This is a genomic window from Campylobacter sp. CNRCH_2016_0050h (genome assembly GCF_025772605.1).
GTDB classification, from domain to species: Bacteria; Campylobacterota; Campylobacteria; order Campylobacterales; family Campylobacteraceae; genus Campylobacter_D; species Campylobacter_D lari_D.
The window spans coordinates 1-90,314 of sequence record NZ_JAKMSK010000008.1; the positions used below are offsets into that span (position 1 = coordinate 1).

The window sequence follows — 90,314 nt, forward strand, 5'->3', positions numbered from 1 at the left end:
ATAATTCCAGGTGGTGCTGAAGATATAAATAATTATATTTATATCGATGTTTATTTAGCTAGAAATTATAATGTAGCGGTTTTAAGTGTAAACTATCACTGCATAGGCAATCGTCCACATCTAAATTCTGATTTTTATCTTGATGATTTAGATAAAGTTATTTTAGATACTAGTTTAAAAATGATAAAAATAAATCATATCAATGCTTTTGAGATAAATTCATATGATGAGTTAAATGAAACATTTATAAATATAGATCAAGAAATTGAAAAATTAAAAATAGATCAAAAAATAGAAAAAAACTACAAATTAAAAACCCATGTAAGCTTTTTACCATCTAAAAATGAATATCAAAATTTTGGTATTATGCAAACAACGGATATACTAAATGCCCTTTTATATATTAGAAAAAACTCTCCTTTTAAAATCAGAAGAGGGGTTAAAATAATTGCATTTGGTAATTCTTATGGAGGATATTTAGCAAATTTATGTGCAAAAATATCACCTTGGAATATTCACTTTATAATGGACAATTCTTCTTTTGTTGATTTTTTTGGAGATATTTTTAGACTTATAGGTTTTGGAAAAGAAATAGATTTCACTCGATATCATGGGACATATGATAATGTTTTATTTAAAAACATATTTTTATACTTAAGTGATAAAACTTATTGGACAAGCAATAAATTTTCAAATAATTATTTTTCTAATGCAAGAAAAATTATAAGAGAACCTCTAAATAAAGAACATTTGAAAATCCAAAGTTTATATCCAAATCCAAAATATATTTTATATCATAGTGTTTTTGATGAAAGATCGCCTTTTGAAAATAAGAAAAAATTTGTATATTTTTTAAAAAAATTAAATTTTAGAGTGAATTTTTTGCTATATCTCAAATAGATAATAAATTTATTAAAAATTTAAGTCATGGAATGGGATTATCCACAAAATTATTTTTCAAAAAACACTTACCACAAATTCTACAAGAGCCTTTAAAAGATAAAACTTGTAAAAAAGAAATCTCATACAAGTGCGATGATTTGATATATACCTTTAAAGAGGAAAATGATCAAATTGTTTTAAGTATATCAAATTAAATTGACATTATTTATTTTATAAAAAGTAATTTTTAAGTAAAATTACTTTTTACTTTCAAAAGATTATTATCAAAAAGAGTATTTATGGCAAGCAAACAACTTTCACTCAAACATCTTAGTATGCCTATATTGCTTGAAATGTTTTTAAGATATTTTTCTTTGATTATCAACACCGTGATGGTTTCGCAGTATTCTAACTTTTTAGTTGGAGCAATGGGTGCGGGTAATCAAGTAGCAGATTTATTTATCATTATTTTTAGTTTTTTAAGTGTGGGTTGTAGTGTAGTGATCGCTCAAGCTTTAGGGGCTAAAGATTACACTCTAGCAAGAAAGGCAATTCATCAAAGTTTATTTTTAAATGCTTTGCTTGGTTTTGTGTGCGGAAGTTTGATCTTATGGCATGGAGAGTTTTTACTCTATCTTTTACAAATTCCAAATGAGCTTTTAAAGAATAGTGAAATTTACTTACACATGCTTGGAATTTGCTTGTTTTTTGACGCTATAGGTATAGTTTTGGCTGCTATTATTAGGGTATATAATATGGCTTATTGGGTTATGTTTACTACCTTATTGATGAATGTTGTGATATTTATAGGAAATTTTTATGTATTGCATTTTACTAAACTAGAGCTTTTTGGAGTAGGGCTTAGTAATATACTTGGGCGTTTGGTAGCCTTTAGCATGCTTATAGCAATACTTAGTTTTAAGCTCAAAATTCATCTTAAAATTAAAGAGATGATAAACCTTGAAAAAGTGGTACTTAAAAAGATTTTTAATATCGGTGGTTTTGCAGCAGGAGAGCATTTGATATGGTTTATACAATACACCATAGCCTTTGCTTTTGTGGCAAGTTTAGGTAAAGAAAATCTAAGCGTTCAAACGATTTATTTTCAAATTTCTTTGCTTATTATGCTAGTAGGGCAAGCTATAAGTGTGGCAAATGAAATTATTATAGGTAAATTAGTCGGCGCAAAATACTTAAATGTGGCCTATAAACATACTTGGATAGCTTTGTATTTTAGCGTGGTTGCAAGTGCTTTTGTAGCTTTGCTTAATTATGTTTTGCAAGATTTTACCATGGGTGTGGTAAAGCTTGAAGAAAGTTTAAAAGAACTTATGATACCACTTTTTACTCTTTCAATTTTCTTAGAAATCTCAAGAACTTTTAATATAGTCATGGTGAATTCGCTAAGAGCAAGTGGTGATGCGAGATTTCCGTTTTTAAGTGGAGTGGTATTTATGCTTGGAGTTTCTTTACCGGTTGGCTATGTGCTTTGTTTTTATGCTGGACTTGGAATTTTAGGAGTTTGGATAGGTTTTTGTGCAGATGAGTTTTTGCGCGGTATAGTAAATTCATATAGATGGAAAAGTAAAAAATGGCAAGGCAAAGCACTAGTATAAAAGGAATTTTAGAATTTAAAGAATTTCGTTTTGCTTTTGAAAAGAAAAAACTTAAATATCTAAGACTTAGGATAGACAGGGATTTAAATTTCAAACTTAGCATACCGCTATATTATGAGCAAAAAGATGTTTTAAGATTTTTAGAAAAAAATGAAAGCTGGATTAGAGCCAAAGAAAAAGAACTTTCTTTAAAAAGAGTAGTTTTAGCAAGTGATGAATTGTATTTTTTAGGTAAAAAATACAAGCTAGTTTTTAACGAAAATCATAAAAAAGTTCTTATAAAAAAAGATAAAATTTTTGCAAAAAATCAAAAGTCCTTAGATCTTTTCTTAAGGCGTAGTGCTAGAGTGATTTTTGAGTATTTTATAAAAAAATGGCAATTTGTCCACAAGAGAAAAGTGCAAAGAATTTGCATCAAGGAAATGATTTCAAGATGGGGTTCTTGTAATCATCAAAAAGCATACATAAACTTAAATTTAAAACTTATGCAAAAACCTATAAAAGCTATAGAATATGTGATTTTACATGAACTTACACATTTAATCTACCCACATCATCAAAAAGAATTTTATGATTTTTTATATAAATTTATGCCTGATTATAAAGCAAGGGAAATTTTTCTAAAAAGTCTTATTTTTTAAGTATATTTTTAAGCTTTCCTTAGAATTAAAATTGTTATATTTATATTTTTAAAAATTTAATTTTAAGGTTTTAAACTTGCTTTTAGAAATTACTTTTGATTATAAATCTAAAAATGATATTTTTGAGTATTTGTTAGCTTATTATGCTAAAGATTATATGTATGATTATGAGCAAAAGGATGAAAAAATCATCATTAAGATTAAAGGCGAAAAAGATGAAATTCAAGCCTTTTGTTCTAATTTAGAAAATATCAGCCATAGTGTTTTTTTAAACAAATTTGACTTAAAAGTTATAGAAGAAGATTTTACACCTATAAAAAAAGAAAAAACCTTCACCAAAAGAAGTTTTTTAACAAGACTTAATGCAAATGCTTATACTAATGGCGAGCTTTTAGAAAATGAATGGGGTGTTTTTGTAGAAGAAGAATTTAAAATAGAAGAAGATTTTATAAAAATCACTAAAGAAAATTTCTACGATAATTTAAAAAAAGCCTTGGAAAAATTAAAAAATAAAGAAAAAATGCATTTTAAAAGTCCAAAAGGAATATATGCTTTTGAAATTTTTAATGAAGCATTGGATGATTTTTTAATACCTTGTGACCCAAAACATATCAATGCATTTTTTTCTTGTAATAACGAGCAATTTAAAATCTTAGCAGGGGTTGAAAAGCCTCTAATGAAGCTTAAATTTAATGCTATTTTTAGACAAAATCATCAATTAAATCATGAATATTTTAAAATAAAAATATATGATAATCTTTTCTTGTTTGCCTTGTGTTTTGAGCTTGAAAAAGAAGGAATTAAGTTTTTAAATTTTAAAAAACTAGAACATTTTGAAGATGATTTTGAAGTAGCTTTAATCGAAAATGAGCTAGTAGTTTGCAGGGGTTATGATTATATTTTACCTGAGTTTAAAAATTTGATTTTTCAAAAAGAAGATAAAAATTTTGCAAGAATTTCTTGTATATTGTCTGATTTTAAAGACAAAAAGCCTTTGCTTTTAGAACTTAGTAAAAAATATGATGATATTATCCTACTTGATAAAGAGCTAAATCTTTTAAAACTTTGCTTACCAAAAAGCTTTGATGAATTTTATGAAACTATAAGTCAAGATGATGTTGCTAAGAGATTATTAGCTAATTATGAAAAAGAATTTACCCTAGTGCGAAAAGAACTAAACATGGCTAATAATTTTTTTAATCTTTTTGGCATGGTAGGGATGATTTTAGAGCTTGATGAAGACGAGAAAAAAGCAGCATTAGCACTTTTGGCCTTAGCAGATGAGAGTAAAATGGCAAAAGGTGTTAGGATAGACTTTAAGCTTAATGAGCAAAAAGAATTTGATTACACTAAAACCTTAAGAAGTGTGATGAGTTTTAAGCTTGCTGGAGTAGAAAATCAAATCATAGCCTTGGGTGTTGTTGAGAGTTTGGCGTATTTTTTAAGGGATTTATTTGATGATTTAAGGACTAAAGAACAAGTTGATTGTGCCGTGCTTAGTGGGAGCTTGTTTGAGCATAAAAGCCTTAGTAAAAATGTATTTAAACACATACCATTTTTTAAGTTAAGTGATGTCCCACTTTGGATATGAAATTCATATTAAAGGACTAGTGCAAGGCGTTGGCTTTCGTCCTTTTGTTTTTAATATAGCTAAAGAGCTTAATTTAAAAGGTGAAGTTTATAATAATAGCTTAGGTGTTGTTATAATCCTTGAGTGTGGCAATGATGATTTAAAAATTTTTAAAGAAAAACTTTTTGCTAATTTACCACCTTTAGCTAGGATAGATGATTTTAGCTTTTCTTATAAAAAACTTCAAAAAACTTATAATGAATTTATCATAAGTACTTCACAAGATAGTGAAAAATTTAGCCCGATTTTAAGTGATTTTGCTCTTTGTGAGGATTGCTATAATGAATTTTACGATGAGAAAAATCCGCGATTTAAATATCCATTCATCACTTGTACAAATTGTGGACCAAGATTTTCTATTATAAAAAAACTCCCATATGATAGAGTCAATACGACTATGGATGAGTTTAAAATGTGTTCTTTTTGTCAAAGCGAGTATGAAGATCCTACTAATCGTCGCTTTCATGCCCAACCACTCTCATGTCCAAAATGTAAAATTACTATTTTTTTAAAAGATAAAAATCAAAATATTTTAGCCAAAGATGAAAAAGCTTTTATCTTGCTTGCAAAGCTTTTAGAAGAAGGTAAAATCGTAGCTTTTAAAGGTATGGGTGGGTTTCATTTAATTTGTGATAGTACAAATAAAAATGCTATAAATGAACTTAGAATACGCAAAAATCGCCCTAAAAAGCCTTTTGCTATCATGGTAAAAGATCTTAAAATGGCTCAAGAATTAGCTTTTATTAATGAAGCTGAAGCAAAACTTTTAACTTCAAATTTAAAACCCATAGTTATTTTAAATAGCAAAAATATCCATAAAAGCTTAGCACCAGATACCAATAAAATAGGTATTATGTTAGCTTATATGGGAACGCATTTAATGCTTTTTGAACATTTTAAAAAACCTATCATTGCAACAAGTGCTAATTTAAGTTCACAAAGCATTATTTATGAAGAAACAAAACTTTTAGAGCAACTTAGTGATGTGTTTGATTTTTATCTTGATTATGATAGAGCAATACACAATTCAAGCGATGATAGCATTGCTCAAGTTATTAGCGAAAAAATTATGTTTTTAAGGACTTCAAGGGGTCTTAACCCACTTTATATCAATACAGCAAGTATTTTTAATACAAAAGAAAATATTCTAGCTCTAGGAAGTGAGTTAAAAAACGAATTTGCATGTTTTTTTAAAAATCAAATTTTCATTTCTCCTTATATAGGCGATATGAAAAGTTTAGACATACAAGAGAGATTTTTTAAAATTTTAACTTTCTTTCAAAACTCTTATAAACTAAATTTTGATCAGATTTTAAGCGATAAACACCCACAATTTAACTATGTAAAAGAATTTAGAGATTATAAAAATTTTCGCGTGCAACATCACTATGCACATTTGTGTGCTTGTTTATTTGAACACAAAATTTACAAAAATGATGTTTTAGCCTTTGTTTTTGATGGAACAGGTTATGGAGATGATGGAAAAATTTGGGGTGGAGAGATTTTTAGAGCGAATTTAAAAAGCTATGAAAGGCTAAATCATTTTAAAAATTTCAAACTAATTAATGCAGATATTAAAAATATCGCAAATTTAGCTTTAGCTTTAATTTTTGATTTTAATTTAGAAAGCAAAGCTAGCAAGTTTTTAGCTAAATTTTCTCAAGTAAAATTAAATAATCTTAAAAAAATTCACACTCAAAGCTCTTTATATACGAGTTCTCTTGGTAGGATTATCGATGCTTTTGGCACTTTTGCTTTTGATATACAAAAGCTTGATTATGAAGCACAAATTGGGCTTTTGATGGAAAAATATTATGATAAAAATTTTGATTATAGTTACAAATTTGACATCAAAGAAAAAGAAATTTGCTTTAAAAATGCTTTTTTGCAGGCTTTAGAAGATAAAGATAAAGTTAAAATTAGCACAGGTTTGCTTAATGGCATTGCAAATTTAATTATAGAATATTCAAAAGATTTTAAAGAAGAAGTGCTTTTATGTGGTGGGGTATTTCAAAATAAAACCTTGCTTGAAATTTTAGATCGAAAAAATTTTGCTTATAAAACTTCTTTGCAATTTCCTTGCAATGATAGTTCTATCGCACTTGGGCAACTTGTGCATTATTTATCTTTAAAAACTTAATAAAACTCATATTTTTTTAATACTTTTTTATATACAATAAAATAAAAATATAAAGGAAAGATTATGTGTAAAGATTGCGGTTGTTCTATTAATGGACATGAACATCATCATGATCACCATCATGATCACCATCATGAAAATCCAGCATTAAAAGATGAAAAAACTATTAATGTTATTAGTAAAATTTTATCAAAAAATGATCATCAAGCAGCTCATAATAGAGAGCATTTTAATGAGTATAATACTCTTTGTATTAATTTAATGAGTTCCCCAGGAAGCGGTAAAACAACGCTTTTAGAAGAAACTATAAAAACTTTAAAAGATGATTTAAAAATAGCTGTGGTTGAAGGAGATTTAGAAACTAATAATGATGCAAATCGCATTATTAAAGCAGGAGGCTTAGCTCATCAAATTACTACAGGACAAACTTGTCATTTAGATGCTTTTATGGTGCATGAAGCTTTACATCATTTTAAACTTAGTGAACTTGATATAGTATTTGTTGAAAATGTGGGAAATTTAGTATGTCCTGCAAGTTATGATTTGGGCGAGCATTTAAATGTAGTTTTACTTTCAGTAACAGAAGGTAGTGATAAGGTAGAAAAATATCCAGTGATGTTTAGAAAGGCTGATTTATTGGTCATTACTAAAGCCGATTTGGCTCAACATTTTGACTTTGATTTCAAAGCAGCTTCTATGGCAGCTAAAAGGCTAAATCCTAAAATAGATATTATGATTTTAGATAGTAAAACAAAAACAGGATTTGATCTTTGGATAAATTATCTAAAAATGAAAAAGGAGCTTAACTAATGTGTCTTTCTATACCTTCTAAAATTTTAGAAATTGATGAGCTAAATTCAGCCATAGTAGAAACTTTAGGGGTTAAAAGAAGAGTAAGTTTGGATTTAATAAGCGAGCCTTTAAAAGTAGGCGATTATGTGCTTATACATGTGGGTTTTGCTATGGAAAAAATCGACACTCAAGCTGCACAAGAGAGTTTAAAAATTTATGCTGATATAGCAGAGAAAATGCAAAATGGACAAATCGATGAAAATGAAGGCGATATGGGGCTAAAAAATGGATTTAATTAATGATTTTAGAAATAAAGAAAGAATTTTAACCTTAAAAGAACTTATTGCTTCTAAAATTACTAAGCCTATTAATATCATGGAAATTTGCGGTGGACATACGCATAGTATTATGAAATTTGGTTTGCCTGATTTATTGCCAAAAGAAATTAATTTTGTTCATGGCCCAGGCTGTCCTGTGTGTGTTATGCCTAGAGAGCGTATTGATGTAGCTTTAAAGCTTGCAAGTATGCCAAATACTATCTTTTGTGTATTAGGTGACATGCTTAAAGTGCCAGGAAGTTATGAAAGCTTAATTGATCTTAGAGCTAAAGGGGCTGATATTAGAGCACTTTATACACCTTTGGATGTGATAGATATAGCTTTAAAAAACCCTGAAAAAAATATAATCTTTTTTACCATAGGTTTTGAGACAACTACACCTATGAGTGGGGTGATTATAGAAAAAGGTATAGCTTTAAATTTAAAAAATTTATTTTTTCATATTAATCATGTGTTGGTTCCACCCGCGGTAGAAGCTATCATGCAAGATGAAAATGTAAAAATTGACGCCTTTTTAGGGCCTTCCCATGTAAGCGTTATCACAGGATCAAACATTTATGAACCTATTGCTAAAAAATACAAAACTCCTATAGCAGTGAGTGGTTTTGAGCCAGTTGATATAATGCTTAGTGTGTTAAATATAGTAGAGCAAATGAATGCAAATACTTTTGAAGTTTATAATGAATATCACAGAGTAGTTAGCAAAGAAGGAAATTTAAAAGCTAAGGCTTTAGTGGAAAAATACTTTAAACCTTGTGATTTTGAATTTAGAGGTCTTGGAGTGATTGTAAATGGCGGGCTTTGTCTAAAAGATGAATTTGCACACTTAGATGCTAGCAAAGTGTTTGATTGTAAAGTACAAAGTAAAAACGAAAGCAAGGCTTGTATTTGTGGTCAAATTTTAAGAGGCTTAGCTAAGCCTTACGATTGTAAGGTTTTTGCAAAAGCTTGCACTCCAAAAAATCCTATAGGTAGCTGTATGGTTTCTAGTGAAGGAGCTTGTGCGGCTTATTATAAATACTATCAAGATAAGGCATAAAATGAAGCAAATTACTTTAGCCCATGGTGGCGGTGGCGAAGAAATGAATGCTTTGATAAGTGAAATTTTTTCTATTTTTGAAAATGATGTTTTAAAAGAAGCAAATGACGCTGCTATTTTAGATGATTTGGCTTTTAGCACCGATTCTTTTGTATTAAATCCTATCTTTTTAAAAGATATAAATATAGGAAAATTAGCAGTTTGTGGTAGCGTAAATGATGTATTAATGGTGGGAGCAAAACCGCTATATTTGTCGCTAGCTTTAATTTTAGAAGAGGGTTTTGAGCTAGAAAAGTTAAAAATTATACTAAAATCTATAAAAGAAGAATGCGATAAAGCGGGAGTAAAGCTAGTTTGCGGGGATACTAAAGTTGTTCCTAAAAATAAAGGCGATGAAATATACATTAATACTTCATGTATAGGTAAAAATATACAAAAAATCAATACCAAAAACTTAAAAAGTGGTTGTAGTATCTTAGTTTCAAGGGATATTGGAGCTCATGGTTGTGCGGTTTTGGTTGAAAGAAATAATTTAGAGGCAAATATCCAAAGTGATTGTAAAAGCTTAAAAGATGAAGTTTTAACACTTTTAAATGCAAATATTTCCATAAAAGCAATGCGTGATGCTACGCGTGGTGGGCTTAGTGCAGTTTTAAATGAATGGACTAAATTAAGTAATTTAGAGCTTTTAATATTTGAAGAAAAAATCCCAGTTTGTGATGAAGTTTTAGGGGTTTGTGAGCTTTTTGGGTATGAGCCTTATGAGCTTGCAAATGAAGGAACTTTTATTATTTGTGTAGATAAAAAAGATGAACAAAAAGCATTAGAAATTTTAAAACAATTTAATACTAATGCAGCTATTATAGGTGAAATCACAGCTAATAAAAAAGCAAGAGTGGTTTTAGAAAATGCTTATGGAGCAAAACGCATTTTAGAAGCTCCAAAAGGCGAGCTTTTACCAAGAATTTGCTAATGCATGAGTTAAGTATTACAGAATCATTACTAGAACTTTGTGAAGAATATGCTCAAGGAAAAGTTATTGAAGAAGTGCATGTTAAAATAGGGCGTTTAAGTGGGATTGAACCTCCACTTTTGCAAAGAAGCTTTGAAACTTTTAAAGAAAATAGTCCCTTATGTAAGAATGCTAAATTTATTATACATATTCAAGAAGTAGTAGTTGAGTGTCAAAAATGCCATTTTAGTGGAGTGCTTGAAAATAATATCTTTTGGTGCCCAAAATGCGAAGATAAAGATTTAAAAATCATAGATGGGGAAGAGCTTTATCTTATGCAACTTGTTTTAAAAGAAAATAAGGATTTGGAAAATAATGACAAATAAGGAAATTATCTTAGGTGCGGGTTGTTTTTGGTGTACTCAAGCTGTGTTTGATGAAATCAAAGGCGTAGTTTATACAGAAGTAGGTTATAGCGGTGGTAAGCCAAATCCAAGTTATGAAAGCGTGATAAATGGTGATGGGAATATAGAAGTAGCTAAGATAATTTATGATGAAAAACAAATTTCATTAGAAAAAATCTTAGAAATTTTTCTCAAAATGCACGATCCAACAAGCTTAGATAAACAAGGAGCTGATGAAGGAACGCAGTATAGATCAGTTATTTTTTATCAAACTAATGAGGAGTTAAAAATTATTAGCAATTTTTTACAAAAAGCACAAAAATATTACGCTAAAGCCATAGTTACGCAAGTTTTAAAACTAGAAAAATTTTATAAGGCTGAAAACTATCATCAAAAATATTTTAAAAATAATCCTAGCCAAGCTTATTGTAGATTTGTTATTGCTCCAAAATTAGAAAAGGTTAATTGCTAATATTGTTTTTAAGTATTTTTGCAGTTAGATTTAAAAGCCTTTTACAGGCTTTTAAAATTTAGTGGCAACCACAACCACCACATCCACAACTTTGACTAAAGAAATTTTCTAAAGCTTGCATATTAGGAAGTTCTGTTACTTCATTTACTAATTCTTTATAAGCAACTACACCATCTTTAATTACAAACACTGCTCTAGCTAAAATTCCCTCAAGCGGACCATCAGCCATTAAAACACCATATTTTTCACCAAATTCTTTAGAAACAAAATCACTCGCGACAGTTAAATTATCTATACCTTCAGTTGAGCAAAAACGACCCATAGCAAATGGTAAGTCCATACTAACTACGATTACTTCTACACCACTTGCTGCTGCTTTTTTATTAAATTCTCTAGCTTCAGTTGCACATACTGGAGTATCAAGGCTTGGTACGCTGATAATAATTTGAGTTTTACCTTTTGGAGCAATTTCAACACCTGAAAGATCTTTGGCTTTTAAAGTGATATTTGGAGCTATGTCGCCAACTTGGATGTTGTTTCCTTTTAAATTTACTTTATTTCCTTTGAATAATACACTATTCATTTTTTCTCCTTGAATGATTTTTATTAATCATAATATAAAAAGATTAATAAAGTCTTATTTTTATTCTTCTTTGCACATACCTGCTTCGATTAGAAAACACGAGGGTTGATAATTGCTTTTTTTAATCTTATCATATTTTGCATAGCTTAAGTATAAAGTATCTTTAGCTCTAGTTACAGCTACATAAAAAAGCCTTCTTTCTTCTTCTAAACTTCCGCCCATGCTCATGAGTTTTTGGTTAGGAAATCTTCCTTGTGCAAGATCAATTACAAATACAAGTTCAAACTCAAGCCCCTTACTTGCATGTATGCTTAAAAGATTAACCCCACTACCACTACTCATTTCACTAGCACCAAGAGTAAGAAAGTTATAGTATTTATAATTATCACTATAATTTTTAGCAAGTTCTTTTAATACAAACATTTTCGCGTTGATTTTTTCTAAAATTTCATTTTTTTTATTTAAATCAACATTGGAATTTTTATTAGTCGCTCTTTTAGTTGCCAAAATATCACAAATTTCTTTAAAATAATCATTTTCTAAAATCAAATCTACAAGCTGGGTTGAGATTTTACATTCACTTGCTTTTTTAATAAAAAGATAAATTTTTTCAAGATTTTTTGCACAAAACTCGTTGATTTTGGGTAAGCTTAAAATAGGGTGGGTGTTAAATTCGCTTTCTAAGTTAAATCTTGAAGGCGAGGCTAGCTCCTCAATATCATCAAAAAGTCCTAGTTGGTAACTTTGTTTTTTGTATTTTTTTAAATTCACACTACTATCAGGATTTAAAAAGCCTTTAATTAAACTAGAATGTCCTAATTTTAATAAAGCATCAAAAATATCTTTTGCCAAAACCCCACCAACTCCTTTGGTGTATTCAAGTAAATGTATAAAAGCCATGATATCTTTTGGATTAAGCACGATTGCAAGCATAGAGCAAAAGTTTTTAACTTCCAAGCTTTCAAAAAAACTTCCTCCACCTTTTCTTTTGCTTGCTATGCCAAGTTCTCTTAAGGCTACTTCTACTCCATCTGCACTAGAATTGTTTCTAAAAATCACAGCAATTTCATCAAGATTAACCCCGCTTTGTAAGATTATTTTTGCTATGGTAGAGTATTGATCAAATAATTCATTAAAAGTTAGCAAACTTGGCGCTTTAAAATCTCCTTCTCTAGTTACAATTAATTCTTTAGGATATAATCTTTCATTGTTTAAAATAACCTTATTAGCTAACGCAAGTATATTTTTACTAGAACGATAGTTTTTATTTAAAGTAAAAATATTTGCATCGACAAATCTATCTTTAAAACTTCCTATAATAGAAATATCAGCCCCATTAAAAGCATAAATACTTTGATCATAATCACCCACACAAAACAAACTTTTACTTTTAAAAGCATCAATTAACGAGCCTTGCAAGGTGTTAGTATCTTGGTATTCATCTACTAAAATCTCATCAAATTCAAAATGATGTGAAGCTAAAACATGTTTTAATTTGATCAATAAATCATTAAAATCCACATAGTTAAAACGCATTTTTTCTTCTTCGTATTCTTTTAAAATATCTTCATAAATTTCAGCATAAACAGCTTGTTCATCATAATTTTGACAAAACCAATTATAAAATTCATCTAAGTTTGCATTAGTATTTTGAAATAAAGAATACACATCATACAAATAGCTTGGCATATAAGGTTTGGTATCGCTTAAATGATGAAAAGTGCGTTTTTCAAAAATAGAACGCAAAAGAATTTTAAGCTCACTCGCAGGTTTTAAAATAATATCGTGATTTAACTCTTTAAGTAGAGAATAAGCAGTACTATGAAAAGTTCCTGCTGTGATTTTTGAAGTAATGCTTTTATCAAAATACCTACTAAGTCTTTCTATCATCTCTTTACTAGCTTTGTTTGTAAAGGTTAGAAGCATAATTTTTTCAGGCTTTATACCATTTTGAAGTAAAAAGGCTATTCTTGCAACTATAGTTGAAGTTTTACCCGTGCCTGCACTTGCTATAATTAGATTGTGTCCAAAAGGAGCACTAGCGGCTTTATATTGTTCTTCATTTAAACGCGATAAAGGCATGAATTTCCTAGTTTAAAATTATATTTTGTATATCATTAAAATAAAAATGATTAACACCATCTTTATATTCATAATAAAGCGTGAGTTTATGAGAATCTAAAATAGTCTTAACAATGTATAATCCAAGTCCAAAACTATCTTTATTTTTCTTGCCTTGCGTAAAGGCTTGAGTATAATATTTTAAGTCTTTATCTAAGGCTTTTCCTTTGTTTTTAAAGCAAAGATAATCTTTAGTTATTTCTATAGTAACGCAATTTTCATCAGAGTATTTTGTCGCGTTATCTATCATATTTTTCATTGCAGTGGTAAAAAGTTTAAAATCTACATTGACACTAAAACTTTCTTTTATACTAATTTTTACCTTTTCATCATCACTCATAGCTATATCTTTAGCTTCATCTAAAAGATCTAAGATATTGTATTTTTTTAAATTAATCAAACCAGCACCCGAAGTAATTTGCTCAATGGCTGCAAATTCATTAATCAAAATCTCTAAACGATTAAAAGCACCCACTAATCTTTCTTTATATTTGCTATCTTCAAGCATTTCTAAAGTAATTAAACCTTTAGTAATGGGGGTTTTTAGCTCATGCATAATATTTCTTAAGAAAAACTGCCTTGAAGTGTTTAGTTTTTGAATTCTTAAAATAGACTCATAAAAGGCTGTTGCTACTTGAGAAATTTCATCATTGCCTTTACTGACATTTTGAATTTCATTGAGTTTGTTTTCGCCAAATTTATCTATTTGTCTTTTTAAAGCTCTAAGTGGTTTTAATTTTCTAATGATAAAAATATATAAAATCAATAAAACCATTACCACTATACTAGCAATAAGCTTAATCACAAAATAACGATAACCTTGATATTCTAAATCTTTGTACAAATAAAGCTTACCATCAAAAATGATTTTTAAATACACATTATCTTCTAAAGTAATGATTTCAACTACACCTGTGCTAGTTTGAGCCCGTGCTATAGTTTCAGCTTTATAGATGATTTGTCTTATGTCTGATGGAGTTGTTAATTCTATCATTTTGTAATTTTTTGTTTGCTCATAAAATTCTCTTTCACTAATCACATGATTAAAATATAATAATCTTGCATTAGCTATAAAAGAATATTTTGCATTAAGCTCATTAGTGTAATTTTGTTGATCATATTTTATAAGCCATAAAAAAGCTAAAATTACACTAACGCTTGCAAGTAAAAAAACAAAGGTTATAGTATAAAAAATTGATGATTTATTCATTGAGTTAATTTATATCCTATACCTCTGATTGAATGAATGTATTTTGGAGTTTTAGGATCATCTCCGATTTTTTGTCTGATTCTACTAATGATTACATCTATACTTTTATTACTAGAATCTTCACTAATAGAGCTACAATTATACACAAGCTCTTCGCGGCTTACCACTCCACCTTCTTTTTTAATTAAATAACTCAAAATATCAAATTCAGCATTAGTAAAGCTAATTTCTTGATCTTTCATAGTGATAGTATGTTTATATTTATCATATACAAGATCTTTTTTAACTTGAGCTTGAGCAGTTTTTGTGTTTGAAATTCTTCTTAAATGACTTTTAATTCTTGCTTGAAGTTCTTGAGGATTATATGGTTTTGGTAAATAATCATCTGCACCCAAATCAAGTGCTGCAACCTTATCGCTAATATCATGCCTTGCACTTGAAATGATAATAGGTGTATCATATTTTTTACGAATTTCCTCGCATACTTCAAGTCCATCAAGTCCAGGTAAGCTTAAATCCAAAATGATTAAATCATAAGGATTTAAAGCAAGTCTTGAAAGACCTATATAAGGCTCATGAGCAATATCTACTTTCATATCAAATTGCTCTAAATATTCAGCTATAATCTCTGCTAATTCTAAATCATCTTCTATCATTAAAATATTTGTCATTTTTTTCCTTTCTTAAAAAAGTAAAGCTCTTACAAATCCGCCTCTATTAATCCAAATTTTAACATACTCTTTACCTTTATTTAATTCCAAAGCCTTAGATAATTCTTTAAAATTTGAAATTTCATACTGATCAACACCTATGATAATATCACCTTGCTCAAAACCTATTTTTTCAGCTTTTGATTTTGGAGTAACTTCGGTAATTAAAATACCGCTAATACTTTCAGGTATGCGGTATTGCTGTCTATTCTTAGAGTCAAGTTCCACTAATTTTAGACCATCAATATAACCTTTTTCATATTGTAGCGACTTTTCATCTGTTTTTAACATAAATTTAGCTGTTTTGACTTTATTATCTCTTTCATAAGTTACTTCTACTGCTTGTTTTGGATCAATACTTCCTATGTAGTTTTTTAAATCCATAGGGCTTTTAATCACAGTTTTATCTACTTTTATAATCAAATCTCCTCTTTTTAACCCTGCATTATAAGCTGCTGAATCTTTTTGTACTTCAGTGATTAAAGCACCTTCTTGATTAGTATAGGCTTTTTTAATATCTTGAGTTAAAGCTCCTATGACTACGCCTAAATATCCTCTTTCAATTTTTCCATGCTCAATAAGTTTTTGTGCAATAGATTTTGCCATATTAGAAGGGATTGCAAAACCTATGCCATTATTTCCACCACTTCTTGAAAGTATGGCTGAATTTATCCCAACTAAAGATCCTCTACTATCTACCAAAGCTCCGCCTGAATTTCCAGGATTAATAGAAGCATCAGTTTGGATGAAATTTTCATATTGATTTAGACCTATATTGTTTTTATTTAAGGCCGAAATAATCCCACTTGTAACACTACTTCCAACACCAAAAGGATTACCCAAAGCAAACACTACATCACCTTCTAGTAATTTATCTGAATCAGCAAAAACTACTGCGGGTAAGTTTTTTGCTTCTATTTTTATCACTGCTAAATCTGTTTTAGGATCAGCACCGATTAATTTAGCTTTATATTCAGTGCTAGAATCAGGTAAATTTACAGTGATTTTTTCAGCATCTTCTATAACATGATTATTTGTTATAATATAACCATCGCTTGAAATAATTACACCAGAACCTAATGAGCTTACAACTTCTTTATTTTTTTTATTTTTTGGAGCTTGTGGGAAATCAAAACCAAAAAATTGTCTAAAATAAGGGTCATTGAAAAAATCATCAATTCCAAATGAACTACTTTGAACAGTTTTAGAAGTTGAGATATTTACAACTGAATTTTTAACTTTTTGTATGGAATCATGATAAGAAAGTATAGTATTTTGATTATCAGTTGGTAAAGTTCTTTTTACATTATCATCTGCTTGTTTAAAATCAATACTAGCACTAAAAAGACTAGTTGCCAATGCCAAAGAAAGAATCATAGTTTTTTTCATGTTTTATCCTTTGTAAAATCATTTAATGCAAGTATAAAATTTTATTTTTACACAATTGTAAATAAAACCTTTAGTTTTAAAACTTATAAAAGTTGATTGACTAAGACTAAAGTTTTTGATATAATCTTATAAAAAATTAAGGAATAATAAAAATGAGTAATAGTTTATATGAAACACTAGGAGTTTCGCAAAACGCTAGTGCAGATGAGATAAAAAAAGCTTATAGAAAATTAGCAAGACAATATCATCCTGATATTAACAAAGAAAATGGTGCTGAGGAAAAATTTAAAGAAATTAACGCCGCTTATGAAATTTTAAGTGATGAGAAAAAAAGAGCTCAATATGATAGATATGGCGATTCTATGTTTGGCGGGCAAAGTTTTCATGATTTTTCAAGAAATGCAGGTGGAGCTGACATCAATGATATTTTAAAAAATATTTTTGGTGGAGGCTTTGGAGGATTTAGTGGCGGTTTTAGTTCTAGTAATAATTTTAGAAGTGGCTTTGGGGGATTTGGAGGATTTGAAGAAGATTTAGACTTGCAAGCAAGTGTTAAAATTCCTTTTGAAAAAGGAATTTTAGGTGGTGAGCATTTGGTAAATATAAATAACGAGCAAGTTAAAATCAAAATTCCACATGGCATAAAAGATGGCGAAAAGCTACGCATACGAGGTAAAGGAAAAAGCTTTCAAGGGCAAAGAGGGGATTTGATTTTAAAAGTTGAACTTGAAAAAAGCGATGAATATGAAAGAGAAGATGATGATTTGTACAAAAAGGTTGAAATTAGCTTGAAAACAGCGCTTTTTGGAGATAAAATCAGTGTGCATACCCCAAGAAAAGAAGTTAAAATTACCATACCGCCAAATTCTAAAAACAATCAAAAAATTAGACTTAAAGGCTATGGAGTGCAAAATAGAAAAACAGATCTTTATGGGGATATGTATTTAATTTTGAATGTAAAAATACCTGATATTAATAGCCTTGATCCTGAATTTGTAAAAATTTTAGAAGAAAAATTACCTTGAAAGGAGTAAGTAATGGAGCATAGTTATGATGAACCGGTGTATCTTATAAGTGTTGTTGCAAAAGTTTTAAGTATACACCCACAAACTCTAAGACAATACGAAAAAGAAGGTTTAGTTGAGCCAAGTAGAACCGATGGTAAAATGAGACTTTATTCTCAAAAAGATATAGATAGAATCAAAATGATTTTACGCTTAACAAGAGATCTTGGGGTTAATTTAGCTGGTGTTGATGTGATTTTAAAACTAAAAACAAAAATTGATGAGTTTGAAAACACTATTGAAGAGTTAAGATTAGAACTTGATAGAAGAGATAATCCTTCAAAATCAAGAGCAGTAGTTAAACATAGAAGTAATTTTGATTTAATTTTTTTAGAAAAAATAAAATAATAAAAACATTACAAAAGGTTGGTGAGTGGATGCTTTTATAACTTTATTTTTAACTGCAGTAGCAGTTGCTGTCATACTTAATGTTATACTTAAAAAATTTGGTATTCCAACTATTATAGGTTATATAGCTACAGGTTTATTTGTGCGTGAATTTTATGGTTTTAGCACTAATGAATTTATTATACATGTAGCTGAATTTGGCATAGTTTTTTTAATGTTTACCATAGGGCTTGAATTTTCATTTAAACATCTTTTAGCAATGAAAAAAGAAGTATTTTTAAATGGAAGTTTGCAAATGCTAACTTGTGGTTTGGTTTGTACTTTACTTGTAACTTATATTTTAGGTATAGCAAGCCATATCGCAATGATAGCAGGTTTTGCTCTAGCCTTATCTTCCACTGCTATAGTTTTAAAAATACTTAATGATAATGGCGATATCAACGAAGAATATGGCCGAAAAGCTTTAGGAATTTTACTTTTTCAAGATATTGCTGTGATACCACTGCTATTAATGATTGATATATTTAGTTCTCAAAATGCTGATATTTCAAAACTTTTACTTACAACTTTAGTCAGTGCTGTAATTTTACTTGTTTTGCTTTATTTTATAGGCAAATACCTTTTTACTTATGTTTTAAAATTCATCATTAAAACTAACGCAAATGAAATTTTCATCGCTACCATACTTTTTACCGTAATAGGAGCGAGTTTTTTGGCTCATTCTTTTGGCTTTTCATACTCACTTGGAGCATTCATAGCTGGAGCTTTGATAGCTGAAACTAAATATAAACATAAAATAGAAGCAGATTTGGTTCCTTTTAGAGATTTGCTTTTAGGATTTTTCTTTATCAGTGTTGGTTTGCAAATTGATTTTCATATAGTTTTTGAAAATTGGTTTTTGATTTTTGTTTTTGTAAGCTTGGTTTTATTGATAAAATTTGTAGTAATCTATGGTCTTTTAATTCTTTATACAAGAAAAAGAGTAGCATTAAAAACTGCTTTGAGTATTTCTCAAATTGGAGAATTTGCGCTAGCAGTATTTTCGCTAATGCAAGTAAATTCACTTATAGATGAAAAAACAGCACAAATTTTTATTATAGTTTCTATCGTCACTATGGTTGCAACGCCTTTTATTTTAAATAATCTTAGAAAAATAGCCAACGCAGCCGAAGGTGAGCAAAATGATATGGCTAAATTTTATTTATGTGATCAAAAAATGAAAGATCATTTTATCATTTTTGGTTATACAAGATTAGGTCAAGAAGTGGTGCAAAAGATCAAAAAAACAGGTATTCCATATTTGGTTTTAGAAAGTGATTTAAATTTAGTTGAACTTGGCCGCAGTAGAAATGAAAATATCTTTTTTGCAAATGTAGCCCAAGTAGAAACATTAAAAGTAGCAAATATAGAAGAATGCTCAGTTGCTATTATAACTATAAGTAATGAAGCTAAGCTTGATATGCTCTATCAAGTGCTTTCTAGCTTTAACAAACCCATACAAACGGTTTTAAAAACAAGTGGTACAGGTGCTAAGATCATTTTCCCACATACTGATAAACATTTACACATTGTAGATGCTGAAGCTTCAATAGCAAGAAATTTAGTACAAGAAGCATTACAATGTAGAATCAATACAAGTGCAGCAGAATGAAAAATGATGAAAAAGCTTTAAGGGTAAAATATGTAAGAGCTTTAGAAAAATTTACTAATTCTGCTGTGAGTGCTTTAAAAAGAGAAGATTTTGATTTAACTCTTTTTAGGGAAAGAATGCAAAAAAATGCTAAAATCTTTGAGAAAATTCAAGCGGTGTTTTTAGATTCTACTTATACTAAGGCTTTGGAGATTTTTGTAAATGAGTGTTTAGATGAAAGTTTAGACCAAAAAACCTTAGCTTCAAAAGCCAATGCCTTATATAAGCTAAAAAATAATCAAAGTTATAAAAAAGACAAACATAAAATTAAATTTAAGGATGAATATTGATAAATGTAATTTTTGATATGGATGGCACGCTTATAGATAGTGCTAATGCTATAGTATGTGCGGTAAATGAAATAAGAGCGGATTTAAATTTAGAACCTTTAAAAAGAGAGTTTATTTTAGATACTATCAATACTCCTGGACAAAATTATGCTAAGATTTTTTACGGGGTTGATACTTACTCACATACTAGCTTTAAAGAAGGTTATGAGAAGTATTTTATTAAGCATTATGATCAAAGCGTGGTGCTTTTTGATGGTGTGCTTGAGGTTTTGGAATTTTGTAAAAAAAATGATTGCTATTTAGCTATAGCCACAAATGCACCTCAAGAAAGCTTGGTACCTATTTTAAAAAAACAAAACATTCTTTTATATTTTGATAAAATACTAGGTGTTAGTTATGGTATAGAAGCTAAGCCTGATCCTATGATGCTAAGATTAATCGCAGATGAAGCAAAATATGAAAAAAGTATTTTCATAGGCGATAGCTTAAAAGACAGACTTTGTGCTAAAAATGCTAAGATGGATTATATACATATTTCTTGGCAAAAAGAAATTAAAGACTTAGATGAAGCTAACGATAAAACTACTTTAATAGAAAAAATTCAAACTTATATAAAAGGTTAAAAATGGATATTTTTGATGAAATGTTTGCAAAAAGCCCTAAAGAAAAATTTATTGAAACAATAAAATATGCAAATTTAGGTGCATTAGAAAATGTTTTAGAAAAATTATTAGCCGATCATATCGCTATGATAGAGCTTTTAGAAAAAAATAATTTAAATGAAAATGATGTAGCACAATTTCAAATGGAAAATTCACTCTTAATAGATGAGAGAAAAAATGATTTTTATATAGGCTTAAGTGCTGAAATTTTAGGGTATGAGGGTTGATTTTGCGTTTATTTTTATCTTTATTTTTGATGTTTAATTTTTTAAAAGCTGAAGTATTTTTTGATTATACTTATAAATTTACCTTAAGTAAAGATGAAAAAGCAAGTGTAAAAATAAAAGAAATTGATTATCCTGATGAGATTTATTATTTTGACTTTTCATGGACTTTATTTGATCAAACTAATATCATCGTTCATTCAAGGTATAAAAAATACCCTAGGCAATTTGTGATGTCTTTAAGAAGAAATTTAAATTGGGTAGATCAAACTTTAGTGCCTGATTATAAAAATCCACACATAGATAGAGCAAGATTAATACTTGAATTTAGTGATTTTAAAAAAGGTGAGGCTATTTTCACTATCTACATAGAAGATAGAGATAAAAGATTAGAAGTGGAATTTTTAGATCCTAGAAAAGTCACTCTTAATCAAAACTAAAGTAAAATTTAATAAAATATAATTATAAGAAAATTAAGGAAAGCATGGTGCAAAAGATAGATCAATATATGCATGAATTTTTATCTGAATTAAATTACAAGCCTATTTTAACAATGAGTTCAAAACTTCAAGGCGGTAAAAAATTACGCTCAAAATTACTTTTAAAAATAGCTAGTGAAAACGATATTAGTTATAAAATTTGTGCCATTATAGAATTAATCCATGCTGCAAGCTTATTGCATGATGATGTGATTGATGAAGCAAAATTAAGAAGAGGTGTAAAATCTATCAATGAACAATTTGGAGCCAAAAATGCTATCATGCTTGGAGATATTTTATACTCAAAAGCCTTCTATGAACTTTCTTTAATAGATTTAAAATTAGCAAAAATCATCTCCAATGCTGTTGTAAAGCTTTCCGTTGGCGAATTAATGGATGTAAATTTAAGCAAAACTTTCAATACCGATAAAAACGCTTATTTGCAAATGATATATAACAAAACAGCCGTTTTAATCGAAGCTAGTGCAAGATGTGGGGCTATACTTGCTAATTTAAATGAAGATGATTTTGCAGAATATGGTAAAAACTTGGGCTTGGCTTTTCAAATCGTAGATGATATTTTAGATATCAAAGGCGATGAACAAACCTTAGGCAAACCCGCCATGAATGATTTTAAAGAAGGTAAAACTACCCTTGCTTATATGTATTTATATGAAAAATTAAATCCACAAGATCAAGAAATACTTAAGTCTTATTACAAGAAAGATTTAAATATAGATGAACTTGCTTGGATTAAAAATAAAATGCAAGAGCATGAAATTTTTAATCAAATTGGTCAAGAATTAAACACCTATGCAAATAATTCCTTAAAAGCCATAGAAAAATACAATATAAAAGATTTAGAAGATATTATTAAAAGTATGATAGAAAGGGAATTTTAATGCATTATTATTGTATCAGTTTTACGCACAAAAATACAGATATTGCTACTAGAGAAAAACTTTCCTTTTCTAATGAAGATAAAAAAAGAGAATTATTAAGATTAATCCATACTAATAATAAAATTCTAGAAAGTTTAGTGCTTAGCACTTGCAATAGAGTTGAAATTTTTCTTTTTATCGGAGAAATTGAAAGTATCAATGAACATATTTTAAAAACACTTAGTTTACTTTGTGGGGTTGATAAAGAAAATTTAAGCACAAAAGCTGATTTTTATGAAGATAGTGGGGCTATCCATCATTTATTTTCTGTGGCAAGCTCACTTGATAGTTTAGTTATTGGAGAAACACAAATTGCTGGACAATTAAAAGATGCTTATAAATTTGCTCTACAAGAACAAAGATGTGGTGTGCATTTAACTAGAGCAGTCCATTATGCTTTTAAATGTGCAGCAAATATTAGAAATCAAACTGAAATTTCCAAAAATCCTATTTCAGTTGCTTCAGTAGCAGTAGCAAAAGCCAAAGAGCTTATAAATTTAGAAAATAAAACTGCAGTTGTAGTAGGTGCAGGGGAAATGAGCGAGTTAGCCTGTAAACATTTATTAAATGCTAAAGCTAAAGTGTTGATTTTAAATCGAGATATACAAAATGCCCAAAAACTTTGTGAGGATTTAGGTGAAAATGCAAATTGCGAAAATATCGCAAATTTAAAAGAAGCATTAAATAAATATGAGATATTTTTTAGCGCCACAAATGCTCCACATGCTATCATAACTAATGACATATTAGAAGAAAAAGATTATAAAAGATATTTTTTTGATATAGCAGTGCCTAGGGATATTGATATAAAAGCAAATGAAAAAAATATAGTTTATGCTGTTGATGATTTAGAGGAAGTTGTAAGAAAAAATTTAACACTAAGAGAACATCAAGCCCAGATTGCTTATTCTATAGTAGGCACTATGACAAATGAGTTTTTTCAACATCTAAGCAAACTAGCAACCTTACCTTTGGTTAAGCAATTACGCTTGCAAGCTGATGAAATCGCTAAAGAACAATTACAAAAGGCCATAGATAAAGGATATTTAAAACACTCAAATCATGAAGAAGCAAGAAAGCTTATAAGACAGGTGATGAATGCATTTTTACATCATCCTAGTGTAAATTTAAAAAAACTAAGTGGAACTATGCAAAATGACTCTGTTGTAAATGCCATGCGTTATGTGTTTGATTTAAAAAATGAAAGCATGGAAGGTTTAAACTTCTATAAATGTGAATTTAATTTGGAGAATAATCATGAAATTTAGTAAATTTTATGCCATAAGCACAAAAGAAAATCCAAAAGATGCTACCCTGCCAAGTCATATATTTTTAGTTAAGGGTGCTTTTGTAGAACAAATTGGAAGTGGTTTGTATAATTTTTTACCTTTAGGAAAAAGAGTTTTAGATAAGATTAAAAATATCATCAAAGAAGAAATGGATAAAGCGGGAGCTTTAGAAGTAAATTTAAGCTTTAATACCCCAGCTGAACTTTGGAAAGAAAGTGGGAGATTTAATGTTTTTGGTAAAGAGCTTTTACGCTTTAAAGATAGAAAAGAAAATGATTTTGTCTTAGGACCAACTCATGAAGAAGCCATAGTAGCTTTGGTTAGAAATAAAGTAAATTCTTACAAGCAACTTCCTTTGCATTTATATCAAATAGGACTTAAATTTAGAGATGAAGCTAGACCTAGATTTGGGCTTTTAAGATGTAGAGAATTTTTAATGAAAGATGGCTATAGTTTTCATAGCAATGAAGCTGATTTAGATAAAGAATTTAATCTTATGCATGAAACTTATAGTAAAATTCTTACAAGATTAGGGCTTGATTTTAGAGCTGTTGAAGCTGATAGCGGGGCTATTGGCGGAAGTGGTTCAAAAGAATTTATGGTTTTGGCTAAAAATGGCGAAGATGATATATTATTATGTGAGCATTGTGATTATGCTGCAAATATCGAAGCAGCAAAAAGAGCTAAAAAAAGTTGCGAAGATGAAAGACCAGAAGCTGACTTTGCTACACAATTTCACACTCCAAATGTAAAAACTATAGAAGAATTAGCAGAATTTTTTAAAATTAATCCTTACTATACTGTTAAAGCTATTGCTAAAAAAGCTATTTATGAAAATGAAGAAAAAATTGTAGTATTTTTTATACGCGGCGATGATGAACTGCAAGAAGTTAAAGCACTAAATGCAGCAAATGCATTAGAATTAGCCGATGTAAGTGAAGAAGAATTAGAAAAAGCAGGTTTAGTACCAGGGTTTATTGGTTTTGTAGGATTAAATGGAGTTGATTTTTATATTGATCATGAGCTTGAAAATGAAACAAACATGATTATTGGAGCAAATAAAAAAGATTATCATTTAGTCGGAATCAATGTTGTAAATTTAAATAAAGAACGCTTTAAAGATCTTACCGCAGTTAAAGAGTATGATCTTTGTCCAAAATGTCAGCACAGGCTTAAGCAAAGCAAAGGTATTGAAGTAGGACATATTTTTAAACTTGGAAATAAATACTCAAAAGCAATGAATGCAAGCTATTTAGATGAAAATGGTAAAGCTCAATTTTTCACTATGGGTTGTTATGGTATGGGGGTGAGCCGTTTAGTAGCTGTCGCCATAGAAGCAAGCCATGATGAAAAAGGTTGTATTTGGAATAAAACTCTAGCTCCTTTTGTTTTAGATATTATCGTTTCTAATATAAAAGATACAAAAGCTATGGAATTTGCTGAGCAAATTTATACTCATTTTAAAGATAAAGAAATTTTGTTTGATGATAGAAATGAGCGTTTTGGTGTAAAGATTAATGATTTTGAATTAATGGGCTTTCCTTATGCTTTAGTTATAGGTAAGGGCTTAGAAAGCGATGAAGTAGAGTTAATCCATAGAAATACCTTAGAAAAACAAGTTTTAAAAACCCAAGAAGTAATTTCACACTTAGAGAAAATTTTATGATAGCAAAAACAAATTTAAGTGCTTTTTTGATTTTAGAGTTGATTGCTAGTATTTTATTTATAGTTTTTTTTGGTTTTTTAAATTTTTTTATGATAGTTTTTGCAAGTATGTTTTTAGGAGCAATGTTTTTAGCAAAGACTTGGACAAATCTCATAACTATGCAAAATGCCAATACTAATTTATTTGGTATAATTAAATTATTTTCCTTAACTATAGTTGGAATTTTACTTTTAATACCAGGAATTTTAAGCACATTTTTGGGAATTTTACTCTTATTTTTTATGATGATATTAAAATTATTTACAAAACAAAAAAGAAAATATCATCAAACAAACAACGAAGAAGAAATCATAGATGTAGAAATCATACAGGAGCATAAAAAATGCAATTAATCATCGCAACAAGAAAAAGCCAACTTGCATTATGGCAAAGTGAATATATAAAAAATAAATTATTACAAACACATTCTGATTTAGAAATTTTTTTAGAGGGTTTTAAAACTAAAGGTGATGTTTTACTTGATTCTCCTTTAGCTAAAATAGGCGGAAAAGGACTTTTTACAAAAGAACTTGAAGAAAGTATGTTAAGAGGTGATTCACACTTAGCTGTACATAGCTTAAAAGATGTGCCAAGCTTCTTTCCTGATGGCTTAGTTTTAGCTGCTATTTCAAAAAGAGAAGTGGTAAATGATGCTTTTTTAAGTGAGTATTATGAAAGCTTAAATGCTCTTCCAAAAGGTGCAAAAGTAGGCACTACAAGTCTTAGAAGAAGAATGCAGCTTTTAGCGTTAAGACCTGATTTAAATATCATTTCTCTAAGAGGCAATATCAACTCACGCTTAGAAAAACTTAAAGCTAAGGAATTTGATGCTATTATTTTAGCTCTAGCTGGCATTAAACGCTTGGATTTAGATAAAGAAATAAAATACATTAGGGCTTTTGAACTTGATGAGATGATACCTGCAGCTTCTCAAGGAGCTTTAGGTATAGAAAGCATTGATGATAAACAAATTTTAAAATACCTTGAATGCTTAAACGATAAAAATGCCTTTGTAGAAACTTATATCGAAAGAGATTTTATAAAAACCCTAGAAGGTGGTTGTCAAGTACCTATAGGAATTAATGCAAAAATCATTGATGAAAAAATAGAAATTCGCGCCATAGTGGGCTTACCTGATGCAAGTAAAATTTTAAAAGAAAAAAGAGTAATTGATAAGCAAAATTACTCAAATGTAGGCGAGCTTTTAGCCAAAGAAATGATAGCAAAAGGTGCAAAAGAAATTTTAAAAGAAGCAGAGAGTATGATATAAATGCAAAAATTCATAGAGCTTTTAGAAAAAAATAATTTATTAAAAACCATCCATGAGCCAGTAGATGTAGAACTTGAAATGGCGCATTTAGCTTATATAGAAGTTAAAAAAGAAGACTCTAAAGCCTTGCTTTTTACTAATGCAGTAAAAAATGGTAAAAAATACGATTATCCTGTATTATTAAATACTTTTTGCAGCAAAGAAGCTTTAAATTTAGCATTTGGAAAAGATTATGAAGATGTAGCTAAAGAAATTAGCTCTTTACTTAAAATGCACATACCGCAAAGCTTTGGTGCGAAATTAAATTTTTTCAAAACCTTGCTTGATTTAAAAAATATCCCACCAAAACGTATCAAAAAAGATGGAGAATTTAACTACAAAAGCTTAAATTCTTTATATGAAATACCTATTTTAAAAACTTGGGAAAAAGACGCTGCACCTTTTATCACTATGGGGCAAGTTTATACTCAAAGCATAGATGGAAAACAAAATAATCTTGGAATGTATCGCTTGCAAGTAGTTGATGAAAAAACCTTGCTTATGCATTGGCAAATTCACAAAGACGCGAGCCACTTTTTCCATGAGTATAAAAAAGCAAATCAAAAAATGCCAGTAAGTATAGCCATAGGTGGAGATCCTTTATATATTTGGTGTGCTCAAGCGCCTTTACCAAAAGGTATTTTTGAACTTTTACTTTATGGTTTTATTAAGAAAAAACCTGCTATTTTGGCAAAATGCAAAAGCAATCACCTCTATGTGCCTTATGATAGTGATTTTGTGATTGAAGGTTTTGTAGATCCAAATGAATTTGCACCCGAGGGGCCTTTTGGAGATCATACAGGCTTTTATACTCCTGTTGAACTTTGTCCTGTCTTAAAAGTAGAAAAAATCTTTGCTAAAAAAAATGCGATTTATCAAGCTACGGTTGTAGGAAAACCGCCTTTAGAAGATAAATACATGGGGCTTGGCACAGAAAGAGTTTTTCTACCTTTACTTCAAACTAACGCACCTGATTTGATAGATTATAACATGCCCGAAAATGGAGTTTTTCATAATTTAATCTTAGCCAAAATAGAAGCAAAATATCCAGCTCATGCAAAACAAGTAATGCATACTTTTTGGGGAGTAGGGCAAATGAGTTTTGTAAAACATGCTATTTTTGTCGATGAAAATGCACCTTGCTTGCAAGATTATGACAAGCTCATACCTTATATACTTAATCGCTTTGATGAAGAAAAATTACTTATTAGTGAAGGAATTTGCGATCAACTCGATCATGCTTCAAGCACTTATTGTTACGGTGGTAAAGCAGGACTTGATGCGTGTGGTGATGAGAAAAAAGTTGAACTTGAAATTCTAAGTGATGAAGCTTTGTTTTCACTTTTTAAAGAAAAAGATCAAAATATTTTAAAATTAAAACAATTTTACACCCAAACCTTTGCTCCAATTTGTGTGATCTTAATTGATAAAAAAGAAAAAATTGCTCAAATTTTTGAAAAACTACAAATTTATAAAAAACATTTTAGAATTTTAGTTTTTTTAGATTCAGATGCTATTTTAGAAAATCCTTATATGTTAATTTGGCGTGTGGTAAATAATATCGATGCAAAAAGAGATATATTTATCAAAAAAGATTATGTTGCAATTGATGCGACAAATAAAGGATCATTAGAAGATTATCATAAAGAATGGCCTTTAATGACAAATTGTTCTAAAGAAGTTATAGATAGACTTATTGCAAAAAAATTACTTGTAAATGATGAAAAATTCTTCAAAAAGTTTGAAATTTTTTAATTTTAAACTTTTTGAGAACACTTTTTGCTTATTAAATATATATATTTTTAATTTAAATATTAAGTTTTTTAAAATTGTGTCGATAGTGTGTTTTAGAGTCTTTCAAAAAGGAGTTTAAAATGGACATTAGCAATATTCAAAGAGATACAAACATAACTCATTTTAACACAAAAAGTGTTGAAAAGCCATCTCAAGAGAATAAGCAACAAGTTGATTTAAATGATCAAGATGAGAATTTAAATGAAAAATTAAAAAACGCAACAGAAAAACTTAATAGACAAATGGAAACATTGGAAACAAATGTGCGTTTTGCGTATAATGATAAAATAAACGAAATGTATGTAAATGTCACCGAAAAAGACACAGGTAGGTTAATACGCAAAATTCCTAGTGAAGAAGTTATGAAATTAATAGAACATTTTAAAGGTGTTATCGGCACCATTTTTGATAAGGAGAGTTAATCATGGCAGTAGGTAGTTTAGGAAGTTTAGGTATAGGTTCAGGAGTTTTAACAAGCGATACACTTAATAAGCTTAAAGAAGCAGAAATGAATGCTCACTTAAAGCTTTATAACACGCAACTTGAAACTAACACTTCAAGACAAAAAGACTTAGCAGAGCTTGAAGCTAAACTACTTGCTTTTCAAACTGCTGTAAATAGTCTTGGCGATACTTCTCAATTTAACAAAAAGAAAGTTTCTCCTAGTGTAAGTGGCGATAGCGCTGCTGCTAGCTTGGTTGTAGGCTCTTTATCTAATCTTTCAAATATGAAAGTCATAGTCGATCAACTTGCTCAAAAAGATGTTTATCAAAGCAATGGCTTCCAAGATAAAACTGCCTCTGTAATGAAAAGTCTTGGTATAGAAGGAACAGATGGTAAAGCTTCTTTTACTATTACCCAAGATGGAAAAGATTATAAAATAGAAATTGATCAAAGCACAACCGTAGCTCAACTTGCTGAAAAAATTAATTCCGCCACAGGTGGTAAAATAGAAGCTAAGCTAGTAAATACCGGAGATAGAGACAATCCATACCGCTTAGTAGTACAAAGCACTGAAACAGGAACTAAAAACAATATCTCTTTTTCAGGCGATGATAAGCTTTTAAAGGCTATGGGTTGGGAGCTTGATAAAAATAGCATTAGTGCGGGTGGTTTATATGGTTTTAGACCAACAGGCACTGAAAATAAAGATAAAGATAAAATAAGTGGAAAATTTAGTGGAAATCTTGATGAAAAACTGCTTGGTGCAGGAGAAAGCACTTCTTTTACTTTTGTTATAAAAAATGGTGAAAGATATGATAGATTTACTATAAATATTGATGAAAATACTACTTATAAAAGCTTAGCAGAAGATTTAAAAAAACAAACTAATGGAAAAGTGGAATTAAGCTTTGGTGAAGATAAAACATCGTTTACTTTTAGAGCTACTAATGGCGGTGAGTTAAGTCTTTTTGATGGTGGTTATGCAACTGATGCTGATGGTAATATAGACCAAGCAAATTATTCTAGAGATGATAAAGCTACTTCACTATTAAGTAGTAAATTTGGCATTACTCTAGATACAAGCACACCACAAGGCTACAATGTGGCTTCAAACAATGAAAATCATATCCAAAAAGGTATGGATGCTATCTTTAGTGTAGATGGTGTTAAAATGACTAGACCAACTAATACCATCACAGATATAGGACCTGATATTACCCTAGAGCTTAAACAAAAGGGTGAAATTAGTTTCAATGTTACTCAAGATACTGAAGCCATAGCACAATCTTTGGAAAGTTTAGCTACTGCTTATAATGATTTGATGATCAATCTTAATGCAGCGACAAAATACGATCCTGATGCAGGGACAAAAGGAAATTTCGTAGGTGTAAGCTCGATTTATAATATAAAATCACAAATTAACAATATTTTACTTCAAACTATCACAGTAGATGGAACAATCACAGTTGGAGATAGTGATACTTCAGATGGTGTTAAAGTCTCTTCAAAAGTAAGCTTATCTTTAGCTGATTATGGTTTGACTTTAAATGATGGGGTTTTAACCTTTGACTCTGGAAAATTTAATGCTAAATTTAACGAAGATCCTGAAATGGCTGAGAAATTTTTCGTAGGACACAATGGCTTTGAAGACATTGATTTGGTAGGAGATAAAATTAGCAAATTTGATGAAGGTGAAATAAAATTTGAACAAGGTAAATTTACCATTACATACAATGATGAAACTATAGATTTAGGTAAAACTGCCAATGGAGATCCTTTTACTTTAACTGGCAACACAGATGTGGAAAAAGCCCAAAATTTAGTTGATCATATAAATAGTTTTGGCTTAGAAGGTTTAGAAGCTAGTTTTCAAATTATCAACCAAGGCAGCAATGATCAACAAATTCAATTTAAAATCAAAGGAACATCAGGAAGTAACCTAGAAATTCAAGGTGATAAAGACTTTTTGAAAAAATTTGGCTTAAGTCCAAAAACTATATATTCAGTTTATAAAGAAGAAACTGGAACCTTTGGGGTATTAAAAAACACTATGGGCGAGATGATGAGCTCTGATGGTTCTTTTGGGGGTTATAAAGACTCTTTAACTAAAGAATCAAAAAATCTAAACGAAACTATAGAAAATACTAAAAAATCCATAGAAAGCAGATATGACACAATGTGGTCAAGATGGGCTGCATATGATGGTATAATTGCAAAATTAAATAACCAAGCAAGTGTTATTACAAATATGATTAATGCAGCAAATAATCAAAATTCTTAAAAAATAGAGAGGATTTAAATGCTAAATAGTGCAGTATATAATGCGTATTCACAAAATCAAACTGGTGTAGAATCCCAAGAAAAACTTATAGAGATGTTATATAGTGGGATTTTACGCTTTGCAAGTAGGATAAAAATAGCTATTCAAAATGGAAATATAGAAGAAAGAGTGTATTATGTAAAAAGAGCTAGTGCTATTTTTATAGAATTGTTAAATTGCCTTGATTATGAAAAAGGCGGAGAAATAGCACACTACTTAAGTGGCCTATACACTAGAGAATTACAACTTCTTTCTTTAGCAAATATAGAAAATAGTGAAGCAAGAGTAGATGAAGTTATCAATGTAGTCAAAGGCTTGTTAGAGGCTTGGAGAGAAGTTCATCAAAAATGAGTGAAAAAAAATGGATAGATGAGTTTAAACTAGCTGTATATACTGAAGATGTGGAAAAAATAGTTAAACTCATAGAAAAACCTGACTTTAAAGATTGTCCCAATGAGGCTTTGGCTCTTACTAATGAGGCAATAGCTTTTATGAAAAAAAAGCAAGATGAAGTAGCAAAAAATTTACAAAAACTCAAAAAAGCATCTGCTTATATGAAATAAAACATGGCGATAAGCCGAGTTCTGTCAAGAGCGATCATTTATCTAGACTTGTTTTTGCAAACAAGTTCAAGCGAAGGGTTATAATATAAGACTAAAACCACCCCTTCTTGCTGCGGATTGGGTTTACATAGCTAGCTTTGTTACCAAAGCTACTGGTAGGCTCTTACTCTACCGTTTCACCTTTTCCATATAATATGGTAGTTTTCTTTCTGTTGCACTTTCCCTTAGGTTACCCTAGCCATCCATTAGATGGAATCCTTGTCTTATTGCAGCTCGGACTTTCCTCTTCAAAAGAAGCGATCGCTTGCCATGTTTAGATAAATTTTATCAAAAAAATCATTTTTATACTAGAGTAAAAATAAGATTTAATGTAATTTTTAATTCATTTTCATATTTTACAAGCTCTAAATTTTTGACTTTTATATAAGGATCTAGTTCTTGCAAAAATTGCATTAAGAAATAAAAATCACCATTAAAACTCAATCTTAAATCATAATAAGTAAAATACTGATCTTGACTTTCATGACTTTGGATTTGTAAAAACCTTATTTTAGTGAGATTTTTTTCTATATTTTTTAAAACACTTTGATAATCTTTGCTTTCTTCTAAGGATATTTCATTATCAAAAGATTGCAATTTTTCATCTTTAAAATCAGAAATCAATTCTTGTTTTTGCTTATATTTTGCTTGTAAAATAAATAACTCATCTTTTGATAATTTCATTTGTTTTTCGAAATACTCAAAAATACTCATATAGATTATAAAAAAACCAAATACAAAAGCCATTATCAAAGTCAATATAAATTCGCGTTTAGATAATCTCGTAAAGATATTTTCTAAATTTTCATAAAGATTTTTCAAAAACAAGAGTAATTTTTTCATCGTTAATCTCTTTACTTTTTAACACGAAATGATATTTTTTAAAATCATCATAAAAATCATAATCTTTATTAAGCTTTATGATAAAATCATTATTTTTTATATATAAAGCTTCTATATAACTTTGATGAGAATTTAAGACTTTTAAAAAATTATAAAAATCCTTATAGCAGAGCGTATTTGCATAAAATTTTTGTAACAAATCAATTTTTTGTTCATTTTTTTCTTGTAATTTTTCAACTTCTTGATTTTGTTTTTGATTTATTTTTGCTTGCTCTAAGATATCATCTTGATTTTTGATTAAATTTTCATATTTTATTTTTTCTTTTTCATAAAATGATTTTTGCGTATATAAATACAAAGGATAAACTAAGGCTAGTAAAATCCCGCATGTAAAAGCTAATAAAATTTTAAAACTAAAAGATTTTAAATGATTTATTTTTGCTTTATTGGCAAAATTAATTTTAACTCGATCACATTTTTTTAATAATTTTTGATAGAAAATATTACTATTAAATTTATCAAAACTGCTAAGATTTTGAGTATCGTCTATACTTATGGTGTTTTTATATGTATTTTTTAATTTTTCATCATATATTTTACTATAAGTATTTAATGGCATAACTTTGCAATTTTGAAATTCACATCCCAAATACTCCACTAAAACTATGTATTTTTTCTTAAATAATAATGCAAGATTTTCACTATTTGTATCATTCCTAAAATACACTTCAAAGAGCAGGGGTTCTGGGATTACATAATCAACATCTAAAATATCTTCATATTTGCACAAAAATACATGAGTAAAAGATTTATCTTGAAAATACTTTAGCTCATATGAAAAATCATCTTTAAGACCAAGTTCCTCAAAGCTCTTTTTTAAGATTTCATCTTCACTAATAGGATTTGTAAGTTTTACATATAAAAGTTTTTCATAAGTAAGAAAATCTTTTTTGATGATTTTTTTACTCATCATAAAGGATTTTTTTGAGATTTTGCTCGTTTTTATGCCAATTTTTTTCTAATTGAACGAACAATTTTAGCATTACCTTTTTTTGCGCTAATTTTTCTATCTTCATCCTAGCTTCTTTACCTATACGCTTAATTGTAGCTCCATCTTTACCTAGTATCATTCCTTTATGAGAATTACTATCTGTAATGATGATGGCGTTAATATAATAAATTTGCTCTAGCTCTTTGATTTTTTCTATTTTTACTTCAGTGCTATAAGGAATTTCATCACTTAAATTTTCATATATGGCTTCTAAAATAAAATCTCTATAGATATCCTTTTCATTTGTGGTAGTAATAAACTCAGGATCAAAATAATACGGATGTTCAGGCAAATACTTAATCATCTCATCTAAGAGAATTTTTTTATAAAATTTTTGCTTAGCAGAATAGGGGATAATGGCGCTAAAATGTGAGTTAAACTGAGAATACTCGCTTAATTTTTTAAGTAAGACTTCTTTTTTTACCAAATCAACCTTATTGATTAATACAATATGCGGCACTTTAGGATTTAAACTTAAAAAATTTTCATAATCTTTAATATCATCATAAATACTAGCCACAAATAAAATCACATCACAATCTGCAATGCTTTTAATCGCCAAATCAATCATAAGCTGATTCATAGCTTTAGAGCTTGCATGTAAGCCTGGTGTATCTATAAAAATAAGCTGATGATTCTCATGCATTATAATTGCATTAATCTTTCTTCTTGTAGCATTTTGCTTATGAGAAACCATAGCCACTTTTTCTTCTAATAAAGAATTAAGGATAGAACTTTTTCCCGCATTAGTTCTACCTACTATGCTTATAAAGCCACTTTTCACAAGATATACCTAGCTAAATCTTTATTTTCTATGATATCTCCAAGTTTAACTTGCACTTTAAAATCATCTATTTTATAAACTTTTCCAGCATATTCATCTGCTTCAAAACTAATATCTTCCAAAAGTTTTTCCACCACCGTGTGTAAGCGTCTTGCACCAATATCTTGCATTTCTTCGTTAGCCTTGCTTGCTATTTTTGCTATTTCTCTAATAGCCTCATCTTCAAAAACAAGCTCTACATTTTCAGTTTTTAAAAGCTCAATGTATTGTGTTAGTAATGAATTTTTAGGTCTTGTTAAAATAGCATATAAAGCATCCTCATCTAGCGAATCAAGCTCAACCCTTAAAGGAAAACGCCCTTGAAGTTCAGGGATTAAATCACTTGGCTTGCTTAAATGAAAAGCACCTGCTGCGATAAATAAAATATGATCAGTTTTTAAAGGTCCAAATTTAGTTTGTATAGTACTACCTTCAACTATAGGAAGCAAATCCCTTTGCACTCCTTCTTTGCTTGGATCTTGGCGGTTTGAATTTGAGCTTGAAACTGCTACTTTATCTATCTCATCAATAAAAATAATCCCTTCATTTTCAGCTCTTCTTAAAGCCTCGCCTTTAATACTTTCCATATCAAGAATTTTTTCACTTGCTTCTTGAGCTAGAGCTATTCTTGCATCTTTTACTTTCATTTCTTTTTTAACTTTTTTATTACCCACGCCAATAACTTTTACTATATCTTGCATAGCACCCATTTCAGGTGGTAAATTTGGATTAGTATCAAACACGCTTTGTGAAATTTCAACCTCTATTGTGCTATCATCTAAATCACCAGCTTTTAATTTCACGCGCATTTTTTCTAAAGAATTTTGATACTCTTCTTGTTTTTCTTCACTAACACCTTTTGGTAAAGGTGGTAAAAGTTTTTCTAAAATTTTATTTTCTATAAATTCATTAATTTTGTCTTTATTTTTTTCTTTTTCTTCGTTTTTTACTAAATTTAAAGCAGCATTAGCTAAATCTCTAACCATGCTTTCTACATCACGTCCAACAAAACCAACTTCGGTATATTTACTTGCTTCAACTTTTACAAAAGGAAGTCCCATCATCTTAGCAAGGCGTCTTGCAATCTCTGTTTTACCAACCCCAGTTGATCCTATCATTAAAATATTTTTTGGCATGATATCATCTTGAAGTTCAGGGCTAAGCTGCATTCTTCTATAACGATTTCTTAAAGCAATTGCTATGATTTTTTTGGCATTTTTTTGTCCAATTACATAATCATCTAAAAATTTTACAATCTCTTTTGGAGTTAAATTCATTTATCATCCTCAATTACATAAGTTTTAATATTTGTATTAGTATAAATGCAAATTTCACCAGCTATTTGCAAGCTTTCTTTGACTAATTCTTCTTCATCTAAATTTGAATGTTTGGCTAAAGCTCTTGCAGCAGAAAGTGCATAATTACCCCCACTACCAATAGCAGCTATAGCACCATCTTCAGGCTCAACTACATCTCCAGTTCCTGAAAGTAAAAATATATGATCTCTATCTAATACCAACATCATTGCTTCAAGTTTTCTTAGGTATTTATCCTTACGCCATTCTTTTGAAAAATCTATTGCAGCTTTTAATAAATCACCCTTAGAACTAGAAAGTAGTTTTTCAAACATATCAAAAAGATTAAAAGCATCAGCGGTGCTTCCTGCAAAACCTGCTAATACTTTTCCATTGTTTAATTTTCTAATTTTAACTGCATTGTTTTTTAAAACAGTGTTTCCAAAACTTACTTGTCCATCTCCACCAATTACAGATTTATTTTTACCTTTATAAGCTAAAATTGTAGTTGCGTGAAACATTATTCTCCTTTAACTTCTAGCTTAAATACAGCGTGAATTGCATGGCCTAATTTTGCTGAAATTTCATGCACACCAAGCTCTTTTATAGTATCACATTCTAAGCTTTTTTTATCAAGCTCTATACCTTTTTGATCTTTTAATGCATGTGCGATTTCATCTTTAGTAACCCCACCAAACAAGCTTCCATTAGCTCCTACAGGCTTAGCTATACAAATAGTGATTTTAGATAATTCCTCTTTTAATTTTTCCAAATTTGCAAGTTCAAATCTTAAATTCTCAGCCTTTTTCTTTTGCTCTGCTTCATATTGTTTTAAAACTTCATGTGTAGCAGCTTTGGCAAAACCTTTGGCAATTAAAAAATTTTGTCCATATCCATCTTTTACTTCTTTAACTTCTCCTGCTTTTCCTAAGCTTTTTACATCTTTAATTAATAATACTTTCATTGTTTTCCTTTTTAAAATTTTCTTCCATTTTTACCTGCGATGATAAATCTCAAAGCATTTAATCTTATAAAGCCTGCTGCATCTTTTTGATCATACACAGCATCTTCTTCAAAAGTACAATAAGCCTCGCTAAATAAGCTATCATTCGCACTTTCTCTGCCTATTACCATTACATTACCTTTATATAATTCAAGTTTAACTTTACCATTTACATATTTTTGTGACTCATCAATTAAAGCTTGAAGCATTAATCTTTCAGGCGAGAACCAATAGCCATTGTAAATTAAACTTGCATATTTTGGCATTAATTCATCTTTTAAATGTGCTGCTTCTCTATCAAGAGTGATACTTTCTATAGCACGGTGTGCTTTTAAAAGTATGCTTCCACCCGGAGTTTCATAACAACCTCTACTTTTCATACCCACATAGCGATTTTCAACAATATCAAGACGACCTATACCATGTTTTGCACCAAGCTCATTAAGTTTTGCCAAAAGTTGTGCGGGAGACATTTTTTCTCCATTAATAGCACATAAATCGCCTTTACTAAACTCAAGCTCTATCACTTCGCTTTCATTTGGAGTTTCTTTTAAATCTTTCACCCAACGCCACATATCCGCTTCAGGTTTAGCAGCAGGATCTTCAAGTACTAAACCCTCATAAGAAATATGCAATAAATTTGCATCCATAGAATAAGGTGACTTACCTGGCTTTTTAGCTATATCAATACCATGTTTTTGCGCATAAGCTAAAAGTTTTTCACGGCTATTTAAATCCCATTCTCTCCAAGGAGCAATAATGGCTAAATTTGGATTTAGCGCCAAAGCACCTAATTCAAAACGCACTTGATCATTTCCTTTACCTGTTGCTCCATGACTAATAGCATCTGCATTAGTTTTATTTGCTATTTCTACTAAAGCTTTTGCTATCAAAGGTCTTGCTATACTTGTACCTAGTAAATATTCTCCTTCATAAATAGCATTTGCTCTAAACATAGGAAACACATAATCTTTTACAAATTCATCTTTTAAATCTTGAATAAAAATATTTTCTTCTTTTACACCCAAAGAAAGCGCTTTTTTTCTAGCAGGTTCAAGCTCTTCGCCTTGTCCAATATCTGCTGTGAAAGTTACTACTTCACATTTATACTCATCTTGTAGCCATTTTAAAATTATACTTGTATCAAGTCCGCCAGAATATGCTAAAACTACTTTTTTAATATCTTTTTTCATTGTCTTTCCTCTTTGTAAAAAAATGATTGTAAAATTTAACGAATTTAGCTTAATATAATGTAAAATATTTAGACATTTTATAACATTTTCTTGTATTTTTTGATAAAATATTTTTATGAGAATAGATAAATTTTTAAATGTAGTTAATATTACTAAGCGTCGTGCTATTTCAGAAGATATGTGTAAAAGTGGTGTAGTAAGCATAAACAATCAAGTAGTTAAAGCTAGTAAAGAAGTAAAAATTGGCGATGAAATAAGCATTAAATTTATAGAATATACCAATACCTATAAAGTCTTAGATATACCAACAACCAAAAGCATACCAAAAGCTATGCAAGAAAAATATGTGGTAAAAATCCAATGAAAGAAATGATTTTAAGCCAAAATGAGCTTTATAAGCTTTGTGAAATTTTACCTAAAAATGGAGTTATTTTACTTCAAGGGGATTTAGCAAGCGGTAAAACTACTTTAGTGCAAAATTATGCTCAATTTCTTGGAGTAGAAAAAACGCTTAATTCTCCTACATTTTCTATCATGCAAGAGTATGATTTTCAACAAGATAAAATGTATCATTATGATATTTATCAAGAAGGTTTTGATGGACTTTTAAAAAATGGCTTGATTGAAAATTTTTTTGAAGAAGGTTTGCATTTGGTAGAGTGGGGTGATGAAAAATTAAAAAAATATTTAGATAAATATCAAATTTTTAATATAATTTTACAAATCATTCCTTATGAAAATAAAAGAAAGTATATAATACATGAGTAAGCTAGAAGCTAGAAATTTAGAAAAAATCATTAAAAAAACAAAAATCATACACGATGTTTCGCTAGAAGTGCAAAGTGGAGAAGTTGTAGGACTTTTAGGGCCTAATGGAGCAGGAAAAACTACGAGTTTTTATATGATATGTGGGCTTATTTTACCAACAAGCGGACAGGTGTTTTTAGACTCACAAGATATCACAAAAGAACCGCTTAATAAAAGAGCAAAGCTTGGCATTGGGTATTTGCCTCAAGAAAGTAGTGTTTTTAAAGACTTAAGCGTAGAAGAAAATTTACTTTTAGCCGCCCAAGTAATATATAAGGATAAAAATTTATTAGAACAAAAGATAGAACAAATGCTAGAATTACTTAGCATAGAGCCTATTAGGCACAGAAAAGGTATGAGCTTAAGCGGGGGCGAAAGAAGGCGTTGTGAAATCGCAAGATCACTTATGTGTGATCCTAAATTTTTACTTCTTGATGAACCATTTGCTGGGGTTGATCCTATCGCAGTGAGTGAAATTCAAAGTTTGATTAATGATTTAAAAGCTATGAATATAGGTGTTTTAATCACTGATCATAATGTAAGAGAAACTTTAGCAATTTGCGATAGAGCTTATGTGATTAGAAGCGGAAGGTTGCTAGCTAGTGGTAATGCTAATGAAATTGCGCATAATGAAGATGTTAAAAAATATTATCTTGGAAGTGAGTTTAGACTTGAATAATGCTTAAACAAAAAACCTCTATAACACAAAAAGCAAAACTATCACAAACCTTAAGATCTTGGCTTCCTATATTGCAAGCTAATATTGAAGATCTAAAAGAAAGTTTAGATGAATTTGCTAAAGAAAATCCTTTTATAGAGATCAAAGAAAACTCAAGCATTACAAACAATCAAAACAAGTATTATCAAGAGTATTTTAGTAAAAATACCACTACGCAAATGATTGATGCAAAAAGCTTGGAAGTAAAAAATGTATATGAACTTTTAAGCGAGCAAATCATACCACCATTTTTTCCTACTAAAAAATCCCAAACCATTGCTGAAAAAATCATAGAATGTTTAAATCATGAAGGTTATTTTGAATATGATGAAGAAATTTTAGGTGAATTTGATCCTTTAGAAGTAGAAAAAATCAGACAAAGATTTAAGTATCTTGAGCCTATTGGAGTAGGTGCAAAAGACAATCAAGAAGCTTTTATTTTTGCACTAGAACATTTTGACTTAGATGATGAGCTTTATGAGTTTTGCAAAATGTTAATTTTAAATTTAGAAAATGCAAAAGATTTTATCAAAGATCCTTTGTATAAAAAGGCTATAGCTATAATTAAAAAAATCTCCATTCCACCTTTTTTGGAGTATTTTGAAGAGAGCATGGAAATCATTCCTGATATATTTATTTATCAAGAAAATGGTGAAATTAAAATTAAAATTAATGATGATTATTATCCTGAAATTGCTTTTGAAGCAGATGGTTTAGATCATGAGTTTTTAAGTGCTTATTTAAAAGATGCAAAAAATTTAATCGATGCACTAGCTATGCGTAAAGCTACCCTTTATAAACTAGGGCTTATGATTATAGAATATCAATATGATTTTTTCATGGGTGGGGACATCAAACCTATGCAGCTTAAAGATTTAGCACAAGATCTTGAAAGAAATGCTTCTACTATTTCAAGGGCAATTGCAAACAAATACTTAAGTTGTGATAGAGGTTTAATACCTTTAAAATCTTTCTTTACCACCGCAGTTGATGATGGCGAAACTTCTAATGCTACAATCAAAGATTTTCTTAGTAATTTAATTAAAAAAGAAAATCCTAAAAAACCTTTGAGTGATTTGAAAATTCTTGAACTCACTCAAAAAGAATTCCCAAGTGTGCAACTAGGGCGTAGGACTATCACTAAATATCGTATGCAACTTGGTATAGGAAGCTCAAGTGAGCGTAAAAAATTATATGAATTGATGTAGGAAAAGATGAATTTAGAAAGTATTTTTGAAAAAACCATAAAACAAAATGTGCGTTTAGTAGCAGCTAGCAAGTATGTTCAAAATGAACAAATTCGAGAGCTTTTTAAGCAAGATGTTATAGAGTTTGGAGAAAATCAAGTCCAAGCTTTAGCTTTAAAAAAAGAAAAACTTCAAGATTTAGAAATCAAATGGCATTTTATAGGCAATCTTCAAAGTAACAAAATCAATCTTTTAATCAAACAAAACCCATTACTTTGGCAATCTTGCAATGGCTTAAAAATCGCCAAAGCCGTAGATAAAAGACTTGATTATAAATTAGATACTTTATTAGAAATCAATACTGCCAATGAAAGTTCTAAAAGTGGCATAGAGCAAAATAAGGCCATAGAAGAGTATTTACAAATACAAGAAGAGTGTAAAAATTTAAACCTTACAGGCATTATGTGTATAGGCTCTATGGATGAGGAAAAAGTTCAAGAAAGCTTTGAGCAAACTTTTAAAATCTATGAAATTTTACAAAAACACGGGGCAAAAATTTGCTCTATGGGTATGAGTGGGGATTTTGAACTAGCTATAAAATGTGGTTCAAATATGGTGCGTTTGGGGAGTATTTTATTTAAATAAACCTCATTTGTTTTGCTTTTTCTATCATAAAATCTGCGCCATTTTCACTTTTTAATCCTTGCAAGGCTATAGATTTTTCTTCTAATGAGAAATTTTCTACTAAATTTAAAAATTGATGTTTTTCTTCTTGGGTTAAAATTTCACATAAATTACGCTCTTTTAAATACAAAGCATTAAAATATTGATGATTTTTAGCCGCATATGGATAAGGAATAAAAATACAAGGAAGTAAATTTGCACTAAGCTCAAAAAGACTACTTGCACCTGATCTTGATATAGCTAAATCTGCTTTAGAAATTTTATCCATAATGTTTTTATCAAAATCAAAAAGCTCTACTTTGACATTTAAATCCTCATAAGCTTTTTTACATCTTTCATAATCATTCTTACCGCATTGATGAATGATATTTATACCTTTTTCTTTAAAGTATAAAGCATTTTCTAAAGCAAGGTCATTAATAAATTTAGCCCCTTGAGAGCCACCAAGAAAAATAATATTTTTTAATTCTTTTCTCACTCTTGCTTTTTGAGAAAAAATCTCGCTAATAGGATAAGGACAAAAGAAAGTATTTGCTTTATCAATCTGATCGTCAAAAGCAGTAAAAAAAGCTTTAGAAAAAGGCTTTAAAAGTGAATTTAAACTTCCTATTTTTGAATTTTGCTCATGGATTAAAAGTGGGATATTTGCCATTAAAGCACCAAAAGCGCCTGGAGCACTGCTATATCCACCCACGCTAAAAACTGCTTTAATATTATGTTCTTTTAAAATTTGCTTTGTTTTTCTTGCAAGTTTTAAAATATGTAAAAATGATTGAACTTTAGCTAAGCCTTTTTTATTAACAACGCCTTGAGAGCTTAGAAAATATTTTTTATAAAAACCATTTTCATTTTCAAACCAAAGTCTATCTTGGCCATTTTCACTTCCTATGTAAATACATTCTATGCCTTGTTTTCTTGCACTTTGCAATAAACATCTAGCTATAGCCAAATGCCCTCCCGTGCCTCCACCTGTAATTGCTATCATTTGTCCTCTTTATTTAGTTTTTCTTCTAAAAATTTAATTCTTTCCTCTAGTTTTTGAATTCTCTCTTTTTGGCTTATTTGAAATTCTTTAATATAAGCAGGTATACCAATAGCTGTTAAATTTGGCTCAACATCTTTTAATACAACTGCATTTGAACCTATTTTTGCATTTTTACCTATGGTAATATTACCTAAAATTTTAGCCCCAGAGCCTATGATCACACCATCTTCTATAGTAGGATGTCTTTTGGTATTTTTATCTAAACTTGTACCACCTAAGGTTACTCCTTGATAGATAATCACATCATTACCAATTATAGCTGTTTCACCTACTACCACACCTATTGCATGATCTATAAATATCCTTCTACCTAGCGTAGCTCCAGGATGCAAATCAACCCCTGTTAAAAACTGAGAAATTCCACTAATCATTCTTGCTATGCGTTTATAATTTTTGATATAAAAAAAATGCGCAAAACGATAATTTACCACAGCCCAAACACCAGGATAGTTAAAAACTAATTCAATCCAAGATCTATATGCAGGATCTTTTTGTTTTGGCATAGAAAAATCTTCTTTGATTAGTTTAAAAATACTCATTTAGAACCTATACTTTTTAAGTATCCATTATCATTTAAAAATAAATAAATTTCACCCAAAATATGTTTTTTTTGATTTTCATTTACAAGTTTTGAAGCATAAATTTTTTCATTAATATTATCCATAATTGCATGCACATCATAATCAAGATCTTCTAAGGTATCTAAAATAGATTGAGCCTCTAGCACGCTTTCTACTTCAAAACCCTTTTCATTAATACTTATACAAGCTTCGGTTGGATGTGTAAAAAGATTATGCTTCATACCAAGCACTTCTTGATAAGCTCCCACTAGGAAAAATCCTAAAAAATAATCTTCAGCTTCTACATCAATATCATGTAAAAACAAAGGATTATCTTTAGAATAAGAAATTTCTCCATCGCTATCACAAGTTATATCCCATATACTTGCACTTCTAGTTGGCTTTTTATTGAGTCTATCAAGTGGCATGATAGGGAAATTTTGCTCTAAACCCCAAAAATCAGGTAAAGACTGAAATACTGAAAAATTCACTAAATATTTTTCTTGCACTTCATTTTGCAAACTCGATAAATCAGCTTGATCACCCACCAAAGAAATAGCTTTTCTCATAATCAAATGTACTAAAATTTCACTATTTGAGCGATCTTGTAAATCTACATAACCCAAATCAAACAAGGTTAAAATACTCTCCATATGATCAATGCTATCATGTAAATACTCAAGTGCATTAGAAGCTTTAATGTTTTTATACAAATCATAAAGTTCATCAATAAGTTTTGGGTTTTTATCTTTTAATAAAAGCTTGCTTTCTGTGTATTCTTGAGAAAAAAGCTCTAAAACAGGCGCTACTAAAACAGCATGATTAGCTGCTACAAAACGCCCACTTTCTATAAAAATATCAGGCTCTAAATCTTTTTTTTGTTCTGCAATACCTTTTAAAATAAACACAACATCGTTTGCATACTCACTTAAGGTGTAATTTCTGCTTGTTTCGTTTTTAAACTGAGAGTATTCTACCGCTAAACCTCCACCAAGATTAATAGCTTTTAAATTTTTTGCCCCCATTTTTCTAAGCTCGGTATAGATATTACCCGCTTCATTTAGAGCTTTTTTCAAAGGATGAATTTCAGTAATTTGTGAGCCTAAATGAAAATGTATCATAGTAAATTGCTCTAAAAGTTTATTAGCTTTTAAAAGATTTACCGCTTCAATAAGCTCAGTGGATGTTAAACCAAATTTTGAATTTATACCACCACTTTTTGCCCAAATTCCTACTCCAGCTGAATGCAAACGCACCCTTAAGCCTATATTTGGCTTTGGCTTAAAACGATTTTTAGCAATTTCAATCATTGCTTCAAGCTCATTAAGTCCTTCCATAGTTAAAGTGATATTATGACCCATTTCACACGCTATAAAGCCCATATTTATGAGTTCTTTATCTTTAAAGCCATTAACTGTTATAGGAGCACTTTCATTATTATAAGCCATAGCTAGTAAAAGCTCGGCCTTGCTTCCTGCCTCTAAGCCATAGTTGTATTCTTTACCTAGATTAACTAAATTTTTTACAAAACCTGGATATTGATTAACTTTTAAAGGATATACAGCGTTAAAAGAACCTTTATAGTTAAATTCTTTTTTTGCTTTAGCAAATTTATTATAAATTTGCTCAATTTGCTTATGGATTAAATGAGGAAAACGAAGCAACAATGGCCCCTTATAACCATCATCGCGCAAAGTATTTACTATATCTATAATGGCAGGTTTTTTACCATGATTTACACATACTTTGCCATTTTCAATGATAAAATTATTTGCACCCCAAATATTAATACCATAATCAATCATAACTCATTCTCCAAATTTGCTAATTTTATATTTTTAGTATCTTTATTTTCCAAATTTTTATAAAAAATCTCTTCTTTTTGCATTTCATCTTCACCTATACACAAAAAGATTTTAGCATTAGCATTATCTGCTTGGTTTAAATGCTTTGCAAGTTTTTTTGCTTCATAGCTTAAATATACCTTATGTTTTTTTCTTAAAGTATTTGCTAATTTAAAAATAGTATCTATATAAGCTTCATCCATAGCACAAAGATAAATTCCTTCTCTTGGTTTTACGCTTTGTTTTTGCTCTAAAATAGCCATAATCCTTTCTATACCCATAGCAAAACCCACACCATAGCCACTTTTACCATCTAAATATTCAATCAATCTATCATATCTTCCACCACCTGCCACAGCAGCTTTTGCACCGATTTCATCGCTAACAAACTCAAATGCACTTTTAGAATAATAATCAAGCCCACGCACTAATTTTTCATCACATTCAAATTCAACATCATTTTCTTTTAAAAGTTTTTGCAATTTTTCATAATCTTTCTTACAACATGGACATAAATTTTCACTTAGCTTTGGTGCATTTTCGATTAAACTTTGACAATGATCATTTTTGCAATCAAGCACTCTAATAGGATTTAAGTCTTTTCTCCTTAAGCAATCTTCGCAAAAACCTTCTTTAGAATTTAAAAAAGCTATGAGTTTTTCTTTATATACACCCATACATTCTTTACAGCCTAAAGAATTAATTTTCAAGCTTGTATGAATTTCTAAGCGTTTAAAAATTTCATTTAGCATTAAAATAATGCTCGCATCCTCATACACACTTGCTACACCAAAGCTTTCTACTCCAAATTGATGAAATTCACGCAATCTTCCTTTTTGTGGCCTTTCATAGCGAAACATAGAGCCATGGTAAAACCATCTTTTAACACTTTGAGCCTTGTCCATTTTAGCTTCTATGTATGATCTTACCACCCCAGCTGTCCCTTCAGGCCTTAAACACACTTCATTGCCTGCTTTATCAACAAATTCATACATTTCTTTGCCAACTATATCAGAGCTTTCTCCAACACTTCTTTTAAAAAGCTTAGTAAGTTCTAAATGCGGACAATTAATAAAAGTAAAACCATAGTTTTTAGCTACTTCTTCACAAGTTTTTACCACTTTTTCATAAAGAGTAGCTTGATCATCTTGTAAATCTTTCATTCCTTTTAAAGCATTAATCATCTATAAATTCCTTAATCTTTTCATGTAAAATTTCAATACTCAAAGAAGCATCTAATTTTAAAATTTTTATATCTATCTTAATTTTTAAAAACTCTAAAGTTTCTTCTAGGGCATTTTGTATATTTAAAAAATATTCAACCCCTCTTTTTTCAATACTATCTAGATCTTTTTTAGAAAGTCTTTGTGCGATAAGCTCTTTAGAGCCATGCAAAAACACAACCTTTTGTGGAAAAAGTCCACCTGTGGCGAAAGAATTTAACTCAAATAAAATATTTTGATCAAAATCACATCTTGCATAAGCCATATTAGAAATAAAACTACGATCTGAAATGATAAGTTTGTTTTTATTTTGTGCTAAATGCATGTCGATTAAATTTGCTCTATCTGCTAAAAAAAGCAAAAGCTCAGCCTTTTTAGAAAAATGTATTTTGCTTTCTAATAAAATTTTTCTCAAATGCACTCCAAGCTCACTTCCACCTGGTTCTTTAGTAAAAAATGCATTATGAAAATATTTTTTTAAAAGTTCTATCTGTGTGCTTTTACCCACACAATCAACCCCTTCAAAAGCTATATACAATCTCTCTCCTTTAATAAAGGTATAATTTCTTTTGGCACAAGCTTGCTCACATCACCATTATGGGCACAAATTGATCTTACTATGGAGCTTGAAATAAAAGAATTTTTTAAATTTGGCATAAGATATATAGTTTCAAAATCTTCCCAAAGCATGTGATTTGCATAGCCAAGTTGTAATTCATACTCAAAATCACTTACCGCTCTTAAGCCTCTTATAATGATATTTATTTGCAAATTTTTAGCAAGATCTACTAGTAAGTTATCAAAAGTTGTAATTTTAACATTTTTTAAGTCTTTTGTAGCAATTTTTACCATTTTTTCTCTATGCTCTAGACTAAACATAGGCTTTTTGCTTTCACTTTTAGCTATAGCAACTACCACCTCTTCAAACATCTTGCTAGCTCTAATGATAACATCTAAATGTCCATTAGTGATAGGATCAAATGTTCCTGGATACACACAACTAGCCATCACTGCCACCTTTGGTATAAATTATGCTCGATATTTGCTAAATCAAGCCATTTTCCTATGATAAATTCATATAATTTTTCCAAATTATCAATCTTAGCATAACTTGCCATTACAGGAGGAGCGATGATAACTCCATAGCTAGAAAGTTTAGCCATTTGTTCTAAATTTAAAGTAGAATAGGGCATTTCTCTTACTCCAAGTATGAGCTTTTTGCGTTCTTTTAAAGCCACTCCTGCAGCTCTTGTAAGTAAAGTATCATTTATACCGCAAGCAATTTTTGCTAAAGTGTTAATCGAGCAAGGTGTGATAAAAGTCGTTTCTATGCCAAAAGATCCGCTTGCTACGCATTGACTAATGTCTTCATTATCTAAAAAATTTACATGTTCAAGCTCAAATTTATCTTTTATGTGTTGCAAAAAGTCTATATTTTGCAAAAGGGAATTTTCTTTTATAAAGCTTATTTTTGCATTTTTACTCACAATAGCATAAATTTGTCCTTTTTCTTTTAAATGTTTTAACAATAAAAAGCCAAGCTCGCAAGAACTAGCTCCGCTAATACCTACTAAAATTTTTCTCATTTTAGCTCCACATAATTTTTACTAATAACTTTACCATGCACGACTTTTCCATCTTTATTTTTAAGGCGAATTCTTTGGTTTAAATTCCCACTTTGCAAGGCTTTTAATTCTATCATCATGCTTAAATCCCCATCTTTAATAATACCATAAACAGAATCATTTCTTTGTATAAGGGTTTTGGTTTTAAACATATTATATTTTAAAATCATATTTTCTCTTATATTGCTTTTGGCTATTAAATTTACGATTTCATCTTTTTTTAATACACCTTGAGGGGCTTTATCAAAAGGAATTTTTAAAATTTTAAAACTAGCAGGACTTAAATTTTCATTACGCGAAATAGGACGCGTAGTTTGCAAAACTTCTAATTTTGCCTTTAAAAAATACTTAAAAAATATATTTTTTTTAAACTGCTCTGGAGTTTTAAATTCAGCCTTTATAAAGCCATCGGCTCTATCAAAATTATGATTACCTAGCTTTAAAAAAATATATTGATTAAAATCAGCAGGCAAACTTGATTGAGTGTTAAGATCTAAAGAAATGATTTCTAACTGCGGATAATTTATTTTAAATTCTTTAATCAAAGCTAATTTTACTTCATCAAAATTCGAAGCAAAACTTAAAGTATAGAAAAATAAAACTAGAATGATTTGTTTAAAAAACAATACAGCAACCTCTTATATAAAATATATTAATTATATAATACATCAAAAAAGTTTGATTTTAGTTAAAAGAAGTGGAGCGGGAAACGAGATTCGAACTCGCGACCCCAACCTTGGCAAGGTTGTGCTCTACCCCTGAGCTATTCCCGCATTTTGAAAGTAGAGTATGATTTTATCAAAACTTTATTTTATTGTCAAGTTTTTAAAATTAAGGAATGTTTTTTGCTTGTAGTTATTAAATTTTAAAAGGAGCAACTCATGCAAGTAAATGATAAAAATAGTCCGCTAGCCCTAAACAATATGACAAAAATCAAAGAAAAAAACACATCTTCAGATGAATTTCAAGCTACACTTAATGCACTTAAAGACAAAGAGGAAAAAGAGTATAAAAAAGATAGCAACAATGCTTTTAGTAATACAGATTTAAATATAGGTTCGATTTCTAAAGATTATAGCGTATATGCTTGGGAGAAATTACGCCAAAGCAAATACCAAAAAAATGAAGAAAATATCTTAAACAATCTTTTTAAAACTTTAGATAAAGCAAGAAGTTAATCATTCAAAATAGGGTAGTGCAATACCCTATTAAATTTTTAAAACTTTAACTTCTTGATCTTTTACTAATTTTGTATCATCAATTTGCGTGATTAAAATATGCGTGTTTTCACATAAAGGTTTTAGCATACCTGAGCCAAATTTAGCTTCACTTGGTTTAAAATATCCATCGACTAATTTTCCAAAAGCAAAATCATTTCTTTGACCTTTGAAATTTAAATCTTTAGTCAATCTTGCTTTATCAAATTCCAAAAAATCTTTACCATAAAGCAAATTGAGTATATTTTTTGCAAAAATATGCGTTGAAACTAAAGAGGCTAAAGGATTTCCTGGTAGGGCTAGAAAAAGCACATCGCTTTTGCTAAAAAGTTTTACATGCTTGCAAAGTTTAGCATTTACTTTTTCAAAAATAGAGCTAAAATCACACTCAAGTAAAGCTTGTTTGATAAAATCAGCCTCACCCACGCTAGCTCCACCACTGCTTATAAGCATATCAAATTCTTTATTTTCTAAAAGCTTTTTATATGCATTTAAATCATCTTTTATAAGTCCTAAATACTCAACATCAGCATAATCTTGCAAAATAGCATAAATACCAAAAGCATTTGCGTTATATATGCTGTATTCATCAGCATTTTCCCAAGGTTCTACAAGCTCATCTCCACTTGAAAAAATCCCAATACGCAATTTTTTAACGACATTTAACTCATAAATTCCTTGAGCAGCAAGCATAGCTACCATACCTGAGGTGATTTTTTGCCCCTTTTTAAACAAAAGCTCTCCAAGCTTTGCTTCCTCGCCTTTAAAACGGATGGCATTGTTTTCTTTAGCATTTTTAGCATTGAGCTTTTCATCTTCAAGCAAAGCTTCTTCAAACATTAAAATGGTATTTGCATTTTGAGGAATTTTAGCTCCTGTCATGATTTTATAGCATTCATTTTTTTCTATAATATAATCATTTTTATCGCCTGCTAAAATACTTCCTTTTATTTTTAGCAATTCATTCTTATGTGTATAATTTAGCGCATAGCCATCTAGGGCAGAATTATCAAAAGCGGGTAGGTTTTTTTTCACAAAAACATCTTCATATAAAATACACCCCAAAGCCTGTGTTAAATTTACTCTTTGAAATTCATTTTTTGCTTTGATTTGTTCTTTTAAAAAATCTAAAGTTGCAAAAATATCTCTCATTCTTCAAGCCTTCTTATACTTGCGCCTAGTTTTTTAAATTTTTCTTCTAAATTTTCATATCCTCTATCAAGATGATAAATTCTATGAATTTTGCTTGTGCCTTTAGCTGCTAAAGCTGCTAAAATCAAAGCAGAAGACGCACGCAAATCAGTAGCCATAACATCAGCCCCCAAAAGCTCTTTAGTACCATTTATAGTAGCAATATGCCCGTTTAATCTTATATCAGCTCCCATTCTTAAAAGCTCACTTACATGCATAAAACGATTTTCAAATAATCTCTCATCAATAATACTTGCACCATTTGCTTTTAAAGCTAAAGCCATAAATTGTGCTTGCATATCCGTTGGAAAACCTGGATATTCGCTAGTTAAAATTTCAACTGGTTTGATTTCTTTAGCAGGATTTATACTAATACTATCTTCATTAATATCAAAGCTAAAACCCATTTGCTCTAGCTTTGCTAAAACTGCACTAAGATGGCTTGCATTGACTTTTTTTAGAGTGATTTTTGAGTTAGTGATAGCTCCTGCACACAAATAAGTTCCTGCTTCAATACGATCAGGAATGATTTCAAAAGGTTTAAATTCTAAAAGTTCTCCACTTGTGCCATAAATTTCAAGCTCAGAAGATCCTATGCCTTGTATATCAAGCCCAGCCCTAGCTAAAACCTCACAAAGTTGCACCACTTCAGGCTCTTTAGCAACATTTAAAAGTCTAGTTTTACCATGAGCTAGGGCTGCTGACATGATGATATTTTCACTACCTGTAACAGTGATTTTATCAAACATCACATCAGCACCCCTAAGCCCTCCACTAGCTACCACATAACCTTGCTTGATCTCAATATTAGCCCCCATTTTTTCTAAAGCTAAAAGGTGTAAATCAATAGGGCGTTGGCCTATAGCACAACCTCCCGGTAAAGAAACTTCACAATTTCCAAATCTAGCTAGTAAAGGCCCTAAGGTAAGTATAGAAGCACGCATTTTACGCACGATGTCATATTTTGCTATGGTTTTATTTAAATGCTTTGTATTTATTTTTGCAAAATTGTCTTTAAAAGTATAATTTGCTCCTAAATTTTCAAGCAAAGAAAGTAGGGTGCAAATATCTGCTACATTTGGTAAATTTGAAATTTGAACTTCATTTTTAGCTAAAATACTTGAAGCTATCAAAGGAAGTGCTGCATTTTTTGCACCACTTATTATCACTTCTCCGTTTAATTTTTCAACACCATCAATCTCTAAATAAGTCATTAATTTTCCTTAAAATACATACATTTAATGATATAATAATATTTTACTACAAATATTATATAAATTAATAAGATTAAAGGTATTTTTGGGAGTTTTTCTAGTCATACTTGGTGGGATATTTTGGGCTGTAAGTGGAGTTTTGGCTGAATATTTGTTTAAAAATCATTATTCTGCTGAATGGGTAAGTTTTTATCGTTTGCTTTTTACTGGTGTTATTTTAATAATTTTGAGTGCAAAAAATTTCAAATTAAAATTACTAAACCAAAAACAAGAACTTAGCTCTCTTTTAATTTTTTCTATCTTTGGTTTATTGATAACTCAATATGGTTATTTTAAAGCCATTTATTATACCGATGCAGGAACTGCTACGATGATACAATACAACGCACCATTAATCATAATGCTTTTTATGTGTTTTAAAAATAAAATTTTACCTAAAAAAATAGAGCTAATCGCTTTGTTTTTAATACTTTTTGCCTTATTTTTACTTATAACAAATGGGGATATTAATGCATTAAAACTTGATATAAGAGGTGTTATTTGGGCTTTTTTTGGAGCTCTTGGAGTGGCATTTTATTCTTTGAGTGCTAGACTTATCATAGCAAAATATGGCTTATTTTTAATCATGGGTTTGGCTAGTTTATTTGCTTCTTTTTTGCTTTTTGTATTATTACAAGGAAATATCCCAAAACATGATTTATCTTTAAATTCCTTTTTGGCTATGAGCGCGATTGTATTTATAGGTACAATAGGGGCTTTTTGTTTATATTTAAAAGGAGTTGAATTAATAGGAGCTTTTAAAGCTAGTATGATAGCTTGTATAGAACCTGTGGCTGCTGCTTTTATGAGTTTTTTATTTTTAGGAACTATTTATAGCGTGATTGATCTTTTTGCTTTTGCTTTGATCATTCTTAGTGTGTTTTTAAATGCCAAAAAACACTAAGAATAAGTGATTAAAAAATACTAGATAAAATTATCTAGGTTCTATCGTGAAGTTTTTTGGCTACCTCTGCAGCTAATTTTAGCTTTTCATTATCAAAGTGCGTATAAATTCTTGAAGTATTTAAACTCGCATGCCCTAGTGCTTCTTGGACTAAAACTAAATCTTTTTGTTTTTTATAAAGTAGGGTAGCAAAAGTGTGTCTTAGCATATGAGCTCCGTTTTTTTGCTTGCGAATTCCTGCTTTAAATAAAATTTGTTCTACTATACGCGAAACATAAGCTTGGGTTAGGGCTTTACCATTGCGATTGACAAATAAAAGTCCATCATAAGAAAGATAATTTACCCTTACATCTTTTAAAAGATGTTCTATAAGCTCTTTTTTAATCATCACAACGCGGTATTTATTACCTTTAGCTCTAATGCGTATAATATAAAGATCATTTTCTTCACTAATATCTTTTAATTTTATATTAATAGCTTCACTAACCCTAATTCCTGTAAAAATGATAATTTTAATAATCAAACGATTGCGTATGGTATTACTTTTAAAATCTGTATTATCAATAGCATCTAAAAATTTACTCACTTCATCTTCACTCATATACTCAGGTAGCTTAACTCCCTTAGAACCACTTATACCCGCCCAGTTTTTAAGGTTGATATCAAAAATATGAGCTTTATTTTCTTCTTCATTTTGTTTATCTAAAAATGCAAAAAAATTAATCACAGCTATACGGTAGTTTTTCTTACTCGCATCAGACAAAGAAGCACTAATACTTGCTAAAATTTCTACTAAAAGCTCTTCATCGATTTGTTTTAGTGAATAAAGCTTATAAAATAACAAATACTCATAAAGTTTTTTCAAAGGATTAAAATATGTATTTACACCGCTAAGTCCTGCATTTCTTGCTTTTTTTACATAAGCATCAAGCTCTTGTATATTTTTAACACCCTTACTTAAGGCTAAATTTACTACAGCCAAGGCTTGGGGGTCTTTTAATTCTTTATTTGATAAAGAATTAAGTTTAAATTTCACATATCTACAAAGCCAAAATAAAAATGACTTTTCAAAATTTTCTTCACAATCTAGAGGATATTTCATCACTCATTCTCCAAAGCTTTCAAAGTAGCCATTTTTGCATGAATATATGCACTATCAAATAGCTTTTTAGAGTTTTCTTTTATAATCAAACCAAGTTCAGTACAACCCAAAATCACTCCTTGAACCTCCGAAAATTGAGCAATCAAATCACATAAATATCTTTTTGATTTTTCATTTATAATACCTTTGCAAAGTTCATTAAAAATAATGTCATTAAGCTTTAAAATATCATCATTTTTGGGAATAAAAACTTCAATCTTTGAGTTAATTAAAAGTTGTTTATAAAAATCTTCTTGCATAGTGTATTTTGTCCCCAATAACAATACTTTATCGATATTTTGCTCTTGAAGTTCTAAAAGCATAGCTTTAGCTATATGTAAGATAGGAATTTGAATGTTTTTTTGTATATTTTCATAACATTTATGCATAGTATTAGTGCAAATTAATATAAAATCAACTCCACTTTTTTGCAAAAGTAGGGCATGTTGGGTTAAAATTTCACTTGCTTTTTGCCAATCATTCTTTCGTTGGCATTCTTCTATTTCTTCAAAATCAACACTAGTTAAAACTATCTTAGCACTATGTAATTTTCCTAATTTTTCATTTGTAAATTTATTGATTATTTCATAATAGCTAAGTGTGCTTTCATAACTCATTCCGCCTATTAAACCTATGGTTTTCAATTTTTTTCCTTTTAAAATTAATATAAAAATTATAAAAAAATCTTACTTAAAAAATATCAAGCTATAATTATAAAAACAAAATAGGGTGATGATATGTTTTTTAAGAAAAAAACCGCGCAAAAGCAAGTAAAACAAAACAATATTTCAAAACAAGATAATACTTTAAATAATGACTTTGCACAAGAAAAAAGACTTTACGAATTTAGAGAAAATATGAAAAAACTTAGCAAAAATGAAAATAGTGCTAAACTTTTAGCAAAACAACTTTCAAGATTAATTCAAAAATCCAAATAAAATCAAAAACTCCACACAAGTTAAACTTTTGTATTAATTTCTTTTTTTTACTCATCATTTTAACTTTTTTAGTCTATAAAAATATTTTAACTTAAACTTAATATATATGTAAAATTATATGATAAATAGTAAAATATTGAAATTATATATATTTTGTATTGAAAACTATAATTTTCAAACTTTTATATTTATCTGTTTATACATAAGTAAAATATATTTAAAAATACCTATAATATAGTATTTTAAAGCATTTTATTTTTTGGATGAAAATAATTTATCCATAAAAAAATAAGTATAATTTTTTGAAAAATATTATAAGTTATTTTATGCAGCTATAAAAGACTAAAGATGTATATTTTTCATTTCGACTAAATTTTAGTTTATATTTTTGCTTAAATAAATTTGAAGTTTAAAAATGTAGATTAGTTATTTTCTTGACTTTTAGGATAATCAAAAAATACAACTTCCCCGCTGTGTTCTTTTATATCTTTAAATTCTTTTATATCAAATTGCATACATAAAATAGCAGAAGTTGGAAAGTTTTCTAAATCTATATGAGCTAGATACTCACAAAGTTCTTGCAATAAAGGATTGTGCATAATTAGCACTACCCTACTCTCTTTTGATTCTTTTATAAAATTTAACACATCCTTTAAATTACCATCATAAAAGCTTTTTTCTATCTTGATATCTTTTTCTTTTAAAGAAAAGCTTTTACAGAGTTTTTGTGCTGTTTTTATACAACGCTTAGCAGGACTTGAGATAATGCTTTGGGCTTTAAATTCTAAATCCTTAATCCTATAAATCATAGTTTTTAAATCATCTTTTCCACTAGAACTAAGTTCTCGTTGTAAATCTTGATCGTAATTTTCTTTTTGAGCTTTAGCATGACGAATAAAATAGATATATTTCATCTTATAACCTTAAATTTACCCAAAGCATATCCACATATAAAGCCAAAAATATGTGCATACCAAGCTATATTAACACCCATAAAAATAGGCACAAAACTCATTAATAAAATAGCCACGATAAGTCCTTTGGTGGCGGTTTTATCCAAATATGCATAATACCCCATTAAAACACATATAGCACCACTTGCACCCACTACATTTACAAAACTGCCATCAAAACTTAAATACACATAAAAAGCACTAAGCAAAGAGCAAAGAATTCCACCGATTAAATAAAGCAGAGCAAATTTAAAACTTTTTAAGTATTTTTCAAGCATAGAGCCAAATTGAAAAAGCACTATCATATTTAAAATCAAATGAGGCCAATTTCCATGCATAAATATTGAGCTTAAAATTTGCCAATAAAATCCTTGAAAAAAAAATAAATTTAAACCCAAAATAGTATCTAAATTTAAAGAACCAAAATAAAGATAATTTACAAAAATAAATACAATAACATTAAAAGCGATTAAAAATGAAGCTACCATTGCCCTACTTTGTATTTTTAATAATTATAACAAAAAGCTATTTAAATTCTAGCTTACACATAAAATTCACATTAATAAGATACAATATCGTCAAAAATATAATAAGGTTAAAAATGAAAAAACTAGCTTTAGCTTTTTTGATTAGTTTAAATACTCTTAATGCTGGTATAGTCATAGCACCTGATTCTTTGCCGGTAAATATCAAACAATTTATTAAAGATTACTTTAATGCAGAGATTGGTCTAGTAGAACAAGATGGATATTCTTACGAAATTTACTTAAGTGATGGAAGTGAAATTGAGTTTTCACTCAATGGAGAATTTAAAGAAGCTGAAAATTTCAGATCTTTAAATTATGCTATTTTACCTTTAGCAATACAAAATACCATTAAAAATACCTATCCAAATGCAGCGATTATTGAAATAGAAAGAAAAATTTCATATTACAAAATAGAACTTAATAATCAAATGAAACTTTATATTGATGATAATGGGACTATTTTAAGACAAAAATTTGACGATTAAAATTGTTTAAGATTAAATAAGCAAGTTTTAAATTTTCTTCTAAAAAAGGCTTTAACCCTTGTCAAAACTTATAAAAATTTCAATTGCTCCGGTAGAATAAGGAGCTTTATCATAGGCTCCGTATTGATTTTCTCACCTTAAATATTGCTTTTATTTTGTTTGGACAAAATCATAATTAGTACTACTCTTTATCAAATTAGATAAACAAATATCAAATTTTTCCTAAAATATTTAGTATAAATGTATTTTCATTATAGGTATATAACTCACATATATAAGCTAAAATTTTTTAAATATTTACTCCTCTTGCACTCTTACTATCAGGCTTTTTGGTAGTTTAAAATATTCAATCCATTCTTGTTCTTTTTGTCTCATTTGTCCTTGATCTACCTCATGATCATATCCTTGTAAATGAAGCATAGCATGTATAAAAAGCAATGCCATCTCTTCTTCATTACTGTGTTTATACTCCATTGCTTTTTTACTTACTTCATCTAAATTTATCACAATACTGCCAAGTAAATTTTCACAATTTTGCATCAAAGGAAAAGATAACACATCTGTAGTTTTATCTATACCTCTTTGACTAAAATTAATCTCACGCATAACTCTTTCATCTACTAAAACAAGCTCTACATTTTGATCGCTCATTTTCTGGGCTATTTTTTTAAGAAAAGAAATATCCATTTCTTCTTCACAAAAAATCATTATTATCCTTTTGGTTTTATAATTTCAAATTATATCAAAATTAAGGAAAAGCATGAAAAAAGCTCTTTGTATTATAAGTGGTGGTATGGATAGTACTTTATGTGCATATTTAGCTAAAAAAGAAGGATATGAGATCATTGCTTTACATTTTGACTATAACCAACGCACCATGCTTAAAGAAAGGGAATGTTTTAATAAAATTTGTGAAAAACTTAACATAAAAACAAAATATATTTTAGATGTGTCATTTATAGCAAATATTGGAGGAAACTCATTAACAGATTTAAATTTAGAAATTCCCAAAGAAAAACTACATGAAAAAGAAGTCCCAAATACCTATGTTCCTTTTAGAAATGGTATTTTTTTATCTATCGCAGGTGCTATAGCTGAAAAGGAAAATTGTGAAAGTATTTTTATAGGAGTGGTACAAGAAGATAGCAGTGGTTATCCTGATTGTAGTGCGAAATTTATACAAAAAGCTAATGAATTTATCAATGAAGGTACAACAAAAACTTGCAAAGTACAAATAAAAACCCCATTAGTTCATCTAAGTAAAGGACAAATAGTTGAATTAGCCCTAAAAGAAAAGGTAGCCTTAGAATATACTTGGTCTTGCTATGAAAGAGGAGATAAAGCTTGTGGTAAATGTGATAGTTGTTTATTAAGACTAAAAGGCTTTAAAGAGGCTAATGTAAAAGATTTTATAGAATATGTTTAAAAATTTACTTTCATTTTATTTTAGTTTGTATAATTTGCTTTTTTAAACATTAAGGAGAAAACATGAAAAAAATATTATTTGGTTCATTTTTAGCTGCTTCGATTTTGGCAAGTAGTGCTTTGAGTAAAGAATTTAGCTTAGATAAAGCACACACAAATGTAGCTTTTAAAATCAAACATTTACAAATTAGCAATGTAAATGGAAATTTTAAAGATTATGATGCAGTAATTGATTTTGATAGTGCTAAATTTGAATTTAACAAACTTCAAGCAAATATAAAAGTTGCTTCTATAAACACAGAAAATAAAGCAAGAGATGCGCATTTACAACAAGATGATTTTTTTAAAGCAAAAACTCATCCAAACATTACTTTTACTATGAGTAAATATGAAAAAATCTCTAATGAAAAAGGTAAAATGTATGGCTCATTAAGCATTGCTGGAGTAAGCAAAGATGTTGTTTTAGATACTGAAATTGGCGGCGTTATTAAAACAGATAGTGGCAAAGAAAAAGCAGGTTTTACTCTACAAGGACAAATTAAAAGAAGTGATTTCAAATTTGCTCCTGATACTTCTAGCTTAACACTTAGCGATGAAGTACAAATTAGCATCGAAGCAGAAATCAACGAAAAATAATACTATAAAAGCATTTTACTTTTTGTAAAATGCTTTGATTTTTATTTAGCTACCCAACCTTCTTTTTTCCAAATTTTTTGAGCTTCTTTACTTTGTGTAAATTTGATGAATTCAGCTACTTTTGGATTTTTTAAACCTTTTTGCGTTGGAACTATTTCAGCCGCTCTGTAAATGATTGAATTTTTATCCGCTAAAATAAATTTATTTTCTTTCTCTCCAACTGCTTTAATCCAATGTGTCCAAATGATTAAAGCATCGATATTTTGATTATTTTTCCACTCATCAACCGCTGCTTTTGAATTTTTAGCATATACTTTAATGTTTTTTCTTAATTTTTCTAGGTTTTCAATTTTTCCTGTTTTTAAAGCCATATCCTCATATAAGCCGACCTGCCCTGCTCCATCAACCACCATAACATTAACGCCATCTTTTAAAAGATCTTCAAATTTTTTAATTTTTTTTGGATTATTTGCTCTTACAATCATACCCGAACCTCTAGCATTTAAAACTTGAACATCTTCTATTTTGATTTGTTTTGGCATTGCTTTAACAAAACCATCCATCATAGAGGTATTACCTGAATAAATAATATCAGCATCTGTTTTTGCTTTTTTTATCCATTTAGGTGTTGGTCCTGCATTAATAATAACTTTTTCTCCATGTTTTTCTTCAAATTGCTTAGCAAGCTCTTTTAAAACAGGAGCAGGACCACCTGGACCATAAACTAAAATTTCAGCATTTAATGCAGCTGCAGCAAATAAACTTAAAAATAAAAATTTTTTCATATTTTTTCCTTAAATTAATAAAATAAAATCGTAAATATATCTTTTTAAAGTTGATATTTTTTTAATCAAATAAACTAATTTTTTTCTCTCGTGCTAAAAAATACTCCAAAAACTCTTCTTCGCTTTCTTTGATTAGGCAATATTTAAAATCAAAAAAATTCTTTAATTCACTCAAATTTATATAAGAAAAATCACAAAATAATGAATTTTTTAATGCTATTTTGAAATCTTTAACGCCTTGGAGTTTTTGGCATATAAATTCAAAATCTTTTTCATTTTCCACAAGTAAAATTACTCTAGAACTTCCACCAAAAGCACAAATTTCATTTTTTGAGTTTAAAAAATATGCCTTAAAAAGATATAACTTTTTTTCATTAAAATTAAAAGATAGATTTTGCTTTTCAGTAAAATCAATAAATCTAGCAAAAATATCTGCATAAAAAAATGCAAATTTTAAATCTTTAAAATACAAATTTTTACAAAGCAAACTCGTTTGAAATAAAGATTTAGAGCCTAAAATTTCGTATTTACATGCTTTTAAAGTATGAAAATTTGATTTAAGTTTTAAAATAAATTTTTCATCATCAGAGCAAAAGAAAGTTTTTTCTTTTGAATTTTTTAAAAGATCAAAATCTAATAAAATATTTGAGTTTAAGACTTTAAAATTAAATGCCTTTGCAAATTTTAATTCTACATGATTGCAATATATAAATTCATAAGATTTTTCTTCACTTAAAAATCTAAAAAGTCTAAAAATAGTTGCTTCTAAATCATCAACTTGAAGATAAAACACATCTTTATCTTCAAGTTTTAATCTTTCCTCACTTACTATAACATAAGCACCAAGTTTTATAGCAAAGCTTGCTTGTTCATTATTTTTAGCAAAAAAAACACTTGCTTGTTTGACTTTGTTTAAATCTATACTAAAATCATAAACACTAGAAGTTGCTCCATAATTTAAAACTCGAGCATTAATAAGTTCGATAAAGTTAGAAATATTCATCTAGCCTATTAAAGCTCCATTTTCGATAAAGCCTTGTGGGCTTATCAAAACTAATTTTTCATCTTTTTGAGCACTTAAAATCATACCTTGGCTTTCATGACCAAAAATTTTAGCTTTTTTTAGATTTGTAATTACGCAAACTTGCTTGCCTATTAACTCACTAGCTTTATAAAATTTAGCAATACCTGAAAGCACTTGTCTTAGTTCGCCATTTTCAAGTTCAAGTTGAAATTTTAAAAGCTTTTCACTGCCTTCTATATTCTGACAATCTTTTACTAATGCTACTTTGATTTCGATTTTTTTAAAATCATCTATTTTAATTTGAGCTAAATTTGGCTTCTCTTCTAATTTTTCTTCTTTTTTGTTTTCTTGGGTTAATTCAACTTTTGGAAACAAAGCTTCACATGCACTTGATTTTAAATCACATAATTGATTATTTAAAATTAGTTTTTGATAATTTTCGTTTGATATTTCAAAATTTAAAGCCTTTGCAATTTTTAATGCTGTCTTTGGCATAGCAGCTGAAAGTAAAATAGTTGCTTTTGTTAAAATATTAGCACATAAAGCCACTAAAGCATTAGCTTTTTGCGTTTGATTATTTTTAATCAAATTCCAAGGCTCATATTTACTAATACTTAAATTTGCTAAAGATAAAGCCTTGAAAAGTTCCTCTAAATAGCGATTTGGCTGGATATTTTTCAAAGCATTGATTGCATTATCTAAATACTCTTTGCATTCATTTAATTCTTGATTAAAATACAAATTCACATCTTTACACTCAATAATATTTTGAGAATACTTAGCACTCATACCGATAATTCTATTTAATAAATTTCCAAGCTCATTGCTCAATTCTGCATTGATTCTAGTGATTAATGCTTTTTGCGAAAAATCCCCATCATTACCAAAAGGAACTTCTCTGAGTAAAAAATATCTAAAAGCTTCTAAACCAAAAGTATCTGCTACTTCTTTAGGCGCTACTACATTGCCTTTAGATTTGCTCATTTTTTCACCATCTTTAGTCCACCAACCATGTGCTGCTATAAATTTAGGTAAAGGAAGTTCTAAACTCATCAAAAACGCAGGCCAATACACTGCATGAAAACGCAAAATATCTTTGCCTACAAAGTGTATATGAGCAGGCCAAAGATCCATATTTTCATCATCAAGTCCATAGCCCAAAGCACTCACATAATTCATCAAAGCATCAAGCCAAACATACACCACATGTTTTTCATCATTTAGTTCTTTTGGAAGCTTTATACCCCATTCAAAACTCGTTCTTGTAATGGAAAGATCTTTTAAGCCACCTTCTACAAAATAAATCAACTCATTAGCCTTATTTTTAGGTAAAATCGGCTCTTTTTCTTTGTACCATTTAAGAATTTGATCTTGATATTTAGAAAGCTTGAAAAAATAACTTTCTTCTTTTAAAAGCTGTGTTTTCTTACCACAATCTGGACAATGACACTCATTTATAAGTTGAGTTTGAGTAAAATAACTCTCACAAGAAACACAATAAAAGCCTTCATAAGTTCCTTTGTAAATATCACCTTTATCATACATTTTTTTAAATGCTTTTTGAACGCTTAATTTATGATTTTCATCCGTAGTTCTAATGAAATAATCATAAGAAATTTCAAACTCATCCCAAAGTTTTTTAAACTTAGCACTAATTTCATCTGCATATTCTTTAGGGGTAAAATTTCTAACGCTAGCAGCTTGCTCTATTTTTTGACCATGTTCATCTGTGCCTGTTAAAAAGAATGTTTTTTCTCCTTGTAAGCGATAAAATCTAGCCAAAGTATCTGCTATAATCGTAGTGTAAGCATGACCAATATGAGCCACATCATTTACATAATATATCGGGGTAGTAATATAACGCATTTTCAACCTTTATTAAAAATCAAATCCACCTTCTTTACCTTTAGACATACTCTTATAAACTACTTCTATATACTCTTTTCTTAAAGAGCACTCAAAAATCATAGAGCAAGGTAAACAAGATTTTATTTTTTTTTCGTTTTGACAAGCTTGAAGTTCATTTTTTTTAACTTCCAAAGCCAACTCAAATTCATCTTTAACTTCAGCCATCAAAAACCTTTATAAGCTTGTTTTAGTTTTTCAATTTCATATTTAGAACCTAAAAAGCATGGCGTACTTGCATGAATTTTTTCAAATTCTAAATCAAGTAAAGAATTATTTTCTCCATTGGTAGAAAATCCTCCTGCTTTTTCAAAAATAAAAGCAAAAGGAAACACCTCAAAATATGCTCTTAATTTTCCATTTGGTGCATCGCTTGTTGCAGGATATGAAAACAACCCTCCACCTTTGAGTAAAATTTGGTGCAAATCACTCACCATAGCACCAGAATATCTCAAGCGATAACCCTCATCAAATAAAGCTTTTATAAAGGCTCTATGAGTATTTGACCAATTTTTTTGTGTCCCACCGCTTGCATTTAATTTGCCTTTTTCATTTAATTTTAAATCCTTAACAAAAACAAATTCATCTTTTTCATTTAATCTATAAAGCTTAGGAGTGTCTATACACACTATAAGCTCTAAACGCACGCCATAAATAGCATAAATTGCTGCTTTTAGATTTTTTGCACTAGCCTTTTGCTCATAAATAGCAAAAATAGAACCTATAGCAAAATTCACATCTACTAAAGAAGAACCATCTAAAGGATCATAAGCAACAACATATTTTTCATTTTCATTGATTAGCAATTGCTCTTGTTTTTCCTCGCTAATTAAGCTTTTTAAACCTTTGCTTTGCTTTAAAATTCTAGTGATAATCTCATCGCTTTTCACATCAAGTTTTAATTGATTATCTCCTGTGGCATTTTGAGAAGTGGTATAATCAAAATCTTTTAAATATCTAAGTTCTTTTGAAATTTCAATCACTGCTTTTTGCATATCGTCAATTAATTCTTGCATATTTTACCTCTATACTTTTTTTGAATTTTTTAATATAAAATCACAAATACTTTCCAAATCATCCAAATAAAGCCAAGTTAAATTTTTATTTTCAATTTTCTCATAGCTTGCAATAGCCTTAGAATAAGCAAAATAGCTCTCATCTACTTCTTTACAAAAAACGCTAATTCTTGGCATATCTAAGGTTTTTAAGCCCTCTATAAATAAAAAATCAAATTCTCCTAGTTTAGAAATAGCTTCATCTAAAGTACTTGGAGAATGTGTAAATAAAGTTGTCCTTGTAGGACTTAAAACCATTACATCAGCACCACTTTGAAAAAATTTAAAACTATCTTTTTTTGCTATATCAAAGCTTGCCTTATCTTTTGGATCATGTTTTATAATGCATACTTTATAATTTTGCTCCATAAAATACTTAGCAACTTGAGTAATCAAAGTCGTTTTACCTGAATTGGAAGGCCCGCTAAAAGCCATTGCTAATCTTTTCATAACTTCCTTAAATCAAATAAAATAAATGAAATTATATCTTTTTAAAAGTTAAAAGCTTATAATTATAAAAAAATTAGGAACAAAAATATGAAAAAAGTTTATATGATTATTTTTTTAACACTTATTTTTACCGCATGCTCTAATAAAACCCAAGAGCAAAGTGAAATTAATTTAAAAAGCCAAACTCTAATGTATGCACAAAAAATTAATTTTAATTATAAAGATAATAGAGTAGTTGCTTTATTGAGCTATTTAAACCCTGTATTAGATGAAAAAAGTCAAAAAGAAGTTTTTGTACTTAGTTTTTTGCCAAATATCAACATCAAACAAGAGCAAATTTCAATACTCATAGATGGAGAAAAAACTAACATAAAAACCTTAGATCAAAATGATGAATTATTTAAATATATCATTAAGAGTGATTATGCAAGTTATTATAAAATCACTCTTAATGAATTAGTGCAAAAACCTATTTTAAAACTTGATTTGTGTTTTGAGAATCAGTGTTTTGAGCTAAAGTTTCAAAAAATTTCGAAATCGGTGTATTATCGTTCAGAAGATGCAAATAAACAACATAATTAGCTAAAACTTTCTTAGCATATACCCTGCTTTCTGCATAAGGAACAAGCTCCATTGATAAAAATGGCTCATATTTTCCCGCTCTAAACATATCTTCTCTTTTGAGCATTCTAGTGGTAAATCCTATACCTCCATTATAAGCATAAGCCACAAAAACCGGGGAATTAAGTTTAGATTCTAAATAATCTAAATGATGATTTGCAAAAGTATAAGCTGTTTTTGGTTCAAAAAGCATATCTTGATCAAAATTTGGAATTTGCAGTTCTTTATTGCCTATATGATTAGCTAAAAATGGGATAAATTGCATAATACCCAAAGCATAAGAAGTTGAAATGGCTGTTGGTATAAAACGACTTTCTTGTCTAGCTAAAGCTAAAATCATAGCTTTTCTTTGCGTAGAATAATCTTTTAAATATTCAAAATAAGGCATAATAAAATAATGTTTTTTAAAACCTTCGGCCCTTTCTTTAATATAGGCATAAATAGCGATATTTTCCTTGGTATAAAAATCTTTTGCAAGTTTTTCTAGCTCATTAGGAGTGCCTTTTGCAATTTCTTTTGCGAGCTTTTGCCAAGCAAAAGGATCTTTCATATCAAAATCATTTTTTTGTTTTTTTGGCTTTAATTCTTCTATTTTAGGTAAAGGCAAGCCTTTTAACTCTCTTGCATAAAGACTATAAATATTTAAAGAATCACTTTGAGCAAGCTCATCAATGTACTTTTTATCTTGAGTGATCAAATATAGCCAAAAATTTGCATTATCTACTAAAGGTTTGCTTTTAAAAGTATCTTTTGCTACTTGAAAAAATTCCAATGCTTTTTTATCGTCATTTTCTAAAATAGCATTTACACCTAGATAAAAAGCATTATCTTGAAAAGTTAAATTTGCATCTACATTGACTAGAGATTTTCTTATCAATGGACTTTTTTTCTTAATGATAATTTCTTTTACAAAATTTGTAAATTCTTTTTCTTTAGCTAATTCATTTACAAAATCTTTTTCTAAGAAAAAATCTTTTTTATCTTTTAAGAAATTATAGATTTTATAAAAATTAACACTATCATAATTTAAAACCGCATAACTTAGAGGATCTTTAGCATCAAAAGCTTCTAAAAGTTTTGTTAAATTTGGATTATCCTGTGGGATATTTTTTTTCAACTCATTACGCACTGAAGCATTAAGATCTTGTATAAAAGTTAAACTATTTAATCTTATAAGCTGACAAGTAGCATTAGCATCTAAGATATTTTGCGTATTAAATTTATAACAAGCTTCATATTCTTTATTATACCCCAAAGGCGGAATAATGGCTTCAATGGCATTTTTAATACGCCCTGCATAACGATAAATATGTTCTTTTAAACCTTCAACTTCTTCTTTTTTAAATTCATTTTTTTCTAATAAACGATATAAATAATAATCCTTAGCTAAAGAATTTGGTCTTTGCTCTAATTCTTTATAAGAATACATTGCACTATTTGCAAAAACCACTCCAGCTAAAAGTAACACTACACTTTTTTTCAACACTTATAAACTTCCTAAAATTAAATTTGATAAAAATATTTGGATAAATTTTAATCCTAAAATAATAATCAAAGGTGCTAAATCAATACTCCCTATAGTAGTAGGAATAAACCTTCTTACAAAAGCATAAGCAGGATTAGTTAAACGATATAAAATTTGCACTATAGGATTATATGGATCAGGCCTTACCCAAGAAATCAATGCTGCAATGATTATAATCCATACATAAATTTCAATAACTAAAGAAAAAATTTGCACCAAAGACACAATCAAACTTGTTCCAACTCCCATTTTACTCCTTTATAATTTCTTTAACAAAAGGCTTGATTAGAGTATAAATTTCACTCATTTCAGGTCCGTGAGTAACCCCTGTTAATACCAAACGCAAAGGCATAAAGAAATTTTTACCTTTTAAATTTGTTTTTTCCATCAAAATCTTTTTAAACTCATCATATTCTTGAGGTAAATCCAAATCTTTTAAAATCTCTTTAATCAACTTACATTCTTTTTCAAATTCATTATAATTTTTAACTGCAAAAATTGCTTGTATTTTTTCTCTTATCTCATTTAGCGTGCTAGCTTCTTGAGTATAAAATTTTGCAAGCTCAGCTACATCCTTACCTAAATTTAATAAAGAATTTAATTTATCATTATCAAGCATTTTTATATGCTCACGGTTAATTTGCATTAAACGCTTAGTATCAAATCTTGCAGGAGATTTTGAAACTTTTTTCAAATCAAACCATTCTATGGCTTCTTCTAAAGTAAAAATCTCTTTTGGAGTTTTATTACCTAAAAGTATTAAATAATTTACAATAGCACTTGCTAAATATCCATTATCAAGCATCCATTTTACACTAGAATGAGCTTCTCTTTTGCTCATTTTAACACCTTCTTCATTTAAAATGATAGGCAAATGTGCATAAGTCATGCTTTTATCATAACCCAAACTTGCTCTAATATGTTCTTGCTTAGGAGTATTTGAAACATGATCTTCGCCCCTTATAATGCAAGTAACACCTTCTAGCATATCATCAACCGCACAAGCAAAATTATAAGTTGGGGTTTTATCAGCCCTCATAATCACAAAACTATCAATATCTTCAGGATTAAAACTAATCTCGCCTTTAATATAATCAGTAAATTGCATTTGAGATTGAGGTTTTTTAAGACGGATTACGAAAGGTTTTTCACAATTTAATACATCAATATCTGCAAGTTTTTCACAAGTACCATCGTATCTATATGCTTGATTTTTACTTTTAGCTAGTTCTTTTTTATGAGCTAATTCATCCTCGGTACAAAAACAAGCAAAAGCTTTTTTTTCACTTACTAGCTTTAAAGCCATTTGACGATGAAATTTCAAATTCTCACTTTGTACATAATAATGCTGCCAAGTTATACCAAATTCTTTTAAAATAGCTTTTATTTCTTCTTCTTTTCCAGCTATATTTCTAGCATTATCCGTATCTTCAATACGCAAAATAAAATCAGAATTTTCTTGTCTTGCTTTAATATAATTAAATAAAGCTGCTCTTAAATTTCCAATATGCATATCTCCAGTAGGCGATGGTGCAAACCTATACATTATTTATCCTTTTAAAAAACTTTTTTATCATTATACAATTAAATACTTGCTATTTCTTTTAAGTTCACACAAAATTCACTCAATAGCAATATGATTTCATAAATAATTCAACATAAAGGATAAAAAATGAAATTAAAAATAGCTTTAGCAACATTAGTTACTGCAGGTTTTGTTTTTGCACAAGATATGATTGTAGGAGTTAATGCTTTACCAGCAAATTCTAAAAATTTCATACAAAAACATTTTACAGGTTCAAATATTGCTTTAGTTAAACAAGATATTGATAGCTTTGATGTTTATTTAGACAATGGAACTGAGCTTGAGTTTTTTATCAATGGAGATTGGAAAGAAATCGATGCAAAATACAGACCAATTGATACTTCTTTTTTAAGTCCAAATGTTTTAGCAACGATTAAAAAAATGCACCCAAATGCAAGTATAATTAAAGTTGAAAAAGAAATTCAAGGTTATAAATTCAAACTTAATAATATGATGGAAATTTATACTGATGTAAATGGAAATTTCTTGGGACAAAAATTTGATGATTAGAATTTAAGCTAAGCTTTTTTGCTTAGCTTTTATAAGAATTTAGAGCAAGCTCTTGTATATTATAATTAGCAATTCTCTTGTAAGTAAAGCCTTTTTTCTCTAAAAAATCAAGTAAAATTTTCTCCATTTTTTCTAAAGCATTTAAGACTTCTTTTGAAAGTTCAAAACTCAATGGCTCTATACGCTTTGGTACGCAAGCTAAAATTTGAGTTTTAGGTAAATCTCCCATAAGTTCCATGTATTGTAAAGTTTGAAGCATTTCAACCTCATGCGCACTACCACTCCAATTAACTTTTTTTGGCATTGCATCATAAGGAAAGAAAAAAATATCTCCAATCTTAGCATCATCTGCTGCAATACAATCAATCACAATCATTTCATCATATTCGGCTATAATATAGCTAAGTTGTAAAGCCAAAGTTCCACCATCTACAAAACTCACCGAGTCTTTTTCATGATAAAACTTATAATTTTTTTCTAAAAGTTTGCAAAGATGAACGCCTAAGCCCTCATCTGCAAACATAATATTACCAATACCTAAAACTAGAAGTTTCAACGATTTTCTCTTACAAATTTATAACCGCTAAAGATAGCATCTAAAGCACCATCTTTACCTTTAACTGAGTTAAATACAGCCATATAAATATGCACTGGAACAAAAATCAACACAACCCACATTAAAATTCTATGATAGGTTCTAACATCAGCCAATCCACCTAACATTACCTCAATAGGTCTTAAAATATTATATAAAAATCCACCCAAGCCTTCATGATATACATGCATATAAAGGATTAATCCTGTCAAAATAAGCCCAAACATAACAAGATAAAAGAAAAGGTAAGTTACAAATTGCAAAGGATTATATACACCTTGTAAATGCGGGTGCTTTCCTAGGAAAATGTAAAATTTAATCTGCTCTATCCATAATTTTACATTAAAAATATCTTTTATACTCTTTCTCTCACCATCACTTTTTGAATCAAAAAAGAACAAATATGTTTTAAAAATCACACAAGCTATTAAGATAAAACCAAAAATTTGGTGCACCATGCGGTATTTTGCCTGCATAAATAAAGTCGGTTCAGATGAAATAGAAGGAGCTTGAAATACATAAGAAATATAATACCCAGTCCCCACTAAAATCACGATTGCAACCGCTCTTAACCAATGTGTAAAACGAAGACCGATACTAAATTCGTATTCAGCCTTTCTGTTTGATTTTAAGGAATGTTTAGAATCCATACTAAAGTCCTTTCCTTATAAATTTACATTAACTTTATACTCGCTAAGATTATTACCTTTAGTATCCATTACATGTACTGCACATGCTATACAAGGATCATAAGAGTGAATAGCTCTTATTACTTCTAAAGGCTGTTTAACATCAGCTAGTTTCATACCAATAAGACATTGTTCATAGCTACCACCTACTCCATTTGCATCTTTTGGACTTGCATTCCAAGTAGAAGGAACTACTGCTTGCCAATTTTCAATTACACCATTTTTAATCCTACACCAATGGCTCAATGCACCACGAGGTGCACTTCCCATAAATCTACCTTTGTATTCTTTGTTTTTATCAATTACATAAGTAGCACAAGTACTTTCATCTGTTTTTAAATTTTCAACCAAAGAATCAAATGCTTTCAAGCCATGATCAGCAATAATTTTAGCTTCAATTGCTCTAGCACCTGTTCTTCCTAAAGTGCTCATAAGTGCTTGAACTGGTAAATTCGTAGCTTTTAAGAAAGAATCAACTGCTTCTACTACAATTTTATTACCCTTAGCATAATTTACTAAAATATTTGCTAATGGTCCAACTTGCATAGGCGAATTTTCATATCTTGGAGCTTTAATCCAGCTGTATTTACCTTTAATATCAAATACCTTACTATGAACCATATTGCCTTTATCATCAATGCTTTCACCATCAATTAAGCCTGTATAGTTTGGATTAGTTTTACCATCATAAGGATGTAAAGCTTCATTGTCTGCATACCATGATCTTGTAGCCTCTTCAGTGATTTTAGCTTCATCTACTTCTTCAACCTTACTCAAATCACCATTTCTAATAATACCACCTTCAAACAACCATTCATCACTTGAAATTTGGAATTCTCTCTCAGTATAGAAGTTATTTACCCCTACATCATTTAATACACTTGCTTCTTTAGAGTAAGCTTTAGCTGCCATGATTAAATCCGGATAATAAGCACGATTAATAAAATCAGCTACTTCTTGGAATTTAGTCATATATTCAGCCATTCTTGATGGGTTTAAAAGATCCATAACACAAGTTACACCGCCTACAGTTAAACTTTGTGGGTGAGGATTTTTAGCACCAAAAATCGCCATAGCTTGAGCTATTGTTCTTTGAATTCTTAAACATTCTAAATAATGTGAAAGCGCAATAAGGTTTTGCTCAGGAGTAAAGTGATAAGTCGCATGTCCATAATAAGCATTTGCAAATGGTCCAAGATTTCCTTTATCTACAAAGGTTTTTAGTCTTTGCTGAACTTCTAAAAGCTTATCTGCACCTGTTGCATAAGGCATATCAGTATATTTAAATGCTTCATCACTTGCTTTTTTTACATCAGCACTTAAAGCACTTACAACATCAACAAAATCAAGACCATGAAGTTGATAAAAATGCACAGGATGATCATGCATGTATAAAGCTGCATTCATTAAAGTTCTAGTTAAGACTGCATTTAATGGCGGAGTAATACCTAAAGCATTTTCTACTGCGATAATCCCTGCTCTATAATGTGAAAAAGTACAAACACCACAAATTCTTTGAGTTAAAAAGCCTGCATCTCTTGGATCACGACCTTTTACAATAGTTTCAATCCCTCTCCATAAAGTTGATCCTGAATATGCTTCTTTAATGACATTATTTTCATCAACCACTACTTCAACTCTTAAATGTCCCTCTATTCTAGTAAGTGGATCTATAATAATTCTTTTTGACATTTTTAATCCTTATTTTTTTCTAATGAAGCAATTACAGCATGTGCAGCAACAGCTACGCCTGTTACACAAAGCACACCTATACCAATTTTATCTGAAATGCTATCAGCACCCAAGCCATAAACAGTATCAAATAATCTTCCTGCCATCACTTCTTCAAAAGGTCCCATAGTATCCCAAAAATCAGGTTCAGAACAGCCTATACAACCATGTCCTGCTTGGATTGGCCATGAAGTATGTTGATTAAATCTCTCTCTTGAGCAATTATTAAAAGTATAAGGGCCTTTACAACCTACTTTATAAAGACAATATCCTTTTTTTGCTCCCTCATCACCAAATTGTTGCACAAATTCACCCGCATCAAAGCGTCCTCTTCTTTCACAAAGATCATGAATTCTTAACCCATAAGCCCATTTTGGTCTATTGTAGGCATCAAGCGCTGGCAATGTTTGATACAATATGTAATGAATCACATTACCTATAATATTTTTTTCACTTGGAGGACAACCTGGTACATTAATAACTGTTTTATTTGTTACTTTACTTAAGCTTACAGCATTGCTTGGATTAGGTCTAGCAGCTTGGATACCACCAAAAGCTGAACAAGTACCTATAGCAAAAATAGCTAAAGCATCATTACAGGCTTGTTCTGCTAATTGTCTTCCTGTTTTTCCATGTGGTCCTATAGTTAAAAAGTTTTCTGTAGCACCTGTTGGTATACCACCTTCTACCATTAAGATATATCTACCTTTATATTTTTCCATAGCAGCTTCAAGATTATGTTCAGCTTGCCAACCTGCAGCACCCATTATAGTTTCATGATATTCTAAAGAAATATGATCAAAAATCAAACTATCAATGGTAGGAGCATCACTTCTTAATAAACTTTCAGAACATCCTGTACATTCAGCCATATGAAGCCAAATCACTGGAAGTCTATCACTAAGCTCAGCAGCTCTTGCAACTACTGGAGTAAAGCTAGCAGGTAATGCTAAAAATGCAGTCATAGCACTAGCCCATTTCATAAAATCTCTTCTTGAAAAACCTGATTGCTCTAAGGCTTTAGAGATAGAAATCTCATTTTTCAAAAGAGGAAGTTTTTCTAATGCGTCTAAACGGCGATTAAAAATATCTAAATCACTCATTTGTTGTTCCTTAAATTATAGAAATATCATTAAAGATTTTAAAATATTTATTGTTAAGAATAGATAAAAAATGATAATTTTTTAATCAAATATACGAAGTATTTACAATTTAGTATTATTAAGATAATTTTACTCTAAATAAGCAAGTATTACACTTGCTTATTGTTTAACAATGATGATTTCATCATCTTTAGAATCTATAATAATCTCATCGTTTTCATATAATTGATCAGATAATATCATATCACTTAATTTATCTTCTACCATATCATACAAAGCTCTTTTTAATGGTCTTGCACCAAAATCCACATCAAAACCAACTTTTGCTATTAAACTAGCAGCATTATCACTCAAGCTTGCTTTAATACCTCTATTTTCAAGACTTTTTTGCAAGGTATTAAAAAGTAATTTAACTATTTTTTTAGCTTCACTTTCTCCCAAAGGATTAAAAGTAATAATATCATCTAAACGATTTAAAAACTCCGGTCTAAAAAAGTTTCTAAGAGCTTCTTTAATAGTTTTTTCTTTTTCTTCGCCCTTTAACTCCATAATAAAATTTGCACCTATATTAGAAGTTAAGATAATGATAGTATTAGTAAAATCAACCGTTACGCCTTTACTATCTGTAGCCCTACCATCATCTAAAATTCCCAAAAGTATATTAAATACATCTTTATGGGCTTTTTCTACTTCATCAAATAAAATCACGCTATAAGGCTTTCTTCTAACAGCTTCAGTTAATTCCCCACCTTCTTCATGCCCTATATATCCTGGAGGTGCACCTAAAAGTCTTGATACACTGTGTTTTTCCATAAATTCACTCATATCAAAACGCACCATAGCTTTTTCATCATCAAATAAAAATTTAGCCAAAGCTTTCGCACTTTCTGTTTTACCTACTCCAGTTGGCCCTAAAAATAAAAAGCTTCCTATAGGCTTAGTTGCTTGATTTAACCCTGCTTTGTTACGCTTAATAGCTTTAGCTAAAGCACTCAAAGCCTCATCTTGCCCTATGACGCTTTCTTGTAAATACTCTTGAATATGTAAATATTTTTGCTTTTCAGAAGTGAGCATTTTTTGCACACTAATGCCTGTCCATTTGCTTAAAATACCAGCTACTAAATCCTCATCTACTTGATTTTTAAGCAAAACTCCTTCTTGGGTCATTTGTTTCCATTTTTCTTCTAAATTTAAAACCTCTTTTTCACACTCTAAAATTTTGCCATATTCTATTTCAGCAGCCTTTTGGAAATCTCCTTTATTTTTAGCCAAAATAGCTTCATTTTTTAAAGTATCGATTTCTTTTTTCTTTGCACTTATGCCATTAAATACTGCTTTTTCATTTTCAAATTTAGCATTAAGTTTGATTTGCTCTTCTTTTAAATTTGCTAATTCTTTTTTAATCTCTTCTAATCTTTTTTCATTAACTTCATTTTCTTCCATTTTTAAAGCTTCATTTTCTACTTCCAAACTTTCAATTTGTTTTCTAACCTTTCTTAAAGAATTTGGCTCACTTTCTATTTGCATTTTTAATTCCGCTGCAGCCTCATCAATTAAATCAATTGCTTTATCAGGTAAAAATCTATTAGCTATATAACGCTTAGATAGCTTTGCAGCTGCCACTAAAGCACTATCATTGATAGTTACATTATGATGAATTTCTAATTTTTCTTTTATACCTCTAAGCATAGCCAAAGCTTCATTTACACTAGGTTCAGCTACATTTACAGGCTGAAATCTTCTTTGTAAAGCTGCATCTTTTTCAAAATATTTTCTATATTCTTTTAAGGTTGTAGCACCTATAGTATGAAGCTCACCTCTTGCTAAAGCAGGTTTTAAAATATTTGCTGCATCCATGCTCCCTTCATTTGAACCTGCACCTACAATGGTGTGAATTTCATCTATAAATAAAATTACATTCTTATGTTTTATTACTTCATTTACAACAGCTTTTAATCTATCTTCAAATTCACCTCTGTATTTTGCTCCTGCTATTAAAGCACTCATATCTAAAGCTATAACTTTTTTATTTTGCAATGAAGTAGGAACATCTTTTTTTACTATCCTTTGTGCTAAAGCTTCCACCACAGCAGTTTTTCCTACCCCTGGCTCACCTAATAAAATAGGATTATTTTTAGTTTTTCTGATTAAAATTTGCATTAATCTTTGAATTTCTTCTTCCCTACCTATAACAGGATCAAGCTCATTGTTTTTAGCTTTCATAGTCAAATCAATACCAAATTTAGACAAAGAATCAAGTGTTTCATCACTTGTTTTGGTTTCTATTTTAGCTCCTGCTCTAATAAATTCCAATTCTTTTTTAAACTCATTTAAATCTACAAATTTAGACAAAAGTTCTTTAATAACCCCGCTAGCACTTTCTGAAACAAGCCACATATCCACAGCTAAATAACTATCTTTATTTTCTAAAGCCAAGCCTTTTGCTTTTTCTAAAGAATTAATAAATTCATTTGAAAATTTAATATTATCTTTATTTACATTTGAGCTAGTAGGAAAAGATGAAATTTTACTTTTTACTTCTAACTCAAATGCCTCTTTAGAAACATTTAATTTATTAAAAACTTGATTAAGCAAACTGGAGCTATCAACACTTAAAGCCCATAATAAATGCAAAGGTTTTATTTCACTATTCTTAGAATGAATGGCCAAAGAAATTGCACTTTCTATATTTGAAAGCATAGAATCTGTTAAAAAATCTTGTATATTTGCCATTTTTACTCCTTTTTACTTTTATATGAAGTGTATTATATAACTTTAGTCTATTATTGTCAAGTTTATTTAGTTATATTTATAAATAATTTTTTATAAATATACACTAATATCATAAAAATATTTACTTTATTTACGATTTTTTAAGCAAAAATAACTAAAATTAGATAATTATTTTATGAATTCATATTTATTTTGGAGTTTTTCCTTTGAAGACAAAAAGAAATCTTATTATCGCAGCTAGCATTTGTAGTTTAATAACCGCTTCTTTTATTTTTACTAACTTGCAAGCTAAAAATCCCGCTCCTAGCGAAGCAGAAAAAAAAATAGAAGCTTTATCTAAACTTACAAGAACTATGTCTATCATAGAACAATATTATGTTGATGATGTTAATTATACAGATTTGGTTGATAAATCCATAGCAGGTTTGCTTACAAATTTAGATGCCCACTCTTCCTTCTTAGATGAAAAAGGTTATAAAGAACTTAAAGAACAAACTAATGGGGAATTTGGTGGACTTGGTTTTACTATTACCCAAAAAGATGGAGCAATTAGTGTTGTAGCTCCTATAGAAGGAAGTCCAGCGGATAAAGCAGGTATTAAAACTGATGATATTATCTTAAGAATTAATAACGAATCAACTTTAGGTATGACTTTAAATGAAGCTGTTTCTAAAATGCGTGGAGAGCCTAAAACAAAGGTTACTCTAACTATTTATAGAAAAGGCGATGCAAAGCCATTTGATGTAAATTTAAAAAGAGATATCATAAAAGTAGATAGTGTTTATACAAAATTAATTGAAAATGAAAATTTACTTTATTTAAGAGTGACTAATTTTGATAAAAATGTTGTAGATGAAGCTAGTAAAGCGATCAAAAAACATTCTGATACAAAAGGAATTATACTAGATCTTAGAACCAATCCAGGCGGTATTTTAAATCAAGCAGTGGGTTTGGTAAATCTTTTTGTAGATAAAGGAGTAATCGTTTCACAAAAAGGTAAAATTGAAAGCGAGAATGTAGAATTTAAAGCAAATCCTAGTAAAAAAATCACCAATGCACCTTTAGTAGTGCTTGTAAATGGTGGCAGTGCAAGTGCGAGCGAGATTGTAAGTGGGGCTTTGCAGGATTTTAAACGCGCTATTATCATAGGAGAAAAAACCTTTGGAAAAGGTAGTGTGCAACTTATATTACCTATGGATGAAAAAGGTAAAGAAGGCTTGAGACTTACTATAGCAAAATATTATTTACCAAGTGGTAGAACTATACAAGCTGTTGGAGTTAATCCTGATATAGAAGTATTTCCAGGAAAAGTAAGTAAAGAAGAAAATCACAGCTTTGAAATCAAAGAAAGTGATCTTAAAAAACACTTACAAGCTGAACTAGATAAAATCGGACATCAAGAAAAGAAAAAAGACAACAAAGAAGATAAAAATATCATTACCAAAGAACAAATTAATAATGACATACAACTAAAAACCGCAATAGATGCGATTAAAATTTTAAACATTACAAAAGGAGAGTAAAATGGCTATGAAATTAGATCTTTTATATGAAGGAAAAGGTAAAAAAATGTTTAAAACTGATGATGAGAATTTGCTCATCACAGAATTTAAAGATGATTTAACAGCTTTTAATGCAGAAAAAAAGGGTAATGAAGCAGGAAAAGGTGCATTAAATTGTAAAATTAGTACTGAAATTTTTCATCTCTTAGAAAAAGAAGGCATTAAAACCCATCTAGTAGAAACCATCAGCGAAAAAGAACAAATTGTTAAAAAATGTAATATTATACCCATTGAAGTTATTACTAGAAATGTAGCTACAGGATCTTTAACGAAAAGATTAGGCATTAAAGAAGGCACGATTTTACCTTTTGCTGTAGTTGAGTTTTGTTATAAAAATGATGATTTAGGTGATCCTATCATCAATGATGAGCATTGTTTGATTTTAAATCTAGTAAAAAGTGAAAAAGATTTAGAATTAATCAAAAATACCGCAAGACATATCAATTCTATTCTAGTAAAATTCTTTGAATCTAAAGGCTTAAGATTGATTGACTTTAAATTAGAATTTGGTATTGATAATGAAGGAAATATGATCTTAGCTGATGAAATTAGTCCTGATAGCTGTAGATTTTGGGATAGCAAAACTAATGAAAAATTAGACAAAGATCGCTTTAGACAAGACTTAGGTAATGTAAAAATGGCTTACAAAGAAGTCTTAAAAAGAATTTTAAGTTAGGAAAAATAATGAAAGTAACTATAAATATCACACTTAAAAATGGGGTTTTAGATCCTCAAGGCAAAGCCATAGAAAAGGCTTTGCATTCTTTGGATTTTAATAATATTGCAAATGTTAAAACCTCAAAACAAATTAGTTTTGATATAGCTTGTGATGATAAAGAAGAAGCTTTTAAACAAGTTGATTTAATGTGTAAAGAATTACTTGCAAATACTGTGATAGAAGATTATGAGATAATATTATGAAAGTAGCTATTATTCGTTTTCCTGGAACTAATTGTGAGTTTGATACAGCTTATGCCTTTGAAAAATTAGGGGTAAAAACTGAAATCATTTGGCATGAAAGACAAGATTTTAGTGCAGATTTAATCGTATTACCTGGAGGTTTTTCTTATGGAGATTATTTAAGATGTGCTGCTATTGCAAAACTTGCTCCTGCTATAAAAACACTTAAAGAGCATGTTCAAAAAGGTGGATATGTTCTAGGTATATGCAACGGCTTTCAAATTTTATTAGAACTTGGACTTTTAAAAGGAGCTATGAAACATAACAATAGTTTAAGTTTTATTTCTAAAATGCAAGCATTGCAAGTAGTATCAAACAATAATGCTTTTTTGAAAAATTTCCAAAAAAATGACATTATAGAATTACCTATTGCTCATGGAGAAGGAAATTATTTTAATAGCGAAGATGGTATTAAAATGCTAGAAGATAAAGATATGATCTTACTAAGATATATCAACAATCCAAATGGATCTTTAAGTGATATAGCAGGAATTTGCGATGAAAATAAAAAAGTCTTTGGATTAATGCCACATCCTGAAAGAATGTGCGATGATATTCTTGGATCAAAAGTAGGACTTAAAATGTTTGAAGGATTTTTAAATTGCTAAAAATCTTCAAATTTTTTTGTCTTTTTTTACTAACTTTTAACTTATATGCTCAAGAAAATAGTGTTTTTGAAGATTATAACACTTTAGAAAAAAATTACAATCAATTAGATGATCAAGCTAAGCAAATTTATCAAACCATCGCTCCAAGTGATGAGAGTAATTATGAAAGTAAAATCGATGATGAAAATTTCATCCCTCAAGGTTCTTTAGTATTAAACGCAAAAGAATACACTGATGAAGCTTTCATAGATGAAGCTTTTGCTATGGATCTTGAGGTTATTACCACAACTAATGTGAGTTTTGATTTAAATGTGAGTTTTGAAAAAAGTGATGATATGCTTTGGATCAATCCTAATCCTATTTGGGAACAAAAGGCTAATTCATATCATACAAAATTATGGTTTGAAGCTAAAAGTTTAAATGCTAGTTTAAACAAAATCATCGTTTCATTAAGTAGAAATGATCATATTTTTCAAAGCTCATCATTAATTATAAAGCCCATTAAACTTAAAAAAATCGATGCTCCTTCTAATAAATACTCACATATAGTTGCAAGCAATTTGGAAGTTAAACAAGTAAAAGCGAGTAGTTTTGATAATGATAGTATAATTTTATTTATAGAACTTGCGGGAGAAAACACAAATCTAGCAAGTTTTAACATAAAAGATATCCAAAAACAAGGTGTAGAGGCTATTAAAGGCGATTTTGAAAAACAAAGTGGATTTTATTATGCTATTTTAGATAAAAGTAAAACGCGTTTTGATTTTTCTTACTTTAATTTAAATTCTAAAGAATTAAAAGATTTTTCCTTAAAAATAGAACTTAAAGAAGATAGTATAAGTACACAAAGTGATTTAAATCCAAAAACTAATGATTTTAATTTTTACAAACAAGTTTTTTTATGGAGCTTGTGCGGTATTTTCGCTTTATGGTTTGTATTTAAAAAAAGCTACACAGCTTTAGGTTTGGCAATTTTGGCTCTAATAGCAAGTTTTTTAGCTCAAAATAACATATATAAAGCTATATTAAAAGCTGAAAGTAAAGTACAAATTTTACCAACTCTAAACTCAACTCATTTTTATTCTGGGAAATACAAACAAGAAGTAGAAGTGTTAGATTCAAGAGATGAATACAGAAAAATTTTATTTAATAATGGAAAAATAGGCTGGGTGAAAAGTGAAGATTTATCAAAGATTTAAAGCTTTAATATTTTGGGTAGAATTTATTTTATCTATTATATTTTTATGTATTGCCTTTTTATTATTGCAATCGCAAGAAAAAATTTGGAAAATCAGAAAAGTATGGTCAAAACTGCAAAAATATGTAATAAACTATAAAATTCAAACCCAAGGTTCTATACACCCTCAAGCTAATTTGCTTTTAATCAATCATCAAAGCTTGCTAGATATAGTTGTTTTGGAAGATTTATGCCCAAAAAATATATCTTGGATAGCTAAAAAAGAACTAGGTGAACTCCCTGTTTTTAAAACTTTGATTAAAAAACCAAAAATTATTTGTATAGATAGAAGTCCAAAAGGCCTAGTAAAGCTTTTAAAAGAAGCCAAAGAAAGATTAAATGAGGATAGAATTTTAGCCATTTTTCCAGAAGGCACAAGATCTAAAACACAAAAACTTTTAAAATTTAAAGTCGGAGCTAAAATTTTAAGTGAAAAGCTTAAGTTAAAAGTCCAGCCTGTGGTAATTGTTGATTCAGCTAAAATTTTAGACACCCAAAACTTTAATGCAAATAGTGGTGTTTTAAAAGTGGTATTTCTAGATCTTGTCGATACAAGTAAAGATGATTGGCTTGAGCAAACTAGAGAAAAAATGCAAACAATCTTAGATAGCGAAAGGTCACAAGCTTGATTGGTACGATTTTAGCTGTAGGTTTTGGAGGCTTTTTAGGGGCCATATCCAGAATGCTTACTAGCAACCTTTTTAATAAAATCATTCCTCATAACTTTCCTTATGGGACATTAATGGTCAATATAATAGGATCATTTTTAATAGGTTTATTTTTTTCTTATGCAAATTCTAAAGGTGTGCATATTTTTACTAAAAATTTAATTAGCACTGGTTTTTTGGGTGCCTTTACAACTTTTTCAACTTTTTCTTATGAAAATTTGTTATTTTTGCAAAATGGTGATTATTTTCACTTTTTTATAAATATTATTTTAAATGTTATCCTTTGTCTTTTGGCAGTATGGATTGGTTTTTTAATTTTTAAATAAAGGAGATATAAATGCAATTTCAAACTGAAGTTAATCAACTTTTACAACTTATGATTCATTCTTTGTATTCTAACAAAGAAATTTTTTTAAGAGAGCTTATTTCTAATGCAAGTGATGCACTTGATAAACTTAGTTATTTAAGCGTGAGTGATGATGCTTATAAAAATTTAAAATTTGAGCCAAAAATTCAAATTAATTTCAATCAAGAAGCAAAAACCTTAACTATAAGTGATAATGGTATAGGTATGAATAAAGACGATTTAATCAATCATCTTGGAACCATTGCTAAAAGTGGTACAAAAAGCTTTTTAGAAAACTTAAGTGGTGATGCCAAAAAAGACTCTCAACTTATAGGACAATTTGGTGTAGGCTTTTACTCTGCTTTTATGGTAGCTTCTAAAATAGAAGTTTTAAGCAAAAAAGCATTAGATGATAAAGCTTATCTTTGGACTTCTGATGCTAGTGGCTATGAAATAGAAGATGCAAATAAAGATGAACAAGGCACTTGCATAACCTTGCATTTAAAAGATGAAGAGTTTTTAAACTCATACCGCATTGAAAGCATAGTAGAAAAATATTCAAATCATATACAATTTCCTATTTTCATGGAAAAAGAAGAATATTTACCACTAGAAGAAGGTGAAAAAGAACCTAAAAAAGAATTAAAAAACACTCAAATTAATACAGCAAGTGCCTTATGGAGACAAAATAAAGCAAGTTTAAAAGCTGAGGATTATGAAAGATTTTATGAACAAAACTTCCATGATTCAAACAAACCTATGCTTTATATCCACACAAAAGCTGAAGGTTCTATAGAGTACAATTCTTTATTCTTTATACCTGCACAAGCTCCATTTGATCTTTATAGAGTAGATTATAAAAGTGGTTTAAAACTTTATGTTAAAAGAGTTTTTATAAGCGATGATGATAAAGAATTATTACCAACTTATCTAAGATTTGTGCGTGGGATTATTGATGTAGAAGATTTACCGCTTAATGTTAGTCGTGAAATCTTACAAGAAAATAAAATCTTAAAAAGCGTTCAAGAAGCAAGTGTTAAAAAAATCCTAGCTGAACTTAAAAAATTCAAAGAAAAAGATAAAGAAAATTATCTTAAATTCCATGAAAATTTTGGAAAAGTTTTAAAAGAAGGTTTATATGGTTTTGGCGAAAATAAAGACGCTATAGCTAAGCTTTTATATTTTAAAAACTCAAATAAAGAAGAATTAATTGATCTTGAAGAGTATAAACAAAACCTAGCTGAAGGTCAAAATGAAATTTTTTATATTAGCGGAAAAAATGAAAAACTTTTAAGAAATTCTCCGCTTCTTGAAAGCTATAAACAAAAAAATATCAATGTTTTATTACTTGATGAGGAAATTGATACCATAGTTATGCCTATGATGAATGAATTTGAAGGTTTAAAATTTAGCGCTATTAACCATCTAGCTAGTGAAGAAACTAGCGAAGAACAAAAGGCTGAATTTGCAAGCTTACTCATCAAAATAAAAGAAGTTTTAAAAGATGAAGTTGAAGAGGTAAAACTTAGCCAAAGACTTTCAAATAGTCCAAGTTGTATTGTTTATGATCAAAATAAACCTGATTTTGCTATGCAACAAATTCTTAAACAAATGGGACAAGAACAGCAAGTTAAACCTATACTTGAAATCAATCCTAATCATGAAATTTTAAAAGCCTTAAAAGAAAATGATACTTTAGCTAATGAAATGGCACATATTCTTTTAAATATGGCTAAGCTTAGTGAAGGTATGGGTATAGACAACCCTAGCGAATTTAACAATGCTTTAAGTAAAATCGTTTCCAAGGCTTTAGAAAAATGAAAAATATAGCTATTTCTAAAGATATTTTGCACGAATTTTGCATTATAGATGTAAGAACCCCAATCGAATGGAAAAATGGGGTTATAAAAGAAGCTGTACTCATCGCACTTTGCGATGATAATGGCTTTATGAATGAAAACTTTATCCAAGAGTTTAAAGAAAAAGTAGATTATCAAAATAAAAACATAGCCTTTGTGTGCGCTACAGGCTCAAGAAGCAAACATACTGCTATGATGATAGAAGATGCTCTAGGTATAGAATGCACTAATTTAGATGGTGGCATGGTTGCACTTTTATCACAAGGTTATGAAGCAACAAAAGAAGGTTGATTATGAAAAAAATATTTTTATCTTTAATGCTTTGTGCTAGTTTTGTTTTAGCAGAAGTTAAAAATATCGATATTAATGCGGATATTTTGGAAAATTATCAAGTAATCGATATTAGAAAACCTAGTGAATGGGTACAAACTGGCACAATAAAAAATGCCATTAAAATTAGCTTTTATAATGAAGATGGAAGCTTGAATAAAAATTTCGTTGAGGAAATTAAAAAGATTTCAAGTAAAAAACCTATCGCTATAGTTTGCAGAAGTGGAGCAAGAAGTGCTAAGGCTTCTGCTTTACTAGATCAAAATGGCATTGAAGTTACTGATTTAAAAGGTGGTATGAATGCACTTTTATCACAAGGTTATGAAACCTCAAAATAAGTCTAACTAGACTTATTTTTTCTTTGGTCTAAACACAGAAATTACTTCTTCATTATTTTCAATATAAGCTCCACCTATCAAATCTACGCAATAAGGAATAGCAGGAAATATAGGTTCAATACATTCTCTTATAGCTTTTGGATTACCCGGTAAGTTAATAATTAATGATTTTCCTTTTATACCTGCACTTTGCCTTGAAAGTATAGCCGTTGGTACATATTCTAAGCTTTTTGCACGCATTAACTCCCCAAAACCTGGAAGCATTTTATCACACACTGCTTGTGTTGCCTCTGGTGTCACATCACGCAAAGCAGGCCCCGTACCTCCTGTAGTAAAAATCAAATCACATTTTACTTCATCAGCCAAATAAGCTAATTTTTCTATGATTAAATCATACTCATCAGGAATTAGCTCATAATAAAAGCTTTTTTCATTTTTTATATAAGAATCTAAAATTTTTTCTATCTCTACTCCGGATTTATCCTCATAAACTCCGCCACTTGCTCTATCTGAAAGTACCAAAATTCCTATTTTTACCATTTTCACTCCATTATAATTTTTTCTATATCTTGTTTTTCTATTTTTTCATTTTCTAAAAGAATACTAGCTAATCTCACTACTTTTTCTTTCATTAATTCTAAAAATTCTTTCACTTCTTGCTTTTGCTCTTGTAATAAACCCTCATTTGCCATAGCGAAAGTTTCCATAAAAACGAGCAATTCTTTAACCTTTAAAAGATCACTTTGTGCATTAGTGTAACTTTCATTAAAAATAAGCTCCATAGCAACTGAACCTGCTAAAAAAACTTTTATTTTATTTAATAATTCTGATTTTGATTTGATAGTATTTTCATATTCTTTAAACCTATCTTCAATTAGGGTAATTTTTTCAAATTTAACATCAAAATAAAAAGCACACAAGGCTTTAGCTGCTTGATATGTGGCTTGAATTTTTCTTTCCTTGTCGCTTAGAGAAAAAATCTTTTTTTTACCCATTAAAACTTTATTAAGCACTGCAAAAAAATCATTTTCTTCTATTAAATCTGATTTTCTTCTTATAGCATTAATAGCCGCTTCATTAACTAAAGTCTCCAAGGCAGCTCCACTAAAACCCACACTAGCTTTTGCAATTTTTTCCAAATCTACGCTAGATTTTTTTTCTTTCATATAATTTTGCAAAATATGCATTCTATCTTTAAAATCAGGCAAAGATATAAAAATTCTTCTATCAAAACGCCCTGATCTTAATAACGCATTATCCATAAGATCGATTTTATTTGTAGCAGCCATCACTATAACACCACTATTATCTTCAAATCCATCCATTTGAGTTAAAAGTTGATTTAGCGTATTATCTCTTTCTACATTGGAAAAATCCCCTCTACTTTTACCAACTGCGTCAATTTCATCTATAAAAATAATACTTGGAGCTTTTGATTTAGCTTTTAAAAAAAGCTCTCTAACTCTTTTTGCGCCCATACCTACATAAATTTCTACAAAACTAGCCCCACTTTGATAAAAAAATGGCACCCCAGCTTCACCTGCTACTGCTTTTGCTATCAAGGTTTTACCTACTCCAGGAGGGCCTACTAGCAAAACGCCTTTTGGCATTTTCACGCCAAAATCTTTATATTTTTGAGGATTTTTTAAAAAATCAACGATTTCCAAAAGCTCCACCTTAGCCTCATCAACCCCTGCTACATCTTTAAATTTAACTTCACTTACTACATCTTGTATGGTGTTATTTTGTTCATTTTTTTCTAAAATATTTTTTTCTAAAGAAAGTAAATTTTGCCTATCTTTGTTTTTTTTATTAAGAAAGAGTAAAAAGCTTATGAGAAAAGCAAGTAAAATAAATATCAAAAAAAACTCACTCAAATCATAATCTTTAGCATATTCTAAAGGAATTTTTTGCCACAAAGCATTTAAATCCACTACATCTTTAGCGATTAAAAAATTTCCTTCTTTGCTTTTTAATAATATTTCATTATTTTCTACTATAGCCTTTTGGATTAAATTTTGTTCTAAAAGCTCTTCATAAGCAGCCTTGCTAATATAATCTGGTTGATTTTTTAAAAATGCAATCAATATAAAAACACAAAGCAATAAAAATGAAGCCAAGATAATCTTTTTATTTTTCATCCTCTAACCTTACATAGTTACAATCTTCTTTGCATTCATATTTTTCAATACTTATCCATTGTTTAGCAATATCTTCTTTGCTTGTAATTTTGATTTTATTAAAAAATTGATCATAGCCTTCATAAAAACCATCTTTTTTACTCTCGACTAAAATTTCTAAAATATTTTTTTGGTTTTTTCTAAACTCATAATTATTTTGTGCGACTATATCTTTTAAAATATTTAATCTTTCTTTGGCTATATCACCATTAATTCGCTCACTCATAGAAGCAGAATGCGTTCCATCGCGTGGTGAGAAAATAAAAGCATGGATATGTGTGAGTTTAAATTGTTTGAAATTTTCTAAAGCTTCTTGCCATATCAACTCACTTTCCCCAGGATGTGCTACGATAAAGTCTGTTCCTAAAGCAAAACCTTTTTGATTTAATTCATTAAACAATGCTAAATCATTTTGCGTGTGTGATCTTCTACGCATAATGCGTAGCATTTTTTCATGAGTGTGTTGCAGGGCAATATGCAAATGCTTTTCAAGCCAAGCTTCATCTAAAATTTCTTTAAAACTCTCATCAATTTGAGCAGGTTCTAAACTCCCAAGTCTTACTCTTTTTATACCATTAATCTTGCCTATTTCTTGCAGTAACTTTCCAAGTGTAGTTTTATCTTTTAAACCATAACTTCCTATATTAGTACCCGTTAAAACTACTTCACTATAACCATTTTGAGCCAAAAGTTTGATTTGTTTTATTATTTCCTCGCTTGGCATGCTTCTTGATTTACCTCTAACACTTGGGATTATGCAATAACTACAAGCAAAGTCACATCCTTCTTGAATTTTTACAAAAGCTTTAGTGTGATTTTCATAATTACTTACGATTTTTGTATCGATAAAGCGTAAATTTCCAAGCTCATAAAAGGCTTTATCCTGTGAGATTAACTCGTTAATTTTATCTTTATTAGAAGCTCCTAAAACTCCAAAAATTTCTTTTTTATTAAAAAAATCCTTTCCCTTGCTTACAGCACCACAGCCTGTAAGTATAACCTTAACTCCATTTTTTTTTACACTATTAATATAACTTCTAAGCCCACTATCAGCACCATTTGTAACCGTGCAAGAATTTACCACTATCACATCAGCTTCTTGTTCATTTTGTGTGACAATATGATCTTTAATATAAGTTTTTAATAATTGCGTATCATAAATATTAGTTCTACAACCAAAAGTTTTAAAATATACCTTTTTTTTCAAATATCTTCCTTATTTTCTATAAATTCATGTTTTGCCATATATAAATTTTGCGATGGATAGGCTATTTTTATATCATCATGTTTATTAAATTCATTGATAATTTCTTTACTTATATTACTTCTTAAAACCAAGGCCGCATAAGAATTTGTCATATACCAAGCAGAAATTCTCATACCATAACCTTCTAAAAATGTAAAAAACCTAGGTTCTACTTTAGGATTTCTAATGCTGTATTCATTTCTTAATTTATTCATGGATTCTTTTGCAATTTTTGTATAGCCTTTGGAAGCTTTTATAACGATTTCTTCTACTATATCTAAGGCTTTTTGATGATTTGAATCAAAAGTTAAAGTAATATCAAGTCCATCCCAAATTGTTTTCATCCCATGATGAGTATAATTTGATATAAGATTGGTAAAAATAAAGTTATTTGGTATGAAAATTATCCTACCACTTCTTCGATTATCTGTATAAGTTAGTAAAGATATATCTTCATACAAAGTTATTCTTAAAAATGAAATATCAATTATATCGCCGATATAATGTGTATTGTTTTGAAAAACTCTCACCCTATCACCCACTCTAAAACTTCCACCAAAAACTATCACACACCAACCAAGCATAGACATAAACATATCTTTCATAGCAATAGCCAAACCAGCAGAAGCAAAACCAAGAACGGTCACTAAATAGCTGATATTTTCAATATATCCAAAAAGCAAGATTAAAACAATTACATTGATATTAATAAAATTAATGATTTTATTTGCTGTATAAAAGCGATCATTATCACCTATATATTTTCTAGCTATAAATTTGAGTAAAAATGCTATGGCTACAACTATAACAATAGCCAAAACTATATTGAAAGCTCTTACACCCTGAATTTTAATTGAAGCTGTCGTTTTTTCAATCTCTTCTTGAATTTTTTTCTCATACACAGAATAAGAAATTTCTCCAAAACGCAGAGTTTGTGAAAAATCTCTAACCATTTGATTGGATATTTTTAAATATTCATCATGCTCTTTATTAGAAGATAATTTAGCTATTTCAGCTACTAAAACATTTTCTTTTATAAGCTCATCTAAAGTTTGCTTAAAACTATTTAAAAGATTGACATATTCTTCTTTGTCACGTCTTAATTTTTTTATATGTGAGTATGCTGAAATAATAGCTAAAGGATTAGTTAGCTTATCTATTTTATCAACTTCTTCGGGTGCCAAAACCATCTTAGAAAAATTTGCACTTTTATACTCACTTAAAAGCTCTAGTCTTTCTTTTAAAATTAAAATTTGTCTTTCTATAATGCTTTTATTGCGTTCATTAGCTTTTAAACTTTCTTTTTCTAAAGCCAAAATTTCATCTTGAGTTTTTTTGTAAATGTTAAAATTATTATATTTAATTATCCAAGTATTATATGCTAAATTATTATGTAATTCATTTAATTTTTGTTCTAAATGCTCTATATCATCTTGCGCTAAAAGTAATGTAAAGGGTAAAAGTAAAATCAATATAATTTTTTTCATGCAAACACCTCTAAAGTGTATAAAATATCTTCTTTAGATATATCATTTTTTATACAAGCTTTTCCTAAACCACAAGCTAAAACAAAATTAATCTTTTGAAAATGTGTTTTTTTATCTAAGAAAAAGGCATTATAAAACTCTTCTATATTTGAAATTTTATAAGATATGGGTAATTTAAATTTCACAAGCAATTTTTGTACTCTTTGGCATTCTTGCTCGCTTAATAACCCCAAATTTAAAGCTAGAATATTTGCCATGTTCATACCTATAGCCACGGCTTCACCATGTAAGTACTTTTTATATCCTGTTTGATTTTCTATAACATGAGCAAAAGTATGACCATAATTTAAAAGCATTCTTAAGCCACTTTCTTTTTCATCTTGTGAAACCACATTAGCTTTAAGTTCTATACTTTTTTGGATGATTTGAGCCAAGGTAATATCATCAAGTTTAGTATTTAAAAATTTATCCTCATCTAAATTTTCTAAAAAAGATAAAATTGCTTCATCAAAAACCACAACCATTTTGATAAATTCAGCCATGCCAGCAGCTAGTTCTCTTGAAGGTAAGGTTTTTAAAAACTTACTCTCACAATACACCGCTTTTGGCTGATAAAAAGTACCTATTAAGTTTTTACCAAATTTATTATTCACCCCGGTTTTACCACCCACACTTGCATCCACACAAGCTAGTAAAGTTGTTGGGATATTGATAAATTCTATCCCTCTTTGATATATACTTGCTACAAAACCACCCATATCAGAGATCACCCCGCCACCAAAGCTTATAAGCAAGCTTTTTCTATCTAGCCTATAAGTACACATTTGATCTAAGATATATTCTATAGTTTGTAAATTTTTATACTCTTCACCATCTTTGATTTTTATAACAAAAAGTTCTTTAGCATGAATTTTTTTCAAAAGTGTATCCAAATGTAGTTTTGCAACTAATTCATTAGTTAAAATCACTACTTTAGTATTAAAATTTAATTTTTCTAACTCATTTATATAGACATTATAACTTGTATTTTTATCTAAATTTACCTTAACTTGCATTCTTTTCTCACAATGATGGTATAAACAATTGATAATTTTTATTCATCTTATAATATATCGTATTTAAATCCGTTTTTAAAATTTTATTGAAATTGTTTCCTAAAATTTTTTCATTAAATGGTACAAAATGCAATATATTTTGTTTGTAAGAAAATTTATTGATAGGATTATGTTCTTTTTCTTCTATCAAAAGTAATTTTTCATCATGAAGTTTTGAAAGGCTTTCAAAATACTGATGATATTCAAAAATTTCGGCTTTATTTAATTTTAAAGCATAGTAATACAAGGCAAGGCCTAGTTGAATTTGCTTGTTAAAATCAAGCATAATAGAAGCAATACCCTCTACATCTTCAAAATTTGAACTTAAAACTACAGAAGATTTTAAATCTGCAAAATCCCCTTTACCTGCTTTTAACACAGGAAGTTTTAAAGTAAAAAGAAAACTTTTTTCTTTTTCAAAAAGATAATCCTCCACCACTAGCAAACCTATGCTAGTATTTTCCACAAAAGGTTTAATGTTTTTTATATTTGTGCTTTCAAAGTCAAATATCACTTCAGTGCTATTTTTATGCAAGGATTTAAGTTTATAATACATAGGAGTTAAAGTAGGATTAATCACCTTAAAATAAAGTTTTTTGCTATTGATTCTTACATGCAAAAGCAAGCTTGCAAAAATAAGCTTTTCTATAGCAAACTCACTCATTTTTTTCATATCTATAATACAAAGTATATTATCTCCAAAAGGCGATGGAAAGCGTCCTAAGCTTGTTTTAACATTAGTAAAAACACTTTGCAAAACTTTAGGATCACCTACGATTAAAATGCTATCATTTGGCATTAAAATAAGCCCAGGTCTTGCCAAAATAAATTCATTATTTCTATAAACCATTACGATTTTAAAGCGTTTTTGGCTAATAGAGCTTATGTGCCTATAAGCAAAGCTTGACCCTGCAGGAATTTTAACCTCCATAATCTCACCTTGTCCAAGCCCTATAAATTGTGCCATTGAAGGCATATTATCCAAACAACCTGTCAATCTTGTACTTAAAGTATCATAAATATTAATTACTTCACAAAAATTATCATCAATTTGGCTATTCCACAAATCCATAATAACTATATTTAATCTTGGATGTAATTTTCTTAAATTTTGATAGCAAGCTAATGTATCTGCTTCTTCTTGCATATAAATAATAGCTTGATGAAAATTTTCTTTTAATAAATTTTCTAGCTTAATCAAACTCGTAGGATCAAATTTAAAAAAAGAAATTTGTTCATTCTCTAAGTCTAAGTCTACGCTATCATCATTATAATACACAACACTCAAAGACTCTTTGAAGGTTTTGTTATTATAAATTTTCTTTAAAAAATCTTTCGCAAAAGGTCCATCAGCTAGTAATAAAATCTTATTCATTCACACCTCTAAAATATAAAGCATAATTATAGCAAAGTTATAGTTTATATTTTAAAGTTTTA

99 protein-coding genes, 1 tRNA gene and 1 other RNA gene are annotated in these 90,314 nt (G+C 29.2%); 52 read left to right on the plus strand and 49 right to left on the minus strand.

What is annotated here, in order from left to right; translation table 11 throughout:
- The 12 genes from L8X28_RS04980 to msrA all read left to right on the plus strand — a co-directional run.
- On the plus strand, positions 1-900 hold a 900-nt coding region (locus L8X28_RS04980), incomplete at its 5' end, for a DUF2920 family protein (protein ID WP_263665703.1).
- A 32-nt stretch (positions 901-932) separates the two neighbouring features.
- Positions 933-1,097, plus strand: coding sequence for a DUF2920 family protein (locus L8X28_RS04985; protein ID WP_263665704.1), 165 nt, complete (start codon positions 933-935; stop codon positions 1,095-1,097).
- Positions 1,098-1,181: 84 nt separating this feature from the next.
- Positions 1,182-2,498 carry an MATE family efflux transporter gene (locus L8X28_RS04990; RefSeq protein ID WP_263665705.1) on the plus strand — a complete coding sequence of 439 codons (1,317 nt, stop codon included), beginning with the start codon at positions 1,182-1,184 and terminating at the stop codon, positions 2,496-2,498.
- Positions 2,474-3,139 (plus strand): M48 family metallopeptidase, encoded by a 666-nt coding sequence (locus tag L8X28_RS04995; RefSeq protein WP_263665706.1) that lies wholly within the window; start codon positions 2,474-2,476, stop codon positions 3,137-3,139. The genes L8X28_RS04990 and L8X28_RS04995 overlap by 25 nt, the downstream gene beginning before the upstream one ends.
- Positions 3,140-3,215: 76 nt before the next feature.
- On the plus strand, positions 3,216-4,730 hold the full coding sequence (locus tag L8X28_RS05000; protein ID WP_263665707.1) for a hypothetical protein: 1,515 nt from the start codon (positions 3,216-3,218) through the stop codon (positions 4,728-4,730).
- Positions 4,711-6,909, plus strand: a complete 2,199-nt coding sequence (gene hypF / locus L8X28_RS05005) for a carbamoyltransferase HypF (protein ID WP_263665708.1) — start codon at positions 4,711-4,713, stop codon at positions 6,907-6,909. The genes L8X28_RS05000 and hypF overlap by 20 nt, the downstream gene beginning before the upstream one ends.
- A gap of 63 nt (positions 6,910-6,972) precedes the next feature.
- Entirely contained in the window at positions 6,973-7,719 is a 747-nt protein-coding gene (hypB, locus tag L8X28_RS05010) for a hydrogenase nickel incorporation protein HypB (protein WP_263665709.1), read from the plus strand.
- Complete coding sequence (locus tag L8X28_RS05015; RefSeq protein ID WP_012661500.1) at positions 7,719-8,000, plus strand: HypC/HybG/HupF family hydrogenase formation chaperone; 282 nt, start codon at positions 7,719-7,721, stop codon at positions 7,998-8,000. Before hypB ends, L8X28_RS05015 begins: the two co-directional genes overlap by 1 nt.
- On the plus strand, positions 7,987-9,078 hold the full coding sequence (gene hypD / locus L8X28_RS05020; protein WP_133318873.1) for a hydrogenase formation protein HypD: 1,092 nt from the start codon (positions 7,987-7,989) through the stop codon (positions 9,076-9,078). Before L8X28_RS05015 ends, hypD begins: the two co-directional genes overlap by 14 nt.
- 1 nt (position 9,079) lies before the next feature.
- Entirely contained in the window at positions 9,080-10,051 is a 972-nt protein-coding gene (gene hypE, locus L8X28_RS05025; protein ID WP_220567193.1) for a hydrogenase expression/formation protein HypE, read from the plus strand.
- Positions 10,051-10,416: a hydrogenase maturation nickel metallochaperone HypA gene (locus L8X28_RS05030; protein ID WP_220567194.1), complete on the plus strand. Its 366-nt coding sequence runs from the start codon at positions 10,051-10,053 to the stop codon at positions 10,414-10,416. Before hypE ends, L8X28_RS05030 begins: the two co-directional genes overlap by 1 nt.
- Entirely contained in the window at positions 10,406-10,906 is a 501-nt protein-coding gene (gene msrA, locus L8X28_RS05035) for a peptide-methionine (S)-S-oxide reductase MsrA (protein ID WP_220567195.1), read from the plus strand. The genes L8X28_RS05030 and msrA overlap by 11 nt, the downstream gene beginning before the upstream one ends.
- A 58-nt stretch (positions 10,907-10,964) precedes the next feature.
- Here the strand turns inward: msrA and tpx are convergent, their stop codons facing one another.
- The 5 genes from tpx to L8X28_RS05060 are packed head-to-tail and all read right to left on the minus strand — an operon-like array spanning position 10,965 to position 16,919.
- Complete coding sequence (gene tpx / locus L8X28_RS05040) at positions 10,965-11,489, minus strand: thiol peroxidase (RefSeq protein WP_263665710.1); 525 nt, start codon at positions 11,487-11,489, stop codon at positions 10,965-10,967.
- Between the two features lie 60 nt (positions 11,490-11,549).
- Positions 11,550-13,571: an ATP-dependent helicase gene (locus L8X28_RS05045; protein WP_263665711.1), complete on the minus strand. Its 2,022-nt coding sequence runs from the start codon at positions 13,569-13,571 to the stop codon at positions 11,550-11,552.
- Between the two features lie 7 nt (positions 13,572-13,578).
- Positions 13,579-14,820: an ArsS family sensor histidine kinase gene (locus tag L8X28_RS05050; protein WP_263659851.1), complete on the minus strand. Its 1,242-nt coding sequence runs from the start codon at positions 14,818-14,820 to the stop codon at positions 13,579-13,581.
- A complete protein-coding gene (locus L8X28_RS05055; RefSeq protein ID WP_039626094.1) occupies positions 14,817-15,491 on the minus strand; it encodes a response regulator transcription factor in 675 nt (224 codons plus the stop codon). Before L8X28_RS05055 ends, L8X28_RS05050 begins: the two co-directional genes overlap by 4 nt.
- Before the next feature lie 12 nt (positions 15,492-15,503).
- The gene (locus L8X28_RS05060; protein ID WP_263665712.1) at positions 15,504-16,919 is read right to left on the minus strand and encodes a DegQ family serine endoprotease; all 1,416 of its coding nucleotides are present in this window, start codon (positions 16,917-16,919) and stop codon (positions 15,504-15,506) included.
- A 152-nt stretch (positions 16,920-17,071) separates the two neighbouring features.
- Between L8X28_RS05060 and L8X28_RS05065 the strand changes: the two genes are divergently transcribed.
- The 17 genes from L8X28_RS05065 (at position 17,072) to L8X28_RS05145 (ending at position 32,041) form a co-directional block, all read left to right on the plus strand.
- Positions 17,072-17,944 carry a J domain-containing protein gene (locus L8X28_RS05065; RefSeq protein WP_263659850.1) on the plus strand — a complete coding sequence of 291 codons (873 nt, stop codon included), beginning with the start codon at positions 17,072-17,074 and terminating at the stop codon, positions 17,942-17,944.
- Between the two features lie 12 nt (positions 17,945-17,956).
- Complete coding sequence (locus L8X28_RS05070) at positions 17,957-18,331, plus strand: heat shock protein transcriptional repressor HspR (protein ID WP_039668403.1); 375 nt, start codon at positions 17,957-17,959, stop codon at positions 18,329-18,331.
- 25 nt (positions 18,332-18,356) lie between these two features.
- Complete coding sequence (locus L8X28_RS05075; protein ID WP_263661364.1) at positions 18,357-19,982, plus strand: cation:proton antiporter; 1,626 nt, start codon at positions 18,357-18,359, stop codon at positions 19,980-19,982.
- Positions 19,979-20,311 carry a hypothetical protein gene (locus L8X28_RS05080; protein WP_258107332.1) on the plus strand — a complete coding sequence of 111 codons (333 nt, stop codon included), beginning with the start codon at positions 19,979-19,981 and terminating at the stop codon, positions 20,309-20,311. Before L8X28_RS05075 ends, L8X28_RS05080 begins: the two co-directional genes overlap by 4 nt.
- Positions 20,308-20,934 carry an HAD family hydrolase gene (locus L8X28_RS05085; protein WP_258107333.1) on the plus strand — a complete coding sequence of 209 codons (627 nt, stop codon included), beginning with the start codon at positions 20,308-20,310 and terminating at the stop codon, positions 20,932-20,934. Before L8X28_RS05080 ends, L8X28_RS05085 begins: the two co-directional genes overlap by 4 nt.
- Before the next feature lie 2 nt (positions 20,935-20,936).
- Positions 20,937-21,200 carry a DUF2018 family protein gene (locus tag L8X28_RS05090; protein ID WP_263665713.1) on the plus strand — a complete coding sequence of 88 codons (264 nt, stop codon included), beginning with the start codon at positions 20,937-20,939 and terminating at the stop codon, positions 21,198-21,200.
- Positions 21,201-21,229: 29 nt separating this feature from the next.
- A complete protein-coding gene (locus L8X28_RS05095) occupies positions 21,230-21,637 on the plus strand; it encodes an exporting protein (RefSeq protein WP_133318977.1) in 408 nt (135 codons plus the stop codon).
- A gap of 47 nt (positions 21,638-21,684) precedes the next feature.
- Entirely contained in the window at positions 21,685-22,578 is an 894-nt protein-coding gene (locus L8X28_RS05100; RefSeq protein ID WP_263665714.1) for a polyprenyl synthetase family protein, read from the plus strand.
- A complete protein-coding gene (hemA, locus tag L8X28_RS05105; protein WP_263665715.1) occupies positions 22,578-23,885 on the plus strand; it encodes a glutamyl-tRNA reductase in 1,308 nt (435 codons plus the stop codon). The genes L8X28_RS05100 and hemA overlap by 1 nt, the downstream gene beginning before the upstream one ends.
- Positions 23,872-25,572, plus strand: coding sequence for a proline--tRNA ligase (locus L8X28_RS05110; RefSeq protein ID WP_263665749.1), 1,701 nt, complete (start codon positions 23,872-23,874; stop codon positions 25,570-25,572). The genes hemA and L8X28_RS05110 overlap by 14 nt, the downstream gene beginning before the upstream one ends.
- Complete coding sequence (locus L8X28_RS05115) at positions 25,569-25,964, plus strand: FxsA family protein (protein WP_263665716.1); 396 nt, start codon at positions 25,569-25,571, stop codon at positions 25,962-25,964. Before L8X28_RS05110 ends, L8X28_RS05115 begins: the two co-directional genes overlap by 4 nt.
- Positions 25,955-26,881 (plus strand): hydroxymethylbilane synthase, encoded by a 927-nt coding sequence (gene hemC / locus L8X28_RS05120; RefSeq protein ID WP_263665717.1) that lies wholly within the window; start codon positions 25,955-25,957, stop codon positions 26,879-26,881. The genes L8X28_RS05115 and hemC overlap by 10 nt, the downstream gene beginning before the upstream one ends.
- Positions 26,882-28,675: a menaquinone biosynthesis decarboxylase gene (locus L8X28_RS05125; protein ID WP_263665718.1), complete on the plus strand. Its 1,794-nt coding sequence runs from the start codon at positions 26,882-26,884 to the stop codon at positions 28,673-28,675. It begins immediately after the preceding gene.
- Positions 28,676-28,794: 119 nt separating this feature from the next.
- On the plus strand, positions 28,795-29,136 hold the full coding sequence (locus tag L8X28_RS05130; protein ID WP_133318891.1) for a FlaG family protein: 342 nt from the start codon (positions 28,795-28,797) through the stop codon (positions 29,134-29,136).
- A 2-nt stretch (positions 29,137-29,138) separates the two neighbouring features.
- Positions 29,139-31,439, plus strand: a complete 2,301-nt coding sequence (gene fliD / locus L8X28_RS05135) for a flagellar filament capping protein FliD (protein WP_263665719.1) — start codon at positions 29,139-29,141, stop codon at positions 31,437-31,439.
- Between the two features lie 18 nt (positions 31,440-31,457).
- Complete coding sequence (gene fliS, locus L8X28_RS05140; protein ID WP_133318893.1) at positions 31,458-31,829, plus strand: flagellar export chaperone FliS; 372 nt, start codon at positions 31,458-31,460, stop codon at positions 31,827-31,829.
- Positions 31,826-32,041 carry a hypothetical protein gene (locus tag L8X28_RS05145; protein ID WP_133318894.1) on the plus strand — a complete coding sequence of 72 codons (216 nt, stop codon included), beginning with the start codon at positions 31,826-31,828 and terminating at the stop codon, positions 32,039-32,041. Before fliS ends, L8X28_RS05145 begins: the two co-directional genes overlap by 4 nt.
- Here L8X28_RS05145 and rnpB read toward each other — a convergent pair.
- The 8 genes from rnpB to L8X28_RS05185 all read right to left on the minus strand — a co-directional run bounded on the left by rnpB (position 32,036) and on the right by L8X28_RS05185 (position 38,288).
- An RNA gene (gene rnpB / locus L8X28_RS05150) (RNase P RNA component class A) lies at positions 32,036-32,357 on the minus strand. The two genes, L8X28_RS05145 and rnpB, sit on opposite strands and share 6 nt — an antisense overlap.
- Before the next feature lie 26 nt (positions 32,358-32,383).
- The gene (locus tag L8X28_RS05155) at positions 32,384-32,923 is read right to left on the minus strand and encodes a hypothetical protein (RefSeq protein ID WP_263665720.1); all 540 of its coding nucleotides are present in this window, start codon (positions 32,921-32,923) and stop codon (positions 32,384-32,386) included.
- Positions 32,886-33,896 (minus strand): hypothetical protein, encoded by a 1,011-nt coding sequence (locus tag L8X28_RS05160; RefSeq protein ID WP_263665721.1) that lies wholly within the window; start codon positions 33,894-33,896, stop codon positions 32,886-32,888. The genes L8X28_RS05155 and L8X28_RS05160 overlap by 38 nt, the downstream gene beginning before the upstream one ends.
- Positions 33,886-34,758 carry a GTPase Era gene (era, locus tag L8X28_RS05165; protein WP_263662445.1) on the minus strand — a complete coding sequence of 291 codons (873 nt, stop codon included), beginning with the start codon at positions 34,756-34,758 and terminating at the stop codon, positions 33,886-33,888. Before era ends, L8X28_RS05160 begins: the two co-directional genes overlap by 11 nt.
- The gene (gene hslU, locus L8X28_RS05170; RefSeq protein WP_133318898.1) at positions 34,755-36,074 is read right to left on the minus strand and encodes an ATP-dependent protease ATPase subunit HslU; all 1,320 of its coding nucleotides are present in this window, start codon (positions 36,072-36,074) and stop codon (positions 34,755-34,757) included. Before hslU ends, era begins: the two co-directional genes overlap by 4 nt.
- Positions 36,071-36,613 (minus strand): ATP-dependent protease subunit HslV, encoded by a 543-nt coding sequence (gene hslV / locus L8X28_RS05175; protein WP_133318899.1) that lies wholly within the window; start codon positions 36,611-36,613, stop codon positions 36,071-36,073. Before hslV ends, hslU begins: the two co-directional genes overlap by 4 nt.
- Complete coding sequence (gene rplI / locus L8X28_RS05180) at positions 36,613-37,056, minus strand: 50S ribosomal protein L9 (protein WP_039618280.1); 444 nt, start codon at positions 37,054-37,056, stop codon at positions 36,613-36,615. The genes hslV and rplI overlap by 1 nt, the downstream gene beginning before the upstream one ends.
- Positions 37,057-37,067: 11 nt before the next feature.
- The gene (locus tag L8X28_RS05185) at positions 37,068-38,288 is read right to left on the minus strand and encodes an argininosuccinate synthase (RefSeq protein WP_263665722.1); all 1,221 of its coding nucleotides are present in this window, start codon (positions 38,286-38,288) and stop codon (positions 37,068-37,070) included.
- A gap of 115 nt (positions 38,289-38,403) precedes the next feature.
- Between L8X28_RS05185 and L8X28_RS05190 the strand changes: the two genes are divergently transcribed.
- The 5 genes from L8X28_RS05190 to L8X28_RS05210 are packed head-to-tail and all read left to right on the plus strand — an operon-like array spanning position 38,404 to position 41,645.
- Entirely contained in the window at positions 38,404-38,652 is a 249-nt protein-coding gene (locus tag L8X28_RS05190) for an RNA-binding S4 domain-containing protein (RefSeq protein ID WP_066007995.1), read from the plus strand.
- Entirely contained in the window at positions 38,649-39,056 is a 408-nt protein-coding gene (gene tsaE, locus L8X28_RS05195; protein ID WP_263665723.1) for a tRNA (adenosine(37)-N6)-threonylcarbamoyltransferase complex ATPase subunit type 1 TsaE, read from the plus strand. Before L8X28_RS05190 ends, tsaE begins: the two co-directional genes overlap by 4 nt.
- Entirely contained in the window at positions 39,049-39,774 is a 726-nt protein-coding gene (lptB, locus tag L8X28_RS05200; RefSeq protein WP_039618272.1) for an LPS export ABC transporter ATP-binding protein, read from the plus strand. The genes tsaE and lptB overlap by 8 nt, the downstream gene beginning before the upstream one ends.
- Entirely contained in the window at positions 39,774-41,021 is a 1,248-nt protein-coding gene (locus L8X28_RS05205; RefSeq protein WP_133318902.1) for an RNA polymerase factor sigma-54, read from the plus strand. The genes lptB and L8X28_RS05205 overlap by 1 nt, the downstream gene beginning before the upstream one ends.
- A gap of 6 nt (positions 41,022-41,027) precedes the next feature.
- Positions 41,028-41,645 carry a YggS family pyridoxal phosphate-dependent enzyme gene (locus tag L8X28_RS05210; protein ID WP_263661352.1) on the plus strand — a complete coding sequence of 206 codons (618 nt, stop codon included), beginning with the start codon at positions 41,028-41,030 and terminating at the stop codon, positions 41,643-41,645.
- Here L8X28_RS05210 and murG read toward each other — a convergent pair.
- From murG to L8X28_RS05255, 9 genes are all read right to left on the minus strand, one after another.
- On the minus strand, positions 41,638-42,669 hold the full coding sequence (gene murG / locus L8X28_RS05215; RefSeq protein ID WP_263665724.1) for an undecaprenyldiphospho-muramoylpentapeptide beta-N-acetylglucosaminyltransferase: 1,032 nt from the start codon (positions 42,667-42,669) through the stop codon (positions 41,638-41,640). The two genes, L8X28_RS05210 and murG, sit on opposite strands and share 8 nt — an antisense overlap.
- On the minus strand, positions 42,666-43,268 hold the full coding sequence (gene cysE / locus L8X28_RS05220; protein WP_263661350.1) for a serine O-acetyltransferase: 603 nt from the start codon (positions 43,266-43,268) through the stop codon (positions 42,666-42,668). The genes murG and cysE overlap by 4 nt, the downstream gene beginning before the upstream one ends.
- Positions 43,265-45,094 carry a biosynthetic arginine decarboxylase gene (gene speA, locus L8X28_RS05225; protein WP_133318906.1) on the minus strand — a complete coding sequence of 610 codons (1,830 nt, stop codon included), beginning with the start codon at positions 45,092-45,094 and terminating at the stop codon, positions 43,265-43,267. The genes cysE and speA overlap by 4 nt, the downstream gene beginning before the upstream one ends.
- The gene (gene hisS / locus L8X28_RS05230) at positions 45,091-46,317 is read right to left on the minus strand and encodes a histidine--tRNA ligase (protein ID WP_263665725.1); all 1,227 of its coding nucleotides are present in this window, start codon (positions 46,315-46,317) and stop codon (positions 45,091-45,093) included. Before hisS ends, speA begins: the two co-directional genes overlap by 4 nt.
- Complete coding sequence (gene tmk / locus L8X28_RS05235) at positions 46,310-46,894, minus strand: dTMP kinase (protein WP_263664685.1); 585 nt, start codon at positions 46,892-46,894, stop codon at positions 46,310-46,312. Before tmk ends, hisS begins: the two co-directional genes overlap by 8 nt.
- Positions 46,885-47,364, minus strand: coding sequence for a pantetheine-phosphate adenylyltransferase (gene coaD, locus L8X28_RS05240; RefSeq protein ID WP_133318979.1), 480 nt, complete (start codon positions 47,362-47,364; stop codon positions 46,885-46,887). The genes tmk and coaD overlap by 10 nt, the downstream gene beginning before the upstream one ends.
- A complete protein-coding gene (locus tag L8X28_RS05245) occupies positions 47,364-47,942 on the minus strand; it encodes a UbiX family flavin prenyltransferase (protein WP_258107349.1) in 579 nt (192 codons plus the stop codon). The genes coaD and L8X28_RS05245 overlap by 1 nt, the downstream gene beginning before the upstream one ends.
- Complete coding sequence (flgA, locus tag L8X28_RS05250) at positions 47,939-48,607, minus strand: flagellar basal body P-ring formation chaperone FlgA (protein ID WP_263665726.1); 669 nt, start codon at positions 48,605-48,607, stop codon at positions 47,939-47,941. The genes L8X28_RS05245 and flgA overlap by 4 nt, the downstream gene beginning before the upstream one ends.
- A gap of 72 nt (positions 48,608-48,679) precedes the next feature.
- A tRNA-Gly gene (locus tag L8X28_RS05255) sits at positions 48,680-48,754 on the minus strand.
- Positions 48,755-48,862: 108 nt separating this feature from the next.
- On the opposite strand from L8X28_RS05255, the gene L8X28_RS05260 reads away from it, so the two are divergent.
- Positions 48,863-49,159: an invasion antigen C gene (locus tag L8X28_RS05260; protein WP_039668370.1), complete on the plus strand. Its 297-nt coding sequence runs from the start codon at positions 48,863-48,865 to the stop codon at positions 49,157-49,159.
- Positions 49,160-49,189: 30 nt separating this feature from the next.
- On the opposite strand, the gene L8X28_RS05265 is transcribed toward L8X28_RS05260, so the two are convergent.
- Together L8X28_RS05265 and murA are read right to left on the minus strand one after the other, a co-directional pair.
- Positions 49,190-50,350, minus strand: coding sequence for a molybdopterin molybdotransferase MoeA (locus L8X28_RS05265; protein WP_263665727.1), 1,161 nt, complete (start codon positions 50,348-50,350; stop codon positions 49,190-49,192).
- Entirely contained in the window at positions 50,347-51,603 is a 1,257-nt protein-coding gene (gene murA, locus L8X28_RS05270; RefSeq protein ID WP_263665728.1) for a UDP-N-acetylglucosamine 1-carboxyvinyltransferase, read from the minus strand. Before murA ends, L8X28_RS05265 begins: the two co-directional genes overlap by 4 nt.
- An 85-nt stretch (positions 51,604-51,688) precedes the next feature.
- Here murA and L8X28_RS05275 point away from each other — a divergent pair, with 85 nt between their 5' ends.
- The gene (locus tag L8X28_RS05275; protein WP_263665729.1) at positions 51,689-52,546 is read left to right on the plus strand and encodes a DMT family transporter; all 858 of its coding nucleotides are present in this window, start codon (positions 51,689-51,691) and stop codon (positions 52,544-52,546) included.
- Positions 52,547-52,580: 34 nt separating this feature from the next.
- On the opposite strand, the gene L8X28_RS05280 is transcribed toward L8X28_RS05275, so the two are convergent.
- Positions 52,581-53,648, minus strand: coding sequence for a tyrosine-type recombinase/integrase (locus L8X28_RS05280; protein ID WP_263665730.1), 1,068 nt, complete (start codon positions 53,646-53,648; stop codon positions 52,581-52,583).
- A complete protein-coding gene (locus L8X28_RS05285; protein ID WP_263665731.1) occupies positions 53,648-54,331 on the minus strand; it encodes an aspartate/glutamate racemase family protein in 684 nt (227 codons plus the stop codon). The genes L8X28_RS05280 and L8X28_RS05285 overlap by 1 nt, the downstream gene beginning before the upstream one ends.
- 93 nt (positions 54,332-54,424) lie before the next feature.
- Here L8X28_RS05285 and L8X28_RS05290 point away from each other — a divergent pair, with 93 nt between their 5' ends.
- Positions 54,425-54,625 (plus strand): molybdenum cofactor biosynthesis protein, encoded by a 201-nt coding sequence (locus L8X28_RS05290; protein WP_133318915.1) that lies wholly within the window; start codon positions 54,425-54,427, stop codon positions 54,623-54,625.
- Positions 54,626-55,047: 422 nt separating this feature from the next.
- Here L8X28_RS05290 and L8X28_RS05295 read toward each other — a convergent pair whose 3' ends face one another.
- Together L8X28_RS05295 and L8X28_RS05300 are read right to left on the minus strand one after the other, a co-directional pair.
- Positions 55,048-55,539 (minus strand): SixA phosphatase family protein, encoded by a 492-nt coding sequence (locus tag L8X28_RS05295; protein ID WP_133318916.1) that lies wholly within the window; start codon positions 55,537-55,539, stop codon positions 55,048-55,050.
- A complete protein-coding gene (locus tag L8X28_RS05300; RefSeq protein WP_133318917.1) occupies positions 55,536-56,066 on the minus strand; it encodes a rhomboid family intramembrane serine protease in 531 nt (176 codons plus the stop codon). The genes L8X28_RS05295 and L8X28_RS05300 overlap by 4 nt, the downstream gene beginning before the upstream one ends.
- A gap of 113 nt (positions 56,067-56,179) precedes the next feature.
- Here L8X28_RS05300 and L8X28_RS05305 point away from each other — a divergent pair, with 113 nt between their 5' ends.
- Positions 56,180-56,590 (plus strand): PepSY-like domain-containing protein, encoded by a 411-nt coding sequence (locus L8X28_RS05305; protein WP_133318918.1) that lies wholly within the window; start codon positions 56,180-56,182, stop codon positions 56,588-56,590.
- 297 nt (positions 56,591-56,887) lie between these two features.
- Here the strand turns inward: L8X28_RS05305 and ybeY are convergent, their stop codons facing one another.
- Entirely contained in the window at positions 56,888-57,298 is a 411-nt protein-coding gene (ybeY, locus tag L8X28_RS05310) for an rRNA maturation RNase YbeY (RefSeq protein WP_263665732.1), read from the minus strand.
- Between the two features lie 52 nt (positions 57,299-57,350).
- Between ybeY and queC the strand changes: the two genes are divergently transcribed.
- The gene (gene queC, locus L8X28_RS05315) at positions 57,351-58,016 is read left to right on the plus strand and encodes a 7-cyano-7-deazaguanine synthase QueC (protein WP_133318920.1); all 666 of its coding nucleotides are present in this window, start codon (positions 57,351-57,353) and stop codon (positions 58,014-58,016) included.
- A 62-nt stretch (positions 58,017-58,078) separates the two neighbouring features.
- A complete protein-coding gene (locus L8X28_RS05320) occupies positions 58,079-58,651 on the plus strand; it encodes a YceI family protein (protein ID WP_133318921.1) in 573 nt (190 codons plus the stop codon).
- A 41-nt stretch (positions 58,652-58,692) separates the two neighbouring features.
- Here the strand turns inward: L8X28_RS05320 and L8X28_RS05325 are convergent, their stop codons facing one another.
- The 6 genes from L8X28_RS05325 to mobB all read right to left on the minus strand — a co-directional run bounded on the left by L8X28_RS05325 (position 58,693) and on the right by mobB (position 63,870).
- Complete coding sequence (locus L8X28_RS05325; protein ID WP_133318922.1) at positions 58,693-59,436, minus strand: substrate-binding domain-containing protein; 744 nt, start codon at positions 59,434-59,436, stop codon at positions 58,693-58,695.
- Positions 59,437-59,497: 61 nt separating this feature from the next.
- Positions 59,498-60,439 (minus strand): hypothetical protein, encoded by a 942-nt coding sequence (locus L8X28_RS05330; protein ID WP_263665733.1) that lies wholly within the window; start codon positions 60,437-60,439, stop codon positions 59,498-59,500.
- Positions 60,440-62,326 (minus strand): methionine--tRNA ligase, encoded by a 1,887-nt coding sequence (metG, locus tag L8X28_RS05335; protein WP_263665734.1) that lies wholly within the window; start codon positions 62,324-62,326, stop codon positions 60,440-60,442.
- Positions 62,327-62,338: 12 nt separating this feature from the next.
- Positions 62,339-62,533, minus strand: coding sequence for a hypothetical protein (locus L8X28_RS05340; protein ID WP_263665735.1), 195 nt, complete (start codon positions 62,531-62,533; stop codon positions 62,339-62,341).
- Positions 62,533-63,381, minus strand: coding sequence for a class 1 fructose-bisphosphatase (locus L8X28_RS05345; RefSeq protein WP_263665736.1), 849 nt, complete (start codon positions 63,379-63,381; stop codon positions 62,533-62,535). The genes L8X28_RS05340 and L8X28_RS05345 overlap by 1 nt, the downstream gene beginning before the upstream one ends.
- Before the next feature lie 9 nt (positions 63,382-63,390).
- A complete protein-coding gene (gene mobB / locus L8X28_RS05350) occupies positions 63,391-63,870 on the minus strand; it encodes a molybdopterin-guanine dinucleotide biosynthesis protein B (RefSeq protein ID WP_220566249.1) in 480 nt (159 codons plus the stop codon).
- A gap of 87 nt (positions 63,871-63,957) precedes the next feature.
- Between mobB and L8X28_RS05355 the strand changes: the two genes are divergently transcribed.
- Positions 63,958-64,452, plus strand: a complete 495-nt coding sequence (locus tag L8X28_RS05355) for a hypothetical protein (RefSeq protein WP_263661337.1) — start codon at positions 63,958-63,960, stop codon at positions 64,450-64,452.
- On the opposite strand, the gene L8X28_RS05360 is transcribed toward L8X28_RS05355, so the two are convergent.
- The 3 genes from L8X28_RS05360 to gltX are packed head-to-tail and all read right to left on the minus strand — an operon-like array spanning position 64,340 to position 67,562.
- A complete protein-coding gene (locus tag L8X28_RS05360; RefSeq protein ID WP_263665737.1) occupies positions 64,340-65,977 on the minus strand; it encodes a lytic transglycosylase domain-containing protein in 1,638 nt (545 codons plus the stop codon). The two genes, L8X28_RS05355 and L8X28_RS05360, sit on opposite strands and share 113 nt — an antisense overlap.
- Positions 65,978-66,265, minus strand: a complete 288-nt coding sequence (locus L8X28_RS05365; protein ID WP_012661430.1) for a YggT family protein — start codon at positions 66,263-66,265, stop codon at positions 65,978-65,980.
- Between the two features lies 1 nt (position 66,266).
- Positions 66,267-67,562: a glutamate--tRNA ligase gene (gltX, locus tag L8X28_RS05370; protein WP_263665738.1), complete on the minus strand. Its 1,296-nt coding sequence runs from the start codon at positions 67,560-67,562 to the stop codon at positions 66,267-66,269.
- A gap of 126 nt (positions 67,563-67,688) precedes the next feature.
- On the opposite strand from gltX, the gene L8X28_RS05375 reads away from it, so the two are divergent.
- Complete coding sequence (locus L8X28_RS05375) at positions 67,689-68,111, plus strand: PepSY-like domain-containing protein (protein WP_133318931.1); 423 nt, start codon at positions 67,689-67,691, stop codon at positions 68,109-68,111.
- Positions 68,112-68,133: 22 nt separating this feature from the next.
- Here the strand turns inward: L8X28_RS05375 and L8X28_RS05380 are convergent, their stop codons facing one another.
- The 5 genes from L8X28_RS05380 to L8X28_RS05400 form a co-directional block, all read right to left on the minus strand.
- Complete coding sequence (locus L8X28_RS05380; protein ID WP_133318932.1) at positions 68,134-68,667, minus strand: HyaD/HybD family hydrogenase maturation endopeptidase; 534 nt, start codon at positions 68,665-68,667, stop codon at positions 68,134-68,136.
- Positions 68,664-69,356, minus strand: coding sequence for a Ni/Fe-hydrogenase, b-type cytochrome subunit (gene cybH / locus L8X28_RS05385; protein WP_133318933.1), 693 nt, complete (start codon positions 69,354-69,356; stop codon positions 68,664-68,666). The genes L8X28_RS05380 and cybH overlap by 4 nt, the downstream gene beginning before the upstream one ends.
- Positions 69,357-69,371: 15 nt before the next feature.
- Entirely contained in the window at positions 69,372-71,087 is a 1,716-nt protein-coding gene (locus tag L8X28_RS05390; RefSeq protein WP_263665739.1) for a nickel-dependent hydrogenase large subunit, read from the minus strand.
- 2 nt (positions 71,088-71,089) lie between these two features.
- Entirely contained in the window at positions 71,090-72,229 is a 1,140-nt protein-coding gene (locus L8X28_RS05395) for a hydrogenase small subunit (protein WP_133318935.1), read from the minus strand.
- Between the two features lie 159 nt (positions 72,230-72,388).
- Positions 72,389-74,962, minus strand: a complete 2,574-nt coding sequence (locus L8X28_RS05400) for an ATP-dependent Clp protease ATP-binding subunit (protein ID WP_263665740.1) — start codon at positions 74,960-74,962, stop codon at positions 72,389-72,391.
- Between the two features lie 206 nt (positions 74,963-75,168).
- Here L8X28_RS05400 and L8X28_RS05405 point away from each other — a divergent pair, with 206 nt between their 5' ends.
- The 10 genes from L8X28_RS05405 to L8X28_RS05450 are packed head-to-tail and all read left to right on the plus strand — an operon-like array spanning position 75,169 to position 82,870.
- Positions 75,169-76,485: a S41 family peptidase gene (locus L8X28_RS05405; protein WP_318529636.1), complete on the plus strand. Its 1,317-nt coding sequence runs from the start codon at positions 75,169-75,171 to the stop codon at positions 76,483-76,485.
- Between the two features lie 7 nt (positions 76,486-76,492).
- Positions 76,493-77,200: a phosphoribosylaminoimidazolesuccinocarboxamide synthase gene (gene purC, locus L8X28_RS05410; RefSeq protein ID WP_263665750.1), complete on the plus strand. Its 708-nt coding sequence runs from the start codon at positions 76,493-76,495 to the stop codon at positions 77,198-77,200.
- An 8-nt stretch (positions 77,201-77,208) separates the two neighbouring features.
- Positions 77,209-77,445 (plus strand): phosphoribosylformylglycinamidine synthase subunit PurS, encoded by a 237-nt coding sequence (purS, locus tag L8X28_RS05415; RefSeq protein ID WP_133318938.1) that lies wholly within the window; start codon positions 77,209-77,211, stop codon positions 77,443-77,445.
- Positions 77,442-78,092, plus strand: a complete 651-nt coding sequence (gene purQ / locus L8X28_RS05420; RefSeq protein WP_263660311.1) for a phosphoribosylformylglycinamidine synthase subunit PurQ — start codon at positions 77,442-77,444, stop codon at positions 78,090-78,092. Before purS ends, purQ begins: the two co-directional genes overlap by 4 nt.
- Entirely contained in the window at positions 78,086-79,291 is a 1,206-nt protein-coding gene (locus L8X28_RS05425) for a hypothetical protein (RefSeq protein WP_263665741.1), read from the plus strand. Before purQ ends, L8X28_RS05425 begins: the two co-directional genes overlap by 7 nt.
- Positions 79,269-79,958, plus strand: a complete 690-nt coding sequence (locus L8X28_RS05430; RefSeq protein WP_263665742.1) for a lysophospholipid acyltransferase family protein — start codon at positions 79,269-79,271, stop codon at positions 79,956-79,958. The genes L8X28_RS05425 and L8X28_RS05430 overlap by 23 nt, the downstream gene beginning before the upstream one ends.
- Positions 79,955-80,323, plus strand: a complete 369-nt coding sequence (crcB, locus tag L8X28_RS05435; protein ID WP_263659675.1) for a fluoride efflux transporter CrcB — start codon at positions 79,955-79,957, stop codon at positions 80,321-80,323. Before L8X28_RS05430 ends, crcB begins: the two co-directional genes overlap by 4 nt.
- A gap of 11 nt (positions 80,324-80,334) precedes the next feature.
- Positions 80,335-82,164, plus strand: coding sequence for a molecular chaperone HtpG (gene htpG / locus L8X28_RS05440; RefSeq protein ID WP_263665743.1), 1,830 nt, complete (start codon positions 80,335-80,337; stop codon positions 82,162-82,164).
- Positions 82,161-82,493 carry a rhodanese-like domain-containing protein gene (locus L8X28_RS05445; protein ID WP_263665744.1) on the plus strand — a complete coding sequence of 111 codons (333 nt, stop codon included), beginning with the start codon at positions 82,161-82,163 and terminating at the stop codon, positions 82,491-82,493. The genes htpG and L8X28_RS05445 overlap by 4 nt, the downstream gene beginning before the upstream one ends.
- A 2-nt stretch (positions 82,494-82,495) precedes the next feature.
- Positions 82,496-82,870, plus strand: a complete 375-nt coding sequence (locus L8X28_RS05450; protein WP_263665745.1) for a rhodanese-like domain-containing protein — start codon at positions 82,496-82,498, stop codon at positions 82,868-82,870.
- 12 nt (positions 82,871-82,882) lie between these two features.
- Here L8X28_RS05450 and mog read toward each other — a convergent pair whose 3' ends face one another.
- Genes mog through L8X28_RS05480 form a run of 6 tightly spaced genes read right to left on the minus strand, consistent with a single transcriptional unit; the run spans position 82,883 to position 90,252 of the window.
- The gene (gene mog / locus L8X28_RS05455) at positions 82,883-83,410 is read right to left on the minus strand and encodes a molybdopterin adenylyltransferase (protein ID WP_412175527.1); all 528 of its coding nucleotides are present in this window, start codon (positions 83,408-83,410) and stop codon (positions 82,883-82,885) included.
- Positions 83,411-83,412: 2 nt separating this feature from the next.
- Positions 83,413-85,011, minus strand: a complete 1,599-nt coding sequence (locus L8X28_RS05460; RefSeq protein WP_220566232.1) for an AAA family ATPase — start codon at positions 85,009-85,011, stop codon at positions 83,413-83,415.
- A complete protein-coding gene (mtaB, locus tag L8X28_RS05465; RefSeq protein ID WP_263665746.1) occupies positions 85,001-86,257 on the minus strand; it encodes a tRNA (N(6)-L-threonylcarbamoyladenosine(37)-C(2))-methylthiotransferase MtaB in 1,257 nt (418 codons plus the stop codon). The genes L8X28_RS05460 and mtaB overlap by 11 nt, the downstream gene beginning before the upstream one ends.
- Positions 86,254-87,783 (minus strand): mechanosensitive ion channel family protein, encoded by a 1,530-nt coding sequence (locus tag L8X28_RS05470; protein ID WP_133318947.1) that lies wholly within the window; start codon positions 87,781-87,783, stop codon positions 86,254-86,256. Before L8X28_RS05470 ends, mtaB begins: the two co-directional genes overlap by 4 nt.
- The gene (gene aroB / locus L8X28_RS05475) at positions 87,780-88,838 is read right to left on the minus strand and encodes a 3-dehydroquinate synthase (RefSeq protein ID WP_263665747.1); all 1,059 of its coding nucleotides are present in this window, start codon (positions 88,836-88,838) and stop codon (positions 87,780-87,782) included. Before aroB ends, L8X28_RS05470 begins: the two co-directional genes overlap by 4 nt.
- A 7-nt stretch (positions 88,839-88,845) precedes the next feature.
- On the minus strand, positions 88,846-90,252 hold the full coding sequence (locus L8X28_RS05480) for a COG3400 family protein (RefSeq protein WP_263665748.1): 1,407 nt from the start codon (positions 90,250-90,252) through the stop codon (positions 88,846-88,848).
- Between the last annotated feature and the right edge of the window lie 62 nt (positions 90,253-90,314).

Coding starts and splice junctions, on each gene's coding strand:
- L8X28_RS04985 (WP_263665704.1), top strand. CDS start 933: ATGGGATTATCCACAAAATTATTTTTCAAAAAACACTTACCACAAATT.
- L8X28_RS04990 (WP_263665705.1), top strand. CDS start 1,182: ATGGCAAGCAAACAACTTTCACTCAAACATCTTAGTATGCCTATATTG.
- L8X28_RS04995 (WP_263665706.1), top strand. CDS start 2,474: ATGGCAAGGCAAAGCACTAGTATAAAAGGAATTTTAGAATTTAAAGAA.
- hypF (WP_263665708.1), top strand. CDS start 4,711: ATGTCCCACTTTGGATATGAAATTCATATTAAAGGACTAGTGCAAGGC.
- hypB (WP_263665709.1), top strand. CDS start 6,973: ATGTGTAAAGATTGCGGTTGTTCTATTAATGGACATGAACATCATCAT.
- L8X28_RS05015 (WP_012661500.1), top strand. CDS start 7,719: ATGTGTCTTTCTATACCTTCTAAAATTTTAGAAATTGATGAGCTAAAT.
- hypD (WP_133318873.1), top strand. CDS start 7,987: ATGGATTTAATTAATGATTTTAGAAATAAAGAAAGAATTTTAACCTTA.
- hypE (WP_220567193.1), top strand. CDS start 9,080: ATGAAGCAAATTACTTTAGCCCATGGTGGCGGTGGCGAAGAAATGAAT.
- L8X28_RS05030 (WP_220567194.1), top strand. CDS start 10,051: ATGCATGAGTTAAGTATTACAGAATCATTACTAGAACTTTGTGAAGAA.
- msrA (WP_220567195.1), top strand. CDS start 10,406: ATGACAAATAAGGAAATTATCTTAGGTGCGGGTTGTTTTTGGTGTACT.
- tpx (WP_263665710.1), bottom strand. CDS start 11,489: ATGAATAGTGTATTATTCAAAGGAAATAAAGTAAATTTAAAAGGAAAC.
- L8X28_RS05045 (WP_263665711.1), bottom strand. CDS start 13,571: ATGCCTTTATCGCGTTTAAATGAAGAACAATATAAAGCCGCTAGTGCT.
- L8X28_RS05050 (WP_263659851.1), bottom strand. CDS start 14,820: ATGAATAAATCATCAATTTTTTATACTATAACCTTTGTTTTTTTACTT.
- L8X28_RS05055 (WP_039626094.1), bottom strand. CDS start 15,491: ATGACAAATATTTTAATGATAGAAGATGATTTAGAATTAGCAGAGATT.
- L8X28_RS05060 (WP_263665712.1), bottom strand. CDS start 16,919: ATGAAAAAAACTATGATTCTTTCTTTGGCATTGGCAACTAGTCTTTTT.
- L8X28_RS05065 (WP_263659850.1), top strand. CDS start 17,072: ATGAGTAATAGTTTATATGAAACACTAGGAGTTTCGCAAAACGCTAGT.
- L8X28_RS05070 (WP_039668403.1), top strand. CDS start 17,957: ATGGAGCATAGTTATGATGAACCGGTGTATCTTATAAGTGTTGTTGCA.
- L8X28_RS05080 (WP_258107332.1), top strand. CDS start 19,979: ATGAAAAATGATGAAAAAGCTTTAAGGGTAAAATATGTAAGAGCTTTA.
- L8X28_RS05090 (WP_263665713.1), top strand. CDS start 20,937: ATGGATATTTTTGATGAAATGTTTGCAAAAAGCCCTAAAGAAAAATTT.
- L8X28_RS05095 (WP_133318977.1), top strand. CDS start 21,230: ATGTTTAATTTTTTAAAAGCTGAAGTATTTTTTGATTATACTTATAAA.
- hemA (WP_263665715.1), top strand. CDS start 22,578: ATGCATTATTATTGTATCAGTTTTACGCACAAAAATACAGATATTGCT.
- L8X28_RS05115 (WP_263665716.1), top strand. CDS start 25,569: ATGATAGCAAAAACAAATTTAAGTGCTTTTTTGATTTTAGAGTTGATT.
- hemC (WP_263665717.1), top strand. CDS start 25,955: ATGCAATTAATCATCGCAACAAGAAAAAGCCAACTTGCATTATGGCAA.
- L8X28_RS05125 (WP_263665718.1), top strand. CDS start 26,882: ATGCAAAAATTCATAGAGCTTTTAGAAAAAAATAATTTATTAAAAACC.
- L8X28_RS05130 (WP_133318891.1), top strand. CDS start 28,795: ATGGACATTAGCAATATTCAAAGAGATACAAACATAACTCATTTTAAC.
- fliD (WP_263665719.1), top strand. CDS start 29,139: ATGGCAGTAGGTAGTTTAGGAAGTTTAGGTATAGGTTCAGGAGTTTTA.
- fliS (WP_133318893.1), top strand. CDS start 31,458: ATGCTAAATAGTGCAGTATATAATGCGTATTCACAAAATCAAACTGGT.
- L8X28_RS05145 (WP_133318894.1), top strand. CDS start 31,826: ATGAGTGAAAAAAAATGGATAGATGAGTTTAAACTAGCTGTATATACT.
- L8X28_RS05155 (WP_263665720.1), bottom strand. CDS start 32,923: ATGAAAAAATTACTCTTGTTTTTGAAAAATCTTTATGAAAATTTAGAA.
- L8X28_RS05160 (WP_263665721.1), bottom strand. CDS start 33,896: ATGATGAGTAAAAAAATCATCAAAAAAGATTTTCTTACTTATGAAAAA.
- hslU (WP_133318898.1), bottom strand. CDS start 36,074: ATGAATTTAACTCCAAAAGAGATTGTAAAATTTTTAGATGATTATGTA.
- hslV (WP_133318899.1), bottom strand. CDS start 36,613: ATGTTTCACGCAACTACAATTTTAGCTTATAAAGGTAAAAATAAATCT.
- rplI (WP_039618280.1), bottom strand. CDS start 37,056: ATGAAAGTATTATTAATTAAAGATGTAAAAAGCTTAGGAAAAGCAGGA.
- L8X28_RS05185 (WP_263665722.1), bottom strand. CDS start 38,288: ATGAAAAAAGATATTAAAAAAGTAGTTTTAGCATATTCTGGCGGACTT.
- L8X28_RS05190 (WP_066007995.1), top strand. CDS start 38,404: ATGAGAATAGATAAATTTTTAAATGTAGTTAATATTACTAAGCGTCGT.
- tsaE (WP_263665723.1), top strand. CDS start 38,649: ATGAAAGAAATGATTTTAAGCCAAAATGAGCTTTATAAGCTTTGTGAA.
- lptB (WP_039618272.1), top strand. CDS start 39,049: ATGAGTAAGCTAGAAGCTAGAAATTTAGAAAAAATCATTAAAAAAACA.
- L8X28_RS05205 (WP_133318902.1), top strand. CDS start 39,774: ATGCTTAAACAAAAAACCTCTATAACACAAAAAGCAAAACTATCACAA.
- L8X28_RS05210 (WP_263661352.1), top strand. CDS start 41,028: ATGAATTTAGAAAGTATTTTTGAAAAAACCATAAAACAAAATGTGCGT.
- murG (WP_263665724.1), bottom strand. CDS start 42,669: ATGATAGCAATTACAGGTGGAGGCACGGGAGGGCATTTGGCTATAGCT.
- cysE (WP_263661350.1), bottom strand. CDS start 43,268: ATGAGTATTTTTAAACTAATCAAAGAAGATTTTTCTATGCCAAAACAA.
- speA (WP_133318906.1), bottom strand. CDS start 45,094: ATGATTGATTATGGTATTAATATTTGGGGTGCAAATAATTTTATCATT.
- hisS (WP_263665725.1), bottom strand. CDS start 46,317: ATGATTAATGCTTTAAAAGGAATGAAAGATTTACAAGATGATCAAGCT.
- coaD (WP_133318979.1), bottom strand. CDS start 47,364: ATGGCTAGTTGTGTGTATCCAGGAACATTTGATCCTATCACTAATGGA.
- L8X28_RS05245 (WP_258107349.1), bottom strand. CDS start 47,942: ATGAGAAAAATTTTAGTAGGTATTAGCGGAGCTAGTTCTTGCGAGCTT.
- L8X28_RS05260 (WP_039668370.1), top strand. CDS start 48,863: ATGCAAGTAAATGATAAAAATAGTCCGCTAGCCCTAAACAATATGACA.
- L8X28_RS05265 (WP_263665727.1), bottom strand. CDS start 50,350: ATGAGAGATATTTTTGCAACTTTAGATTTTTTAAAAGAACAAATCAAA.
- murA (WP_263665728.1), bottom strand. CDS start 51,603: ATGACTTATTTAGAGATTGATGGTGTTGAAAAATTAAACGGAGAAGTG.
- L8X28_RS05280 (WP_263665730.1), bottom strand. CDS start 53,648: ATGAAATATCCTCTAGATTGTGAAGAAAATTTTGAAAAGTCATTTTTA.
- L8X28_RS05290 (WP_133318915.1), top strand. CDS start 54,425: ATGTTTTTTAAGAAAAAAACCGCGCAAAAGCAAGTAAAACAAAACAAT.
- L8X28_RS05295 (WP_133318916.1), bottom strand. CDS start 55,539: ATGAAATATATCTATTTTATTCGTCATGCTAAAGCTCAAAAAGAAAAT.
- L8X28_RS05300 (WP_133318917.1), bottom strand. CDS start 56,066: ATGGTAGCTTCATTTTTAATCGCTTTTAATGTTATTGTATTTATTTTT.
- L8X28_RS05305 (WP_133318918.1), top strand. CDS start 56,180: ATGAAAAAACTAGCTTTAGCTTTTTTGATTAGTTTAAATACTCTTAAT.
- ybeY (WP_263665732.1), bottom strand. CDS start 57,298: ATGATTTTTTGTGAAGAAGAAATGGATATTTCTTTTCTTAAAAAAATA.
- queC (WP_133318920.1), top strand. CDS start 57,351: ATGAAAAAAGCTCTTTGTATTATAAGTGGTGGTATGGATAGTACTTTA.
- L8X28_RS05320 (WP_133318921.1), top strand. CDS start 58,079: ATGAAAAAAATATTATTTGGTTCATTTTTAGCTGCTTCGATTTTGGCA.
- L8X28_RS05325 (WP_133318922.1), bottom strand. CDS start 59,436: ATGAAAAAATTTTTATTTTTAAGTTTATTTGCTGCAGCTGCATTAAAT.
- L8X28_RS05330 (WP_263665733.1), bottom strand. CDS start 60,439: ATGAATATTTCTAACTTTATCGAACTTATTAATGCTCGAGTTTTAAAT.
- metG (WP_263665734.1), bottom strand. CDS start 62,326: ATGCGTTATATTACTACCCCGATATATTATGTAAATGATGTGGCTCAT.
- L8X28_RS05340 (WP_263665735.1), bottom strand. CDS start 62,533: ATGGCTGAAGTTAAAGATGAATTTGAGTTGGCTTTGGAAGTTAAAAAA.
- L8X28_RS05345 (WP_263665736.1), bottom strand. CDS start 63,381: ATGCAAGAATTAATTGACGATATGCAAAAAGCAGTGATTGAAATTTCA.
- mobB (WP_220566249.1), bottom strand. CDS start 63,870: ATGAAAAGATTAGCAATGGCTTTTAGCGGGCCTTCCAATTCAGGTAAA.
- L8X28_RS05355 (WP_263661337.1), top strand. CDS start 63,958: ATGAAAAAAGTTTATATGATTATTTTTTTAACACTTATTTTTACCGCA.
- L8X28_RS05365 (WP_012661430.1), bottom strand. CDS start 66,265: ATGGGAGTTGGAACAAGTTTGATTGTGTCTTTGGTGCAAATTTTTTCT.
- gltX (WP_263665738.1), bottom strand. CDS start 67,562: ATGTATAGGTTTGCACCATCGCCTACTGGAGATATGCATATTGGAAAT.
- L8X28_RS05375 (WP_133318931.1), top strand. CDS start 67,689: ATGAAATTAAAAATAGCTTTAGCAACATTAGTTACTGCAGGTTTTGTT.
- cybH (WP_133318933.1), bottom strand. CDS start 69,356: ATGGATTCTAAACATTCCTTAAAATCAAACAGAAAGGCTGAATACGAA.
- L8X28_RS05390 (WP_263665739.1), bottom strand. CDS start 71,087: ATGTCAAAAAGAATTATTATAGATCCACTTACTAGAATAGAGGGACAT.
- L8X28_RS05395 (WP_133318935.1), bottom strand. CDS start 72,229: ATGAGTGATTTAGATATTTTTAATCGCCGTTTAGACGCATTAGAAAAA.
- L8X28_RS05400 (WP_263665740.1), bottom strand. CDS start 74,962: ATGGCAAATATACAAGATTTTTTAACAGATTCTATGCTTTCAAATATA.
- purC (WP_263665750.1), top strand. CDS start 76,493: ATGAAATTAGATCTTTTATATGAAGGAAAAGGTAAAAAAATGTTTAAA.
- purS (WP_133318938.1), top strand. CDS start 77,209: ATGAAAGTAACTATAAATATCACACTTAAAAATGGGGTTTTAGATCCT.
- purQ (WP_263660311.1), top strand. CDS start 77,442: ATGAAAGTAGCTATTATTCGTTTTCCTGGAACTAATTGTGAGTTTGAT.
- htpG (WP_263665743.1), top strand. CDS start 80,335: ATGCAATTTCAAACTGAAGTTAATCAACTTTTACAACTTATGATTCAT.
- L8X28_RS05445 (WP_263665744.1), top strand. CDS start 82,161: ATGAAAAATATAGCTATTTCTAAAGATATTTTGCACGAATTTTGCATT.
- L8X28_RS05450 (WP_263665745.1), top strand. CDS start 82,496: ATGAAAAAAATATTTTTATCTTTAATGCTTTGTGCTAGTTTTGTTTTA.
- mog (WP_412175527.1), bottom strand. CDS start 83,410: ATGGTAAAAATAGGAATTTTGGTACTTTCAGATAGAGCAAGTGGCGGA.
- L8X28_RS05460 (WP_220566232.1), bottom strand. CDS start 85,011: ATGAAAAATAAAAAGATTATCTTGGCTTCATTTTTATTGCTTTGTGTT.
- L8X28_RS05470 (WP_133318947.1), bottom strand. CDS start 87,783: ATGAAAAAAATTATATTGATTTTACTTTTACCCTTTACATTACTTTTA.
- aroB (WP_263665747.1), bottom strand. CDS start 88,838: ATGCAAGTTAAGGTAAATTTAGATAAAAATACAAGTTATAATGTCTAT.
- L8X28_RS05480 (WP_263665748.1), bottom strand. CDS start 90,252: ATGAATAAGATTTTATTACTAGCTGATGGACCTTTTGCGAAAGATTTT.